Raw genomic sequence first — 115,343 nt, forward strand, 5'->3', positions numbered from 1 at the left:
GCTTACTATTCATTTTATGGGCTTTCTTAAATGAAAACGCCGCCCCCTAGGGAACGACGTTCGATTACAAGGAGCGGTCCGCTCTAGCTTCCGCCTTAGCCGCGCACCGGGCGTACTGCTCCGGATCGTTAAAGCTGAGCGCGAAATCGATGTCCAATCCGGCTGCGGCCAGCTCCTGTTCCGTCGCGAAGTCAGCCCCGATCTCATGCAGCCAGCGAATCAAGCCGGTGGAGCCCCCGCGGATTCGCGCTTCCACGGACGGCAGGCACGTTCTGCGGTACAGCCCGTGCAGCGGATGCGCCTGTTCCCCGGCGCACGGGATGACCGCCGGTGCAGTGCCCGCTTCGAGCCGCCGCAGCAGCCACGCCGCGACCCTTGACGAGACGAACGGCATGTCGCATCCGACGACCCAATGATAATCGTGCGACGAACCCGACAAAGCCGCATGCAGGCCGCTCATCGGCCCCTTATGCGGGATGATGTCGGCGATCAGCTCCGCGCCAGATCCGACCGCTGCAGCGTAAAGCTCCGGTTCGTTCGCGACGACGACGACGCTGTCGCAAACCTTATGCATCTCCGCAACCGTACGCCCGATCAGAGGCTGCCCGGCGATCGGCATCAGCCCTTTCGCCTGCCCCATACGCGTATTGAGACCGCCGGCCACGATGACGCCCTTCAACATACGGCGCTTCATCGCTTCTCCTCCTGCCCGCCCGCAATATCGAGCCCGAATTTGTCCGCAACGACGCGAAGCAGCGCCTCCGTGTCGTCGATCGCCACGATAGGCGTTCCCCCTGCATGGGGGGCGGCCTGCTCCGGAGCAAGCCATGCCGCGACGGCGATCGGATGGGATACCCGGCCGATCAACGCCAGATCCCCGGCTTCCCGGACGATCACGATTTTCGGGTAATCCTCGGACTTAAAGCCCTCCACCACCACGATATCCAGATGCGCCATCCGCTGTACCAGCTCGTTCAAGGCAAGCGGCCGCTGCTCCAGGATGAACGTCCGCCCTCCGCCGTCCGAGGTGATGGCCACGGCCTCCGCTCCCGCTTCGCGGTGCTGCCATGTATCCTTGCCCGGCAGGTCGATCTCGAAGTCGTGCGCATCGTGCTTGATCGTACCGACCGAATACCCTGCCGCGCGGAACAGGCGGATGAGACGGCACGTGAGTGTCGTTTTGCCCGTATTCTTATACCCGACGACTTGAAAAACCGCTTTCGTTGCCATCCGATTCCTCGTCCTTCCGCCTCTAGCCTAATAGCAGCACGTCGACCAAATCCCCCGGTTGAAGCCCGCTGCCTCCGGCCGGGATCACGATGAGCGCCGTCGTATCTTTAATGGAAATGAGGCTGCCCGATTGATTGTGCCGATGCGTGACCGCATATACTCGCCCTTCGGCAAAAGACAGCGTCCCCCGCACATAACGGGGATAGTTGTTCACCTTCGGAAACCCTTCGCCCAGCAGCGCACGGATGCGCTGCAGCGCCGGACCGGCCGTTCCCTGCATCGCCGCCAAGGCCGGACGCACGAACAGCTCGAACCCGACAAAACAAGCGCCCGGGTTGCCCGAAAGCGCGAAAATCAGCTTCCCGTACAACACGCCCGCACTGGTCGGACTGCCGGGGCGCATCGCCACCTTCGTAAACAGCGTCGTCCCCTCCCAGGAGACAAGCCAGTCGGCGAGCACGTCGTAATCCCCGACGGAAACGCCCCCGCTCGTAATAACGGCGTCGGCTTGCGCCAGCGCTTCAAGGATCGCGGCCCGCACATGCTCCAGCTCATCCGCGGCCGTCTCCAGCACGAGCGGGATGCCGCCCAACGCGCGCACCCGCTCGGCCAGCATCCAGGCGTTGCTGTTGCGGATTTTGCCCGGTTCCAGCGGCGCGTCCGCCGGCAGCAGCTCGGAGCCCGTGGACAGGATCGCGATCGTCGGACGGCGGTATACCGGCACTTCCGTGATGCCGAAGACGGCGAGCAGCGCAGTCTCGCCTGCGCCTATGACACGCCCTTCTTCCAGCAGCAGCTCCGCTTCGCCCACCTCCGAACCGATCCCGGACACGTTCGTGCCCGAAACAAGCGGCTTCATAACCGAGATGCAGGCCGCACCGTCCCGCTCGATCGTCTCCGTCATCTCAAACATGACGACCGTATCCGCTCCTTCGGGCAGCATGGCCCCGGTCATGATTCTCGACGTTTGGCCGCTGGCCACAGGGCGCTCCGGCACGCAGCCGCACGGGATGTGCTCGACGACCTCGAGCACGACGGGCGTGTCTCTGCTAGCCGCGGCGAGATCCGCCGCCCTTACCGCATAGCCGTCCATCCCCGACCGGCGGAAGGCCGGATACGGATGCGGTGCGGCGATCCGCGCCGCCACCCGTCGGCCGGACGCTTGCGCCAGTGGAACCGTCTCCGTCTCCAGCACGCGAACATGCGCTTGAATGCGGTTCAGCGCTTCTTCCACCTGAACGGTGTCCCGGTTGTATTTCCCGCTTAGGTTCGGCATCCTTCCGTTCCCCTCTTCGCTTTCTTCGACTTGTTAACAAAATTTTATCATTCCGCTTGGTAAAAGGACAGCGTTTATCGCACAAAATGTTGCCGGCGTATGCCGCTGCAAACATAGCGGAGCTGCGACGCTTGGTTAGCGTATCCTCCGCCCTTCGCTTTGCTTCTTTTCAACCCGGCTCGCCTTCCCTTTCTTCCCGGTCGCAGTATACATGCATCGCTTTTTGCAAGAAAGCGGCATACCCCGGCTTGTTCTTATCGAGGTTGGCGGTGAACCGACCATCGGTCTCGTACAAATCCCCGAGACCGCGGAAAATCTCCAACGTACAATCGTAAAAATGTTCGGTGATGTACTGCCTCAGCTCTCCCACGCCTTCCTGTACCTCCGGGTCGGCCGGGCCGCGCTCCATGGCGGCGATAATTTTCGCGTTGATGGCCTCGTTCCTTGCCGTTATTCGCGCCCAATCTTCCTTCGTGTACGCGTTGGTCCGTTTCTCGATCGCGTCCATCGTCGCATCGCCGTATGTTTGCCGCGCTTCCGCGGCGTACTTTTTCTTATGCTCCTCAATCGGCGTCATGTCGAAGCCCTCGAACAGTTCCTTGTCGCTCATTGCGCTCCCTCCTTCAATGGATTGGATCGTCCGGGTCACAGTGTCGATCATACCGTCAAGCCGCCGTTTCTTCTCCAGCAGCAGCTCCCGGTGCGCCTCGAGCGCGCTTTTCCGGTCAAAGCCGGGGCTATCCAGGATGGCTTTAATTTCGTTCAACGAGAACCCGATTTCACGGAAAAATAAAATTTGCTGCAGCCGTTCCATTTCCCGTTCCGTGTAGAAACGGTAGCCGGCCGAATTAACCGCCCCCGGCGTCAGCAGACCGATCTCATCGTAGTGATGCAGTGTGCGCACGCTCACCCCGGCGATCTCGGACACTTCCTTCACTTTATACGGCATCTCGTTCACCTCCCCCATTCATCGTAATCCATCACGCAACGTGAGGGTCAAGGATAAGAAAAAAGCAGAACCGTATTTCCGTATAGGAAATGCGTTCTGCTTGCTTCTTCGTCCAATCTTACTTAAACGCAGGCACAACCGCGCCATTGTATTTATCGTTAATAAACTTCTTCGTATCTTCGGAATTCAGCGCTTTCGCCAGCTTCTGGATCGCATCCGAATCCTTGTTGTCCGGACGGGAGACGAGAATGTTCACATACGGCGAATCCTGGCCTTCGATGAACAGCGCGTCCTTCGTCGGCACGAGCTTCGCTTCAAGCGCATAGTTCGTGTTGATGAGCGCCAGATCGACTTCACCGAGCACGCGCGGCAGCATAGCGGCCTCAAGCTCTTTAATGGTCAGCTTTTTCTTGTATTCGACGATATCCTTGACAGTCCCCTTGACGCCGACGCCGTCTTTCAGCTTGATCAGGTTGTTCTTCTCCAACAGCGCAAGCGCGCGGCCTCCGTTGGACGGGTCGTTCGGGATCGCGACGGTGGCGCCGTCTTTGAGCTCCTCGATTTTCTTAATCTTTTGCGAGTAAGCGCCGAACGGCTCGATGTGGACGCCGGTGACGGTGACGAGGTTCATGTTTTTATCCTTGTTGAACTGCTCCAGGTAAGGCGTATGCTGGAAGAAGTTGGCATCCAGCTGCTTTTCGAACACCTGTACGTTAGGCTGCACATAGTCGGTGAATTCTTTCACCTCGAGGTTAACGCCCTGCTCCTTCAGCTTGGCTTTGACCGAGTTCAAAATTTCAGCATGCGGCACAGCGGTTGCGCCGACCTTCAGTGTGACTTCTTTCTTCTCTCCGCCTGCGGCGCCCGCAGCGGGGGTGTTCGCGCTTGGCGCTGCTTCCTTCTGGCCGCAAGCGGCGATTGTGAAGGCGAGTACAGCGGATAATGCGGTAATCATGACTTTTTTCATTTCGAATTCCTCCCCATTTTTAACTGAACGATATCTATTTAGTAAATCCTTATTTCCGCTGGTATCTCCGCACGAGCCGGTCGCCCAGAGTTTGCAGGATTTGAACTAACGCGAGCAAAACGAGCACGGTGACGATCATCACCGTCGTTTGGAACCGCTGGTACCCGTAGCGAATCGCGAGATCGCCAAGACCGCCGCCTCCGATAACGCCCGACATCGCCGTGTAGGAGACGAGCGTCACGGCCGTGATCGTGATCGCCGCGATCAAGCCGGGACGGGCTTCAGGCAGCAGGACGCGGCTCACAATCTGTCCGTACGACGCACCCATCGCCTGCGCCGCTTCGATAACCCCGCGGTCGACTTCGCGCAGCGCCGTTTCGACGAGCCGCGCGAAGAAGGGCGCGGCTGCAATCACGAGCGGCGGGATTGAGCCGGGAACGCCGATCGAGGTGCCGACAAGCAGCTTCGTGAACGGAATCACCATGATCATCAGGATGATGAAGGGTACGGACCGCAGCACATTGACGACCAGCGAGAGCACGCCGTACACCGTCCCGTGCTGAAGCATCTGGCCGCGCGAGGTCAGAAAGAGCAGGATGCCCAGCGGCAGCCCGATCAGCACCGTGAAAACGGTAGACAGCCCGAGCATGGTCAGCGTATCGAGCGTGGCACGGCCGATCTCCGTCCAATCGAGCTCCATCAGCTTATCCATAGCGGATCACCTCCACATCGAGACCGCGGCTGCGCAGCAGGGCTACCGTCTCCTCCGCGTCCGCCCGGCCGCCTTGAATTTCGACCACCATCTGTCCGTATGGCGTGTCCTTGATCCGGGAAATCGTCCCCTGCAGAATAACGAGCGGCACGCTGGCCTCCCGCATCGTTTCATACAGAATCGGCGCATACGTCTGTTCGCCCAAATACGTGATCCGCACGATCGTCCGCTCGTGCGCCGGCGAAGAGGCGGCCTGCAGCGGCTCCGAGCTGTCCGACAGCTGCTCCACGAACTCGCGCGTCGTCGGATGCTGCGGCTTCAGGAACACATCGGTCACGGGCCCGAGCTCTACGATTTTACCGCCGTCGATCACCGCCACCCGGTCGCAGATGGAGCGGATCACGTGCATCTCGTGCGTGATGAGCACGATCGTAATATGCAGCTTGCGGTTAATATCGAGCAGCAGCGCCAGAATCGAATTCGTCGTCTGCGGGTCCAAGGCGGACGTCGCCTCATCGCACAGCAGCACCTTCGGACTCGTCGCGAGCGCACGGGCGATGCCGACCCGCTGCTTCTGCCCGCCGGACAGCTGCGCCGGGTATTTCGCGCCATGCTCTTCCAGCCCGACCAGCTGCAGCAGCTCGCGCACACGGCGCTCCACCGCGCCCGGCTGCTGCTTCGCGAGCCTTAACGGGAACGCGATGTTATCCGCAACGGTAGCGGAAGAAAGCAGATTGAAATGCTGAAAGATCATCCCGATCGAGCTGCGCTCCTGCTGCAGCCGCCGGCCGTTCAACGCCGTCATCTCTACCCCGTCGACGAATACTTGTCCGCCTGTCGGCTGCTCCAGCACGTTAATCGTGCGAATCAGCGTGCTCTTTCCGGCGCCGGAGTGCCCGATAATCCCGAAGATTTCGCCTTTATTGACCGTGAGATCGATATTCCGCAGCGCCGCAATGGAACGGTCGCCGACCTGGTAGGTTTTCGATACGTTGCTCAGTTGGATCATGTCTTGTCGCACCTCATATGTTAAAGCACTGGCGTATAATTCCTAAGGGTTTGGCTAAATGGTGCGCCGATCTCATAGAATTTATACGCGAAGGGTATCCCCCATGCCATATGGCCCTTGGGCCATTAAATCTTTGATATGATACTAGCAAATCAGCCACCTGTCAATAGCCTGGATTTTCCAACAACAGAAAAGACATTCCCGGGTACGAGAATGTCTCCGCTGTACGGATGACTTAATTCATACTAATTTAATAGGAATAGTGATATAATAGCACCGCGCATTTTCCCCTGTCAATAGACCGCTTTACCGCTGTTCCGCAGTTAACCGTTCATACAGGAAGTCCACGACGTGCTCCGCCTTCATCCGCTCCGTCATGCCTTCCAGCACGTGGCTCACATCCTTCACCCGCTCGGCAAAATCCTTCGCCGCCTCCGCATACGCCGGATCGTCGTGCAGCAAGTGCCGTACTATCCCGAGATACAGAGGCAGGGGCGTTGGAGCCCCGCCTACGGGGACCGGACGCAGCCGGGCGGGCAAACGCAGTCCGTCCACGGAAACGGCTTTTAGTAAAATGTGTAAATGATTTGTTACATAAATGAAATCTAATTTTCATCTGTCTTTAAGCTTCCCCGCCTATAATAGAACTCGACCCCCTTTTGATATATAAACTTTTAAGACCCGCAAGCCTTGCGCTCGCGGGTCTCTTTCTGTCTTGCCCACCTGCTCGTTCTCTGTGCTCTGTTGTTTTGTTGCCCTGCCCCTCTGTTTCTCTATTCCATCATTCCCCATGACGTCCTGGGCGAAGATCGCAACCCGACGATAGTCTTGATATAATGAACAGTAACTTACCACTGTGCAAAGGATGAGATAGCGGCGCATGGCATTCGGAATTAAACGAGAAGAATTGACGGCGTGGAAGGAAGCGGTGACGCGCGGGGAAATCGCTTATTTGACGCATTATTGGCTGGACCCGCGGTTTCCGGGCATTACGTCGGTGACCAAGGTAGGTAGTGCGGATCTCGAACGGCTCGAGGCATGGTGCCGCGGCAACGGCCTGAATCCCGCGTATATCCATAACCGCCCGCCCTATCCGCACTACGATCTGATCGGACCGAAACAGAAGGAAATATTGCGCCGGGAGCGGTTATGGGATCATTTGGAACGCTTTAAGCTGTTATAAACCAGACACGGGGCCGCGGCGGGGAGCAGGCGGCAAGAAAGGCAGCTCCGGCTCACTGTTCTTCGCTCGGCACAACCCTGGCCTTAATCGTGTCGAAAGGAACCGGTGTATAGTCCCAATGCTCGACGCTAACGTTGACGTACTGTGTCCCCTCGTACTTTTGCCCGTGGATGTGACCGTGAATGTTCACGTAGGGCATATGCTTGTTCATGTACATCGGCTCGTGGGACAGGAAGAAAAATCCGCCGTACACGATCGGATACTCGCTCACTTCATCGAACCCGGCGTCGAGCCACCAGCGGCGGCCGCGGCCCCGGTCGTGGTTGCCGAGAATCAGCACTTTGTACCCGTTAAGAGCGGACACGATCTGCTTCGTTTTCTCCATATTTAAGAACGAGAAATCGCCCAGATGAAACACCTGATCGTCCTTCCCCACCACAGCGTTCCACTTCTCCGTCATGACTCGCGTCATCTCTTCGCTACCGGTAAACGGCCTCGATTCGAAATCGATAATGTGCTTGTGGCCGAAGTGATGATCGGAGATCATAAATACGTTCGCCATCGTATCCCCCCTGTCGATCCTTAATACTGCCTCTAACTATCGGTTCCCTCATTCGATCCGGAATCGCATCGCAGCCCGGCACCGGTTACGCCCCTACCGGAGGCAGCTCCTCGCCCCGCTTGATTCGCTGCACGCCGTCCTCGCATACCCCGTACGGCTCCCAAGGGCAGCCGACGCAGATCCGCCCGATGTCGCCTGCCTCCATCGTCTCATCGACCGCGCCGCATACGTCGGCCCAGCTCATCTCGCGGCCGACCCGCAGCCCGAGCTTCTCCAGCACGCGCGAATCGCGATGCGCTACGCTCGTTTCTTCGCAGTGCGGGGGCTTGTCCTTCGGATATGCGGCGCAGATGTCGTCCGGCCCCTCCACCAGCACGACCCGCGTCTGCGGCTGTTCACGAAGCCGCTCATAGATCGCCGTCATGTTGGTGCAAAAGTCGGGCGAGTAGCCCATCCCCCGGTAGCCTAGCAAACATAATAAATGATGCCCTCGAAGTCGAATCATCCGGTGTCCCATCCTTCCCCTTACTTGCGGTCCGTAGTGTCATGAAACAACAGGCTGCCCCGCGGGCAGCCTGATCTTCTCTTACTTATATTGGCGCCAGTCGAGACCGCTGTTGTTCAGCAAATGATCAAAGTCGTTCTCGAGACGCTTCTCTTCGGCCTTGCGGGCTTCCGCCGCTTTTTGCTTGGCGGCTTCCTCGCGTTTAGCCGCTTCCGCTTTCATATCGTCCGCCTGCGCCTTCAGCTTGTTCACGATATCCGGATTCAGAAGATCCTTCAACGTGGCCGGTTTATCGGAAGTAGCCGGCTGAGCGGCGGATGTCGGCCGTTTTTTCTTGACCATATCCATCACCTCGGTTTCATCCACATTATAGCAGGTTTCACCGGGTCGCACTACTGCGCGGTCCCCCGGCAATGGTTCGCATTTACTTATTAAAAATACATCGCTTGCTAAAATATAGTGAATTCATTACTCTTAGATTTAGAACATGAATCGGAGGTGCGAACCATGAAACTCGGAATTTTGGATCAATGCCAAGTCGGCGAAGGACAAACCGCCGCGGATGCGTTGAAGGAAACGACGCGGCTGGCGCAAGAAGCGGACCGGCTCGGCTATGCCCGATACTGGGTATCCGAGCATCACGGCAGCAGGATGCTGGCCTTCTCCAGTCCGGAGGTGCTGATCGCTCACCTGGCCGCGGCGACCTCGCGCATCCGTGTGGGCTCGGGCGGCGTGATGCTGCCTCATTACAGCTCTTATAAAGTGGCGGAAAACTTCAAGCTGCTTGAGGCGCTTCATCCGAACCGCATCGATCTCGGACTCGGCCGCGCACCGGGAGGCATGCCGCTGGCGACGCGAGCGCTGCAGGAGCATAAATATGTAGACACGGACCGCTATCCCCAGCAAGTCGCCGATTTAACGGGGTTCTTATACGAATCGCTGCCTCCCGATCATCCGTACGCCAAATTGCAGGCGGCGCCTTCGATCGCAACCGCTCCCGACTTGTGGCTGCTCGGTTCAAGCGATGAGAGCGCCAAAATCGCGGCCCAACAGGGGACTGCCTACGGATTCGCGCAGTTCTTCGGCGCGCCCGGCGGGGAAGCGGCGATCCGGTATTACCGGGAGCACTTTCAACCGTCGGGCTTGAACGATCGTCCGCGAGCCCTTGCTGCGGTCCTGGTCGTATGCGCCGATACGGAGGACGAAGCGAACCGGTTGGCGACAAGCTCGGATCTGTTCTTCCTTCGCTTGGGCAGCGGCCTCGACCAGCATGCCTTCCCTTCCGTACAGACGGCTATGGACTATCCGTATACGGAATACGACCTGCTGCGCATTCGCGGGGCCCGTGAGCGCCGCTTCGTAGGCACGCCCGACCGCGTCAAGGCCCAACTGCTCGATTTTGCCGAGCGGTACGGCACCGATGAACTGATGATCGTCTCCCCGATTCACAACTTCGGCGCACGCGTACACTCCTACCGTCTGCTGGCCGACGCCTTCGGGCTTCCGCAGACGCCATGAACCGAACAAGCGACCGCTCCCCGATACAGACCGGGAACGGTCGCTTGCTCGATCTATCCGGTCCCGGCGACTTCCGCCCGGGATAACCGACTCTCTTTTAACCTGTGTATAACCTCGGTTGTGGATATGTTAATGAATGTACTAAAACCTATGCACAGGAAGATGAGATAGCCTGTTAGTAATGTGTATAAGCCTGTGAATAACGCAGGTCATTTCCTTGTCATGGATGCGGACGATCGTGTTGCCGCCGACCGGCAGCCGCCCCATGGACTGTTCACAGCTTCCTTACATTTCGGCTTGCTGGCCCGCATCCTGCTGCACCGCCGATTCCGGTTTGGCCTCCCGCCACGCCGGTACGCGCTTGCTGTTGTGCGCGCCGAGCATCATGCCGGTGCCGAGAGCGGTACATTCAAGCGGATGCTCGGCAATATGTACGGGAACCCCGGTCTCCTCGCGGATCCGTTCATCAATTCCTTCCAGCAGAGCGCCGCCTCCGCACAGCAGAATCCCCTGCTCCACCACATCCCCGGCAAGCTCGGGCGGGCACCGCTCCAACGTCGCGCGAATAGCTTCGACCAGCAGCTGCAGGAAATCATCCACCACCGTGTATATTTCCCGGGAGCTCAACTGGATCGAACGGGGCAATCCGTTAATCACATCCCGCCCCTTAATGCCGAGAGTACGTTCTTCGGAGGAAGCACGGGCCGTTCCGATTTGTTTCTTGATTTCTTCGGCCGTTCGTTCCCCGATCTCCAGGTTGTACTGCCGTTTCACATAATCCATAATATCTAGGTCAAGAGACATCCCCGCCCGGTTCACCGTATGGCTGGCCACAATGCCCCCGAGCGACAAGATGGCCACTTGACAGCTGCCTCCGCCAATATCGAGCACCAAATGACCGATCGGCTCGTCAATCGGAAGTCCTGCCCCGAGCGCAGCAGCCAGCGGTTCCTCGACCGCAATCGCCCGTTTGGCTCCCTTATGGACGATCGTTTCTTCAACGGCCCGCTTTTGCACATTGGTAATGCCGCAAGGCACGGAAATATATACTTGAGAGCTTCGCAGCAAAGACGAGCGGCCTTGTATTTTTTTGATAAAATGCTGAAGCATGCTGCTGGTCAGATCGAAATTGGCGATGACGCCATTCCTCAAGGGATAGGTGATGTCGACATGAGCGGGAGCTCGTCCGATCATCGCTTGCGCCTCCGCGCCTACGGCCAGCAATTCGCCGGTGCTTTGATGAAAGGCGACTACAGACGGTTCGCTCAGCACGATGCCTTTACCCTGCTCGAAGATCACCGTGTTTGACGTTCCTAAGTCAATACCGTATAACTTGTCAAATCGTTTAAACATGAAACTTCTCCTCCTTTATTGGAAACCCGATGCGCGATTTGGAGGTGGATCAGCCGGATCTTCTATAGTATTCTGCTTCACTTGCAAATTTGAGGGGGAACTAGCAAAAATCGTGAAAATCTTCAAATATTTTTGACAAAATACGACAGATCGTTTATTTTTAAATGATATAGAACTAAATACCTACGGCAAACTCGTTCGAAAGGCGGGGACGCAAAGCCACAGGTCTTCCGCAGTTTCTGCGATGATGGCTGGGTTGCAATTTAAGACACTACCTTTCGGTAGTGTTTTTTGCTTAGTGGGCGGTTTGTCATTCACAAGGTATGGATCAAAACTATCGTGGATGGGAGCAGCTATTTTGTTTACAAGAACTTCTTCACCTGTCGTTTCATTCTTTTACCTGGTCCTGTTGCTGGTCTTAGCTTGTTTGGGAAACATCATGAACCTGTCTCTATTTTATGGAGTCGACTTTATATTCGGCAGCATCTTTGTATGGCTCATCATGAAGCTCTATGGATTTAAATGGGGATTGATCGGGTCTATTCTCGCAAGCAGCGCTACCTTAATTTTATGGAATCATCCGTATGCTATGCTGGTCTTTATTGCAGAGACGATATTCGTCGGCCTCTTCTACCGGCAGAAGATCAGCAACTTCGTCTTCCTGGTCGCGTTGTTCTGGATCCTGCTGGGCATGCCGATGATCTGGTTATCCTATCATTATGGATTGCAGATGGACGCTACGGCTACGTTGACAGTTATGCTTAAGGATGCTGTCAACAGTATTTTAAATGCTTTGATTGCAAGCCTTATCCTCACTTATTTGAGGGCTCCCATGGGGACCGGTCGAACCTCCAAAAAAACGTCCCGTTCTTTGTACGATATTCTTTTTAACATTTTTGTCGCCTTAATCGTCTTTCCCCTGCTGCTTGTCATGATCATGGTGAGCCGAGAGGAGATTAAGAAAACCGATGCGGCGATTCAGGAAGCGGCGGAACGCCAATCGGAAATCATTGAGAACGATATCAGCAACTGGAGAAACGTTCATGTGTCGGCTGTCGAGCAATTTTCCAATCTCGCGGCTGAAACTGATCTGAACGATGCAGAGGCTCTGCAGAGGCTTACTGCTCATTTTAAACAAATTTTTCCTGATTTTCATAATATGTTCATCACCAATGCTGCAGGAACAACCGTAACCTTCTATCCCTTACATAATATGAACGGCCAACCTACGCTCGGTTTGAACTTCTCGGACAGGCTGTACTTTATGCAAAACAAAGAAAGCTTACAGCTTGTCATTTCCGATGTTTTCGCTGGAAGAGGCGGCGTGTCCGAACCCGTCGTAAATATCAGCGCTCCGATCATGAGCGGCCGGCAGTTCCAGGGCATTGCCGGCGGGGCCCTGGATCTCGGTTATATTAGCCAAAGAATTCAAGCACTCACAACATATACGAACATCCATGTTACCATCGTGGACCGCAACCGGCACGTGATCGCCAGCACCCGTTCCGCGAATGCCGTTATGCAGGAATATGACTGGAAAAAAGACGGCGAGATTCACGACTTGAAGGACGGCTTCTACTATTGGCTCCCCAAAAATATCAAAAATCCGATGAAACGGTGGGGAAACTCGTCATACATCAAGATCACGCCGTTATCAGGCCTTGGGGACTGGACCGTCATCGTGGAATCGTCGTTTGCGCCTTATCAGAACGGATTGTACAAGTCCTATATCAAAACACTTACGATCCTGTTGATTTGCGGACTGATCGCAATCATTACGTCCTTCTTCATCAGCCGTTCGATCGTAAGGCCGATCATTCGGTTAGCGCATACGACAACGGACTTACCCAATAAAATATTGGAGAAAAACGCCGTTCATTGGCCCAGCAGCCTATTGACCGAAATTACGATTCTCATTGCGAATTACCGGATCATGGCCGAGAGACTTCACTACATGTTTCGTGAAATTCAGCATCTTGCCTATTACGACCATTTAACAGGCCTTCCCAACCGGGTGCTGTTCAATCAGGAATTGGAAGTTTCGTTAGAGCAGAGTAAACGTAACGGGCAGACGGCAGCCATCCTTTTTATTGATTTTGATCGTTTTAAAGTGATTAACGATACCCTTGGACATCGGAACGGCGACCTTCTGCTGCAGCAAGTCGCGGAAAGGCTGAAAGGCAGCATCGAAAGCAATGATTTCCTCTCTCGTATGGGCGGAGACGAATTTACTGCGGTATTCCCGAACATGACCCGTGAACAAGCCGCCCAAGCCGCGCAAAGCATGCTTGATCTGTTTACCGCTCCTATCCTGATTAGCGGTCACGAAGTGTTCATCACCCCCAGTATCGGAATCAGCATGTATCCGGACGACGGGGAAGATCAGGAAACGCTTCTTAAGAATGCCGATCAAGCGATGTATGCCGCCAAAGACAAGGGCAAGAACATGTATCAATTTTATACGTCCGAAATGGATGAGGCTTCCTGCAATCAAATGACGCTGGAAACCATGATGCGTAAAGCGTTGGATCATGGCGAATTCGAGCTTTACTATCAGCCCAGAATGAATGTAAGGTCAGGAACGTTCAGCGGGCTGGAAGCCTTGATTCGCTGGAGACATGCGGAACGCGGCTGGATTCCTCCGACCGATTTTATTCCTCTGGCTGAAGAGACGGGGCTGATCAATCCGATCGGAGAGTGGGTTTTATATACGGCTTGCGCGCAAAATAAAGCTTGGCAGGATGCCGGATATCCGCCATTTTCCGTTTCCGTCAACCTGTCCGTCAGACAATTCCGGGAACAAAACCTTGTCGAGCTCATCCCCCGGGTACTGCGGGAATCCGGACTGAAGCCGCAATATCTGGAGCTGGAAATTACGGAGAACCTCAGTATGCATCATATGGAATATGTGCTGTCGATATTACATGAGATCAAAAGGTTGGGCGTCAAAATATCCATGGATGACTTCGGGACGGGCTATTCTTCGCTCAGCTATTTAAAAAAGTTTCCGATCGACCATCTTAAAATCGATCAATCCTTCATTCGGGATATCCAGGATCACAAGGAAGACCATTCGATTGTTAAAGCGATTATCGATATGGCGCACAGCCTTGGGATGATTGTCGTGGCGGAAGGCGTAGAAACAGAGGCTCAATCGGCCTTACTGCGCGAGATGAAGTGCGATGAGATTCAGGGCTATTTGATCAGTAAACCTAGTTCAGTAGAGGACATCGAGCACTTCCTGCAAACGGTCAAATTCTGATATCGCGACAAAATAAGAGGCAATCAACGCGTTTCCACATGATTGCCTCTTATTCATGAAGAGTTGGTTTAATCAGGCATGGCTTTTCTCTAAAGAAACATCGTCGGCAACGGTTCTTTGTTTGCTTACTTCGATACGCCGGATACGATGGCTATCCTTCTTTAAGACAACGAAGGTCAACCCGTCATAAGTCCAGGATGTGCCGACTTCGATATCCGGATTGGCCGCGAATAGCCATCCCCCGATGGTGTCAACGCCATCGTTCTCCAAATCGCTACCGAACAGGTCGTTCACTTCACTCAAAAGCACCTTGCCGTCTAAAATATATTTGTCATCCTCGATTTTTTCGATTTCCTTGGCTTCATCGGCATCGAATTCGTCACGAATTTCTCCCACAATCTCCTCAAGGATATCTTCCATGGTGATCAGTCCCGACGTACCGCCGTATTCATCCACGAGAATCGCAATGTGAACCCGTTCTTTTTGCATTTTGGCCAGCAGCGTATTGACTGGCATGTATTCGGGTACCGTAAGTACCGGATGGACCAATTTATTGAAATCGAATGAATCAGGATTGTTATCATAAAGCAGGAAAAAATGTTTGGTGTTCACTATTCCCACAATATTGTCCTTGCTGTCCTTCGCTATAGGAAACCGCGTGTATTGCTCGCGGCGAATGATTTCCAGGTTTTCCTTCAATGTATTATTCGTATACAGACAAATCATGTCCGTTCTCGGAACCATGATTTCTCTTGCCAGCATGTCATCGAAAGCGAAGATGCGGTTCACGTAACCGTACTCCGTTTTATTGATTTTCCCGCTTTGATAACTTTCCGAAACAATAATCTGAATCTCTTCTTCGGAGTGCGCTTCCTCATGTTCCTTGGCCGGCTTTAAACCGACCATACGAATGAGTGCATTGGCCGACCCGTTTAATAACCAGATGAACGGATACATGATTTTATAAAATAACATGATCGGTTTCGCGACCAGCAAACTGATTTGCTCCGCCTTCTGAATAGCTAACGTTTTCGGCGCCAGCTCGCCAAGCACGACGTGAATATAGGTCATCAGAACGAAAGCGACAAGGAAGGATATTAAGCTGCTTACTTCAGCCCCAAGACCGAACGCATCAAACAGCGGATGCAGCAATTTCTCAACGGTCGGTTCACCCAGCCATCCAAGTCCCAAAGCCGTAATCGTAATCCCCAATTGGCACGCGGAAAGATACCCGTCGAGATTACTTTGAACTTTTTGCACCGCGATCGCATTATTTCGTCCTTCCGAGACCAACTGGTCTACCCGGCTGCCCCGTAACTTAATAATGGCAAACTCCGTCGCGACGAAAAATGCGGTAAGCAAAATAAGAACGGCTACAAGAAACAAATTTAGGCCCATATCAACCTTCCTTAGTCTATAATATTAGGATCACTCACATTTGAGAGTTCTTATGAACTTATTATATATTACGTCTTATGAATAATAAAACGGTATATGGGGCTGAATTCACCCTGTTTACGTTCTTTTCGTATTAAAGTTAACCCTAACAGGCATTTTTCATTCATTATCTCCCTTTGACAAACTCATACGAAACGTTTTATGATGAGTTCAATTGAACTCATAAAGATTGAAATGATGTAGAAGGAGAAGTTTTCATGGAGACTTTCACATTAACGCGTAAAGAAATGGCGATTATCCTCCTCTCCTTGAAAGGAAGAGCTACCCGATCTCCCCTCACTGTTCTGCAGGAGGCATGGAAAAAAAACCACCAGGCGGACATGGAGCACGGCACATCCCTATCCGCTTTTCTTTCTACCCATCTTCCCCCCGTGCTTGAGAAAATGATCAAGCATAATCGGGTTGAAGGCTTTTCTTTGCAAGACATCGTCTCTCTTGGCAATCAAATCGAATATACCAATATGTCCATTACCTCGATGCAGAATTGGGTAAAACGAGATTTCAAGGATTTTTTAGGTTCTCCCAAAGTAGGCAAAAAATATTCGGTCGATCAAGCCGCCATGCTTTTTATCATAGACGATCTCAAGAACTGCCTGGATTTCGAATCCATCCGGAAGCTGTTTGAAATTATATTCCAGCAGCCTGACGACGAGACTGACGACCTGCTGGCGCCTGCTGACTTATATGCGACCTACTCCCGTCTGTTCGAAGAGCTTGATGCAAACAACGATCAGCTGCTCGACGTTCAAGGACATGACTCGGGCAAGCGCAACCATGACGCTTTAACGGAATCGACCATTCGCCAGAAGGCGAATCAATTTGCGTGCAGCATGGAACATTTGAACCCTCAGCAAAGGGAAGCCGTCCGAAACATGCTGATGATTGCCATGGTCTCTGTTCAGACCGCTTATTTCCACTCCTTGGCGAGAAGGTATTTAAACGCTACGTTATTTCTTCATAACTTGAATTAACCGAAACTTTACGCGATGACTCCGTATCTGCAAGCAGTAAGGAAAACACAAACATCCCGATCCGCTTGTTACCTGGCGGATCGGGATGTTTGTTTGGATAAGCTGTGAGCCGCTGCGGCTTGTATGCTCCGTATTAGGAACGAACCTTGTTTGTGACAACGCCCAACTGCGGACTGCGAATTTCGATCTTGTCTCCCGGCTGAATCTCAAACGGGCCTGCGGGTGTCCCCGTCAGAATAATATCCCCCTGCTCCAAGGTAATAATGGAAGAAAAATAAGCGAGGATACGGGCAAAAGAGAAGCCCATCTCGGAAGCGGACGCCGATTGCTTTAATTCTCCGTTCTGGTAACTTTCGATACGAATGGAAAGCGGATCGTCCACCTTAACGAATGTCCCGAGCGGGGTGAACGTATCATAAATTTTCCCTTCGCCCATCACCTTCGGACCGACGGCCGTTAAATCGTTGGCGATTGCGTACCCGCCAACCGCGGACAAATCGGCCATTTCCTCCTCGGTAACGTTACGCAAGGTACGGTTGACCAGCAGGGCAATTTCCACCTCTGCAATCACTTTCTCAGCCTGGCTCGGGATTTGAATCTCCTGACCGTCGCGTACAATCGTTGTCATCGGCTTCAGGAACAGATGAGGAACGTGATCCGGCGGGAAATTCTTCGCTTTCAGCAATGCCGGATAATGGGGCCCGATGCCGATTATTTTTGCCATGGTCTTGTCTCCTTTCATAAATCAGGAAAAAATCGAAATGAAAACCTCTTTAGGATACACTTATTCTTCGCCAGGCTGCAAATTTTTTTCAATATGGGCTACCGGGCCATCCCCTTCGTTGACTGATCCTTAAGCGTTGTCTACGGCAAATCGCTGAACTTCTTCCAGCGTCGGCAATGAACTTTGCGCGCCCGGGCGAGTGACCGTGATGGCCGCTACGATTTGCGCCTGCTTGACCGCCATATCGATATCCCGGTTCTTCACGTAGCTTGCCGTAAAGCCGCCGATGAAGCTATCTCCTGCAGCCGTCGTATCCTTTGCCTTCACTTGATGGGCCGGATACAGCTGGAAACGGTCTTTATCCACATAGCAGCACCCCTTGTCGCCCAGCGTGACCAGAACCGCTTTCACTCCTTTGGCCAGAAGGGACCGGGCCGCTTCCTGGAGACTACGTTCATCCGCAATCTCCATCCCGGATATTTCCGACAATTCATGTTCATTGGGGATCAGGATATCGACGTTCTTCAACATCTCTTCCTCCATGATTTTCGCTGGAGCCGGATTTAAAATGGTTGTTTTGCCGGCTTCCTTCGCCAATTGAAGGGCGCAGTTTACGGTTTCCATGGGAACTTCCAGCTGCAGCACGACCATCTCGCATTGTTCGATAACGTGTCTTTGGTTCCGGATATCGTCCGGCGTCAGGTCAAAGTTCGCCCCCGGGACGACAACGATATGGTTTTTCCCGCTTTGGTTCACCGTCACTAATGCGACTCCCGTTCTATTCGGAGAAGTTAGAATATGCCGGGCGTCTACATTACTTTCTTTCAAAGAATCGAGCAGGGCGGAAGCATAAGAATCCGCTCCGACTTTGCCGATCATACCGACCGAGGCCTGCAGCTTTCCGATCGCTACCGCTTGATTGGCGCCCTTGCCGCCGGCTATTTCCGAGAACCCTGTTCCCAGAATGGTCTGGCCTTCATGAGGCATTTCCTCGACATTGATCACAATGTCCATATTCAGACTTCCAATAACTACGATATTTGGATTCATAAGCTCGTGTCCTTTCTTGTTGAATCTCTCGGGATTAAGGTTACCTCTAATTCATGAACCTTATTTTCCACATCGACCCCATTGACTTTCTGAATAAGCAGCTTGGTTGCTAACGCGCCAAGTTCATAGATCGGCTGGGCGACGGTCGTGATTTCCGGTTCGACAGCCTCTGTCAGATGAATCCCGTCAAACCCGCAAACAGCCACTTGCTCCGGTACCTTGATCCCCATCCGAAGCAGCGTCTTTAATACGCCTACCGCCATCAGGTCATTACCTACGAAAATCCCGTCGACATCCGGGTGCCGCTGCATTAACTCTTTCGCAGCAGACATTCCGCCGTCCAGACGAAAATTCCCCGGCACCATCAAGGTCGGCGTGTACCACCCAAAATCTTTAACCGTCTCCTCGTATCCTCTAAGCCGCTCTTTGGCCGTCAAGATCTCCTGCGGACCGTAGATATGCGCAATCTTCCTGGATCCCCTATCCAGTAAATGCCGGACGGCCATCCTGGCCCCTTCCAAATTGTTCGAACGAACAACGCTGCACGCTTCTCCAACAGGAGCACGATCCAGCACCACGAATGGGATCTTGTTGCTTCTCAAGCGGACGACGTCATCCCTTTGCAGCGTATGTGAAGAGAAAATAATGCCATCGACATACCGCTGCTTCAAAACCTCGATGTACGACTTCTCCTTGTCTCCCTGATCGTCCGAATTGCCAAAAAGTACGGTATACCCATACGCACGGGCCACATCCTCGACAGCTCTCGCCAATTCGGGGAAGAACGGGTTCGTTATATTCGGGAGTATTAGGGCGATCGTTCCCGTCTTTTTACTCGCCAGCCCTCTTGCAACAGCATTGGGTTCATACTGCAATTTCTGTATGGCCTGTTTCACCTTTTGTTCGGTTTCTTGATTCACATAGCCATTCTTGTTCAATACGCGGGATACCGTTGAAGCGGACACCCCGGATAATTTCGCTACATCCCGGATCGTTGTCACTGGCAGCCCCCTTTCCCAAACGGGTGCATGATAGCCCCAATAATATGAAACCGGTACCACATGAAGTAAAAATAGACCTCGACCAATCCAATCAAGGAAGAGCCGGAACTCGATTATTCGGCTTACACGGGTCATGAAACCGGTACCATACTTTATGTTTACGAGTATACGTTGGAATCATTTTACTGTCAACACCTATCCATGAGGCTGCCCATACCGCTGGTTTCCCTTAGGGAACCGGTACCACATCAACGGCACAAGCGGAAAATGAAAAAGCCACTTTCAACAAGTGGCTTACGGAAGTATTATTCAGGACGCTCCATGGCAAACATGGAGCCTAGCTTGGCATAATAATTACCTGCCATGCGACTGACCGGATTCAGCTTGCCGGGATCGATATAACCGTTCACATAGACGTCCTCCGCCAGGTGGAAGCGGACGACGCGAACGATCAGCAAATCGCAGGCGGGTTGACTGCCGGCACCGCCAAGCGGTATCGCTTGTTCGAGCAAGCATTCCATACGGATTTTGGCTTCCTTCACCCCCGGTACGCCGATCGTTTCACTGGCAACCGGCGTGAAGCCCGCCCTTGCAACTTCGCTCTCGAACGGGGGTAAATTGGCCGCCGTTTCATTCACTTGGCCGATGATCGATTCGTCCGTAATATGAATAACCAGGGCGCCGGCCTCAATCGCGTTCCTCGCCGTATCTTTCATCGCGCCTTGGTTCCGCTGAACAGCTACTGAGAGCATAGGCGGCTGGCTCGCTACAATCGAAAAGTAACTGAAAGGAGCCGCATTCAATACCCCGTCCTTCGATAGCGTAGTCACCAACGCGATCGGCCTGGGGACGATACTCCCGATCAACAGCTTATAATTGTCCCGCTCGCTCTGAGCGGCCGGATCTATAGATATCATCGTTATCTCCCGTCGATATCGGAATATTCGGTGAAGTGCTTGCGAAACCATAACGCGGCCGCGGCCGCTTCCGTAGACGTCAATTGATGTCCGTAACGCTCCCAATGTACCGTAACGGATGCGCCCGCTCCGCCGAGAAGCTCTTGAAGCTCTTCGGTTTCCCGCGCCGGACATATCGGATCATTAGTCCCGGCGCCGATAAAGACCGGAGAACCGGACAAATCCGGAATCGGAATCCCTCTCCGCGGAACCATCGGATGGTGGAGAATGGCGCCTTTCCAGGTGTGTTCATAATGGAAGAGCAGGCTGCCTGCGATATTCGCTCCATTGGAGTACCCTACCGCCACGAGATTGCCGCGGTCGAACCCATATTGACTTGCGGCCTGATCCAGAAAATCGTGCACTTCCTTCGTACGGAAGATCAAATCCTCCTCATCGAATACGCCTTCCGCCAAGCGCCGGAAAAAACGCGGCATCCCGTTTTCCAGCACATTGCCCCTAAGGCTGAGAACGGAGGACTCTGGCGCGATATGCTTGGCTAGCGGCAGCAGATCGCGTTCCGTTCCCCCGGTGCCGTGGAAAAGAACCAAGGTCGGCGCCTCTTGGCGGGTCCCCTTGTCAAAAATATGGTTCATTTCTGCTTCTCCTCCAATACCCGTACTTCGATCGGGAGCAGGTTCGCCTCAATTTGGGAACGATGCGGCTCAAACCACTCCGGCAGCATCAGCTTCTCGCCTAACGCGTCGGCAGGCTCATCTAAAGCAAATCCCGGCGGATCCGTAGCGATCTCGAACAGTATGCCCCCGGCCTCGCGGAAATAAAGCGCATTGAAATATTGGCGGTCTACGATAGGGGTCGGGCGATAACCATACTTCTCCACCGAATTTCTCCACTCCGCATGCTGCTCGAAATCGTGGGCCCGCCAAGCGATATGATGAACGGTTCCGGCGCCGTCGCTGCCTCCGTTCATGGCCGAGAGCGGCACATCGATAACGTTGCCGATATCGCCGAACGACCGGTAACGGGCATACGCGACATCTTCGGCGACCTTGCTCAAACCAAGCAAATGTTCCAACGCGTCCATCGTTCTCTTCGGGTTGACGCTGAATAGAACGGCGCCGCCAAAACCCTTGATCGCCTTATCAGCCGGAATGCCGCCGAACGACCAGCCGCTGTTCGGTCCCTCTTCACGTTCGACGAGTTCAAGGCCTAAGCCCTCATTGTCCGTGAATTGAAGGTAGTTCTCCGAGAACCGGGTTACTTTCTTAACCGGAACGCCGAAGCCTTCCAGACGACTCTCCCAGAAGCCTAGCGAGCCTTGCGGCACGACATATGTCGTTATGCCCACTTGGCCGCCTCCGATTCGTCCCCTGCGCGCTTGCGGCCAAGGAAAGAACGTGATAATGGTTCCGGGGCTTCCTGCTTCATTGCCGAAGTACAGGTGATACACTTCCGGAGCATCGAAGTTGATCGTTCTCTTCACCAAGCGAAGTCCGAGAACACCCGCGTAGAAATCGACGTTCGCCTGCGGATTGCTTGCAAATGCGGTAATGTGATGAATGCCAGCCGTTCTTAGCGTCATGTAAAGTCCTCCCTTAATTCATTAATTTCCCCTACTTGTTCCTATCCATCCATAGGCCGTACCCATCATGCCGGTTTAGTTCAGAAGTGCATCCAAAGAATACGAGCCCGCGCCAGTCAAGGCGACTGCGATGGCGACCGCAATCAGAACGAGCGGGTATTCATAACCGTTGGTTGTCGACCAAACGCCGTTCTTGCCGTGTACTTTGACAATCGCGCCAAGCATAGTCACGGTAATGAGCGCAGCGGCCAGCGGAGTAAACAGTCCTGCAGCAAGCAGTGCGCCTCCAAGCAGCTCCATCAGCCCGGCCAACACGGCCATCGTAACTCCCGGCTTAATTCCTACCGATTCCATCCATCCGCCCGTTCCTTTCGGGCCGTAACCGCCGAACCAGCCGAACAACTTCTGGGCTCCATGCCCGATAAACAATAATCCAACGACCAGACGAACCACTAATAATCCAAGAGACAACATGACAATGACCCTCCATATATTTTAATTTCAATAATCTTTAATTTAAGATATTAGGCAAAACTATCGAGCCACGCGTCTAGCCATCCTCCGCCCCTTTTCCCAGCTTCTTGAGCAGTTCGATCGCGGCTTGCTTTTCATCGGGCGACAGAGCCTTCATGAAGGAGTCGATCACCGCGGCATGCTTGGGAAAAATACGGTCAAACCATGCATTCCCCTCCTCCGTAATTTCCGCATAAATGACCCTTCGGTCCTCCTTGCACGGTACGCGTTTCAATAGTCCCTTCTTCTCCAGCTTGTCGATATTGTAGGTTATGCTTCCGCTTGTAATTAATATTTTTTCCCCGATTTGCTGTAAAGGAACTTTCCCCTTCGTATACAACAATTCAAGAATCGTAAATTCGGAAGAGGACAACCCGTATTGCTTCATATCTTTGACAGCCCGGTCCATAACGGTCTTGTATGCTTTGGAAAGTACAACGAACAGCTTCAGGGATCTCAAACTGGAATCATCCAGATGAATCGTCATTGAAATCACCTCCCCTTAATATCTTAATTTAAATTATCTTTAATTAAAGATATATGATTATTCCAATCATGTCAATACGTTCAGCAGAAGATTTTTGGACAGCAGCAGCGGAACACCTTCACTCCTTTTAACCGTACAACTCTTTTATTATGCGAAGCGCGCCAATGGTTTGTGTATATAGGTCCTGCTGGGCATCAGCCCAATCCGAAGAATTCATTCCTACATATACTGCTTTAGCCTAATTTAGAAAAGGAGTGAAATCGAATGGCGTTTATGCCTCCGCCTGGACCACCACCTGGATCGACTGGACAACAGGGACCAGTATTCCCCCCTCCACCTTTTGAACCACCCATTTCTGCTTTTGCTGTTGACCCCAGAGCGATTTCCCGTTGCTTGCATCGAAACACTTTTGTTTGGCTTACTAATGGGAACCGCTTCTGGTTTTATCCAATTTTTGTGGGAGGTTTTTCGGTTACTGGTTATTGGTGGACCGGTAGGTTTTGGATGCCCTTGGTACTTGGCTTTAGAGAAATTAGCTCATTTTCATGCTTTTAAATTTTCCTAACTTCTGCATTCTGTCCGTTTTGATTTGTAAAAACGATAAGTAACCTCTCCAATCAAGGAGCCGCGTGGCAGTAGCTGCTCCTTTTGGCTTGCTCACAAAAACTTTTGCACTTCATATTTTTCCCCGATTTGCTGCAAAGGAACTTTCCCCGTCCTATGCCTTGTACACTTATCTGAACGAAACAAATCCTTGGCGACTAAGGCATACGCCCGTGTCCAGATTGGAAATCCACCATATATATGTATTAACCTATAGAAAGAGGTGAGACCATGTCTCAGGCTGCTATTCCTAACCACACGATGACCTTGGATCAAACGGTACCTCTCTTGCTGGCTTCCATTGCTCAGGAGGAGTTTGCGCTTGCGTATATTATGAATGCAGAGGCAGAAAGATCGCAATTCCTAGTAGGAACTTTAACAACCAAGGCGGATGGCGCTGGCGCCAGCTTCTCGCCGACCGCTGTATCTTTATCCGACCTGCTTGCATTGAATGCCAGCGTGCGCAAAACCTTGCAGGATGTCATCAACAAAGACATGCTTCTGCACTACCGATTTGAGAATGTATTAAATCTCATTCAGGCAACGCCTAAAAATCGCTAATCGGGACATAACCAGCCAACCTATCGAATAGGAGGACACCCGGACCGGTTACCCTGAATGACTACAATACGTAATCTTGAGCATCCTATCATCAGTCAACAACCGGTGCCTCTGTCCTGCTCTTCCTGTTATCGATCGGACTTCGCCAAACCTCTTCACTCTCGGTCATCCACGGACTCGCGGAAGGGGCATGACCGGGAGCGAAAGCTGTAAGCAGCTTGCGCTTCTTTTCGTAGTAGCCCATAAGCTGAGTCATGGTGTACACCAGATATTCCTGCCGGGAATTACCGGGGGCTATATGGGGGATCAGGCTGCGCACATTCCCTTGAAGCATCTTTTCTTTGTCCGCATCCCATCGCAGCCCGTCTTCGCCAAACTCCGATTGATGCCGCAACAGAACATGGAGCTTCCGGTACAGTATGCCCTGAAGATCAGTTACAACATGCAGCAAGAAGGCTGAGGTAGCCTCTAATGTATTGATGCTGCTGGATTCAGGGCTTTGGAACTTTCGCTCCCCGGACACTTTCGCCAGCAAGGCGGCGGCGCCGAGCATGTGGAATACGGCATCTTCCATGGAAAGATGCGAACGGCAGCAGCTTTTGAAGCTATTCTGTATGCTGTTCAGCAACGCACTCGTCCCCTTTACTCTTCATCCCATTCTTCCTGAACTTCAATCTGCAAGACATCCTCCAGTTTCTTAAGCAGCAGCCATTCCTTCATGACAATCGTTTCCATCATGCGGTTAACGGATTGGTTGACGGCTACTATTTCTTTGCTTGAAATAAAAGAACTATCTTTATATTGCCCGACGAACATCTGTATTTTTTCAGCCTCGGCATGAATTAAATGCGATAATGCCGTTTCTTCTAATGCAATAGATGCCAACAGATCGATTACGACTTCTTCAAGCGAGGGCCTGAACTTTTCTTCAGGAATTTGCGGCATACTCACAGCAGTCATCCTCCTTGCATCATATGATTCAGTGTATGATGAAGGTGTTGTAGGCGTCACACGATTTATAAGATTGTCTATGCCCCGGAATCGGAGCATCACTTCTTCCGGATTTCAAGGACATGGCCGTTCGTATCCTCGAACAGGATATAATCCTTGCTGTCCTTATCCGGGTGGTCCAAGTAGTTAATCCGGATGATGCTGCCGGCCTTTTTCCACTCGGTCATAGTCCAGTCAACCTCTCCGTTCTTGCCTTTGGAATCGCTGGATGCCTTCCATCCGCTGCCCGCCATTTCCAGGTCATAGTAAGCTTTGGCCGCCACCAGATCTCCGTCATTCAAGACGTACGAAGCTTTGCCCGGACTGGCTTCCATGGACGGAAACCAGGGCAGGTCGAAAGTCTTCGGTTCAGCCTGAGAGCTCGGCCCGCAGCCGGATATAACGGTAACAAATGCGGAGATGATGAGATAGAACTTTTTCATAGATGAACACAACCCTTTCCATCGTTAATAATCTGGCAAACTTGATGATTTAAGATTTCTTTCTTCTACATTTCGTCTGTCATGGCGCCTTGCACGGTGGCCCGCGCGAACGGGAGCCCCTTGAGCTGCTGCAGATCCTTGGCCGTCCCGGTGACGACAACCCCCAGAATCCGGATATCCTGGACCGTAGGTTCGGACTTGCCGGCACGCAAGTAATCATACAGCTTCTGAAATTCTTCGCGGTATTTCCTGCTTACTCTCAATCCGTTCTGTACCGCGAGGATGAAATCTTTCTCGCTGCCGTCCCCTCCTTCCAAGCCGCGGTCTTCAGCCTTAAATCCGTACACCGCCCCCGCATGTTCGGGGGACTTCCGCTCATCAACCGATTGCTCATCATAAGCATCCACCCAGTACCACTGCGCATGTACACCGTTCGGAAGCATGCCCTTGATCTGCTCTACCGTGTAAGGTTTATCGAAAGATACGGCGATCTCCGCAACCTTGTTCTCCTTTCTGTCGAGCTTATCGACGTCCTGGGCTATATAGGGATAGGGATGAGAAGGCAAGTAAAACCGCAATTCCCTTTGCGCCGTCTCTGCATTGAAGCTAATATGAGCCTCCTCCAGTCTCTGCGTGTCACGTTCGATTGGAACGGGTCTATTTAATGGATGAAAGGTGTTCCACATCGAATATTCATACAAGCGGTCCTCCCATTTAACCGGCTGTCCTTCGATCAGCTTATAGCTGCGATACTGAACGGTATTTCGGAAGAGTCCCTCACTCACCGTGGTGCTCTGCATAACCTCCACATTGGGCTGGGTAATGCGCTTCATCACGGCGATATCCCGCTCCAGTTGGCCGCGGCTTACTTCATTTAGTAAATATCCTCTGGCTCCGACATATCCGGCTAACACGATCATCACGACCAACGCGGATATCCCGGCTTGTCTCCCTATGCTCTTTCTCTTCGCTTTCTTCAGCAGCCCGTCCATCCGATCGCTTCCCAGCTCAAATTGATCATCCGTGCTCATGTTGAACCCTCCTATATAGTTGCTGAAATTGCTGCCGCGCCCGATATAAAGACATTTTCACTACCTCTTCCGTGGTGCTGAACACTTCGGCCATTTCCTTATAACTAAAATCGCATTCGTATTTCAAAATCAGCATGTGCTTATACTTCGGGTTCATTTGCTCCATCGTGGCCTGAATGTCTTCTTTGCACTCGTGGTTCAACACCTCATCCTCCAAGGAACGCTTGCTTATGAACTCCAGCGTTTCTATAGGAATTTCCGCTCTTCTTTTTCTCTTCCGGACCAGATCGATGTACTGATTGTAAGCTACCCGAAACATCCATGGACCGAGACGGTCGCGATCCAGCTCATGAAGCAGGAGGATGACCTTACAGAGCGTATCTTGAACCACATCCTGAGCATCTTCATGGGATACGCCCATCTTCCTCAGATAGCGAAAGATGCTTGTTGCTTTTTCCTTCAATACATCATCTAATGAATCCACCTCATACCGTTCCTCCTTTCTGAGTAGAACACGAATGAAGCCCGTTTATGTTAACACCTTTTTGCAAAAAAAAGGAACCTGTTCGCCAGGATCACACTTAAGCGCAGGTAACGTCCAGCACAATAAGCCCGCTGATCGTTTCTCAGCAGGCCCCGCGAGTTCGCTTTATCCAGTTTTCCCCACTCATCGTATCTTTCGCATAAGCCTACAGCCGCGACTTTCGGATCACGTGGTGCATCACCTCCGAAAAAACCAGACCCATGGCGATCGCCCCCGACAACATGAAGGCTTTGGCTGCCAGCTGCACGGCTAAATCATACTGGTTCTCGACCACGTTCCGCATCGTATCATAAGCCAATCCGCCGGGAACTAACGGGATGATACCCGCCACGCTGAATACAGTGATGGGGGTTTTATACATCTTGGCAAAAAATTGGCTCGTCACCGCAACAAAAAAAGAGGCAATCATCGTGGCCAAGATCGGATCGGCGGGAACCTTCAGCAAGGAAATATATAACAGCCAGCCGAACATCCCGACAAAGCCGCACTGTACCAGCGTCCCCTTAGGAACATTGAAGAGGATTGCAAAGGCCGCCGAAGCAATGAAGCTCATCAAGAGCTGTTCGCCGATCATCCGATCCCCTCCCCGCTGTAAAAAGAAAGAACAAAGGCGATGCCGGCTCCAATCGCAAATGCGGTTAAGAACGCTTCCGCCCCTTTCGAAACCCCGGAAACAAAATGCCCGGCCATTAAATCCCGGACGGCATTGGTAATCAGAAGTCCCGGTACCAGCGGCATGACGGAGCCGATGATCATGTTATCCAAATCATGACCGAAACCTGTTCTCAAGAACAAATAGGCCGTCGAACCAATGATTAAAGACGCCAGAAACTCGGCGAAAAACTTAATCGGCACCCATCGGTGAAAATAGACCAGGAAGGAAAAGCCCGCTCCTCCGCATAGAAAAGTAGGGATAAAATCACCCCATGCCCCGCCAAACATGATTAAAAAGCAGGCGCTTGCCACGGCTGCCGCTGCGATTTTGAACCAAAGCGGATCCCCGGGGTTCGCCCCATCGATTTCTTCCAATAACCGATAGGCCTCCGTCACCGATAATTCCCCCTGGCTAATTTTTCGGGAAATGGCGTTCACGACCGTAACTTTACGCAAATCCGTTGAACGTTCGGATATTCGGATTAATCGGGTTGTCTGTTCCGGTCCGTCTATCGAAAATATAATCCCCGTCGGGGTTACAAAGCTGTGAGCATGCCGTACACCGAATGCATCTGCAACGCGTGTCATCGTATCTTCCACCCGGTACGTTTCCCCGCCGTTCTCCAGCATGATCTTGCCGGCCAATAAACAGACTTGCGCGATCTCATAGGTTGAATTGGATAGTTGATTCATTCGCCAGCTCTCCTGGACTACAGATACTTTCACGACTGAAGGGAAACCTGACCACGAACGTTGTTCCTTCCCTGCCTGATTGTTTGACTTCTAACCTGGCCCTGTGCCGTTCCGCAATGGAGCGGGACACGGCAAGCCCGAGGCCGGTCCCCGTTTCCTTCGTCGTGAAGAAAGGATTGAATATTTCTCTACGGACTTCAGGCGGGATTCCCTCACCTTCATCCGATATTTCTAAAATAATTTCTTCGGCCTCCGTATAAGTTTTGAAGGTTAAATGCCCGCCATGATTCATGGCTTCTATCGCATTCCGACTCAGGTTAAGCATCAATTGCCGAATCTCTTGTTCATCCAACATCAAATCGGGGATCGTCCCTAATGCGGCGATAATACATACATCCCCCTTACTAGCATCGGATTCGATTAAAGGCAGCATGTATTCAATGATGCTGTTTAGATTATGTTGTCGTTTCTCGATAAATTTATTATTCGCCAATGAAAGATATTGTGAAATGATGGCATTCGCCCGGTCCAGTTCACTAACCATTAAGAGGAACGTATCTTTATACGAACCCCAATCTTCTTTCTCCATCAGTAACTGCAGATATCCCTTCACCGTAGTCATCGGATTTCTTACTTCATGAGCAATACTTGCCGACATCGAACTAAGCAAATGATATGTATCGATATGAATTCCCGTTATATCCCGGCCGATCGCATAGATAAGCTGCGCTTCCCGATTGACTGAGCACGTCCATTGAATCCACTTGTAGGTTTGTTCCACATTCCGATAGCGGTTTAAGAAGGACACCGTCGCTTGTCCCCGGATGAGCTTCTGCACTTCCAACGTAGAATTATCCACATCGTCAGGATGAAGGCAAGCGAACACTTGTTCCAGTGAGGTCCATGATTCATTTTCCCCCAAAATTCTTGAAAACGAATGATTGACTTCGACAAGATTACCGTTGAAATCAATGATCATCATGATATCTAAAGATAAATCAAAGAAATCCCGAAAATGATCCACAAGATCCCCTCCGTTACCGAATTACAACTTCTGCAATTTTCCGCCGACACTATATATACCTAAAGAAAATACGATAAGGAATATGTTGATTTTCCCTTCGCTTTCATCATTCAATTATCAACCTTAATGATACTTGTTAACCGCATAAATGGTTTATGATCTATATGGTAAACGCCTATAATATATAAGCTCTATAAGGCGACCGGATACCGTTCCCGTAATGAAAGAGCCGAGGAAAACAGGGGGCAACCCCCGATTCCCGCTCGGCGCGTGAATAAGTTATGTAAGCTTGGGACAAAACGGTAATTTGCTGAGGTTATTTCGGATAACGACGGGGAAGGCTTCAAGCCTCCGCTACGGAATCCGTAACAAACCGGTTCACGATGGTTTGCAGGCGATGAGAGAGCTTCGCCAACTCCTCAACGGAGCTGTTAACCTTATCCATCATGAGTGCCTGTTGACCGGACTTCTCCGAATATTCCCGGGTCACTTCATTCACACCGGCCGAATAGTCCTCGATTCGTTTCATGGAAATGTCCATCTGCTCGCTGCCTGCAGCCATTTCCTCTATGCCTGCCGAGATGTCCTGGATCATGCCGTTGATTCTTTCGATCCAACCGTTCATTTGCCGGAACGCCTCTGAGACTTCGCCCACCTTCTGCTGCCCCTCATTCATTTCGAGGATCCAGGCCTGGCTGGATTGAAGAAGGCTTCCTGTATCCTCCTGGATGTAGGTAACAACGCTTCGCACGTGGTCTGCGGCACTTCGGCTATGCTCGGCCAGCTTACGCACCTCATGAGCAACTACAGCAAAGCCGCTGCCCGCTTCCCCGGCCCGTGCTGCTTCGATCGAAGCATTGAGCGCCAGCAGGTTCGTTTCTTCCGCTATATTTTTGATTGTGGCGATAACGGTGTCAATTTCTTTGGAGCGGTCGGCCAATTGCTCGATCTTGCTTTCGGTTTCCCGTGATTTTTGCTCGATGAGCTGCATTTTCTCCAAGGTACCCTTAACGGAGGTTTGTCCTTGATTGGACAGCATCTCCATATCCGAGGACAGGTTGCTGACTTCATCGATGCTCGCAGCCATCTGCTTCAACCCGGCGGACATTTCTTTAATCACAACGACATCCTCATGAACCTTCTCTTTTTGCTCCCTGGAGTGATCAGCCGCCCGTTCCAGGCCTCCGTAAATCTCCTGGGAAGATTGGGCTGTCGTCAATGCGTACTCCCGGATGCCATCGGATACATGAGAGAGCGTGCCGACCGTTTGCTTCGTTTGGGACACAATAGAGGCGACGCTTTCCCTCATAATCTCAAACCCGTTAGCCAGCAATCCAAGTTCATCCCTACGCTGGATCTCGACAGGTTGGGATAGATCCCCTTCCTCCACACGCTTAAATGCCTTCAAAAGCTGGCGGATAGGCTGGACGATCGAATACGTCAACACAAGTCCCATCACACTGAAAATAATAAGCGATACGACCATCAAAATGAGGGTGCTCCGCTTCACTTCCTGATGTTTATCAATCGAAGATAGATATTTGGACTCCGCTTGCTGTTGATTCGTCTTGAGCAGCTCCTGGAAGATTTCTTCAATCCCTTCTTCCTTGGCCAAGAGCTGCTTATCAAACATCGATTTGGCCTGCTCCATCTGATTTTGGTTCACGAGTTGAAACACATTGTTAACGGTCGGCTGGAACGATTCCCACAATGAGCTTAACAGCTGCAGCTCGTCCTTCTCACCCTGCGTTAAAGATCCGTTATCCAAAGCGCCCAGTTTTTCAGTCACACTTTTCGTTTCCAAATCGACTTTCTCCAATTGCTTCTTTCTTGAATCCGCATCCGTCACCAGCAAATAACTGCCTACGGCGGTGTTGATCCGATGAATCGAGCCGGAGAGCTCATTCAGCTGCTCAACCATGCTCAAATTATTTTCATAAATATCAACCAAATTGCTGTGAATCGTCTGTGTATTTCTCAAGGAACCGATATTAGCCACTATGAGAATGATTAAAAAAGCAATAAAACAAACAACAAATTTCACAGGAATTTTAAGATTATGAAACCATTTCATTTGAAGTTTGCCTCCTATATAGAAAACTGATAAAAGTTGAAACACTCATAGGCGGGCTCCCGAATGGGAAACCCGCCTGGAATCTACTACCCGCCGAACAAGTGAGGCAGGAACAAGGATACCTGAGGGAAGTACGTTATGATGATAAGCACAACAAGTAAAACTAAAAATTGCGGCAACAAAGGTCGAACCATTTGCGCCAAATTGACTTTCGCAATCGAAGAAGTCACGAATAAGCAAACGCCAAGCGGCGGTGTAATCATGCCGATCGTCAGGTTAACCACGATGATGACGCCCAAGTGAATCGGGTCAATGCCGGCTGCCAGAGCGATAGGCAGGAACAGCGGAGTAAAGATGGTCAACGCCGAGATCGTATCGATGAACGTTCCCGCAATCAGAAGTACAATGTTGATCAAAAGCAGGATTACCCACTGCTGATCCGAGATGCTGCTTACCAGCGCTCCGAGTTGATCCGGAATGTCGTGGAATGTAAGCAACCAAGTGAACAGCGTCGCATTGGCGATGACGAACAAGATCGTTGCCGAGCTGAGCGCGGAATCAAGCAGTACCTTCCGCAGCTTTTTGAAGTTCAGCTCCTTATAAACAAAGGACCCGATAATCAGCGCATAGATGACGGCGATGACACCGGACTCCGTCGCGGTAAACATCCCGGAACGGAAGCCGCCTATTATAATAACCGGGAGTAGCAGCGCCAGGAACGCATCCTTGAAGCCGGCAACAATCTCCTTGCGGGAAGCCATCTTATCCCGTCCGCGAATGTTGTTTTTCTTACCGTAATAGTACACATAGATCATGAGTACGGCAGCCATCAGAATCCCCGGTGCGACACCTGCCAGGAACAAATCGCCGATCGATACGCTGGCCATAACGCCGAACAAAATGAACGGGATCGACGGAGGAATAACGGGACCGATGGTGGAGGCCGAAGCGACGAGAGTCGCCGAGAATCGGCGGTCATACCCCTGCGATACCATGGCCGGAATCAAAATACCCCCGATGGCAGCTGCATCCGCTATCGCCGAACCGGAAATGGCGGAGAAGAACGTACAAGCCAGTACGGCGACCATGGCCAGACCCGCCGGCCAATGGCCGACAAGCAGCGACGCAAAATCGATGAGGCGCTTGGAGATGCCCCCCACCGTCATAATTTCACCCGCCAAAACAAACAAGGGAATAGCGACCAGCGTGAAAGAATCGATGCCGGAGAACGTTTTTTGGGCAATAATAACCAAATCCGTATCGGTCAGCCATAACCCGACCAGAGAGGTAATACCAAGTGCGAACGCAATGGGCACCCGAAGGAAAAAAAGTACGAACAATAAGCCTAGAAGCCAAATCATGCTACTTCGCCCCCTTGCCGTTTCCCGCGAACTTCTTGGGCAAACGCCTTAACCAAGTAATACAGCATCAGCACGCCGGAGATTGGCATGATGATATACATGTACATCAACGACACTTGAAGCGTCGGTGTCGTTTGCAATTTGGAGTTCATCGTGTGAACCCAGCCGTAATAGGTGAAGAACGCGACGAAAGCAATCGTAACCACATATCCGACAGCGGTCACCGCAGTGCGGATTTTCGGCGGAAGCTGATTAATTACGTCAACATTCAAATGACTGTGATATTTCGTGCCGAGCACGGCGCCGATAAAGGCCATATAAGCAAACGCAAAGCGTGTGACTTCCTCTGTCCAAGGCGTTGGAATTTTGAGTACAAACCGGAACAGCACTTGCAGAAAGGTAACAACGACAACAACGGCCAGACAGCTGCCGGCGATGATCTCGAGCCAATGACGAAGCCATTTCATAACGGGATGTCCCCCTCTCTTCTTAAAAAGAAGGATACCAAAGTATCCTTCTTTTTCTTTTTTTAACAAACGTTATCAGATTCGCTTACTTCGCAGCAGCTTTAATTTTTTCGATCAAATCTTGCGGTACTTTGTCAGCTACAGCCTTGGATACATCCTTCGTTACAGCTGTAAACGCTTCGGCATCCGGCTTCGTAATGTTGACGCCTTTCGTTTTCAGCTCTTCCAGAGATTTGGTTTCAGCATCGGCAAGCGTTTTACGTGCAGAGGCAGTCGCTGCTTGTACCGCTTCCTGGACCCATTGTTTCTGTTCGTCGTTCAAGGAATTCATAAACTTTTTGCTCGCAATAACAGCTGCCGGAGTATAGGTATGGTTCGTCAGCGCCAATTGCTTTTGAACCTCGTAGAACTTCATGGACATAATCGTGGCGATCGGATTCTCTTGGCCGTCGACAACCCCTTGCTCAAGCGCACTGTACAGCTCGTTAAAGTTAACAGGCGTCGGGTTAGCCTCTAAAGACTTCATAAACTCGTTCCATACCGGAGCCGGCTGAACGCGAATTTTCAAGCCTTTCATATCCTCCGGCTTCACAACCGCTTTATTTTTAGTTGTCACATTACGGAAACCGACTTCCCAGTATCCGAGGCCGACCATACCTTTTTCATCGACCTTCTTCAGTAAGGATTTCCCGATTTCACCATCCAGCACGCCGTACACATGCTCTTTGCCCTTGAAGAGGAACGGGATCCCGAAAACGTTCATTTCCGGCACGACATTGGCCAGGGAGCTGTCAGCAGCTAACGTCGTCATATCGATCGTGCCGTTCTGCACGCCTTCAACGGCGTCCTTTTCGGAGCCAAGCTTAGCGTTAGAGTAGATTTTAACCTCCATGGCGCCCTTGCTCTTTTCTTCCAGCGACTTTTTAAACGCTTCAGCCGCAATATTGTACTGGTGCGTGTCCGAGCCGGTATGAGCGAGCTTAAATGTCACTTTAGGCGAATTCGCCGTTTGATTCCCCGCTGCCGCATCCTTATTATCGGTGCTCGAACCAGAATTGGAGCCGCAGCCCGCCAGCAAACCAGCCATCAATGTAGCGCTCAGAACTATCAAACCTGCTTGTTTTTTCATTTTTCTCATCCTCCTGATTGGCATGTTTTTTTATGATTAATAAAGATCAAATCTCTGATCATCGAAAACAGGAATTCGTTTGCGGATTTCATCCACTTTGGCCAGATCGATGTCAATCACATAGACCTGCTCCGTGCCGTCGCCTTCGAGCAAAACCTCGCCCCACGGATCGATAACAAGAGAATTCCCCGGGAATGCAGTCTCACGGCTTGTCCCGCAGCGGTTAACGGCAATCATGTAAGATTGGTTCTCGATCGCCCTGGAAATGACGAGCGTTCTCCAATGGTCTACCCGTGCTGTCGGCCATTGGGCCGTATTGATGATCACTTTGGCACCTAAGGAAACCAGCTTGCGGAACAAGAGAGGAAACCGCAGATCGTAGCAAATCATCGTCCCGATACCCGTACCCTCATAATCAAACAGCCCGAAGCTATTGCCGGCCTTCAGATATTGATCCTCGTCCATCAGACGGAACAAGTGCACCTTGTCATACCGCAATACTTCATCGCCGTTCCGGTCGAAAACAAGCATCGTATTGGTGATGTCCCCGCTGCCTGAATCTTTATAAAGAACGCTTCCGCCCACAATCATGACGTTATGAGCTTTAGCGTAGGAGGAGAAGAGGGCTCTTGTCCTTTGACCGTCGGCATCCGCAAGGGCGTCGCCTTGTTCCAACGCATAGCCTGTGTTCCACATTTCCGGAAAAATAATGACATCCGGCGATTGAGCCATCGCTTCATCCAGGAAGCGCTCGACTTTCCGGTAATTCACTTCCGGCTCCCCGATTTGTACGTCCATCTGAACCAATGCGACCTTCATCGTTTAACCTCCTGTAATAACCGAATATTCGCCCCTCAAGCTCCGGCCCAGCACGGGATCGGATATTTCATATTCAAATTTGCTTCCGTATACGAACCCTTCCAAGGTCGGTACCGTTCCGGAGAAAAAGACGGTATGGGAAATGTCCGTATACCCGAACTCCTCTAATTTCTCTAACAATTTCGAGAATGGAAGCAGTGCAGTAAGGTCGTGCTCCTGATACAGCCGTCTTCCCCCTTCATCCGTGATCCAGGAACGAAGCACCAGTTGATCCCAATGATCCTCCACATCTTTAATTCTCCAGAATGTGGTGATGAAAGGCTTAGGACAGGCCGCTTTAGATTTAGCGATATCTTCTTTCTCGAGAAGACGATCCGTATGATCGCTGCCGATGGTCAGCAGCCAGTCGTCGCCGTCATGGTAAACCACATATTCCACTTCGCCGGATGTTTCCTTGCCGGGAACGGTAATCGTCTGCTCGTTTGTCAGTACGCTGATGTCTTGCGGATATAAAGCTGGAATGGTCGGTGGCGGAGCCACTCCGATCTCGGCAAGCTCATGAATATGCTCGTGCACCTTCTCGATATCTCTGCCCATGTAGCCCATAACAAGCACTTTTTGAACCACAGTCTCTTTCTTCGTCATGCTTCCGTCTTTTTCTTGAATGGTAATTGGATAAGTGCGCATTAATCTGTCTCCTTTTTGGACTTTAGGGAAGCTAGAACAGCCGTCCGTGTGTGTATGATATGTTCATGCATGGCTTGCTTAGCGAGCTCCACATCGCGCTTCTTCAATTGTTCGATAATCGCCCGATGCTCCTTCAAGGTTCTTTCCACCCGGTCTGTCGTATCCAACGCCACGATACCAAACCATCGCATTTGATCGCTTAATGTGTGCATAAGCTGGATTAATCGATCATTGCCCGTTAATTCAGCCATATGCATATGAAAATCTTTGTCCATCAAAATAAAGGATTGGTTATTCCCTGTGTGTCTTTCCTGCTGCACAAATATTTCTTCCAGCCGCTCGATGTGAGCGTCCGTGATCTTGGGGATCAGCAGCTCTACAACAAGGGCTTCATTGGCCCCCCGAAGCTGCAGCACTTCTTCGACGTCCTTCTCCACAATATGGCTGACGAAAACTCCCTTTCGCGGAACAGACTTCAACCACCCTTCCATCTCCAGCAGCTGGAGAGCCGCCCGAAGAGGGGTACGGCTAATCCCCAATTTCTCGGAGAGGTCCCGTTCGTAAAGGACATCCCCTTGAGCAATCACATGATTGATAATTGCATTCTTGATTTCATCATAAGCATGATCCCTAAAGGATTGGGGTTGTTGAATTTTCGTAAATTCCAAGGTTATGATCCCACCTTCAGATTGCAACTTGTAAGTATTTGAAATGCCACATCTGGTATGTGGTATACCAACCGGACCGAAAATAAGAACCGTATTACGCTGTGGCATCTTTCATTCGTTCGAATGAATAATGCTCTGCTTCGTTCCGAGTTGGATTGATACAAATATAACGGATGGCACATTTCGTGTCAATATAGTTATCATTTATTTTAGAAAAATACTACAGGAATCGTTTTCATTCCGTTATGACCATATAAATCAGAGTTTTTATGTTATATTACTTCACAAAAAAATAATTATGAATCTGCATTTCGAACTCATTTCGCGTAATAACGTACTTCAAACAGTTTACAACCGTTCGGAGTTATCCATGGACCGTGCTTCATTCCCGGCGGGCGGCAGGCCACCATGCCTTGCGTAAATTCCTGATTGAGCGTCAAATCAATCATGGATCCTTCGATGATGTAAATCTCCTCCCAATAATCATGAGCCTGCACACCGTTCGGAGACGTATCCGTTCCCGGAACATAGCTAAGAATTCGTGTAACCATTCCGTTATCCGGATCTCTAGCGATGATTCTTTCCGTTATTCCTTCGATTCCGCCGACTGGAAGTTCTTCGAATTCATGATAGTCGATAAATTCCCGTTCTGGTTTGGCCATCGTCTGGTTATCCTCCCGCCGCTGATCATGATGCTGGTATGTGGTATACCAGTTCGGAAATAACTAAACATTCAAAATTTCCAGAATCCTCTAATAGTAAATGCTGAAATCAGTATATCTTCCATTTTTAGTCATGTCAATACTTTTTATAACCGCTTACAAGGAGCGATTGGATACCTGTTTCCACCATGCCAGGCAGCCATGTTATCATTGTTTAAATGACCGTCCCTTTACCGGTAGACTGCTATCCATAGGCGATCGGCCGCCCCTTTGACTAGAAAGAGCGGCCGAAATGCCTGATATCCCCTGCGCGGTAACTTATGGCATCAGGTGGATACTTATTTCATCAATACGTAAACATCTTCATCATCCGCTTCGACGGGAAACCCTCTCAGCTTGACCGACGCATCCACCAGGTGATGGCCTGTTTTGAGATCGAATTCCCAGCCGTGCCAAGGACATCGCAAAATCTCTTGATCACGGCCGTGCTCGTATTCATATACCATCGAAGGCAGACGCGTCCCGGATACCCGGCCGACACAAATAGGTGCTGCCGCATGCGGGCAAACGTTGCGCCACGCATAATACTGGCCATCCACCAGGAAAATCCCCAGCTCCATCCCTTTAACCTCTACGATCAGTCTCCCTTTTTCACGGAGCTCTGCGACTTTGGCTACTGCGAATTTATTCATCCCGCTTCTCCCTCCGTGCCGGCTGCATCGACTGTTTGATCCAAACCGTACAGCTGAATGGCATTTTTGGCACCAATTTTTTCTCTTAGCTCGCGCGGAAACAAGGAGAGCACCATTTTCGGGTTATCGTAGTCCCAGTGCGGATAGTCGGAAGAATACATGATCATATCCTCGGCGCCGCTCATTTTAATAATTTGAACAAGGTGTTCGGGATCGGCAGGCTCCTCAATCGGCTGTGTCGTAAGTACTACATGCTTGCGGATGTATTCGGACGGCAGCTCCTTCAACCAGGGCACCGTATCCCGCAGCGCCTTGTAATTTTTATCCATACGCCACATCAAATGGGGAAGCCAGGAGATTCCCCCCTCGATGGCGACAAATTTCAACTTGGGGAACTTCTCGAAGACGCCTTCGCATACCAAGCTGTTCACTTGCGACATATAGTTAATTGGAATAATATTCTGCCATTCCATATAGCGGGTCGGGTATCCGGATGGCGTCGGAGGATACGAAGGACCGATTCCTTCGTTGCCCGGATGAATGGCTACCGGCAATCCGTGCCGTTCAGCCGCTTCGTAAATCGGATGGAAGAACCGCTGTCCGAGCAGTGTTCGCGACACGCTGCACATCATCACTTGAACGATATCGGGATGGCCGGCCAGCCGCTCGATTTCTTTGACTGCTGCGGCCGGGTCGGTATGGCTAACCAGAATCGAGCCTTTATAACGAGGGTCGGCTTTCAGCCAAACTTCATTCTGCCAATCGTTGTGAGCCGACGCTACGGCATTGGCGTAATCAGGATCGTAGTTTAAAGAAATGCCGATCATGGAAGCGTTCCCTGTCAAAATCGCATAATCGATTCCATACTTATCCATGTGGTGTTTCAATGCGAATACGGGGTCGCTGCCGGGTTTGCTGCCTATATCAGAGATGGCGTCCTTCCGGATATACCCGACGGAGCTCCATGGTTTTCCGCCAACGCCGATCCCGCTCTCTAACCATTGTTGATGAAATGCTTTTGGTAAAAAGGGAAGGAGATCTTGGGGACTGGAAAGATCATTGTGAAAGTCTGTATCAATCAATCGAGGGGCTACACCCATTTGTTTCACTGCTCCTTCTTCGTTATTGTTCATACGCTGGCGGCTTCACTGCGTTGTTCGGCCGCTCCAAGCCGCGAGTCCGTTGTGGTTTCGTCCCGTTGGATGTCCTTTTTTTTAGTGATTTCGACGATGCCGTTATCGGCGTCCACCTTGACCCAATCCCCCGTTTCAATCATATCCAGCGGGTCCTGATCCAGATCGGTCACTGTAGGCGCATGTGAAACTACGGTACCTAAGGCCGCCTTCGTCGTCATGATATTAAAAATCATGGCTTTAGGGGCCGCACCCACCATTCGCGCCATGTGAAAATAGGCGGACCAGCCGGAGGATCCCTTGGCCCCGGGGAATACAAGAACTTTATCCTTAAAGCTCTGGCCTTGCAGCTCATGCTGCAATTCAATAATCGTACCGGTCATCGGGTTGATGCCGCCCCAGCCTGAAATCGTATCCCGGGTCACCAGAGCCTCGCCTTCCGCGCAGCCGCCAACTACTTTTCTTCCATGCAATACGATCTTTGTCATCTCAGCCCTCCACTCCACTTGCCGGTTACAGCCGCATCTATGCAATCCTTCAGTGATCCAAACCAGCATTGTATCCCCATGATCGCCGGCAGGTAGTGGGCTTGCTTCGCCGAATCGGTTGCCACCACTTTCGTTCCGGGCGGTAACACTTGCCCAAGTGCAGGGCATGTATCGCTCATCAAGAAACCTCCGGCTTCGGTAATGATTTGGGTATAACCGTTCCGGTCCGCCAATTCCCGGATAGCCCTCGGCGTAAAAATCCACAGCTGCGTACCGCTGTTTACGCGTTTGCCTTTCAGCAGCTTGCAGATTTCCCAAATCTGCTCGATAGACGCGTGCGGGCAACCGAGCATAATAAAGTCTACATTCGTGTCTTTGGCCGAAACGTTCAAGCGATCATACGCCCTTTGCCGCTCCGCCTTTCCAAATTTGAAGGTGTACTGCGGCTTTCTCTTTCCTAAAGCATCTTCGATGGATTGCGCCTCAGCCGTTATTTTAGGGATATGATACATTTCAACTCCGCCCGATGACGCTGCAGAGGCTCCGAAATGCTTGATGCGATATGAATTTGGAACATGTCGGACGCCGCTAAGGACCGGTACCCGATCGCCCACGACCTCTCCGACATAGTACCCGAGCAGTCCCCAATCGGTCATGCTCTCGACTTCCCATTCGACTTCGACCAAGTCTGTAGCTAAACGATTCTCGTCGATATGGTATCCCCAGTATGGAATCCGGCCGGTCAGCATGGCAGCGCCCGTGCTTTCCCTTCCTTCACAATTCGTGCGGGCCCCGAGCACCGAGTTGATATAGATCACGGCGGAAGATTCCATCCACGCGCAGTGCTCTCCTTTCACCGGTATGTTCCCGACCTGATAAGGAGCGCAGGTGCTCATGAGCTGAATGCCGATCCCCGCGTTATATGCCTCGTGCTCCTTGATGGATTGTACTCTTTCAGGCGTACCCCCGAGCTGCTCCCAGTGGGCGGCATCAAAGCCGGTAATCAGCTGACAGGAGTGGGTTTTCACCATGGGAATTTCGACAGCCTCCTGACTGTCCAGATTGAATTCGGAGAATAAGGCGTCGAATCCATATTTAGCTGCATACTCCCGCATTAAGCCGCTCGAGGCGACTACCGTCGTGCTTACATTGCTGGTTTCCACCAGTTTTTCCGCTCCTAATGCCTCACCGTAACGTACAAGTAAATCCATTGCCTTTTGTACGGCACGACCATCCCGGCCATCGAGCATATATTTCTCTTCATCGCTCAATTTCATGGTGAACCTCCATTATTTCCTACAGTTTGAGCATGCCTAAATCCATGTACGCCGCTTCTTCCTTATGGAACAAGTGACTCGGTTGAACTGCGTTTATCGTTGCGCTCCAGGTTATCCCTCACTCGCTCATGCAGCGCATTGATGTCGATTTCATGCACGCTTCCCTCACCTGCAAGATCCAGCGCGTGAGCTGCGGCCGCTCCCATTGCAATGCACGGCCCCATTACGCGTACGCTTGAAAGGGCGGCTGTATCTGCGTCAATACAGCGTCCGGCAGCAACCAGGTTATCGACATCGGGGGGCGTCATGCTCCTGAGAGGCACATAATGAACATGGTCTTCGTCGAAAGTTTCCCATACATAACCCTCTAAATGGCTATGAAGCTCAATCGGCCAAGAGGTGCGCGCTACGGCATCGGGAAAGCGCGTACCCGCTCGCACCTCGTCAACTGTCAGCTGCTTGCTGCCGACAATCCAACGCGTTTGACGGATACCCGGCAGGCCGTAACCGCGGACGCGTGCCTGGCCGAACGCCAGAGGGAATTCCGTTTTCAAGAAATGAATGTACTTATCAGCCTGGGCCTTGCCCTGCAGTGCGCTGGCCGAGGCCGCCACCGGTTCAAGAGGTGTTTCCGTATGCGTCATGTTGACAAGGGCTGTACCACGTCCCGGGAAGGAGAATGCAAAGCCGTCTTTACGTCCAAGCCCGTACAACTCGCCCTTTTCTTTTTGATGTGCATACACTTCTTCTCTGGTTGGGTAATGGCTCTCATCCACACCTTCAAGCACGACCATCTGGGTACCGTACACCGAAACCTCGGCCGGTTCTTGGCAAGGCAGCCCTGCTTGCCAGGTTAGCGCTGCGTCACCCGTCGCATCGACAAAGCCGGTTGCAGTGAGATGGATGTCGCCGTAACGCGTGGAAAGATCAATCGAAGTAATGCGCCGTTCTTCACGTGTAACCTCCCTCAGAACAGCACCGAGAATGACCGTGATGCCGGCCGCTCGCACGGCCTCTTCAATCCACCTTGACAAAGCGATTTCGTCATACATGACGGAGTTCCATTCTCCCCAGCGATAATGCAATTTTCCGGCGGCGCCAAGATCCCGGATGATTTCGTCGGCAATCCCGTGCGTGAGCTGGTATCCGTTTTTTCCATTGGAGAACAGTCCGCAGAATATGCCGATGATCGAATTGACGGCCTGACCGCCCAGGGCTGGAAGCCCGTCGACCAAAACAACCTTGCGCCCAAGGCGCGCTGCCTCCAGCGCGGCCGAAATACCGGAGATTCCTGCGCCGACGACACAGATGTCCGCTGCTATTTCTTGTACAGGATTCGCATTGTTTTTCCGGACCACGCGTGTAGCTGTGCTTGCTTTTGCTCCTTCAATCATGTAAACACTCCTCCTGATTAGTTGTTAGGGTTAACTTCATGCCAACATTTTTGTAAACGCATACAACTTTGATATACACAAAAATTAACAAAAAATATTCGGTAATACAATTTGTTTTGCGTATACAATGTATTGTAAAAAACGATAGCTTCAGCAAACGCCTTAATTTCTCCGGCTGCCCATAACGAAAATAGTATTGGTACCGCATTTTAGATATTGTATACTTGTAGTAAATAGCCTCTAGCGTCTCCTGTACATCCGTAACAAGTCACAAATAATCATACGTAACGATTCACAATTCTAACGCTGCTTACGAGGGAGATACAATGGAAATTCATCAGTTGGAATACTTTCTGGCCGTGGAGAAATACAAAAACTTTTCTGCCGCCTCATTGGAAATCTCGATATCGCAGTCCACCTTGTCACAGCAGATCAAGAAACTGGAAGAGGAATTGGGCGTGAAATTGTTCGTGCGCCATCCGCGTTCAGTTCGTCTGACTCCCGCTGGAGAAGAGTTTCTCGTTCATGCACGAACCATCGTTGCGGAGATTAAACAATCCCTTGAAACGGTGCAGAAGTATACGAATTTTGATAAGGGGAATTTCAAAATCGGGGCATTTCCCCATGCTGAATATTTGGGGCTGAGCAAGATCATTATCGACTTCATCCGATGCTATCCAGGTATTCATGTAGAGGTTCACTCTGCCAGTACGGATGATTTGCTGAAGGAATTGCGTGAGAAAAAAATTCAGGCTGCGTTCATCAATTCACCCTTTACGGGCGATTATGACATTGATTTCAAGCCCTTGATGAGCGATCGGGTCGTCATGGTCGTATCGGCTTCCCATCCATTGGCCAAAGAAGAAAGCGTCGACCTTCGCGATCTGTCTCAAGAAAATTTCTTAATGGTGAAAACCAGTCCTTGGCTTCGCAATGCTTTGCTGCATGTGTGCAGCGAAGCCGGGTTTCAACCCAAAATCATTTTGGATTGCAGCCATGTGGAAACCATGCGGGGTTTTCTGGAGGAAGGCCTTGGTGTAACCTTACTGGGGAGCCGGGTTGCCCAGCGCTTCGTCAACTCCAAAACTTCGATTGTGCCCATTAAGCAAGTGCTTGAACGGCATAGCGGTCTCGCTATTCCGAAATACCCTTTCTCCAAGCCGCCGCTTGCTACGAATCTTTTCCGGAAATTCACCCTTGATGCGCTCTCTAAAGCCCCGAAATAGATGAACAGCCGGCGGATTCATAGCCGTCAAATCAAATGCACCCCTTAGAATATGGATTGGATTACCTTCGGATTTTTCCAATCTCTATTCTAAGGGGTGCGCCTGCATGGACCTATTTCCACGGCAGCAGCTTACGCTCCGCCCAGCCCAGTGTACGGTTAAACAAAAGTCCCCACACGGAAAGAATGACGATGCCGACCATCAAGTGTGTAGTCATCATCATATTGCCGTAATGCAGAATCATCGCACCGACACCCTTGTCGGCGGCAATCATCTCCGCTGAAATAAGCAGCAGCATGGTATAGCCTGCCGACAATTTTAACCCGGCAAAAATCATCGGCAGGGAAGCCGGCAGGATCACCTTACGAATCACATTAAGAGGCTTCGACCCGAAGGTCACCGCCGCTTTGATTAAAATCGGATCGACGTTTCTTACTCCGGAGTAGGTGTTGATGACGACAGGGAAAAATACGCCAACGGCAATGATTGTAATTTTCGGCGTTTCGCCGATGCCGAGCCATAGAATAAACAGCGGCAACAACGCGATCTTCGGGATGGGATAAAGCGAATAAATGATCGGTGTCAATATGGCGTCTATCCACCGGAAGAATCCGAGAAGAAGTCCTACGACAATGCCGATGCATACGCCTATAGCATAGCCTGAAGCTATCCGGTACAAGCTTGCCAGCACATTCTGGTGAATTTCCCCCGAAAGCAGCATGCCCCAGCCAGCTGTAACAATAGATATCGGCCCCGGTAAATACGACGATGACACGACCCCCAGACGGCTGAGCACTTCCCATACAACAAGAATTCCAAGTATCCCCAGCACCGAAACATATCCCGGTGTCTTTTTCTCCATAAAGGCTACGCGGTTACGGATAGCTTGCTTCGTAGACGGCGGAACGACTGGTCTGGAAACCGCTTGCTCCATCACTCGGCCTCCTTCAAGGCTTCTTGAGCGTCATGCCGAATAAGCTGCCAAATCTGATCCGCATAACGGTCAAATTCGACACGGTATTTTTCTTCATTACGCCCGGTTTTCGGCAGATCGATCGGAATAATACTCTTAATCTCTCCCGGCCGCCGTGACATCACAATAACCCGGTCAGCCAAATATACCGCTTCCTGGATGTTGTGTGTAACATAAAGCGTACTCAGCTTGGTACGGTTCCAAATCGACAGCAGCTCTTCCTGCATAATGGTACGTGTCTGTGCATCAAGCGCCGAGAACGGCTCATCCATCAGCAGCAGATCCGGTTCGACGGCCAGTGCCCTTGCGATCCCGGCCCGCTGCCTCATCCCGCCCGACAGCTGCTTCGGATACGCGGATTCGAACCCGCTCAGCCCGACCATCTCGATATACCGGCGTCCCTTTTCCCGCTGCTCCTCTTTGCTGGCCCCCCGCTCCTCCAGCCCGAACACTACGTTTTCGTAGACGGTTCGCCAAGGGAACAGCGCAATTTCCTGGAATACGATGGACAGGAGGGGCTCCTTGTTCCCCTTTACGCCCCCAAAATAAACTTCGCCCGAGCTCGGGCTCATCAGCCCACCGACAATATTTAGTAAGGTTGATTTGCCGCAGCCGCTTGGCCCGACCAATACGACAAATTCCTGCTCTGCTATCGTAAAATTGATGTTTTTCAGGGCCGTCACTTCTTGCTTGCGCGAGTCGATGAAGCGCTTTTCTACGTTTTCAACGATGATCTTCATGATTACTCCACCACCCTTTCAAGCTTATAGCTCCACATAATTAGATAGTTCGATTAGATTGTTGTCCGGATCGCGGAGATACACCGATTCCATGAGTCCCATTGCTCCCGGACGGGATATTGGGCCCAGCTCGATCGGAACGCCGCAGCTTTCCAAATGCTTGATCACTTCAGGCAGAGGCGTTTCCGCAATAAAGCACAGATCTCCGGCACCTGGTACCGTCACAGCCGCTTTGGGCTCAACTTCACTGCCTTGCTCGAATAAATTGATGCGATTTTTGCCGCATTGCAGATATTTCCTCGTTCCTCCCGCAAATATTCCCACTTCCATGCCTAATACGTGCTGATAAAATTCACAAGTGGCGGTTACGTCACGCACCGTCAATACAATATGATCCATACGATCAATTTTCACAGGACGTCCCTCCAATCTATGATGCCGGAATTACTTCCACGGCAGCAGCTTACGCTCCAGCCACTCGAGCAACCGGTTAAACGACAGTCCCAGTACGGACAAAAGCATGACGCCAACCATCAAATTCATGGTCATCATGAGGTTGCCGTAGCGCAGAATCATAGAGCCGACCCCGCTATTGGCGGCGATCATTTCCGAGGTAACCAGCAGCAGCAGTGAAATGGATGCGGACATTTTCAAACCGGCGAAAATCATGGGCAGCGAAGCCGGCAGGATCACCTTGCGAATCACATTGAAGGGCTTGGCGCCAAAGGTGACTGCGGCTTTTATCAGAATCGGATCGACGTTTTTCACGCCGGCATACGTATTGATTACGGCCGGAAAAAATACACCGATCGCAATAAGCGTTACTTTCGGCGTTTCGCCAATGCCGAGCCACATAATAAACAACGGCAGCAGCGCAATCTTCGGAATCGGGAAGATCGAGAATACGACCGGTGTCAGAACGGCATCCAGCCATCGGAAGAAGCCGAGAAGGAGTCCGATGATAATGCCGACGGACGCGCCGATTGCATAACCTGCGCCGATCCGGTACAAGCTCGCCAACAAATTTTGATGGATTTCCCCTGTCGTTAACATGCCCCAGCCCATTGCAACAATAGCGGTTGGCGCCGGCAGGTATAAGGCCGGTACCAATTCCATACGGCTTATGAGCTCCCAGACGATCAATATGCCAAGTATCCCCAGTACGGAAGCATATACCGGTGTTTTTTTGTCCAGAAAGGCTACCCGATTACGGATGGTTTGACGTGGCGCTGAAGCTGCTTGTTTCGATACTTGTTCCATCCTATTCAGCCTCCTTTAGCGCCGCTGACCGTCATCCGGTCAGCGGCCGGATCTTAATTGTTTCGTTTATCGCAGGCTTATTTCTCCAGTGTCTTTAACGCTGCATTGTACAATTCGGTATCCACGATTTCCTTGCTGTCCAGCGGCTTGGTAATCAATTTTTCTTTCAGATACCAGTCGATTTGCGTCTTGATGTCGTCCGCCGTCAGCTTGGCATCCCGATCCATATAAGGGAAAGATTCCCTTATAATTTCCTCCGGCTGCTCCGTATATTTGGCTACGATTTTTACGACTTCGTCATAGTTTTGGCCTTTGACCAATTGACCGTCCTTTTTAGTCAGTACGGCGTCATGATAATAGCGTGTCCCTTTGATGTAGGCCCTCATAAACCGTTCGGCTACATCCTTGTCGGCTGTAAATTTCGGCGAGGTCAGAATCGCCGTCGATTGGTAGCTCATCTCGTCCGCCACGTTAGCCAGAACTTTGCCGTACCCTTCCTTCAAGGTAATCGCAATGTTCGATGACAGAAGCATAACCGCGTCCACATTTTTACCCTTCAATGACTCCATTTGAGCTCTGGTCGAGTTCATCGAGATCAGTTCAATGTCCTTTAACGACATCCCGTGCTTCTCCAGAATATTTCCGATCATATAATGGCCTGCCGAACCTATCGAAGTAACGCCTACCTTTTTACCCTTTAAATCCTCAATTTTCGTAATGGGAGAGTCCTTGTGTATGACTACGGCCGATAGCTGATAGCCTTTCTCCTCTTTCCCCTTGTCGGCCACGATGGACATCTTTTGGCCTGCCGCTACCATGTTGTACAAGTCTGCGGTCAACCCGTTTGCAGCTACGTCGATGCTGTTCGATGCTAAAGCTACGTTAACAGCATTGGACGAATCGAACCATTTGTGCTGGACATCAAGATTTTCTTCCTTAAAAAAACCTTTCTCCATAGCGATATACAACGGGGCCCCGCCGGTCAGCTTCAGCAAGCCCAATAAAACGGTAGCCTGTTTCTTTTCAGCCGGTGAATTGGAAGCGGGCGAAGCGTTACCCTGATCCGCTTCCTTCTTCCCACAGCCAAAGAGCGCCGTGGCGAGGAACAAGAGTACAGCTAGTGCGAATATCGATTTTTTCTGCATGCGTGTCGGCCTCCAAATCATGTTGTTTGTAACCGTTATCATCTTAAAGCTACCAAAACTATGAGGTTATTGCAATTTGTTTAAGATACACGCTCCATGATTAAAGCGATAACGTTAGTTTTTTAACGTTTTCAATGCTTCATCCAGCAGTTCAGTATTCACGATATCCTTGACCTGCAGCGGCTTGGGCATCAATTTTTCCTTCGTATACCAGTCGATCTGTGTTTGGATATCGTCAACCATAAGCTTGCCGTCCCGATCCATATAAGGGAAAGACTCTCTAATAATATCTTCCGGCTGCTCCGTATATTTGGCCACGATCTTTACGACCTCGTCATAATTTTGTCCCTTTACCAATTGGCCGTCCTTTCTCATCAGAACTGCGTCGTGATAATACCGCATTCCTTTCACATATGCCCGTAAAAAGCGTACTGCCGCATCCTTATTTTCCGCGAACTTCGGTGAAATGAACGTCCCCGTCGATTGGTAGGTCATTTCATCCGCCACATTGGCCAGCACTCTGGCATACCCTTCTTTCAGCGCAACCGTAATGTTGGATGTATTCAGAATAATCGCATCCACATTTTTTCCTTTAAGGGCCTCCATCTGGCCTCGGGTCGTATTCATCGGAACCAGTTCAGCATCCTTCACGGTCATGCCGTGCTTCTCTAAAATACGAACCGACATATAATGGTTGGACGAACCGATCGTCGTTAACCCGATTTTTTTACCCTTTAAATCCTCGATCGTCTTGATTGGAGAATCTTTATGCACGAGTAAGGCTGACAGTTGATAACCCTTTTCTTCTTTACCTTTATCGGCCACGATCGATACCTTTTGACCGGCCGCTACCATATTATACAAGTCTGCGGTAAAACCGGCCGCTCCTACATCCACATTGTTGGACGCGACGGCCACGTTGACCGCATTGGATGAATCGAACCATTTGTAGTCAACGGTAATGCCTTCTTCTTTAAAAAAACCTTTTTCCGAAGCAAGGTATAAGGGCACACCGCCGGCCAGCTTCAGCAAACCTACAGATAATGTAATCGGTTTCACTTCAGCCGGTGGATTAGACGTTCCCGCCGCCTGTCCCTTGGTATCTGCTTGTACGGGCTCATTTTTACTACAGGCAACGAGTGCAGTACTGAGAAATAATATAAAGAGCATCGCTGATAGTGCATGTTTTTTCATTGTTTATTAACCCCTTCCGCGCTTTAAAGTAATATTTTTTCCTGTTCCTAGGCAAACCATGAACAAATGCGCGTCCTGCATCTCAATGATCTATAGTTATTCGGTGATACCCCCCCTTGAATGGTAACGGTTTCAATACGTTGCGAAGTTAGCAAACCGTTTATCTGAAAAGTAACAAATATAGGGAGGCATTACAATTTGTTTTGAATATACAAGGTATCGTAAATAGCGATAGCTTAAAGGAGAAATGGCACCATCCACACTTTTGTAACAGCCTGTCCATGTTCTTGCCAACCCGAATTTCCGGCAAAAGAAATGTCAGGTTGTATGGGAATCCCTACACCTTCAACAAGAAGGAACGGGACATCTCATACCGGTTTCCATATCCGTCAAGAGCTATCGTTGACAGCGTATTTTTACCCGGCTTTAACTCTTCCATCCCCAGGTGCCGCCGGAGCGTCAGACCAGATGGCAGGCCTGAGGCGTCGAATGTCCGGTTTTCCTCGAAGAAGAAAGTGGCCATAGGCAGCACCTTATCGTTCAAGTAAACGGCAAGGAGGGCCGGCCATCCATCGGAGTTTGGAACAAGACCCGGATAATGGAGCACAGCTTCCAGTACCCGATGTGAACCACCGTTACGGACCAGATGGAAGAAAATCAAGGGGGCGTTAGATCCGGGCACCGCCGGGTACAGCTGCCTCGGGTTCATCCTGAATTGATCGGTTAAGGCGTTCATTTCGCTCTTGAGACTATCGATTTCTTTTTCCTTGTTGAAGACAGGCACCACATAACGGACGAGAACCTCGAACAGTTGCCCAAAGTTAAACTGGTTCTCGAATGCCCGCATCACCTCATCAACAATTTTGGCGGAGGGGGGTCCGATACGTCCAAGCCGGACATTCTCCTTGAGCTTAAACGGCGGGAGTCCGGGAATGGGACTGGGAATTTCTATCGATACGGGGACTGTCAGGTCAAAACCAAGATTCGCCGATTGAATCTGCCGTGTCACATGTTCGCGAAGCTGGCTCGTAATCGTGCGCTTAAAAGCATCAAAATCCCCGTTGTTTCGAAACGCATCCAAGATCGGGCCCGGGTCAAAATCAATCGTCCGCAATGGACCCAGAACGGCCGGCAAAATCACTCGTTCGACGCCCGCTTTGACTGCATTCGTTAGTTCACGTTCGACGGCATCCCGAATCTGCGGCACCAAGGACAGGAAACCTAAAGCTCTTCTGGCCTCCACAAGGAACAGATTGGTTAATTGATCCAGAACGATGGTTCGAATGGGATTTTCCAGATATTCGCCAATTTTGTTAATCGCCTTCTGGAATTCCTTAATGAGGGCTTCCAGCTCTGCAAGGACTTTGTCAAGAACAACCTTAAAGATCATTTGCAGCAAATCCATCGAAATTTTGTTCATCCTCCCGAACAGCAGTGCCGCCAGTTCCTGCCCTATTTGTTCAAGTGCGTCCTGCTGCGGAACCCATTCAGGCCGCCGCAATTCATTCATAAAGGAGAGCGGCTGATAGCCTTCGAGAGGCGTTACAACTCTTTTTAGCAGCCCGAATATGCGGGCTTGGGAATCCTGTGGGAAAGGGCCGAGGTTGGCCCCGACGATCTTCAAGCTTTCTTCCAGCAGCGTATCCAACAGCTCGACCTCGGGGCCTCCGCCCATGCCTTTCAAAACATCCATGATGTCCGAGATTTGACCCGCTGCACGATTGAGGAGACTTGCCACATTTTGCTGTACCGCGGTAAGAACGGTTTCGATCAAGATCACCATATTCCGGCCGATCATGGTCAATAGAATCGAGGATAGGGCTTCCTGCACTTCCTGCTTGCCGGTTCCGCCTTGGAACCCCCGCAGCACCTCGGGGAGCACCGCTTCATTCATCAATTGCAGGGCGGGGAGCAGTGCATGGTCTAATAGAGCGGCAATCTCCGGATTTCCTCCCAGAGCCCGCCTCACTGCAGGAACGAGCTGCCCGGATAGCAAATTCCCGGCGAATGACTGGAACTCGGGAAGTATCGCTTGCAGTAGTTCCTGCGCCGACACGGGGGTGCTTCCCTGGAAAGAAAATAGAGAGGCGGCAATGGTTTGCGGCGTACCGGTGAAGGCAGCGCCGAACACGCGAAGAAACGCCGTCGTTTCTCCGGACTCCTGCAGCAGTAAAGCAAGCGGATTGCCCATAAGAAACGTGATCAAGTCTTCTTTCCGCAAGGCCTGTTCCGAACCTTGGTTCAGTTGGAGATTGATCCAGCTTCTGACGGATGCCGGAGGCTGTGCGGCGAGATTTCCTGTAAACGTGTACAGCGCAGTATCTGCGGAAATGTGCGCAGCTGCATCATGATTCAAGGTGACTGCGGACCATGCCATAGACAAGGTTTGCAGCCATTGCTGCCTCTTGTCTCCTTCCGGAAAGGAAGAAATCAGGTTTTCGCTTGCTTGTAATATTTCATCCCAATCCTCTTGCGCGAGCACGGGTTCAGCAGCCTTCCCGCTCAGAAGGTTAAGGAATTGGCGGCTTTGCTCCGTCTGGATATTAGCTTCCTGAAGCAGGACCCGGAATCGCTCTACCGCAAAAGAACTGACTTGCGACAGAATCCATCTTTGCGCCTCCTGGACCATCACTTGAACAGAGCGCTGCCTCCATTCATCTGCAGTCACCGTATTGGCGTCGGACAAAGCTTTACCGATTTCATAGGCAAGGCGAACGGCGATTTTTAACACCGCTTCTAGCGAAGCAAGATCGCGGATTGCCCCTGCCGATTGCTCCGCCGAGCGAACCAGTCCGGAAACGAGGACGTCCGATATCCGGGCCACCAGACGACGGGCTTCTGTCATCTTCAAATCGAGGACCACCCGATATCCTCCGCCGGCTTTGAAACCCATCCCCATTTCGAAAACCATCTGAAACCCGGGTTCTTTTACCTCGTCACTGCGAAACAAGGATCCGGTTACAACCAGATTGGCATACGCCATGACAGCTATCGCCGCCTGGGCGTACAAGGCTCCTTCGAGGGAAACTTCCTCCAGAAAAATATCCAGCAAGTTTCCGAAGAGCCCCTGCACTTCCGGACGCTGCTTCAGTAGCTTCAGCAGGTCTCCAACGGTCATATCCAGGCTGAGCCCGACACCGGCAGCCAGCCGCGCTATCGCTTGAAGCCGGATCGCGAGTCCCGCCTCCCTGAACATATTCAGGGGAGTCTGCGCTTGAGCTTGCACCGTCGCTTCCGCGCTTATATGGGACAAAAAGCGCACGCTTCCCCATTTTTTCATCAGGCTGAAATACGCAAAAGCGTTCGCATTTAAATCGAAGCCTCTCCTTGTGTTCAATGCCGAAGAAACAGCTTGATGCCCCTGTATATCACCCCAAGGCCGGGCTCCACTGAATGCTTTCCGAAAGATTTGTTTGTCCAGATCGATGGAGGGCAATACAATCAGCTCCTTGAAGGGTCAAATATTTTGTAAATAGTATGGAGGGGCCATGCTAAATATGCGTTATGATTGGCGGGGGATGATTCATCCGATGGGAGATGGGAGATGCGAGATGTGAGATGTCAGGTGAACCAAATAGCCCACCCGGGCATACTTTATGGGGATTATCCCTATGGAAGGACGTTGAAAATATGTACAATAACCCTTGGTATCCCGTCTTCTACGGAAACCCTTATTATGCGAACAGGTCGTTCATGCCCGTCTATCCCCAACCGGATGGATCTGCTCCTTATGGAGCCGGACTCTGGAATAGCCAGATTCCTATTTCGCGGCGGGAAGTCATTATTGAACATAACCGGGTCACGATTACGGGTCCTGCCGGGCAGCAGATCGCGGAGAGAATCAGGAACGCGAGCCCCCGCTGCGCCTTGGCCTTCTTGTTCAGATGTCCCAGTGACGGAGTAGGACCCGCTCAGCCCGGACAAATGCAGACGGACGGACCCCCTACGCCCGTCACCCCTGGACCGGAAACGATGCCGGTGATCCCGATGCCGTATCCGCCCTACCGTTATTAAATGACATAAGAAAACGGGCACCCTAAAGTGCCCGTTAGCCACCCATGCCCCTCTCGGGGCACCACAGAATAATGAAAATTGAGCTCATCCATTTTATACTATTCTTACTTTCCATCATGACGATCGCTTACCATTTGCTGACCCGGCAGGAAGACTACAAAGACTTAGGGGCGGATTACTTCGAGAAGCGACACCAAGACGCCATCGTCAGACAGACCGTTCGAAAGCTCGAGAACCTTGGCTTTACCGTAACATTGGCCACACCCGAAGCATTCTAATCCATCCCCACTCAGACTAAGAAAGAAGACGCAGCTTTTTTAAAAACCGTTTAAGCTGCGCCTAGTTTCGTGTTGTCTTGTTTGAACTTACGCTATAAGTTATTTTCAAGATAGTTGTAAGGTCATGCCCTAAGCCCTGCTATGGGAGCGCGGCTTAAGCGCGTGCTTCGTAAACTTCCTTCAAGCGGCTCCAGCTGAGCTGCCCGGTGGAGGCGACCACCGTATCCGCAATGGCCAGCGTCTCCGGATGGCCGACGCCGACGGATACCATATTCGCCGCATTCACAGCTTCAAGACCCGAGAAGGCGTCCTCGATGCCGATGCAGTTCTTCGGCCGTACGCCGAGCGCTTCGGCGGCTTTCAGAAATACTTCGGGATCAGGCTTGCCCCGTTCCAAAGCCCCGGCATCGACAATGTGGTCGAAATAATCCGTGATCGCCAAAGCTTGCAGGATGGCCTGCGCGTTCCGGCTGGCCGAGGCGACCGCCATCTTGATCCCGTTGCTCTTCAATTCCTCAAGCAGCTCGGGGATGCCCGGGAGCAGATGCTCGGGCCGGATCGTGCGAATGAGCTCCTGGTACCGGCTGTTCTTGCGGGCCATGAACTGTTCCTTCTCCGTCTCGGAGTAGGTACGGCTCGCTTGCTGCAGGATCAGCTCGAGCGACACTCTCCGGTCGACGCCCTTCAGATTCTCGTTATACGCCCGGTCGAACGGAATCCCGAGCTCGTCGGCGAGCTCTTTCCAGGCTTGGTAGTGGAACTCCGCCGTATCGGTCAGAACGCCGTCCAGATCGAAGATCACGGCTTCCAGCTGCCGGTTCGGCAAGCTGACCTTCCGATCGACACGCACCGCTTTCCCCACGTGGTGGATCGTCACAGGGATGCCCTCGACCAGCTCGTAGGTCGTTTGGTCTTTCCGGACGCTAACGGCCAGCACGCTTCCGCGGTACACCATACGGAACGTGTAGCTTGGCCAATTCGCAGGAATGACGGGTTCAAAATACAGCTCTCCGTCGTACTGTCTCATGCCGGCAAAACCGTTGACGATCATTAACCAGCCTCCGGCCATCGAAGCGGTATGAATGCCGTCCTTCACGTTCAAGTGGTAATCGTCCAGATCGACCCGCACCGTCTGCATGAAGTAATCGTACGCTTCATCCACATACCCGAGCTCGGCTCCTACAATCCCGTGAATGCACGCGGACAACGACGAATCGTGCGTGGTTAACGGCTCGTAGTACTTGTAATTCCGCTGCTTCTCCCAAGTCGTGAACCGGTTTCCCTGCAGGAACAAGGCCATGACCAAGTCGGCCTGCTTCAGCACCTGGTGCCGGTTGATGACGAGCGCATGATAATGCAGCATTAACGGATAGTTTTCTTTCGGCGTGCCTGCAAAATCCCACTTCGCCTTGGTCAGGAAGGTGTCGTCCTGGCCGATCAGCCCCTTCTCCCGGTGCACGTACATATGCTCGGCGGCCTTGGCCCAGCCTTCCACTTCTTCTTCCGTGAGACCCATCGCCTGCTGAAGCTGGGCCCAGCGCTCCGGCTGCTGCGCACGCAGTTCTGCCGCTACCTTCACGGCGTATTCCAGTTGGTCCTTCACCATCACATTGGTGTACGTGTTATTGTCAATGACGGTCGTGTATTCATCCGGGCCGGTTACACCATTGATGCAGAAGCCCCGTCCTTCGATCCAATCGCCCGCATCCGCAAAGAAGCGCGACGTTTCGAACAGCATTTCGGCCCCTTCCTGATATAGAAACGCTTGATCGCCGGTCGCTTCCACATACTTCTTGAGCGCATAGGCGATGTCCGCATTAATATGATACTGGGCGGTGCTGGCCGCATAGTAGGCCGACGTCTCCTCGCCGTCGATGGTACGCCAAGCGTAAAGCGCTCCGGCCTGGGACATCTCCGCGGCGCGATCTTTGGCCTTCGGCAAAATATGATGACGGTAGCGCAGCAGCTGCTTGGCGATATCCGGCTTCGTGTATAGGAAGAACGGCAGCATATACGTCTCGGTATCCCAGAAATAATGGCCGTCATAGCCTTCGCCGGTGATCCCTTTCGCGCCGATATTCGTCCTGCCGTCACGGCCTACCGACTGCAGCAAGTGGAAAGCGTTGAAGCGCAGCGCCTGCTGAAGCGCCTCGTCGCCTTCTACGAGGATATCGGCCGTTTGCCAGAATCCGTCCAGAACCTCGCGGTGCGCTTTAGCGATAGCGTCGAATTTGGCCTTCTTGGCATCCTCCAGCTCCCGGGTCGCCTTCTCCAGCAGCTCGGCTTCCGGGTAATCCTTGGAGGAATAGTACGTGATGTACTTCTCCAGCACGACCGTCCCGTTCGCCTCCGCCATTACGTGGAACCGCTTCTCCAGCCGCTGCCCTTCCAGCCGGGTGTCCAACCGGTACGGATGGCTCAATTGATGCTCCATGCCGCAAACGAGCGAGAACTTCGTCATCTGCGTCTGTTGAAGCAGAGCGCCGAACGTATGGTTCTCATACGATTCCTTCGTCTGCAGCACTTGTCCGCCGAAGGCCGAGCCGGCACGCGGATCCCCGGAGGCGATCTGGTTCGTCACCTCTCCGTTGATCGCCGAAACGAGCTGAAGCTCCCCGGAAAAATTAAGCGGAGTCACTTCGTAGCGGATCACCGCGAGATGCTTATTCGTGAAGGAAGCGAACCGTTCCGTCCGAATCCGGACGCGCTTACCGGTTGCGGTCTCCCATACGACCGTACGGGTCATCGTGCCTTTGCGCATATCCAGCCTGCGTTCATACTGCTCATGCTTGCCCGTAAACAGGCTGAATTTTTGTCCGTCCACATAAAGCTCGATGATTTTGCCGTCCGTCACGTTCAGCATGGTCTGATGGTATTTCGCAAAGCCGTATTGACGCCCCTTGCTGTAAGCGATCGGGGAGGAATCATAAAATCCGTTCAAGTAGGTACCGTGAAGCGAGGTCCCCTTCGGACCGTCATAGCCCTCCTCGAAGTTGCCTCTCATGCCGATGTATCCGTTGCCGACGGCAAACACCGTCTCGTCTCGTTGATTCGTCTCTGTATCGAAGGAGCTTTCCGTGATCGTCCACGGCTCGTAAGGATAGATGATATGACCTGTTCGCATCGGTTTCTCGCTGTCTCCTCTATGTTCTTCTTTAGTCTAACAGGACGCCGTCCTGACGAAGCTGCTGCTGCAGATCTTTCACATTCAATTCATGCGGGCTGACGCCCTGCTTCACCGCCATACCGGCTGCGGTTCCGGCCGCCTGCCCCGTCGCCATGCAGCTTGGGGAAAGACGCGTCGTCGCCAGCGCTTCGTGCGAAGTGGAGATGCAGCGGCCTCCCGCAAGCAAATTCGAAACCCCTTTGGCCAGCAGGCTGCGGTAAGGAATATCATAGGCGCCGTCGCCGGCGATCCAGGCCGCGGTGACGCCTTTGTTCTTCGGATCGTGGATATCGATCGGGTAGCCGCTGCGGGCAATGCAGTCCTCGAATCGGCGGCCTTCCGTCACATCCGAGATTTGCAGGCTGTACACGCCGTCCAGACGCCGCGTCTCGCGAATCCCGATCTGCGCGCCGACCTGCGAGATCGATGCTTTCTCAAACCCCGGGAGATGCTTGACCATAAAATCGGCGACCATCAGCACTTGCTTGCGGCCGAGCTCTTCCGCTTCCGTTAAATCCTCCACGCGGGTTCCGTCCAGCCCCTGCACACGCGTCGTATTGACCAGCACCTCGTCTTCGCCCGGACCGGTAAAGAAGAGCACCTGATCCCGGTTGATCGGCAGCGCCGCTTCCTTCCAGTGCTTGTAGAAGCCTTGAACCGCCGTCAGCGGCAATTGATCCAGCTCATCGATCGGCGTTTTCTTGTAAAACTCCTCCGGATGCTCGATCATGTACTGCTTGACCCGGGCCAGATCGACGCCGCGCATGCGAAACTTCATCGTCATCGGCTGGGTGAGCTGATCCTCATCCCGGCCTTTCAGAATCGGCGCACCGGCCAGGTAAGCGACATCCGCGTCGCCGCTCGTGTCGATGAACATCTTCGCTTTCACGTCGATCTTGCCGGATTTCGAGGTGAGCCGAACCGATTCGATCCGTTCGTCCTTCACCGTCACGTCGTCCACAAAGCTATGCAGCAGCAGCTTCACGCCGGCCTCGCGAAGCATATCCAGCACAAGCACCTTATAAATTTCCGGATCATACGGCGTGATCGTGCTGACGAACCCGCAAGTATCCCGAACGTGTCCCGGAGAGGCGTTCAGCGCCATCAGGCGGTCGATGATTTCTTGGGCGATCCCGGCGATCACCTGTTTCCCGTCCATCGTATGATAGGTCATCCAGGGATACACGAGCGCGATCGTCGACATCCCTCCCAAAAATCCGTATCTCTCGATGAGCAGCGTCCGCGCACCGCTTCGTCCGGCTGCAATGGCCGCGTTGATTCCTGCCGGCCCTCCGCCGACGACAACAATATCCGTTTCGATAGTTTGCATGTAGAAGCAGCTCCTTTTCGTATGCCTTATCCCTTAATTCCCGAGCTGGCGATCCCTTCGATAAACCATTTCTGGAATATCGACACAATGGCGATCAGCGGCAGCAGCGCGGAAACGGAAGCGGCCATAATTAACGTATAGTTCGTACTGTTCTCGTCCACGTAGTTCGTGAGCGCGAGCGGGATCGTATACAGTTTGTTGTCTCTAAGAAAAATAAGCGGATTCTCGTACTCGTTCCAGTGCCAGGTGAACGTAAGGATCAGCAGCGTCACTAGAGCGGGCTTGGTCAGCGGCAGCGAAATTTGCCAGAACATCCGCCAGTAGCCGGCGCCGTCCACCTTCGCAGCCTCCAGCAATTCATTCGGCAGCGTGCTGAAAAACTGACGCATGATGAACGTGCCAAGCACCGTGAACATGCCCGGCAGAATCAGCGACAAGTGCGTATTGAGCATGCCCAGCTTATCGAACAGGATAAACCGCGGCACCAGCAAAATCTGGCCGGGAATAATCATCGTGGCCAGGTAAAGGACGAATAAGAAATCACGTCCCTTGAATTTCAGCTTGGCGAAGGCAAACCCGGCGAGCGCGCTTGTAATGAGACATCCGCCTACCGTGATCGCGGTAATTTTGACGGAGTTCCAATAGTAGAGCAGGAACGGGTACTTGCCGAACCAAACCTCTTTGTAATTGTCGAGCACGAATCGCTCCGGAATCCAATCGATCGGGTATTTAAAAATATCAGCTGGCAGCTTGAAAGAAGATGAGATCATCCACAGGAAGGGCGTGACCATGACCACGGCCAACGCCGTGAAGATCACCGTCATGACCAGCTTCAGGCCGACCTCTCTCATTTTTAATGTCGTATTCATGGGATGTGCGCTCCTTTACCGGTTACTCGGAAGTTGTTAGAACTGATCTTGCCATTTTTTCTGTTCCCGCCACTGCAGCATGGTGATCACGAAGATAATCAGGAACAAGACCCAGGACATGGCGGCGGCGTAGCCCATTTCGTAATATTGGAACGCCTGAACGTAAATGTGATAGGCGAGCACCATCGTCGAGTTCAGCGGCCCCCCCTTGGTCATAACGGCCACGGCCGCGAATACCTGGAAGGTCGAGATGATCAGCGTCACGGCGATCAGGAAGCTCGTAGGCTTCAACATCGGAATCGTGATTTTGAAGAAGCTTTTCACGCCTGTAGCTCCGTCGATCGAAGCCGCTTCGTACAAATCCTTGGGCACCCCTTGAAGGCCGGCCATGTAGAGCACCATCGTATAGCCCGTATACGTCCATACGACCATGATGATGATCGCTGTCAGCGACCAATCGGGACTGGCGAGCCAGCCGGGCAAGTTCTCGACGCCTAACGAACGAAGCGCTCCGTTAATCGGTCCGTTCGCCGGGTTGTACATAACGCTCCACACGATCGAGATCGCTACGATACTGCTTACATAGGGCAGGAAGAACAACACGCGGAGGAAATTTTTCAAATAGACGAACTTGTTCAGAATGACCGCAATGACAAGACCGATAGCCATCGCCGCGGGCACCGTCACCGCCGTAAAGATGAAATTGTTTTTCAGGGACTGCAGGAAATACTCGTCGGTCATCAGCTTTTTGAAGTGCGCCAAGCCGACCCACTCGATGCCCGAGAAGCCCATCATGTAATCCCAGTCAATAAAGACCATGACCAGACTGAATAAAAGCGGAAACACGACAAATAAAAAGACCCCGAGAAAGTTAGGCAGGATAAACAGATAGCCCGCCAGATTCTCCTTGAAGTTTTGTTGGTTAAATCTACTTTTCACGTAAAGTCACCCTCTTTTCTTGATGCTCTCATTGTAAGAGACCCGGCCCCCGGACAGAATGGCGAAAGCTTTGCACTTTAAGGGTGATTCTTGGTTCGGGTCATGAGAAAAACGCCCCCATCCTAAGATAGGGGCGTTCGTCGGCACGCTTATGGGCGCAGCCTTATTTCTTCTCCGATTGAATAGCCTTGTCGGCGCGGGACTTCAAGGCTTCCATCGTTTTGTCGATGTCCTGCACGTTCATGAAGAACTTCTCGGATTCTTCCCGGAGAATCGTGTTCAGCTGCGGGAATGCGACCGAGTTGAACCGCGTTGCAAAGGTCAGGTTGCCCTTGATCAGCGCCGTCAACGATTCTTTATCAATGATCTTCTCATCTTGTCCGATGATCAGCTCTGTAATTTTGTTAAAGTCTGCTTTCTTGTTCGTCGGGATGCGTCCGCCGGCAACCATATCCATGTTGCCTTCCTGCAGGTACCAAGCCATGAACTTGAACGCCGCTTCCTTGTTGGCGCTGTTCTTGTTAATGGACATGAAGTCGTTCACACCGCCGTTGTTGACGTTCGTCCCCTTCGCAAACTGCGGAGTAGGAGCGAAAGCTACCGCGAAGTCGCGCGGATATTTGGCCGTGTCCTTGATCGTGCGGAGCATGTACGTGCCGCCGTAAACCATCGCGGCTTTGCCCGTCAGAAGCTCGTTCGCCGGATCCAGCTTGTTGGCTACGCCTTCCGCCCAAGGCACCATGGAGCCCTGGTCATACAACGCTTTTTGCAGCTCCAAGCCTTTTTTCACAGCAGGGTGGTTGAAGTTGGACAGCCCGTCCGCCGTATAGAAAGCATCCTTCGGCTGTACGGTCGCCAGCGCGAATTTGCTGATAAACAAGTCGGAGCCCGGCGTAATGAAGCTGCCCTTCCGTCCGTCCTTCGTCAGCTTTTGAGCCAGCGCTACATACTCGTCCCACGTCCACTCGGCAGGCACCTTGACACCGGCTTCATCAAGAGCTTTCTTGTTGATGACGATCATGTCGATAATCTTGTTCGCCGGCAAATAGTGGATTTGATCCTTGAATTTCTGGATGTTCTCCATGCCGATGATCTCTTCGACATTGAAATTTTCTTTCTTGATCAGCTCGTCAAGCGGAGCTGTCATGCTCGCATTCAGGCGGCGGTTCAGGTTGGCCTCCCCGTAGCTGACGAAAATATCCGGAGCGTCGGACTGCGTCATCAATGCCGTATCCAGCTTCGTATTGCCTGAATCGTCGTTGACGTAGCGAACATATTCCATTTGAATATCCGGATGGCTTTGGTTCCACTTGTCAATCACGGCTTTCGGCCCGTTCTCTTCCGGAACGGCGCCCCACATGCGCAGTTTCACCGCTTTCTTCTCGCCGTTTGCGCCGCTGTTCGCTTGCGTATCGGTATTGCTTCCGCAACCGCTAACAATTAAGGACGCGGACATGACAACGGCAGCCGTACCCATAACCCATTTTTTCATAGCTTGAACCCCTCCATGGTGTATGCTTTAGCTTTCGAACCTCAGCTTAACAAAGATGGACCTGCGGCAGAAGGGGTGATTCCTGCTAAAAACCGTCTCATTCTTGGTTGCTGCTTATTTACGGCCCAGCACCGTTTTGCGGTATTCCAGCGGATGAATGCCCTCCACTTTTTTAAATAGCTTGCTGAAATAGTTCGTATCGGTATACCCGACCTTCTCCGCAATCTCGTACACTTTGTAGTGCTGGTCCTTCAGCAGCTCCCTCGCTTTATCCATCCGGATCCGGGTTATGAAGTCCATGATGGTTTCCCCGGTTTCCCGTTTAAACAGCACGCTCAAATAGTTCTCCGTAAACCCGATTTCCTTAGCCAGCTCCGATACTTTCAGCGGTTCGTCGTAATGCTCGCGAATTCGCTGTACGACCGCTGCAATCTCCGGTCTCCACTGCTGCGTAGCCAGCGTCTTGTAATATTGAAAATATCCGCCTATCCATCCGCAAAACCACGCGTAAAGCTCCTCCAGCGTTTCGATCTGGCGAACGGCGTGCAGCGGATACCGGTTCCGGTGCGGAGGCACGGCGTATAAATCGCCTTTCAACGGGCGCAATCCGTGACCGAAAATGTGGACGAGCTCTACCCATTCCTCGCGCAGCATATCCGGGCTCCGGAAAGGCCCTTCGCGCAGGCTGTCCGTCCACCGGTCCAACAGCGCGAGCACCGCGGCTTCATCCTGCTTCTCAATCAGCTGTATCCATTGCTCTTGCGTCCATGGAACGTGTGTCTCCTGGGGACTCGCATATTGCAGCGAATCGAAAGCGATGATACCGCCCATTCCCCGGTAAAACCGGTGCTCCAGCGCTGTCTTGGCTTGGAGGTAACCGGTGTACAGCTCATCGGTCGACAGCAGCGAATCGGAGTAACCCACACTCACGGAAAGCTTCAGGAACGTGCGGACCGCCTCCTGCATTTCAAGCAGCATGTCCGCTTCCATATAATCGGTGATGACCGCAAACCGGCCGCCCTCGATTTCCACCAGCTCGCCGTCGTCGTATTTGCGCAGTATTTCGGTCAGAATGTTGGCCACGGTATAAGTCAGCAGCTTCTCGGACTGGAAATTATTTTCCTCCAGCACCTCCTCATAAGCGTCCAGCTGGAGGTTCACAATACGGTAAGGAGGGGTGAGCGCCGGTATGTGAAATTCCGCGAAGGTGGCCCGGATCTCCCCCGGCGTGCACTGCTTGGTCAGCAGATCCCTCATCCGTTTCTCTTTCACTTCCTTGCCGTACAAGTGTGCCTGCATCTCCAGCCGCGTCGCTGCCGTTGCGGTCAGCCGCTGCGCCTCAATCTCTTCCTTCAGCCGGACCAGCTTGGCCAAGAGCTCCTCAGGCTCCATGGTCAGCTTCAGGATATAATCGACAGCGCCCAGCCGCAGCGCCTTCTGGACGTATTCAAAATCGTTATGGCTGGAAAGAATCAGGCACTTGGCCGCTGGAAACTTTTCCTTGATGCGTTCGATCAGCTGCAACCCGTCACAACCGGGCATCCGAATGTCCGTCAGCACGATATCGCAAGGGGTCCGCTCCATGATCGCCAGAGCCTCATTCCCGTCCGAGGCTTCCCCGACGAGTCGAAACCCGTTATCCTCCCATGGAATGATTGTTTTCAATCCGATCCGGACCAAAATTTCGTCGTCCGCAATCAACACGTTAATCATGCTGCGCCGCCTCCTTTGCAAGCGGAAGAGTGACCGTCACGGTCGTCCCTTCACCGGGTACACTACTTAGGTGGAGCCCATGTCCGGGTCCGAAATGCATCGCGATCCGCTCGTGCACATTCCGGATGCCGATGCCGGTCGATTTGGCATGGGACGGCGCTCCGTCCGTGAACAGGCGTTCGAGCTGGTCAGGCTCCATCCCTTGTCCGTTATCGGAAATCGACAGCACCAGCTTGTCCCCTTCCTCATGGGCGGTGATGGAAACCTTCAGCGGGGTACGATTCCCGTGAATGATACTGTTCTCCACAATCGGCTGCAGCGTAAATTGAAGAATTCCGCAAGACATGAGCCGCTCCGGCACGTCGACGTGAACGTGAATGTTATCGTGAAAGCGCAGCTTTTGCAAATCCATATACATCTCCAGATGACTCAGCTCTTCACGCAGCGTCGTCCGCTCCCGATCCGCTCTCATCGAGATTTCAAGCAGCTTGCCAAGCTTTGTAATCATCTGGCTGACGTGCTGCGCCCCGGAAAGCATCGCTGACCACTTGATGGAATTCAGCGTATTGAACAGGAAATGGGGATTGATCTGCGCCTGGAGCGCTTGAAACCTCGCTTCCTCCTTGCGCCGCTGCTCCTCGGACAGCCTCAGGATCAGATCGTCGAGTCTTCCGACCATCTCATTGAAGCGCAAGCCAAGCTGAGACACCTCATCCGACCCGCGAACGGAAACCCGGGAGGAGAAGTCCCCTTGTCCAACCCGGTCCATCGAATGCAGCAGCCGCCCGATCCGTTTGGCAAACTGCAGCATCACAAGCGCAAACGCACACGTGAAAATCAAGAACCAAACAAGCAGCCAAAGCAGCGATTGATTTTTGATCTGTCCCAGACGCGATTGCAGCTCCTCTTCGGGGGCCAATTGCACCGCGGTCCACCCCAGATGCGGCATGAACGCCTCATTCAACGCAAAGCGCTGTCCTTCGGCTTGAATGCTTCGGTATTCCTCTTGGCGGGAAAGCGTGTCCGCCCGAAGGGCCAGACTCACGACCTCCTGCGGCAGATCAGGCCCCCGCTGGTCGAGCAGCTGCCCGTCCTTCTTGATCAGCAGCGTCGCCTGGTCTGTCCCCGGGGCATTCCCAGGGAGGATGCCCGTCCCCATCGGGGACGGCAGCCCAATCAACAAAAGCCCTGCCGCTTTGCCGTCCGAGCTGTCTTTAATCAGCCGGGACATCAGGAACAGCGAGCTCTCTTCCGCAGCCTGCGACGGAGGAAGGAGCGTTCCCTGATACGCGAGCTGCCAGTAGGGCCAGCCTTCTAATCGAAGAGTCTCCTGGACCCAGGCTTCCTTCTGGAGCTGCTCGTACAGCCCCGACTCCTCGGAACCGGGCGCTGTGGACAAGACATGTCCGCCAAAGTCCAGCAAAGCGACCACCGCATTGCTGTCGAGCAGAATGTCGCGAATATTCATCAGCTTCTTTTGAACCGACGTAAATCGCTGGAACGACGGATAATCGGTCATCCAGCCCTGCCGGTCTTTCATCTGCAAATAAGCAGCCACTTCGGTATCGTTGACGATCAAATGAGAGGCGTTGAGCATCCGCTCAGCCGTCCCGTCGATGCTGCTTGCCGTATGGCGAACCGCTTCCTGACGGCTCTGATTCACTTCGCGGCGCACGACCTCCTGGCTGGATACATATACGTTATAGATGATAATGGTGATAGGAATAAAGATGAGCAGGATAAAGGAAAGTATGATTTTTCCCCGAATTGAAGATAGCGGCGATTTTATCCACCGGAGCATGCAGGGTATCCTCCTCTCCGCGATTCACGTTAACGTGGTACGGGATCAACTTTGTAATATAGCATATCCTTCATTCGATGAAAATGAACATATCTTGGCGCTTTGAGGAAAATTCTTGCTAACCGTACCATAAACCGCAGCCCGTGCGGCCCATGTACCTTCTGAAACGCAAAGAAGTCCCGACGCATACATCGGGACATGCCGGCTGCCATTCGATTCATTAAAAATCGAAGTACGCGCTTCTCTTATGTTGGATAAGAACAAGATCTTCCGAATAGGTAGCGCCTTCCGATCTCGTACCGTCCACAAACTCGCCCTTAAAGGAGAGGAAGTTAAAGCTGCCATCCACGAAATACCGATTGTCGCAGATGAGCAATTTCTGGTGGGTCTGGCCGTACTTCATTTTGAATAAATCGCCGTACCTGCTAAACTTCTTGACCAAACTGGCGGCCAAGGGGACGGTTTCGTCCGGTTTTCCATATTGGCGGGAGGAGGGGTCGCTAATTCCGTACAAAATCTTAATGCGAACTCCCCGCTTCAGGGCTTCTTCCAGCATGCGAATAAAATCGGCGTCGACGACTTTTTTGGTAATCCAAGGGCTGATGATGTTGATTTCTTCCTTCGCCTCCTTCAAGGCAGCAAGGAAGATCTCGCGGATCTCGTGATTTTTAAGCGAACGCTGCTTGGGCAGCGCCCGTTCCTCTTTAATGGTGGCGATCACTTCTTTCTTAAGCGCAGCTACGATTTCTTTCATGTCCACTTCAGGCTTTGGACCGGGGGTCGCTTTCCTCTGCCTTTTTACCGGCTCAGGCTTCGGTCTTTCTGCCGGAGCCTTGCGCGTGATGCTGGCGGCGCGGGCAATCTTCGGCTTATGATCGCTTGCCAAATCGGCGAGCGCCTCTTCCAGCAACGCGATGCCGCTAACCTGCTGTAAACGCTGGACATGAACAGGCTCCAGGTTCAATCCTTGAATAAAGGTCCCGTCCAAATCAAAAAATTGAATCGATTCGTCCTGCTGCAGCTCCTCTAAGCCCACTTCCGATTCGATAAACTGCCTCGCCTGCAAGGCGTAATGCGCGTTGATCTCGAAGAAGGCCGGGAGCTCGATAAAGGGCTTGATCGCCTGCATATACATGCTTCGTCTCTCCGCCGCTTCCTTCGCAGAGGGCTTGCCGTACGTATCTAAGACGAAATAGATCGGTTTATTACCGTTCGTTTTACCGAATCCCTTCGCCTTCAGCTTCTCGATATAGTCGGTCAACATGTCCGTAGAACGGAAATATCCCCAGCTCATGTTTAGAATAATTAGCACCATGTCCGCGCCTGTAAGGTCCGGCAAACGGTAAAAGTCGACCTCTTCGTCTGAATCGGGATATGTAATTTGAGCCTCTTTATGTGTTGTCCATAAGTTAATGTTACCCATCAAGGCAAATTCAATCCCGTTTACTAAAGAAGCACGGGTCCACTGGATGCCTATCTCCTCGTAGCTATACGAAAGGGTTATATCCCCTATGGTCAATCCCTTTGCGCCAAGCTTCTCATGCAGCAAGTCCCGCAGATCGTTCGGATGCATCCGCCTGCCTTTCGGCGGATAGGTTTCTACGGGCAGCCCCTGATACTGGTGATGCGTGATCTGTAAGGCCGGCCGCTGCGAATGTTGGATAAGAATCCCATTGCCATGTATATTTTTATCCGGCAGCAGCCTATAGCCTAGCAGCGCATTCATGACTCTTGCCGTAGTTTCCTCTTCAACCCCCAGAACGGCGACTCTATAATTCGCTCCCGCTTCCATATATGCATATCCCCTCCGTGTGATTAGTACTGCAACCCCGTAATTTTGACAGCAGGGAAGGTCATGTCATCATCGAGAGCGGCTTGCTCCCGGAAGCCCCGGACATCCTCCACAATGGCGGCAGCCAAAAAAGCGAGGAAGCGACAACACCCATCCTTGAATGCCCGTCATAAATAACACTATAGGCCACAGTTTTACCAATCTTTTCACCCGCCACGAATAGTCGTCTGACCATGAGCTTTACTTCTACTATAGCAGATTTGCATAGTTCTGTGGGCGTAGTTCTTGAGACTAATAACGTGTGCATGAAAAAGCCGAGCGGAATCAGGATACAAGGTCTGAAACCAGCTCGGCTCTTGGCCATACTAAGCAAGCAAATCCGGAAATTAGAGGAAAAAAGCCCCTGATCGGAGCCCTCAAGTGCCTTACATGACAAAGATATAGAACACCGCCGCAAGCACGAAGCGATACAGCGCGAACCACTCCAATTTAAGCCGTTTGATCAGATTCAGGAACGTGACCACCGCGATCATCGCCACGATAAAGGCAGCAATGAAACCGATCAGGAACAGAATTAATGCATCTGCGGTTAACAACTCCCGGCTGTCGTACATGTCCAGCACCGTTGCGCCGAGCATGACCGGGACGGAGATGATGAACGTAAAGTCCGCGGCCGCTTTCTGGCTGGTGCCGAGCAGCAGCCCGCCCGATATCGTCGATCCCGATCTCGAGAACCCGGGCCAGAGCGCGAAGCATTGGAATAATCCGATGCCGAGCGCTTGCTTGTAGGTAATGTCGTCGGTATTCTCGGCGGTTACCTTTCGTCCGAGCCGTGCGGCTGCGATCATCAGGATGCCGCCGGCGACTAAACCGATCAGGACAGGAGCGGGTCCGAACAAATAGCGTTTGATGTAGTCTTTAAAGATCAGATAAACGATTAAAGCGGGAATCATGGCAATCATCATGTGAATCGCATTCAATTTGTTTTTGGCCGAGAAATTGAAGGTCAGAAGATCCTTTGCAATATCCATATACCTTGTCCAATACAGCACAAGGACGGCCATCACCGCTCCCAGCTGAATCACGATCTTGAACGTGGTCGCGGCACCTCCTTCAAAGCCCAGGAGAGCACCGGCCAAAATTAAGTGACCCGTAGACGAGACCGGGAGAAATTCCGTTAATCCTTCCACAATTCCTAATATAATGGCGCTAATCATTTCTGGCATTAATGAATGTCCGCCTTTCTGAAGTAGGTAAGGGTGGCAACGAATCCGATGATCGAGATAGCCCCAATGACCATATAAGAATATGCCGGCGGGTAAGCCTGCAGAAGCGTACCGTGCGCGATATCGAATGCGGCTGTCCAGGGGATCAATCCTTTATATTCCGAATTCGAGCCCATCACATTGATCAACGTGATGACGATGGTCGCGATAATCGTGGGCACATAGTTTTTCAGTACGATGGCGATCAGGATCAGGGGGGTCGACAGCATCGAGAGAAATGCGCCGGTAATCATAAATTTCCGCAAAGACTCCACGAGTAACGAGGCGCTTAACCCTTCGAACTGCCCGACTACGCCCAGCAGCAGCGTCAGCCCCCATGCAAGCAAACTCAGCAGCATGATCCACATGAACAAGAGGAGCATCTTGCTCAACATGAGGCTGGTCCTTGAGACGGGGATCGTTAACAGATTTTTCAGGGTATCCTCCATATATTCACGGTTAAAGAGATACGCGGTGACGACCCCATACAGGGGAACTCCTATTAATAACACCGTATACAAATGGGAATTGAACAACAGCTCCTGGAAAGGAATAACCCGCGTCGGTTCTTTCGTCTTGATATGGATATACGTGGAAACGACGACCATAAACGGCGCCACCGCAGCGCCGATCACGCTTAACAGAAACATCCTGGAGCGCTTCAGCTTCAAGAGCTCCGTATATAACAGATCAACCAATGACGCCGCCTCCCACCAACTTCGCAAAATAATCTTCCAGCCTGTCTTCGCTGAGCACGATCCTCGATACTTCAATATCGTGCTGCACCAACACTCGATTGATCTGCCCCTGCTGCCCCAGATGAGAATAGACGCGGATACGGCCTTCATCATGCACTTCATAGTCATGGATATGGAAGTGATTTTCCAGCAGCATGGCCGCTCTATTGTCGTTGGATACCTGGAACTCCACATATTTGCGATTGATTTGCCGGAGCTGATCCATCGCCATCTCCTCGAGAAGCTTCCCTTGATGAATAATGCCCATACGATCCGCCAGCTGTTCAATCTCCGATAAAATATGGCTGGAAATCAAGATCGTAATCTTTCTTTCTGCGGCCAGCGATTTAATGATCCTTCGCATCTCCTTGATGCCGATCGGGTCCAGTCCGTTCGTAGGCTCATCGAGGATCAGCAGCTCCGGATAATGGAGAAGCGCTCTCGCTATACCCAGCCGCTGCTTCATCCCCAGGGAATAGTTCCCCACCAGCTTCCTGGTTTCGTCCTGCAGTCCTACAACCTCCAGCGTTTCGTCAATCGCATGTTTCTTGTGGACACCCATAATTTTGGCATTAATCAGCAGGTTTTCCCTGGCCGTAAGGTTCCCATAAAACCCGGGCACTTCAACGATGGACCCGATTCTGCGTAAAATCTCCTTGTGCTTCGCGAACAGATTTTCCCCGAAAATTTCGATTTGACCGCTGGTCGGCTTGATCAAGCCGACCAGCATGCGGATCGTAGTCGTCTTGCCCGCACCGTTACGGCCGAGAAAGCCGTAGATTTCGCCTTGCCTCACCGTCATATTCACATGATCGACCGATTTCTGATTGCCGTAAATTTTAGTCAGATCGGTAGTTCGGATAACGACGCTTATGATATGAAACCTCCTTCTATTAGCTAATGGTTCCATTATAAGAGGAAGAGTTTAACTGCTTCTTATTTAATTTTTAACTGTTTCTTAAATGCAATGCCGAACGTCGTCTTGTCCCACGGTGTACTTTCCACCCCTATCCTGCCGCCATTCTTCTCTACCAGAGCTCTGGCAATGGCAAGCCCCAGTCCGCTGCCTCCGCCCGCCGGGTTCCTGGATGGATCGCTTCGGTACATTCTTTCGAACACATTCGCAAGATCGGCCTGGGGAATACCGGGGCCCCGATCCCAAACTAGCAGTTGGTATTCATGGGCGGTTTCTGCAAGCTCGATCCCCAATACGTTCCCGTCCTTTCCATAGCAGATGGCATTCTTGACGATATTGCCGATGATTCGCATCACGCTTAGACGATCTGCGAGGATAGGGCAATGCTCGTCCGGAATACGGACATGCAGCTCCATTCCCATTTTTTTCAGCTCCGGCAAAAATGCGATTAGCGATTCCCTGATGATTTCCGCAAAATCAAGAGCTTCCTCCAGTTGGGGCATTTCATCCGCATCCAGCTTCGCCATCGTAAATATTTCATCGATTAGTTCCTTCAAGCCGTTAGATTTCCTGGACAGGATAGCAAGGTATTCCTGTTTCTCTTGTTCGGAAATCGCGATCTCATCCTGCAAGGCATCTACATAGCCTATAATCGATGTAAGCGGAGTCCGGATATCATGCGAAATACTGGACAGCAGGCGTCTTCTTGCCGTCTGGGATTGGACCGCCGCGATTTGAACGTTCTCCAGCTGCTCGATTAATGCATTGACCGAAAAAATCACTTCATTCCATACCCGGTCGTCCTTGGCCAATAATCTTGTCTTCACATTCCCGGTCACAGCCCGCCTTAGCTCCGCAGTCATATGCTTGAGTCCGGTGCGGGAACGGAGCCTGATGAAGATAAGAAATCCCGTTGTCACGCCAAGCGCGGCAACTAACCCCCCGCTGAGCATCCCGGACGTAACGTCATGGAATTGCAGGATCGCCAGCCCGGCGATGACGATCAATTGAACGATAAGCAGCGAGATCTGCTCACGATGATACATCTGGATCACCTGTAAATTTGTATCCAATTCCCCAAACCGTTTGAATCCATTGCGGATTGGAGGGATCGGCTTCGATTTTCTTCCGGAGCTTTCGGATGTGCACCATCACCGTATTATCGTCTTCGATGTAATGGCTGTCCCACACATGGCGAAAGAGCTGTGTCTTGGTAAATACTTGTTCGGGGTGGGAAACGAAGAACTTCAGCAGTTCAAACTCTTTGGCCGTTAGCGCAATCTCTTCTCCGCCGACATGGACGGCGTATTTCTTAAGATCGACCGAGATGCCCTTGTACCTGATCATGGTTTTCTCTTGCGCGATCCCCTCGCTGCCCAGAATCAAAAATCTCCTCAGCAGCGCTTTCACTCTGGCGACCACTTCCCCTATGCTGAAAGGCTTGGTGATGTAATCATCCGCGCCTATGCCCAGGCCCAAAATTTTCTCGCTCTCCTGGTCCTTGGCGGTAAGCATCAGAATGGGAACGTTGGTTTGGTTTCGAAGTCTTCTGCACACCTCGATCCCGTCTATCTTGGGCATCATGAGATCCAATATGACAAGGTTATAGCTGTTGTTATCGAACAGACGAAGGGCTTCTTCTCCATTTACCGCAACATCTGCCCTGTATAACTCCCGCTCCAAATATTTCTTCAATAAATCGCTAATTCCCCGGTCATCCTCGGCTATGAGCACGCGAATGTCTTCCATACTTCACCTTCCTCTTTAACATTTCAATTCGCCCTACTCGCCCAATGATAGATTCATCGGATAGATCTCTTTGATTATAAACGCAAAAAAACAAAGATGGACACTTTTTTGAAAGTCGCCCACCCTTGTTCCTGTTTCAAAATGAAAGTCAATTAAACTGTAGATCGCTCGATAAGTCGAAAATCAAATTCCCGATATTCCGGTTCGGTTTTTTTCTTCGCGATTTGGTCGTGGACAATCCGAAACGCACAGCTTCCCATTTCCATAAGCTGATTATCTATTGTAGTCAGATCGAAAACTTCTGCGATGGGTTGATTATCAAACCCGATAATGGCAAGATCATTAGGCACTTCGATCCCGTTTTTCCTTGCTTCCATAATGATTCCTGCAGCAACCTGATCGCTGGTCACCAGGAGGGCGGTAGGCCTTTGTTCCATTGTTCTCAGTTTGTTTAACACCTCTACCCCATCTTCAATTCTATAGCTTTGATAAAACATCCATTCTTCCCGGAAAGGCTGATTTATGGAATGAAGCGCATCCTTGTACGCTTTCAAACGTGATTGACTGTTAGCGCCGCTATTTCTGCCTAAGCAAAGACCAATATATTGATGTCCCTTTTCAATTAAATAGTTGATACCGTATTTAAAACTGGTGTAGTGGTCGAGGTAGACCGAAGAAACGGGCGATTGATTGACATCCTCACATGCTACAATAGGTCCGTATCGGGTATAGGGTTCAATTTGCTCCAAGGGCATGCTTTTTGAACAAATAATGATGCCGTCAATTTGCTTCATTTTCAACATTTCCAAAACGGCTGTTTCATTGCATAACTCATAATTGGTCTGACATAATATTAATTGGTAATTCTCCTTGAAAGCTTCAGCTGAAATCCCTTCCATTAATCTGGAGAAATAGGCATGGTTAATAAACGGCATCATGACCCCGACCAGATTGGTCTTTCCCTTAATTAAATGAATAGCATTCATATTTCTGGTATATTCCAATTGCTCGATGGCATCGAATATAGCTTTCTTTTTATCTTCACTTACGTACGGCTGATTGTTTAATACACGTGAAACCGTAGAAATTGAAACATTAGCCAACTTGGCAATATGTTTAATATTGGCCATCTGACCTCCTCCTTGCTGTATGCTTCCACTAACGATTGCAGCTCTACTTAACCTTATTAAGTTTAAGCAGAGCTGCTCGGCTCCATTATTTGGGAATCACCATTTCTTCAATCCTAGCAGCTTCTCGCCTAACTCCGTAAGAACAGCCCGCTCGTATTTTTCCCGTTCCCAATTTCGGGGGTCTCCCGGAAACGCGAGTCCCTCCGGAGTCAATCTCTGATCCCAGGAAGCTATTCTCGAATGCAGTAACTCTTCATCATGCTCTTGTGCAGGGAACATGGAAATATATTGAGAAAGGCAGGGTTTGCTAGAAATGTTTTGACGAATGCCATGAGCCAATTTACTGTTAAATATAAGCAGATCGCCAGCTTTCATAACCAATTTCGTCGGAGTAAATCCGGTTGTATCCGGTTTATACGGATTCCTGTCTTTAGGCTGCGTTTTCACCCATTCGTCGAAATTTCGGTATAGCTCAGGAACGACTTGTAATCCTCCCATTTCTTCGTCCGTATCCACTAAGAAGAGAATACCCTGAACATTGACAGGAATAGGGTCCAACGCAGTGTTTACATCCCAATGGATAAACCCGTTCCACTCAAATCCCGGCTTAACAGGAAAATTGATGTTGCATCGATCAATGGTTACCCATAATTTTTCATCTCCCCATATATCCACGAATGACTCATACACCTTTTGCGACGTACGATTGTCCCATAGATACTGATGATGATACAACTCAACCATACCCGTGCCCTGCAGTTCTTTCATTTGAATTTCGCGCCGAGGCGGCGTATACCAAGTGGAAGGATCGCTCGGATTTTTTTCTTCAAATTCCCACATGAGGTCTACCATGCGATCGATTTGATTCTTTGGAATGACATCTTGAATAATGACATATCCGTTTTCATTCCAGAACTGCCAATCCTCTTCGCTAAGGACCTTCAGTGGTTCATTGTTTAAACGCTGATTGAATGGGGTGGTGATTTCAACCATGTTATTGACTTTATTATAAGGTTTCATTCGATAACCCTCCAAGTAATAAGAAGTTTTTTTCAATATTAGAAAGGACTCTTTTTTTGACAATTTACTGTACATTCAGGGTTGGTATTGGAGCGCTTGCAAGCTAGCTTACACTTATGTGCAAATTCGCACGAGGCTTGTAACTTGATCTCCGGATTCATCACATGCAGCAGCTCCTTATTTGGTTGTGCATGTTTATCGCAGGATCGGTTATGATCCATCCTGACTTACCTCCTAGTGTGACAAAGTAAGATACTGTCTGGCTGCTCCAACCGGCCGGTTATAGGTTTCGAGCTGCTGTATTTGTATCTTATTTTGTGAAAAGCATACCATGTCAAGAGCCTTTTATTGCTTTTTATCAAGCATCCAATGGCTTCCCTTCCCCTATAAAAATAGGGGTGCAAAGCGTTCCTTTGCTCCCCCTACGGTTATCTCTATTTTACGGCTCCCATACTTAAGCCCTTCACCATAAACCGCTGAAAAATAAAAGCGACCATGATAACCGGAATAATCCCCACCGTAACCGCTGAAGAAATTTCGCCCCATAAAATGGCATGCCCCGTCATAAATCTTTGCCCCGCCACGGTAAATGTTGTCGCATGCAAATCCGAGAATACAAGGGAGAAAAAGTATTCGTTCCAGCAAGCGGCGAACGTTAATACCGCTACCGCAATGATACCTGGAGCCGTCATTGGAAAAATGACGCTCGTCATGATCTTAAAAGTAGAGGCACCATCAAGCCCGGCAGCCTCATCAATTTCGTTCGGAAGTTCCCGTACGAATCCGCGAATAATCCAAATGGCGAGCGGCAGATTAAAACTTAAATAGATCAAAATGAGACCAAGCGGGGAGTCGACTAAACCGATAACACTAAACAACACATACGTAGGGATAATGAATACCGCCCCGGGCAGCATGCGTGTTGATAATAGCCAGAGCTCATACTTCTCGCCTCCGGTATTATGCCTAGCCATCGTGTAGGCCGCAGGAAATGCAATCATGATCGTAAGGATCGTACCAAAAACAGAAGTCAATATACTATTCTTCAAATAAAACCATACCGGGAAATTTGCATCCTGAAAAATTCGTTCATAATGCTCGATGATGGGTGCAAAGATCCACACGGGCGGTTGAGTGATGATTTGCTGGTTCGTCTTTAAAGAATTTAATAGTGTAAGTAGAATCGGGACATTGAAAACAAGGATAAAACCAGCTATGAGAACATATGCCCATCCATTCTTTCGTATCTCGTTCATGTTGTCTCCTTCTTGGCGGAAAGTGTGCGGCCCATCAATATTCGGAACATGATACGAACGGCCCACGATAGAAGCAGGAACAGAATAAAGGTGACGGCGCTCGCCTTGCCAAAATCTCCGCCTTGAAAAGCCGTTTGGTAAATATAAATGGATAAGGTCCCGAAGCCATCGGCTCCGCCTTTAATAATATAGAGATGGTCAAACGTTCTTATTAAATCCAGGGTACGAAAAATCATCGCTACGGCAAGTGCGGGACGTACCAATGGGAACGTAATCTTCCCAAACATTTGCCATGCGTTCGCTCCGTCGATCGTTGCCGCTTCATATACATCAGAGGGAACCGCTTGAAGGGCCGCGTAGACTAACAAAAAAATAAACGGCGTCCATTGCCACGTATCGATCAGAATAAGAACGATTTGTCCTAACACCCCTGTAAGGAGCGGATCTGAAATACCCAGCAGCGTTTGAATATAATAAGCTAAATTTCCCGTCAACGAATCAAAATGACCAAGATACATAATCCCCACCATCGCCGGAGCAATCATCATAGGGGTCAGGAGAAACGGGAACCAGAATTTCTTCCCGGCCGTACAACGATTAACAAGCAAAGCCAAGGCAAAGCCGAATACGGTTTCCAGCAATAAACAGCCTGCCAAATAAACGGCGCTGAAATTCAAGGTGCTCCAAAAATTCACATCCAGGAATAACCGGCTATAATTGTTCAGCCCGTTAAAGCGGGGTTCGTTAAAGTTATGAATGTTTACGTCCATAAGGCTAAAAAACAAATTAAAAACAAAAGGGTAGAACGTGACACCAAAAAGAATAACGGAAGCAGGTGCCAGCATGCTAATCCTTGCCAGTTTACTCATTTCATTTCACCCTGTTTCGTTTTCTCTAATTGAGTTTTCATATCTTTTTCCGCGCTGCTCAATGCTTCATCCACGGTTATGGCACCGCTCCAAGCAGCGTTTAACGCTTTATTCATGATGTTCGAGCTGATATAGGTCATTGGAAGGATGGGGGGTTCCGATTTTCCGTGCTTGTCTACCTCGTTTGCCAGGAAAGAATAGTAATCGCCATACACTTCTTTCACTTTATCGCTTTTAAATATAGATTGACGTGGAGTTGATCCCCCTCTTAGCGTGTATTCCAGCCCCCCCTCTTTTCCAGAGAGGTAAGCGATAACTTGAAAAGCTTCACTTTTCTTCTTAGAGCTGGCATTGATGGCCAGTGTGATCGAATGAACATGGTAACTTCTCTTAATCGATCCGTCTTGTTGCTTGACGCCCGGAATTGGAGCATAACCGACTTTATCCGCTACCAACGGAGATTTATTTTTATTGGATAAATCAGCCCATGCCGCATTCCACTGCTGAATAAAGGCTACCTTCCCCGCTTGAAAAGCACCCAAAGTTTGCGGATACTCGTAGTTGGTATAGTCTGCCGGCACCCATTTATTTTTGACCAATTCGACGCCATACTGCGTCGCTTTCTGTCCAGCTTCATTGTTTATGCTTGGAGCGCCTTCTTTATCAAACAGCTCTCCACCGTATGCCCAGAATAGCTCTTCCCACATATGCATCGGTTCCGCAAATCCTGCCGCAGCGTATAACGTTGTACCGAATTGTGTCGGTGAATCCGAATTCGTGCTCTTGGAAAATTTTCTGGCCGCTTCCAACGCCTCGTCCCATGTTTGCGGAGGGACCGGAAGTAAATCTTTACGATAAAAGAGGACCGGTTCTGACATATCGACGGGAATGCCATATTGCTTCCCTTTATATTTCCCGGTATCCAGACCGGCTGTAATAAAGTCTTGGATGGCGAAATTCGAATCTTCAGCGATATAGCTATCTAAAGGTTCCAAGAAGCCCCCTTGTGCGTATTGGGGTACAAACCAGCTCATGGGATATACAATGTCGATAGTATCGTTTTTGGATAACAATTGACTTGTCAATTTGTCCGCGTACCCGTTCCTTCCGAGCAGTGAAAGATTAATCTTAATCCCCGTTTCTTTCGTCTTCGTTTTATTCCAGGCATCAACAACGGGTCGCATAGCTTCACCTTCAGGACCTTCCCACATCTGAAGATTAACAACCGTTTCCTTTGCGGAATTATGTCCAGAAGATGCCGGTTCAGGCTGGGGGCTGCACCCCGTCAAACCTAAACTAACGAATAAAGCCGAAATCAATAGTTTTTTTGCTTTCAATTCAAATTCCCCCTGTAATGAGTTGGTTTCAAATCATTTCTTCCTTTATTTTTGTAAGCGATTTCATTTTTGTTAGATCGATACGCGGCTGCCCGAATTTAGCTACCGGTGTTCCCACGGTATTAAATTCGCAGCAGCAGCGATGATCCCTATCCTAAGAAAAGACTATACGTTACCATGACTTCGAGCCCAGCAATTTTTCGCCTAATTCGGAAAGTACAGCCCGTTCGTATTTTACTTGTTCCCAGTTACGGGGATCTCCCGGAAACGCCATGCCGCTAGGCGGGATTCTGTCGCTCCAAGACAAGATTCTGGATTTTCTTAATGCTTCATTTTGCTCCTGTGCCGGGAACATCGATACGTACTGGGCGATACGCGGCTTCGTAGAATGATTCGGACGAATGCCATGTGCCAGCATGCTGTTGAAAATAAGCAGGTCCCCGGCCTTCGCCGTTATTTTCGTTGGGGTAAAGCCGGTTATGTCAGGTTTATGCGGGTCTCTGTCCGCAGGTTGAGTCTTCACCCACTCATGAAAATCCCGATACAGCTCGGGAATACATTGGAACCCTCCCATTTCGGCATCCGTATCCACCAGTGACAATACACCTTGAACATTGACTGGAATCGGATTCAAGGAAGTATTAACATCCCAGTGTATGAAACCTTTATATTCATGACCGGGTTTTAACGGGAGGTTGAGATTACATCTGTCGATGCTGGCCCACAGGTGTTCGGTTCCCCAAATATCAACGAAAGCGTTATATACCCGTTCATACGAACGGTTATCCCACAAATACTGATGGTTATACAGCTCAACCATGCCCGTATTGGCCAGCTCCTTCATCTGAATTTCGCGGCGTGGAGCCGTATACCAGGTTTCCGGATCGTTTGGATTTTTTTCTTCGAATTCCCAAATCAGGTTAACCAGCCGGTCGATATTTTCTTGTGGAACGGCATTAGGAATAATAACGTAACCATTGTCTTTCCAGAATTTCCAATCGTCTTCGCTCAGCACTCGCAAAGGTTCATTATTCGGACGTTGATTCAATTTAAAATCAGTTTCAAGAATATTATTCACTACATTTTCCTTTTTCATTTTACTGTCCTCCTAAGAGAAATTAAGATCGCCGTGCCTTACAAAATGAAGCGTAATTGATGAAAACGTTCTCAGGTCAAGAAGTTTTTTTCGTTTATTTAATCGCATTAACAGTCAAGCAGGCTTAATTGTTTTGTTTGTCAGGTTGTTCAAATAGAGCATTTATTTGTGAAATGTGTTCCGTATGCAGCGAGAAATTCAAGTCAGCGCAGCTTTCAGAAATTTGCTCCGGTCTCCTCGCGCCGATGATGACGGACGGAACCATATCCCAACGCAAAGCCCAGGCAATGACAAGCTGGCTTATGGAACAGCCATAGCTTTCGGCGATGGGACGGAGCTGTTCAACGGCTGCGAGACTTTTAGCTAATTGTTCCTGCTTAAAAATCTCTTCTTCGCTTCTCCAGTCTCCCTTCTCAAAATGCGCTACCCCTTTAAATTTCCCTGTCAGGATTCCTCTGCCTAGTATTTTATAGGGCAGAATCGAGATCTGACCCTTAGAAGCGTATGGAATCACTTCATTCTCGGGCGACCTCTCCAACAGACTGTATTCAATTTGATTCGAAACAAGGGGCAAATACTTGCCCGCTTCTTTCATCTCTTCCACAGAAAAATTGGATACACCCACGTAGCGAACTTTACCTTGATCTACTAATCTGCTTAATGCTTCCATCGTTTCTTCAAGCGGCGTCTCAGGATCCGGCCAGTGAAGCTGGTACAGGTCAATTCTATCTGTTTGCAGCCTTTTTAAACTGTCCTCACAAGCTTGCCTAATATAATCCGCTCGCAGGTTTTTTCGAAGATTCCCCTGATTGTCCCACTGCATGCCTACTTTGGTGGCTATAATCACATCGTCTTTATGGTGTTTAAAAACTTTCCCCAATAAGGTTTCTGCATACCCGAACCCATACATATCAGCGGTGTCAAAAAAATTAACGCCCCTATCCCGAGCATGAAAGAGGGTATGCAGAGATTGTTGTTCATCTGCCGAACCCATACCATGCCCGGAGATCGGCCACGTTCCAAAGCCTATTTCAGAAACCTTTAGTTCGGTTTTGTTGATATAATTGTAGTTCATTTCCCCTAGACCCCTTTCAATATCGTTTTTTTCCATAAAATAACGTAAGGTATGAAATGCTTTTCAGGTCAAGTTTCTTTTAAAACAAAGAACAGCAGTCCAGAACAATAAAAATCAGTTCCAGACTGCCGCTTGCTTTATTTTATTGAACGATTACCGTACAGCACATAATCGTTACAGCCTTTTTCCTATGCGCTAGGCATGCCTTACAGCTCCGCTTCGTACTTCTGTTCGCCTAAAGCCGGACATCGATGGGGAAGACAAAACTCCAACAGCGTTTTGCCCGTTATACAATTCTTTGTAATAACCGTTCAGCTCCATCAAATGCTTGTGATTGCCGCTTTCGACAATGCTCCCGTTTTTAACAACAAAAATCGTATCGGCTTCAAGCACCGTTGAGAGCCTGTGTGCGATCATAATGATCGTTTTTTCACGACCTATTTGATAAATCGATTTCTGGACGAGCTTTTCACTTTCATTATCGAGTGCGCTGGTTGCTTCGTCTAATAGAATCAGGGCCGGATCCTTTAAAAAGACGCGAGCGAGTGCAAGCCGCTGCTTCTGACCACCGGAAAGCTTAATGCCTCTTTCGCCGATTTCGGTATCATACCCGTTGGGTAAGGCACAAATAAAATCGTGAGCGAAGGCTTTCTTCGCTGCGGCAATCACCTCTTCATCCGCAGCGTCGAGCCTCGCCATTCGAATATTGTCTTTCACCGAAGAGCTGTATAAAAAGTTATCCTGTGTAACGATCCCCATCTGATTCCTTAGACTGGAAATCGAATAGTCCTTGATGTTAACGCCGTCGATAAGAATTTCTCCGCCGTCTGCATCATACATCCGGGTCAAAAGCTGTAAAATCGTACTTTTGCCGCCTCCGCTCTCGCCGACAAATGCGTAGGTCTTCCCTTTTTGAAGCGTGAAAGACAAGTCCTTGATCACCTTATCCTCATTATTGTAGGAGAAAGAAACCTGATGGAATGTAATGGAGTCCGTAAACTCTTTTAATTCATAAGGACGATCTTTTTCTTTGATGGTGACGGGAGTGTGTAAAAATTCGAACATCCTTTGCAGAGCAACGCTTCCTTCCGTGATCGCAGGAAAAGCTTGAACCAAGGCCGTGACGGGGCTTCTCATTCGATCTACATAGGCAAAGAAGGCAATTAAAGTTCCAAGGGTCAAACCGCCGTCTATGACGTATAAGCTGCCGACCAGCACAACAATAAACGGCGTCACATCGCTTAGAACGTTAACCGAAGCTAAGGATATCGCATTCATTCTGGCTTGATGATCCGTAAGACGTTCATAATGAATCAAGTGTTGATCGAGTTCTTCTTTATCCTTTCTTTCGGCTGAGAACAGTTTGGACCAAAAGGCTCCCTGGATTTTTTCAAATATAAATCCACTGAGAATTGAGCGATAGCTCATCATCTGGCGCGTAGTGGTTTTTAACCGCCTGGAAAGGAGGTGAGCGAGCGCAAATTGAATCCCGACCAGCAGAACGGCAAGCAAGGTTAACTTCATGTTCAAGGTAAGCATCACGCTGACGACGAAACCCAGCACAACCGTTTCGATCCAGATGTTGGAGAAGACAGCGGTCATGAACCCTCTTATTTTTTCGATATCGTCGAAGAGACGCGACCCGACTTCCCCGCTTTTATTCTCAGTAAAATACTTCGTATCCAGGGAATGAATTTTATGAAAAGCATCGGTACGCAGCGCCTTGATGATATTGTTATTGGCTTTATGCATGAAAAACTGCCTGACGTATTCCATCGGCCCGCGAATTAGGAAGAATACAACAAGCATAATAGCGGCAATGAGAAGTAATTGTTGTATCTTTGCTGCATAGGACAACGCTTCGTTCTGAAGTAATTCATCAAATAAATATTTAATAACCAAAGGTACGCAGAGCGGGATCAGAAACCGGAATAAACTGCCGACAAATCCTAATATATAAAGCTTCTTTTGTTTGCTGACATAGGGTAAAAAGTGGTTGAAGCTGCTCAAATGAATAACCCCCTCTACGGAATAAATTTATTCCCGACTCTTCGGTTCCTATAAATCTCCAACAGGTAAACAGCGAAGGTGAATACCAGCATCGTCAGGAAAACGGCTGTGGATATACCCACTATGCGCTTAAGTTCTTCGTTTCCTGTAAGCTCCAGGCAAACGGCCGCACAAAAACATAAGAGTAACCCGATCTGGCTGACAATCCCCATCCAATCCAATATTTGATCTCGCTTCATGGTCCCGCTCCTTATTCAAGTAGTTCTGTTGCGTATTTTTTCGTTAACACGATGCTGTTCCTATAAACATCTTATCGTGAAAGGAGACCGTGCAACGCGCAAACAATGACCAAGGCAGCGCAAAAGATTGCGGTCTGCACGCAAATGTTGAGGAACCGGCTCTGCAAAAAAATCCCCTCCGGCAGCAGCTTTGGAAAGCCGTGTGCCCGGAGGGGAAAACAGATACCTATCAAGTCCGTCGCCTAAGGCTCGCTTGCAGCGATTCAGCCATGCGGCATGGAGACTTTTTAACTTAGCGTCTTGCTGCGATGAGCACAGCACGGTAGCTTTCGCTTCAGAATGAATCGTCTGTCCATATAAACCGCGGCCAGAACAGCTACGGCTAAGGTTAGAAGCAGCGCTCCATAAGTTTCAATAGGGAACGGGTTGCCTTCAAGACGGAAATCGTCAGCCCGAAACTCAAGTCGTTTCACCGCATGTTTAGCGGTTAGAAGGTCCTCTTGCTTCGCTAAATCTTCAAGCTGAACCTCGAACAAAAATCGATTCGGGGAATCGGCATGAACGAACCGGAGTTCCATGGCATTGCCCCTCTCGTTCCAGCTTTTGATTTCCTCCGTTGCCCGTAATTTTGCCTCGGTGCCCGGAACGATCATTTTATCCAATTTCGGGAGATTGGACATCGTATGTCTGGCGATCACGTTCAAACCGTGTTTCGTCACAAGCGGCTGATCCGTTCTTGACACGGACAGAACTCTAGTCGTTCCGGAGTCGGAATAAATATCAAATACGGAAGCCACCGCCATTTCCCCCACACCGTCATACAGCAGCACGCCTGCCTTTGTCTTGTTCCACTGGAAAGCATTATTCAATACATAGGTTGCATAGCGGTAATCGAGATAAAATGGCTCTATTTTCGGGTTTTGAAGGAAGTGGTAAGAAGGATAATTCATTTCCTTCGCTACTTTTGCCGCCATCGGTTCGCCCAGCTTTTGTGAAATGACATAGAGAACGGCATCGATCCCTGACGATATGCCTGCCGAGGATATCATCTTATCGCCATTCGTCACATAACGCTGATCCCATTGCCAGTTTACTTCAGGATATTTCTTGGTAAGGATCCACTTCGTTTGCCAATGCGATGCTGCAATCTTCCCATTCAATAATCCGGTAGCGGCCAGATTGTCCGATCCGGCGCATATGCTTAACAGCGTAGTTTCCTTGTGCTTTAGTATCCATTCACGGACAGGTTCATATTTCTTCGGGTCCCCCATCGTCATGAAAGGGATCGCGATAATGTCGGCGCTTCTTCCCAGCAGTTCATCCAGCTCTTGAAAAGAGTAGTGCGGCACCACATCCAATCCGCCTGTCAGTGTCTTCACCTGATTGTCCGCAGCAACGGCATACACATTGTATGCGCCGGTCATCGAGAACATTTGGTACGGAATCGTGAAATCCAAGCCCTCCGTATTTTCATTCCCCAGCAAAACGGCAACCGTAGGTTTATTGGGATCATGTTCGGGTTTCTGCATTCCTTGCAGAGAAGGAACGGGTTCCTTGCGAACCGAGCCCCAGAACGCTTTCTGAGAACCCAAATATCCGAACGCGGCGACCCCGCCCACAAACACAGCGATCATACTTAGATAAACTCCGACTCGTAATAAAAACTTCAACATCCGGACCATCTCCTTCATGTTCCTTTTAAAATTCAAGATTTCATCGCAAATGATATCCCTTTCAATCATTCCCTAAATGCCGCGGACCTGCCCCTCGATCCGGTTCAATCGGGAGACGAGCGTCTTTGACGTTTCGTCCATTCATTCCACCCTGACGACAAAAGGTACTGTAATCAATTGGCCGTTCCGCTGGAATTGGGCCCATATTTTATAAATCCCGGCACCTGGGAAGCTGGTGACAAACCGCGCCTCCGGACCCTTCGCTTTCTCATCGACCGGGTGAACGTGCAGGTATTGCTCCGTGTCCTCGCTCAGTATGACCACATGGCCGACAGCGCCCAAATAGGGTTCCAAATCAGTTATAGGCTCCTGTGTATTCGCATCGGCAAGCTTGAAAGCCAATTCAACCTCCCCGCCGGTTTGCGGGTGATCGTTCTCAAGCGTTACCTGCACACCATCCTCAACCTTCGAATGCTCGCGATCGGGCTTAAGCGGTACGTTATTGGCGGAAGCCCCCTCTACCTTGATCCATTCCGTTCGGGTCGTCTTCCCCCCGCCGGCGGGAACATAGTCGGCTATAAGCTTGTAATCGCCGCCGGCAGGGAAAGTGGTCGCGATCTCGAACTCGCCGCTGCCCTTATACTCGGGATGAATATGATCGAAGTATGACAAATCTTTGCTGACGACGATCAAATGCAGCAGCTTCTCATGGTTGATCTCAAAATTTTGAACCGGTTCCTTCTTTTCGTCCTGTATGTGAATCCGCACCGTTGTTCTTTCCCCGGCCCGGGCATTCTCAGTAGACCACACCGCATCTGTTGCCATTGAAGCCTTACCGTCCTTATCGTTACCATGGCCATGCGAATCCTGCTTCTTTTCCTCCGTTGCCGCTTGATCGGCCTTCGGAGCGTTCTCTTGCTTCCCGAATCCATAACCTGCAAAGAACGACATGCCGACAAGCAAGATAACCAATACGAATTGCATCCTACCGTTCATACCTCTGTCTCCGTCCTTCACCGTTTTTTCCGCATCCTGCAATCGAAGGGCATTCAGTACGACGGACACCGAACTCAGCGCCATAGCCGTTCCGGCCAGCCATGGTTCGAGATAACCAAATGCCGCAATCGGTATGCCGATCACATTGTACGCAAGCGCCCAGAATAAATTTTGCCTAATATTGACCATCGTGTTCCTGCTCATGGAGATCGCGTCCGGAATGCTGTTCAGATCTCCGCGCATCAACGTCACGTCTGCCGACTCCATCGCTACGTCCGTTCCCGTTCCGATGGCCATACCGATATCCGCCGTCGCCAGCGCGGGAGCATCGTTGATCCCGTCTCCGACCATGGCTACTTTCTTGCCGGCCGCTTGCAGCTTCTTCACTTCGCTGGCTTTGCCTTCCGGAAGCACTCCAGCCAGAACTTGATCGATTCCGACCTGGCTTGCAATCGCCTTGGCCGTACGTTCATTATCACCGGTGATCATCACGACTTCGAGGCCAAGCTGCTTCATGCGAGCCACTGCTGATCTGGAGGTTTCCTTGACCGTATCCGCTACGGCCACGAGTCCGGCATATTTTCCGTCAACGGCAATAAGCATGGCGGTTTTTCCTTCGGATTCCAATCCGTTCATTTCCTCATAGGCATGCTCTACATTCACGCCGTGCTGCTCCATCAACTTCCGGGTCCCGATCAGCATTCCCTTACCCTCGACGATCGCCTTGATCCCGTAGCCCGGGATCGCCTGGAACGATTCGGCCCGCGGGATGGAAATGCCTTTCTTACGAATGCCTGCTACGATGGCCTCCGCAAGAGGGTGTTCAGAATTTTTTTCGGCTGCGCCAACCCAAGAGAGCAGCTGCGTTTCATGGAAGGCCCCCTCCACCCGAATATCCGTCAGTTCCGGTTTTCCTTTGGTTACCGTCCCGGTTTTGTCTAATACAATAGTCGAGACCGAGTAGGTATTCTCCAGGTGCTCCCCGCCTTTAAACAATATGCCGAGCTCGGCTGCACGCCCGGAGCCTGCCATAATCGATGTCGGTGTCGCAAGCCCTAATGCGCAAGGGCATGCAATGACGAGAACGGCGATCGCATTCTCCAGCGCTCCGGCGATATCCCCAGGCTCCAGGAAATACCATGCGAGGAAGGTTACCGCGGCGATACAAACGACGATCGGTACAAAGATCCCTGAAATCACATCCGCAACTCGCTGAATCGGCGCCTTGGAGCCTTGCGCTTCTTCCACGACTTTAATGATTTGGGCAAGCGCCGTCTCTTTCCCGACTTTGGTGGCCCGCACCCTTAGTACGCCGTCCTTGTTCAGTGTCGCCCCGAACACAGGGTCGCCGGTTCGCTTGCCGACCGGCAAACTTTCACCGGTCAGCATGGATTCGTCGACGGCGGCTTCCCCTTCTACGACGATGCCGTCCACCGGCACTTTCTCGCCGGGTTTTACGAGGAACATATCCCCTACGACTACGTTCTCTACCGGCATGCGAATTTCTTCGCCGCCGCGAATGACGAGGGCCGTCTTCGCTTGCAGCCCCATCAATGATTGTATGGCTTCCGATGAACGGCCTTTGGCCAGATGCTCAAACAGCTTGCCGAGCAGGATCAACGTAATCAGTACGGCGCTCGTTTCGTAGTATAGCTCTGACGGTTTGTCGCCGATTGTGACGTACAAGCTGTAAAAATACGCCGTCGATGTTCCTAACGCCACGAGCACATCCATGTTAGCGCCGCCGTTACGCAGCGCCTTGAATGCCCCGATATAGAACCTTCCTCCAATTAAGAACTGAATCGGGGTAGCCAGAGCGAATTGAAACCATGGATCCATGAAACGATCCGGAACCCAAATCCAGGACGTGAAAGAGAAATGCCCCACCATCGCCCACAATAAGGGAAGAGTCAACAGTACAGAAAAAAGGAGTATCCATTGTTGACGTCGAATTTCTTGCCGCCGGCGATCCTTGTCGCTCTTCAATTCGGATCGGAGCTCCGCCCGGTACCCCAATTGTTCAATTTTCTTGATGATCTCGGCGGCAGTAACCGTCGACGGAGCGTATTCTACATGCGCCGTTTCCATGGCAAGATTGACTGTCGCTTTGACGCCTTGCATTTTATTAAGCCCTTTCTCTATGCGGGCAGCACACGCGGCGCATGTCATTCCTGATATCGCAAGCGTTCGGCTCTCACTCATATTTCATCCTCCGCTCTTTACGATGTAACGGCAGTCCGAACGATGCTCTCGCGGCTGCCGGACAGCGGCCTCTTACGGCACTTTCACGACAAAGGATACCGTAAACACTTGATTGTCCCTTTGAAATTGCCCCCATACCTTATAGACCCCGCTCCGCGGAAACGTCGTCTCGAAGTAAGCATCCGGTCCCGTTGCCTGCCCTTCATCGGCATGGACATGTACATACCGCTCGCCGTCCTCCGACAAGATCACGACATGCCCGATCGCCCCTAAATAGGGCTCAAGGTCGGTAATCGGCTGATTCGTTTGTTCATCCGCGAGAGTAAAGGTAAGCTTCGACTCTTTTTTAGGTTCCAGTTGGTCAATGGATAAGGTTACCCGTTTCCCGTCGACGATTTTCTCCAAACTCGCATCCGGCACGACCGGTACCGGTTCGGCACGCTTCCCTTCGATCCGAACCCATTCCATTTTCGTCATCGAATCGCCGCCGGCAGGCTTGAAATCGGCAATCAGACGATATTCCCCGCCCGCGGGGAAGCCATTCTCGATCTCGAATACCCCGTCGCCTTTGTACTCGGGATGAATGTGATTGAAATAAGCTAAATCTTTGCCGATCACGATCAGATGCAGCAGCTTCTCGTGATTGAGCTCGAATTTGTCGATCCGCTCGCCGTCGTCCTTCTTGATTTCGATCCGAATCAGCGTCCCTTTCCCGGCCTCGGAAGCTTTCCCGTCGTCAAGGGTCCATACCGCTTTGACGTTGTCTGCCATTATTCGATTGCTTGCAACGGACACGTTCTCGTTCTCCCATGACGGTTCCGGCCCGCAAGCCGTAAGCAGTACAGACATTAATAATAGGAGCAGGATGCGTTTACTCATATCGTAGCGCCTCGCTTAAGCTGGTTTTTGCGGCTCTGGATGCCGGTGTGAAACTGGATACCAAACTAATGAAGATCCCGAACAAGCCGATGATGAGCAGGATGGTCCCGGAAACTCCGAATTGATAGGTTAATGAATGGATTTCCAGGAACGTTGAAGTGATGAATATCAGCAGAATTCCAAATGCGCAGCCGATCACCGTAGCGGCCAGCCCGATGCCGAAACCCTCCAATAAAACCATGCGGATCAATTGGCCGCGCATTACCCCAACCGCGCGCATCATGGCCAGTTCCCGAACACGCTCCATAATGTTCATCATCAGCGTATTCGTGATGCCGATTCCCGAGATCAAGATCGACAGAATCACAAGGAAGTTGATGACGCTGAATGAACCGGTATAGGTTGCGCCAATTACCGACACCCAGTCTTCCGGTCCGAACATTTCCTCGATCCTTACCCCGAATTGGTTGAAAATATTTTCCCTTAATTGCAGCGGCGTGATGTTCTCGTCCTTAAGAACAAGGGCATTTCTTTCATATTTGAGCCCGAAGCGGTCCCGGAAGCGGTCTTCGCTCACAAACGCTCCATAACCGCTATTCTTCATCGTCTCGACAACCGCAACCACTTTGAAGGATACCGGGCCTTGAAGCGTCTCCAGCGAGATGCTCTCTCCGATTTGGCCGCCCCATATCCCGTAAGAAATCTTATCCATAATGATCTCATCTTTATCCAGATCGTTGATGAGCCCGCTGTGCGATGTCCCCGAAACCGCGAACAGCGGGAAACGATCGATCCACTCCGCCCCGACGCCGTAAACAGGGAGTTTGCGTTTTTGGCCCTGCAGATTCCAGATAACGGATTGCAAAGGGTAGGTTACCGCATCAGCCACGCCTTCGGTCTTCTTTAACGACTCCAAATCCGTCTGTTCGATGTGATGAAACATAATATCCAGATTTCCGCCGTAGGAAGAATAAATGACTCTTTCGTAAGTCTGGATGAGGGCGGAGTTCAATGAGCTCATCAAGAGAATCATCGCGATCCCCAAACAAAGGATCACCGAGGTCATCGACGTACGACCCGGATTCCGGGTAAGATTGCGCGTCGCCACTTCACCGCTAAACCCGAACAGGAGACGATAGACCGGCCTTAACAAGACAACGAACATTCGGAACAGGTAGGGGAAGACTAGCGCAACACCGATCAACAATGGCAGGATCAGAAGCAAATGCTTGATAAAAAAGCTCGACAGAATCAGAAGCACGCCGATGATGCCTTGCCATTTATTGAGGGAAGCCTTCTCCGACCGATTTTCCTTTAACACCGCGATGACGCTCACTCGACCGGCTTGGCGGACCGGGTACAGGGAGGCGGCAATTGGCACCAACACGCCCGCAATGATGGATATAACAACCCCCTTTGAGAGCTCCATGCTTCCTTCGTCATGGACATTGAACAACATAAAGATGATGGTCTTTAAAAGATATGCGAGTCCATACCCGATGAACAAACCTGCCGCTGTTCCAATCAAGGAAAGCAGGAGCACCTCGAACAGAACAAAAGCTCGCAGCTGCTCGGGCGTATATCCAATCGTCTTCAGCGCGGCAAACTCTTTCTTTCGCTCATTAATGCTCACGTACAGGGAATTGAATATGACAAAGGCGCTTAATGCAATTCCAAGGCATCCGGCGATATATAACGCGAGAAAGAACGTATCCGCATCTTTGAATTGGGAATTGAAATCGATGACGACAGGCTGCATATAGATATTCTCGTAACGCTTTGCCAGTTCATCGATCTTCTGCTGCACAGCTATAACATCGGGTCCGGGAAGGGACTTAATTTGTACGCTCTCGATCTTTCCGGACAATCCGAACCAATCCTGCAGGACGGGGAGCGGGACGGCTACCGACCATGGATGATACTTGGCCATCGTCCAACTGGATGGTCCCATCAATTCAGCCGTATACTTGACGATGGCGGATATTTGAATCTTCCTGATTCCCTTGTCTGTTTCCAGAGAAATCGTATCGCCCACATCGGCTTTCCACACCTTCGCCGTTCGATCCGTGATGATGGCGCCGCCTGTAACCAAGCTTCCCTTGATCGTTTTAAAATTCGTAAGCGGTGTGTCCAAATGGCTGTATCCGCTCAGATCGACTCTTTTTTGAATAGCGGTTATTCCCTCTTCTTCTAAATACAGCTTTGTATTTTGTTTGAGTACGGCGACCGAAGCCGTGTCCCCAAGTTTCTGAACTTCTCTAAACACTTCTTCCGAGAAATAAGCTTCGGTCCCGAAAATCGAATAGTCCGCTTTGCCGAAGGCCGCTTTCAGGTAGAGGGGAAACGCCTGCTTCGCGGAATCGACGGAGGCGATGACCCCGAACGTAGAAGCGACCCCGATGACAATCGACATGACCGTCAACAGCGTTCGAAGCTTTCGGCGCATTAAATTACGCCATGCAATTTGCCAGAGATTCAATGAAATTCCGCCCCTTCCCATTCGCCTTGGACCACTTCTCCGTCCCGGAGCATGATGACCCGGTCCGCCGTTTTCGCTGCATGCCGGTCGTGTGTGACCATGACAACGGTAATCCGCTCTTCTTTACTCAATCGGGACAGCAGCTGCAGCACATCCTGACCGTTTTTCCGATCTAAATTCCCCGTAGGTTCGTCCGCCAGGATCAGGCCCGGCTTCATCGCAAGCGCTCTTGCGATCGCCACGCGCTGCTGCTGTCCGCCGCTCAGCTGTGATGGAAAGTTCGATGCTTTCCCTTCTAAATTGACCTCGCGGATCAATCGGTTGACGATCGAATCGATTTCCGCTTTCGGCGTTTTATTCGCCGCTAGAGAGAGCGCGATATTCTCCGCGACAGTCATCATGGGAAGCAGCTGGTAGTTTTGAAATACGAAGCCCACTTTCGTCCGGCGAAACAAGGTTCTATCTTTCTCGTTCAACTGATCCAGCCTGACCCCATCGACAGTGATGGTGCCGGAGGTCGGAAGGTCCAGGCCTCCGATCAATTGCAGCAGTGTACTCTTACCCGAGCCGCTGGGACCCATGATGGCAATGAATTCCCCTTTCTTAATGTGAATATCATTCTGCTTTAAAGCTGTGAAGCTGCCCGATTCCAAAGTAAACACTTTGGACACTTTCTCTAGTTTGATCATCGTTTGTCGTCCTCCTAATGGTCTGAGAATGAGTACCCTTGCTTGGTATGAGACCATCATAATACAGGTAATGAATGGCCAACGCGCAAACGATGCAAGCATCCCCGCAAAATTTTGCGGATTCCGCGCAAAACATGAGCCCTCTTTTCCACAAAACAAAAGACCGGTCTTTGACCGGCCTTCAATCATCGTTCGTATAAAATTAGTATAAATCTTCTGTTGGAAGAATCCCCAAACTTTTTGCCTTCTTAATGACCTCCACGCGCGAGCTGGCATGCAGCTTTTGGAAAAGCTCCGTCAAACTATATTCCAATGAGCGCTGGCTGATCATCAACGTTTTGGATATCTCTTTGTTGCTCTTGCCTTTAGCCAATTCCCGAAGCAGCTTATCTTCTTCTTGGGTGATCGTGGTTTCATCATGACCCATCTCCCCTTGCACAATAATCTCCTGACGCCTCAGCTGCTTAAGCAGCTGCATAGGGACAATGGCCTCTTTCCTTGCCGCGCAGCGAATGGCTTGGATGAGCTGTTCCCGGGTGGATGTTTTGGCAATGAAACCGGAAACGCCTGATTCCATGAGCAAATTGAAGTGCGGCGCGATTTCAAAGCCTGAATAAATGAGGATGACGGCATCAGGTACATACTCCAGAACTTTACGCGTCAAATCGGCGCCGTTCATATTCGGCATGTATAAATCGAACAGCATCACATCAAATTTTTTGAGACGAACCAAGTCAGGCACGCCATACACATCGGTTTCAATCGTGACATTCATGTTCGGCTCGGACTCGATCAGCATTTTCGTTCCCTCAACAACCGAACGATGATCGTCAACCAATAAGATCTCCATATCGTTCACCTTTAAGCTAAATTTTTGGAAAATGAATCGTTACGTGAAAACCTTGCTGTGGGGCTGACTGAAATTCCACTTTCCCTTCCAAGCTAAGCACCCTTTTTTCTATCCCGGCAATCCCCATATGCTGAAATGAGCCCTCGAAAGCGGATAAATCCATCCCGACCCCATCATCGGAATAAGAAAAATGAACATGATCTGCACGGCTGATCAGCGACATCGTTATCTTATTGGCCTTAGAGTGTTTGGAAGCATTGTTCAGTAATTCCTGAACGATTCGGTACATTCCGAGAATTTGCTCCTCGTTCAGTGAAACATTCAACGGATCAGCCGTGAATTCAATCTCATAATTGGAGAACATCCTCGTATACTCAAAGAGACTTTTTAACGATTCGACCAGTCCCATCTTTAGCAGGAACGGCGGCCGCAGCTCGTTGCAAGTAATTCGGATCTGATGAATGGCATCTAATAGACCCTCTTCAATCTGCATCAACTCACGATGTGCTTCCTTCTCGAAGGCTCCGGTAGAACGTAACGATTCCAGCCTGCGATACCAAATAATTAAATCCTGAAGCACCGAATCGTGCAAGTCGCTGGATAGCGAGGATCGTTCTTTTTCCGATAGTTTAAATAACAGTCTAAGCATCCATTTAGGCGTTTCGTTGGTCGTTACCAAGTCCTCAAGCCGCTTCATGAGGTCTTCAATCAAGTGAAGGTTATCGTAAAGGATGGTGACATAGTGAACAGCCGTCTCAAGCCATTCTTCCTCAATCCTAAGCAAGGGATGCTCCATTGCGATTCGTAAATAGACCGGCTGTTGCTTCTCGCCGATTTTAATCCAGGTATCATGCGGACTCATGATAGCAGCTTCCTGCCCCCTCGGCACTTCCTCGATGGAAACAGCAGTGACTTGCAGCACTGTCCTTACCTCATCGATGAGCCGATTCTCTAGCTCGGATACTTTCATGACGTTGGCCAGATCATTCGAGAGCCCATTTAAGCTTTGCTGGAGGAATTTATATCTTTCCTCCCTTTTGATTAACTCCCTCTCCTCTGTTTTTCGCTTCGTAATATCCTTTACAATACCATGAATACCATTTAAGTTCCCCGAAAGGAAGATAGGCACGAACGTGATACTTACAATTTTCTCACCTTGCTTCGCGTTATGGAGGCGGCATTCAATATCCCTTGGCATCCCCTGCTGCATCACCTCGAGAAGCGTTTCGTATACCAGCGGATGGTCTTCATCAAAAATCATTCCCATAAAGCAACGATCTGTCAGCTGGGATAACTCCATGCCGGTAATCAGTTCGAAAGCACGGTTGGCATTGACAAAATAAAATCGGTTCAGCTCAATAGAAAAGACCCCGTCCAAATTGTTTTCGAATAAAGACTTATACCTTTGTTCGCTCTCTTCCAATGCCAGCTCCGAACGCATTTTTTCAGTAATATCCAGAATGATACCGTCCAACCGTTCTACTGCTCCCGTATGGTCCAGCCAAGGATGGATGATCAGTCTTCCCCACCTCGTTTCTCCCTCCACATGGATGAATCGAAACGCTTGGCGAACCGGCAACCCCATATCCAGCTTCCTTTTCACTTCTCCCATTAGAACAGCATTATCCGCGGGGTGAATATGATCATGTAAACGAATCGGATTATCGATGAATTCACTCCTCGGTATTCCGGAAATCTTCTCCATACTTTCGGAACAGAACGTATAGCGGGTAAAATCTTTATCGGTTGACCAAACCGCAGCGTTTACATTATCCAGTATGTTCTCCAGCAGCTGCTCCGTCTTTTTACGCTCCGAGACATCCCTTGCAACAGCGACAACATACTTGACATCACCTTTGCCGTCCAACACGGGCTTTACCCGGGCTTCTATGTGTATCGTATGGCCCTCCGCATGTATGACCCGGTACTCCAAATTCACCGGCTGCTTCGATTGTAGAACATTCCAATAGTTGAATCGCACACGGTCGCGGTCTTCCGGATGAATAATATCGAACGCATCCATCCCTTCATATTCATCATTGTTGTAACCGGATAACGAGGTCATGGATGGGGACACGTAACGAACAATGGCTTGATTGTCAACCAGAACAATCGTATCCGATGTATTCTCCGCAATAATCCGGTATCTTTCTTCCCGTTCCTCCGCCTCGAACTCCACCCACTCTCCTCTCCTTGCCTCTTTTAATAAGACCGTGTAGGCAATCGGGAGATTGTCATCATTCAAAATAGGTGTCACAATGACATTCGGGTTTATTCCAGTCCCATCAGGGTGGATGGTGTTGTTATGGTACATTGGCGCATCGGAAAAGCCAAACCTGTTCTCAAAAACCTGATTGACCCAAAGGACACGATCTTCAAGATCAATAATATAGATGGGATCCGGCAAGTTCAGCAACAATTGCTGAGCCCCCCTGATTACGTCCTGATATTTTCCCATGGTTACTTTCTCCTTATTAACCGCTGTCATAAGTATCCTTCACATTTCACCTAAGCTCATTATAAATGATTTCTCCACCGTTTACCGCGCAAAAAAATAGGGAATGCCCGCAAATTATGCGGCTAGATAAAGAATATCTTCTAAAGCGTGGATAAACTTTTTAATTCCTTGGCTATCCGAGTTAAACTTCATTGTCTTGCTGCGCTTCCATTCCTTATCACTGCGGAACTTTTCAAATGGAATGCAAGCAGCGACATGAAAATCAAGAACCAATATCTATTCCAACATAGAAGGGGTAAAAGACAAGGGCCTCTGTTAAGTTCTTTAGACGGATGGAGAAAAATCCCCCGTTCTTCTGTTAAGTTCTTTGTTTCTACGGTAGGGTAAGACGGGGAATTACTTCCCCGGACTCCCCGTCAAACCGTGCATGCGGATTTCCCGCACACGGCTTTCCTTCGTCAGTTCCCCATCTTCAGGAGCGAGTCGTCTTCACCCGTCACCGGGCTGCATATTTCACACCTGAATTAGAAACGTGTGGTGAGTAGGTTTGTTAGAAATACCATGCCAGCTTCTTCCAACGCTTTGTTCGGGATAAGCCTGTTTGAAACCGTAGACTTCTTTTTCCGCATGAAAGCTCGTACTCTCATGCGTGACCATTCGTCTAGCCGCTGAAACTTGCTCTTTACGTTCCCAATCCCAAAGTAATTTCCAAATCCTCGCGACACTTCATTCAGCTTCTTGATCATTTCCTCAAGGTTGTTCCCTTGCTGCCTACGGGTGATCTTGCGGACTTTATCTTTGTACTTCTTTACTTTGGCGTCCGGCAAGATGAGATAATTCTTCCAGAAGTCGAACCCCAAGAAGCGGAACCCTTCGTCGAAATGCACCACTTTCGTTTTCTCCGGATGCATCCGCAGCCGCAGTTCTTCTTCCAGTATCGTCCTCGCCGCTCTATAGGCTTCTTCTGCCTGTTCCATTGTCTTGCAAAGAATGACGGCATCATCCGCATATCTGACCACGGCAAAGCCTCTCTCCTTCATTCCCCAGTCGAAATGATTCAAGTACAAATTCGCAAGCAGCGGACTGATGACACCACCTTGCGGGGACCCGACTTCCGTTTCATGGAACTGGCCATCTTCCATGACTCCCGCGGTAAGCCATCCGCGAATGAGCGTCAGCACTTTCCCGTCAGTTATTCGTTCACGTACCTTTTCCACCAGCATGTCATGCGGTATTTCATCGAAAAAGGACATGATGTCGAGGTCTACCACATAGTCGTATCCGCCGCGTTTTGCTCGCCGAATCGTATGAATCGCTTGGTGCGCGGAATATCCAGGTCTAAAGCCAAAGCTGTAGTAGTAGAAGTCCTGCTCGAAGATCGGCTCTATGATTTGGCGTACCGCCTGTTGGCATACGCGATCTCGAATGGTGGGAATACCGAGCGGTCTTTGCTTCCCGTTGTCCTTCTCAATGTAATGTCGCAGAACAGGGTCGGGCTCATAACGCCCTTGTTGTAGCAACCTTTGGAGCTCCCGTAGGTTCATACCCACATTCTTCTCGAACATTTCGATGCTTACTCCATCGATTCCGCCGCTTCCTTGGTTCTTCTTGACCGATAGCCACGCTTCGTACAGATTGTCCATTTGGTATACTTTGTCGATCAAGGAGTAGTATCTTCGTTTCGGTTTCATTGGTGTTTCACCACCTTTACCGCTACTCACCAAGCTGATCTTGTCCTTGCTACAAAGATCGATTCCTTGCTTGTTCAGCCCTTCGCGGCTGCGTATTAGGCTTTCGCCAATCGCTTCAACCTCGCAGTGCGTACTCAGGTCGCCAGCAGTCCTATGTCCTTTGACGTTCTTTCGCCATCGGCGGGACGCACCCTCTTGGCACTGCCCTTCTGTTTAAGGCGCTTACGATCTCCATTCACTCGAACTCACAGACTTTGACGAAGCACGTTCCCTTTGCCTCTGTCTTCCCTCTTTTGAAGTGGAAGCAGGTTATGCGACTCGCAGTTTTCAAAGCTTACAACCGCTTCAAAAAAAAATCCGCGCATACTCATCCGAGTTTTCCCCTCCAGTCTGTTACCAGCTTTCATCGGCTCGGACTTACTCGCTACTATGGAACGATCCGCCATCTCGCAGCCCGTCGGCTTGGCTTTCCCCTTTGGGTTATACCTCCCCTACCTTGCCCGCGTTTGCGTCAAGGAGACTACGAGACTTCCCTCGGTCATCTGCACATTCTGTTCCATCCATCCTGACCCTAATCACGTCGATGAGCCTTGCAGGTCATATCCCTTTCGTGCTTTCCTGCAAGATATGCGCATTCGCACAGGTTTCCCCGTTTTCTGGGCGGGTCACCCAACATCGCCGCCACCTCTGGTTCACCGCATTCCGGGCTGGACTTTGCCTGTAGGCCCTTCAGATTCTCCCTCGCGAGAGACACCCTGCCAGTCCTTCTCCTTCCGGAGGTAGGACCTCTGCTTCGGCTACGGCACTTTAAAGGGTAAAGTTACCGAGTGGATTTGAACCACCTAGATTGTGCGACTGTGAGGCGCACCAAAAAAAACCTGTCTTTTCGACAGGTTAAATAATCATCAAGCGTGCAGTGCCAAGAACATGGAGCGCCTCATTTCTGTTAAAGAGTCCAGGAGGGAATACCTGCTGGCTCTAAACTTATTCCGGGCGGTTGTTCCCTGAGAGGTCACTGCACAAAATATATATACGACTATGTGAGTTCAATTACTAACAGTACCTTATTATCTTTACGGAGAATGCCTGCAAGTATATGGTTTTACTCAGCAGCCATTGCGTCTGCTTTCGTTTTATGAACCGTACCAAATGGATGCTGAGGCGGGGCATAAATAGAATAAAGTTTAAGTGGTTTATTGCCCGTATTTATTAAATTGTGCCATTTACCAGCAGGTACCATGATTGCAAAATCATCATAAACTCTTTTTTCAAAATTTAAATTATCTTTAGTATCACCCATGCGAACTATACCTTGCCCCTCTTCAATACGCAAGAATTGGTCAACTGTGGGGTGAACTTCTAAACCGATGTCTTCTCCAACTTGGATACTCATCACAGTAACTTGTAAGTTATTTCCTGTCCATATGGCAGTGCGAAATGTACTGTTTTGCTTTGTAGCCTCGTTAATATTCACAACAAATGGTGCTCTTCCAAAATCTTTTAACTCAATTCTACTTTCCATATCTGATGACTGCCGATGACCAAATAGGTTTGTATGCTCTATTTCTTGTGGAATCGCCCAGTACACAGGCTGTCTTACATAGCTATACATTGGTACGTTAACGTAGTATGGATATGGATACATATACCCAGCGTAGTACATTTTGTTTGCTCATTCCCTTCACAGAAATATAAAATATGCTATTCACTATGGCTTGGGAATGTGCTTTTATTTCGCAATCAACGCGAATTGAGAGAACTGGTCCGTTACCGTCGAAGTCTGATTCAAGAACGATCTCGCGAACATAACCGCGTTCAAAAAGTTCTCGAAGGCGCCAACATCAAGCTGGCTTCCGTCGTCTCGGACATTATGGGCTCTCCAGTAGGGACATGCTTGAGGCCATGGTCGACGGCGAGACTGATCCGGAGAAACTTGCCGGCTTCGCACGCCGAACAATGAAGAAAAAGAAAGAAGAACTCGAGCTTGCGCTCCGGGGTAACATGAGCTCGCATCAACTTTCTTCATATTTTCAACGGGACTATACTTTTGATGATGCTCCATGAGGTCTGTCCCAAATAATTCTACACAGTGACGAACCATATCAAGCGCTGAGTGTCCTAATATTTGTTATACGTGAAAAATATCCCGTCCGTTTAAAATATAGAACTTAGTACTTTTCGATTCCTCACTTTTCGGCATAACTCAGGGAACTACAGCCGGTTGTTCTTCTTTAGACGCTTTTTGACTCGTCTTAAAGTCGATCGGCGCAATGCCTTCCGCGTGCCACACCGTGCCTCTTCGCTCGTACTCGAATAATCTTTCTACGGCATTAGCAATTTGGGGCCCTAACTCACGCTCAACCAAGTACAAGGCCACGTCAAGTCCCGAAGTCACGCCTCCCCCGCTCACGAAGCGAGGACCATCTTCAACGACTCTTGCATTCACCGGAATTGCACCGAGAGCTCCTAACGCAGCCATGCCTATTTGATTGGTAACTGCATGTCTATCTTTCAACAAACCATCCATAGCAAGCAGCAATGAACCTCCACATACTGTAGCCACAGTGATATTCTTATTTTCGAAAGCTCGTTTCATCATATCCGGCAAGCCTGTCTCGTTGGCCTGCCTTAATATATTCGCAATGGCATCTTCCGAATTTCCCGCCGGTTTACCCGAAGCTCCAGGCACCAAAATAATTCCCGAACGATTTGGGTCTAATGCGGCTTGCGCTTCGAGGGCGGGCCCATTCATACCGCTCGGAACTGAACGCTTACCCTCTGCGGATACCAATTCCACAGTAACTGCTCCTCCTGAGTACATTCCCGCGGCAGCGAATACTTCATATGGCGCTAATGCGTCCAGTAGATCGAAACCATCGAATAATACGATTTGAACATGCATACTTTTGTCCTCGAATATATCATTTTTCTCTTTTGGTTTCGCACTTACGGCAGAGGAAACTAGACTTAGAACTAGAACAAACGACATGAGTAATCCGAAAATTTTTTTCATCCTTATACCATTCCTTTCGCATAAGCGATATTTTTTATTCTTAATATGCAGGGATACCAGTACACTACAAATAGCGCGGAGGTTAGTGAGCCGCCTCACTTATGGGGAACAACAACCTATCTGGATTGACCGGTAGTTCTGATGATCACCTCAGGAATAACGAGCAGCAGCACAATGGAGCCGTAAACGCCAATTGTATAGCTGGTAGCGTAAACCAGACCGAATCCCTGATGAAAAAGGGAGGTGATGAGATGAATCAACATGTTCGTAAAACAAAAGGCGTAACTTCGGATCATCCAGTTCCGGTGCCGGATGATCCGTTTCTTTTTGATTTGAACGAACGCCACAATGGTTATAACCGGCCATATAATATTTAGCGCATTGAACCCCATACTGCTTATTTTTCCTCCGGTTGCGTAAGGAGCCATGTATCCGGAAGTCAGCACGACAAGAAGTACGGACACTAAATAAACATAGCCGTTAATGCGATGGAACTTGCGGCTTTTTTCAAAGATACGATTATAAAAGTTGAGTAGCCCGGACGCCATGGCGATGCAGGCAAATGCAACATGAACGTACATAACGTTTAACCAGACCGGGAGATTAAGCTCACGCTTAAGTCCGGTTTTCTCGCTCAAAAATCCCTCGGCCCCGGGGTCGATAATATAATTGTCCACCAAGGCAGAAAGGATAAATAGAATAGTGACACAGGCCAAAAGTCCGTATAATGTTTTCCCTTTCTTCATGAGATCCAACCCCCCCCCCGCGGCGCCTTATTTATTAACAATAGACAATTCTTGGTTAGGAAGCCCGTTTGCCAGTTAATTTGGATGCCGGCAGCACGCCGGCCTTGGCGATTCCAGTCATGTGATCCCCGTCGGCGGCAACTTCGAATTTCAGATTTAAGCGCATTGGTTTCGTAATTCGCAGCGACCAGGTAAGCTTGTTGTCCTGAAGTACGGAGTTCAAAAACTCGACCGTCTCATCCCCTTGTGTCGCCTTGCCTTGGATCGTCCCATTACTTGTTGATATTGAGAGCTTGACTTGCAATTTCCCAACCGGCGTAGCGATTGTCGTATCCCAATCCCCGTCGAAGACAGATGCCTGTGTGATTTCATGCAGGGTGCCGTAAGTCATCGCCGCTTTGTTCGCCGCGATGTTCAGTTCGGCACCCGTCAAGGACTTATAAGTGCTAGGCGCAATTCCTGTTTCTCGCCAAACCGTTCCCCTCCGTTCAAATTCGAACAACCGTTCTACCACGTGTGCGACACGTGGTCCAAGTTCACGTTCCAGCAGATACAGAGCTACATCGAGTCCCGAAGTTACGCCGCCGCCGGTAACCAAGTTGCCGTCGTCCACTACGCGTGCTGAGACGGGAATGGCCCCGGTTGCTCCAAGTAAATCCATGCCTAGATGATTCGTTACCGCCGGTCTGCCTTCTAGCAACCCTCCCATGGCCAGCAACAGTGAGCCGCCGCATACCGTGGCGACTACGTTGTCTTTTTGCCCAAGTGCCTGCCCAATCATACCGGTCAATTCTGTATTCATTGCCCGAGCTAGAATAGCCGGGATCGAATCCGGGCCATCTCCTTCGACGTCACCCGATGCGCCAGGCACGAGAATGATGTCCGCACGTTCCGGGTTCAGTCTGCCGCTCGCTTCAATTTTTAATCCGTTGATGCCGCTAGTCACGGATCTTTGCCCTTCCGCGGTGACGAATTCTACGCTTAATGCGTTTTCTGCATTCATTGCAGCGGCGCAAAAAACCTCGTAGGGTGCAATGGCATCCAAAAGGTCGAAGCCATCAAAAAGCACGATTTGAACCGTCAACATAAATAAATCCCCCTCCAAAGTCATTACGTCAGTTTAACTTGTGTCGGTCGTATCATGATGTCCATGAAATGATCCTTGAACCTACGAGTCGTTAAGGGAGCTTTATTTTGTCAGAAGATCTTTCAGCCTGTGATATTCCTTCTCGTTAAGTTCACCCTTAGCCATCCGGCTTTTTAGAATCAAAGCGATATCACAGTCCTTTTGATTAAAATCTCTGTAACGATTACGAATGGCATATATTCGCACCGCCACAAAACAAAAAAGTGTGAGACAAAATATAGCCCCGAATGGAAAAAAAGAGAAGCTGTCGTTTTCCAAGCCCATTTGAAAACCTCCTTCACATATAGAAGCATAACAAATGAATATCTCAAACCAAGTTGTAAAAAGGTCACAAAACAATAAACAATTCATCACAAAACATATGGTTTCGAGTGCTCTTGCAGAAAAAGTGATAAAATAGGGTGCAAAGGTGGGATATACATGAGTGTAATAAATACGATACTAGTTGTAGACGATGACCAAAGTATCGTTGAACTTTTGAGGGACTTTTTGGAGAACGAAAATTTTCATGTTATAACCGCTTGTGACACCGCACAAGCATGGGCCGTGTTCCAACAGAGTTCAATTCATTGTATTGTCCTTGACATCATGATGCCGGGACAAAATGGATTTGAGTTATGTCGCCGGATTCGGGCGGAGAGCAACGTTCCTATCCTTTTCTTGAGCGCTCGCAGCGATGATGTGGACAAGATTCGAGGGCTGACTCTCGGCGGCGATGATTATATCGTCAAAACCGCTTCACCCGGCGAGATCGTTGCCCGCGTAAAGGCTGTTCTACGACGCATCGGCACGCAGCAAACAAGCACGGTCAAGGTATTGGACTATGGCCGCCTCAAGCTCGATTTGTCCACAAGAGATGTGTTCGTAGACGGAAGGAGCGTCTCTCTCACGCCGAAGGAATATGAGTTGCTGCGATTGTTTGCGGAGCACCCGAGACAAGTATTTACCTATGACCAATTGCTCACGAAGTTCTGGGATGGTGTCGGCGATAAGCATACGATTCGCGTCCATCTGAGCCGTCTCCGCGAGAAGATCGAGCACGATCCGGATCAGCCACAATATTTGACCAACGTATGGGGCGTTGGTTATCGCTTCGAGGGCGTGTAACATGAGGAAGCTTCGTATTCGTACCTATGCCTTGCTCAGCTTGGTGCTCCTTCTGCTGCTGCCATGGGTTTTCTTTGTGGCGGCACACTTCATCACGACCCAATCGTTGCATATTGGAGAGGACCAGCCGAATTCGTACACGGTTCCCATGGTTGCTGCGTTCGCAGGACTGCTGCTCGCTTTCGTTATTGTAGGCGTTCGCATGCGAAGACTCCTTCTCATGCCCCTTGAGAGAATGAGCCAGGCAGCTCGGCAAATCGCTGCAGGCGATTGGGACGTTCAGCTGCCCCCGTCGACCATCAGAGAGATCGCCGAGGTTCGGGATGGATTTGAAGTCATGGTGAATGGACTGGAAAACTCGCACCGGAAGCAAGCGGAGCTTGAGGAGGAACGACGATTCGTTATCGCTGCCGTCGCGCATGACTTGCGGACACCTTTATTTGCCTTGCGCGGTTATTTGGACGGGCTCGAGCAAGGCATTGCACGAACGCCGGATCAAATCGCAAAGTATGTGGCTGTTTGCAAGGAGAAATCGTCTCAATTGGACCGGTTGGTTGAGGATCTCTTCACCTTTACGAAGATGGAGTATTTGGAAACAGAGCTAAGCGAGGACACCGCTGACTTTAACGATATTGTTCAGAAATCGATCGACAGCCTGGAGCCGAAAGCGCAGCAGAAGCACATCTCAATCGTCGCCCTTTACGTGCCGGATGGTTGTTTGATTAGAGCGGATTTGCACTTATTAGAGCGCGCGTTGAGCAATTTGTTGGATAATGCTGTAAGGTACACACCTGCTCATGGACGAATTCTCGTTCAATGCCGCCGGGAAGGAGATCGAGCATCGTTCACGATCCAAGATTCAGGGCCGGGCTTTGTGCCGGAGGAGCTCAAACGTATCTTTGAACCTCTCTATCGGGGAGAGCAGTCGAGAAATCGTGCGACGGGAGGAGCCGGATTAGGGCTAACCATATCACAGCGAATCATCCGCCAGCATGGAGGCGAGCTTGCTGGAGGTAACCACCCGAGTGGAGGCGCAATCCTCTCAGGCTGGATTCCTGCCGCTAACCGATAAGAAGACTGGAACCCAAAAATAACCGAAAGATGCAAAGGAAGGCTGCCGACATTGGGCAGCCTTCGCTGTTTAGGGTACATAACGGTGATAATAACCGCTGTTGAATCAAACTGCCCGTTCGTATTATGAGGTCAGCCAGTTTTGATATGCTCCCCTTTAGGTAGACAGGTGAAATAATAAAACCTATTTACCAAGGGGGGGGGTTTTTCATGTCCAAAATTAACGAGTACTGCGGGAAAGAGAAATTGGCTATATTGAAGGAACTTGAAGCGGGGCAAGGGTCACTAAGCGGGATAGCCTACAAATATAGTATTAACGTGAGTACTTTGAAAGACTGGCGACGTCGTTATGAACTGTACGGAGCTGAAGGGTTGGAATTTCGTTCAAAGAATACGAGCTATTCGGTCGAACTTAAACTACAAGCGGTTCAAGATTATCTTTCCGGGAAGTACTCACAACACGAAATCATAAGAAAATATAGCATTGCAAGCCGTACACAACTCAGGAACTGGATTAAAAAGTATAATAGTCATAGCGGTCTAAGATCGTATAAGAATGGAGGCATAGCCGCTATGACAAAGGGACGGACAACAACCTGGGAAGAACGGATCGACATCGTATTGTACTGCCTTTCTCAAAATCGCGATTATCATAAAGCAGCCGAAAAGTATCAGGTTTCTTATCAGCAAGTTTATCAATGGGTTAAGAAATATGATGCTGGGGCAGAAGATGCTCTCCAGGACCGACGTGGCAAAATAAACCAACAGAAGAATTAAGTGAAGCGGAACGGCAAAAGCTGGCCATGAAGAAGTTAGAAGCCGAGAACGAACGGCTGCGAGCGGAGAATGCCCTGTTAAAAAAGTTAGAGGAGTTCGAAAGGAGGCGTTTTTAAGTCGGGTACGTCAGGAGAACATCTACCTGTCCATTCAAGCCGTGCAGCAAAATACGGGTTTTAGTACTCAACTGCTGTGCAAAGTGGCAGGTATTCCCCGCTCAAGCTATTATAAGTGGTTAAATCGGGAACCCAGCTTCCAAGAGCAAGAAAATGAAAAACTGACGGATGCCATGATCTTGCTTTATGAGAAGGTGGACGGCATCTTTGGCTACCGCCAGTTAACCCTTCATTTAAGAAAACAGCTGGATCGTGCGATTAACCACAAGCGGATCTATCGCCTGATGAAACTGGCAGGCATCCAATCGGTCATTCGCAGGAAGAAAAAGAAATACGTTAAATCCACGCCTGAACAGATAGCGGAGAATCTGTTGAACCGAGAATTTACTGCCGAGAACTCGAATGAGAAATGGGTGACCGACGTAACCGAAATGAAGTACGGTAAGGGGCAGAAAGCTTACCTCAGCGCCATCTTAGATCTTCACGATAAGTCCATTGTGGCCTACGTACTTGGCCACTCCAACAACAATAACCTTGTTTTCACAACGGTGGATAGGGCATTGAAAGCCGCACCAGGAACATCGCCAATGTTGCATAGTGATCGAGGTTTTCAATATACGTCATGGGGCTTTAAAAGGCGCTTAGAAGCACACGAGATAACACAGAGTATGTCGAGGGTAGGCAAGTGCATTGATAATGGCCCCATGGAATCATTTTGGGGGACGCTCAAAAGCGAGAAATACTACCTCCACAAATACCAAACATTTGATGCATTAAAGAAAGATATCGATGATTACATTCATTTTTACAACTACGAGCGGTTGCAGAAGAAATTAAACAGCCTCAGCCCGATGGAAGCTCGAGCTAAGGCAGCTTAATCATTTTATTTTATTCCACTGTCTACTTGACGGGGGGCACTTCATTTTTACTGGTTGACCTCTTTTATCTTTAAAGGGTTTAGTACGGGTAGCCGGGGTAGAACGTAACTGCCCGTGGGGCTTTGACCCCGAGCTCTAAACTGTTCACCCCCTACTTGTAGAAACATGTTTGAGGCTGGTTGAGACACTGATCTCGAATAACAAGCGAAGCTATGTGTGTAATCAATTTTTACGCAAACTAAAAGGGAGCGCCGAATTTTCCCCTCGGGCTCCCTTCTAGATGTTCAATCATTTTGCTTATCGGTTCCACACATCTTTTAATGGTTCCATAGATCTTTATCACCGGACAAGGTGTTCAAAGAAAATAAAGTATTAGGCTGTCGCTGTTTTTTACACCAATTTACTGTATAGACCCTTTTTAATACTGATACTCAATATAACAGCAGATGCAGCCAGTAACCAATTATGACTCCAAATTGAATATACGCCGGAAGGCAGCAATAAACATTAAACCTAAAAAAATAATAGCTGGTTTAGCACCAAATTTTTTTCGAATAATACTTAAAACTACAATAAATAAAATAGCATGAAAAATTAACATTCCAACAAGACCTAGATATGCAACAATCATGTACACACCACCTAATTATGAAGGTTGATTATATTATAGCATTAACCTTTGATGGGACTTTATTTTCCCGCGAGTTTTTTAACAATATTTTCATAGTTGCTAACTTATATTTCAAATTACTGATTCCTACACATGATATTATTAAAGACGTATTTTGATGATTTGAGAAATCATTCAGATACTATACATAATTACAATCTAGAGCTTTATGATTGTGCAATTCAAGATGAAGCAATTAGAAATCATTTGTTGTCAAGGAATATTGAATTTGAAGACATTCAATCTTAACAGCTCATTTCTAGGAACGGTATCTTTAGTGTAGTGTTTATATATTGATACAATTTTTTTGCTCTAACTGTACTTTGTGTTTAGATACATCGCGGGGAACCGTATATATTGAAATCTCATAGCTTACGCTATCCTGCCCGTTAGCGCAACAAAGCTGCCGGTCATACACGCGGCAGCTGTCGGGCGGTAAATAACTTGGAAACCGATTTTGTTGATTTTATTGAATTTAATCTGAGGTGTTAAAAATTCCAAAAAACTGTAAAGTTGGATACCACTAATTATATCCCTTTCAACAAGGTTGGAAACTCCATTGTTGGTATCATAAGTCTTATTACATCCCGCTTCCAAGGCTTCTTACATGATTTGAGTAAAATGACCTCGGTGCCACACGCCTTAATTCGTTAACCTTATCGTTAAACCGACAACTTCCTAGCCTTTTACCACAACCGCAAGGACAGGGCCGTTTATTTGCAATATTCTTCTTCATCCCTAAGAGAGTCAGAGTTTCCACCACTTGCTTAGGATGTGTCAGACCTAATAAATCTAAATAATCATTTAATACGCCTTCTTCTCCATGTTTAAGCTCGCCAAAGATAAACTCCCCACCATACTGCAACTTGTGCGATACTGCATATAAATATGGTACCAAGCATTCCTCTGCATACGTATTTATTGTTGGGGATTTGTAGAGTTTCAATACGACTCTTAAAGGAGCTCCGAAACACAAAGTACCATCCCAGTTAACATGGTGCATGGAATCCCTTGGGATTTTCATCCCTAGTTCTTTAACTTTAGGTAACTCATATGGAAACTTTTCTGGTATATGTATCTCCAACTCATAACTGTCTTTAATACTTGGACCATCCTTATAACTTGCTTTAAATCTAAATGTCCCTCTGAGGGAAAGTAATGAACCCTTCATTGGGGCGAATGACATACCTGGGTAATCTCGTAAAAAGTCCTCTGCTCCATGCAAGATCATATTTGACACCTAAAATGAATGTTTCCATGGTTTAATTGGTTCCTGAATGTTATGCTCCTTGGTGGTTGGGGAGGTTATACCATCCAATCTAATTGTTCCTAATTTTTTTTCGAGTTCATCATTGTTCACTTTTACAGAGAACTTCTTATTGAAACTTTCACTTATAAACTTTGCATCATTTGAAGACGTGATGTTATGAAAATCTATTTGTGCTTGTCTCAACCACAGAAAGAAGTTCTGCTCAAGCTTCAAATATTCATACTCAGGCATTGCCCATCTATCTGCGAAGTCTTCCTCCGGATTAACTGGATTCGGCACTCGCGGGAATGTTGGATTCAACATCTTAGGCATTTTTTCTAGGATATTATTCAAAGCAGTAAAGATATCTGTCTCTCCATTATAGGCTCGAGCTGCCAATGTTGTGATAATTATTGAAATGGGTTTCGATTCATCATCACCGAACATAATATCCCTGTGCCTTTTTAGCATTTGAACACATCTTTGCAGAGGTGTTTTGTTTTTAGGCTCTTCGCCACTAGCGATGCTACCAGCCAAAATTAGCTCTACGAATTTCCAGAAAACCTTTGAAAATCGGACAAGGGAATTGGTATAGATGCTTCGCTCCACGTCCACCATCTGTTGCAGCATAAACAAGACTACAAATGGGCATACTGGTGCTGGACAAGGGAATTGGTTCAGGTGCGAGCGATGCGTGGCTCCATGCTGTTGCCAATTCTTTTCTTATTTCAAGGCGAAGTTCAGCTTTCCTGCCAATACGTAGACCATAGCGATGATGTTCTTTTCGGAGCGGTAGCCTCGGGCCTTCCGTTTGGCCGCTTGAAATAAGCTATTTACGCCTTCGAGCAGACCGTTTGTCAGTTTGGATGAAAACCATCGGACGACGCCATCGTAGTGGTTTTGCAGCATTTTGGCGACTTCGACCATTGGAGCCAGTCGACAACGCAGTCCCCACTGAATCCAGTCTTGCAGCACCATAGGTGCGATTGCAGCCGGATAGCGATAGATCTCCTGGAGGATCAGCCGCATCCGGTAGGCTTTGGCGGTATCCAGATCGCAGTCCTTCAGTTTCGCCATCGTTTCTTGTTGCGCAGCAGTCAGATTTTCCGGGTTTTTCAACCACATATATCGCGTGTCTTTTAGTTCTGCGCAGCTCTTCCGTTCGGTACGGCGCACTTCATCAACGGCTTCGTTTGCGGCCTGTATCACATGGAATTTGTCGAAGGTGATCGAGGCTTTTGGAAAGTTCTCCTCTGCACCTTTGATGAAGGCTGGCGACATATCCATGCAAACCTCGGTAATGTTTTCGGCTTTGCCGCCATGAGATTCCAGTTGCTTCTTACACTCGCTCCATGTGCTGGAATCTTTGCCCTTGGTCACGCAGATGACATTTTTCTGCTCCGGGTCCATGAATATGGTGATGTAGTTGTGACCACGTTTGGCCGATGTTTCGTCGGTATTGATCTTCGTCACATACGAGAGATCCTGTGCTGCGATGGCATTATCGACATAGTGATGGAGAATCCGCCACAAGCGTGTATCGTGCTCGCCTACAAATCGGCTGATGGCGTTCATCGGCATATCTTTAGCCAGTGCTATGATAAGCGCATCGAAGTGCAGGGTGAAATAGTGTTTCGGTTTGTCTAACGCCCAAGGCACGTTGACCCCAGTGATGGAATTACATTGGTCGCACTTGGTTCGGGGAAGCTCTGCATGAATATAGCAGGGATATTCGAAGAAATTCAGATGCCGCCATGTGCGGTCATGATTGGCAATATCTCGAACAGGTTGATTAGGGGCTCCGCACTTGGCACAAGGAAATAGCGCCCGCTGACGAAACTTCACATACACGTCCAACTGCTTGGCTTCCAGGCTGAAATCAACCCGATCGATATACCACGGCTCGGGAATATGAAGCAGTTCTTCCAACTGACCTTCCTTAAGATTTGCTACAAACATTTGAAAACACCTCATCCTCTACTGGTCTCTTAATTTCCAGTATTGACAGGTGTTCGCACTTTAAACAGCGAAGAAGCTGTTTTTATAAACTCTGTTATTATGCAGTTGACTTTTCCGCAATGCCATCAGATTCTGAATACTCTGGAAGTATTGCTGAAGTTTGACGTCTGAATAAACGTTAATAGTATCGATTTGGCGGCACTCCTCTAGTCCACCTGAATCGTCTGCTATGTAAATAATTGCATCAGACTCATACGTAAAGTAAACTACAATCCTCCATGCTCTATTAAACGCGGCCTGTTCAAACCATTGTTCACGAATTCCTTTAGAACAAGTAAATCGGTTTCCCTTAAAGGTAATACCTCGAGCTGTTACTTTTCCATAGGCTTTGCTCAATAAATTAATATTCATATCTAAACCTCCTTGAAAAGTTCGATTTATTAGAATTATATCCGTATTTGAATTTTATAATCATTTATCCGTCTTTGGATATTTAAAAATATAATAGTCCTTTCCCAATCTTCTCAGACCCGGGACCCGGATGCAGTGTTTTAGATGTAAACCATACTTCTAACTGTGGACCACGTCAGTTTTTTTTTATTATAAGAACGACTCGCAATCTGCCATCAATAATGTGCGCCTTCCGGCAACATTATCCACGTCTGCTCACCTCCGTGCCATCAAAATATCATTGTATTATTATATACGGAACATATGTTCGTTTTGAAAATGATAATTCATAACTACATAAATTGGGGCAGAACGGTGTTAAATAATATAGTTGTAATATTTTTCTAACGCTCGTATGATTAGCCTGTATGGAGGTGGATAGGGGTATTTAGTAGTGCATCGACAGGACTTTATGATCAAAAATCGGGAGGGATGTCAATAGCTTCACTATGCTTTTCAGCGATCCAATCGAACCAGGAGCCTCCCGATCGTCCTCCACTTTAACTTTGTCATCTTTTTCTTCTTGCTTTTCTTTACGCTCGATTGGCTCTTTTGCTACGTAGTCCGGATCCAGTCTTTTGAGATTCAGATTAATAATTTGCTTCGGAACACCTTCTGATTCCAAAATTTTCTTCTGATAGAGTGCAGTCTTTTGGATCGCTTCAACTACGTCAAGAGGTTCAAAAAAACCGCACCCCTCCTTATGCTTACTATCTATATCCTTGCCCACCGTTTTGAAGTATGCGGATCTCTTTGTTCCGGATGAAGAAGAAGCACCGACAAAAATGACCGGTGCCTTGCATTGAGGATCGATACAAAATCCTAATTAGCCCTGCTACAATTATTGGAAGCAAGATAACGAAAGCAAATCCGCCTAACAAAATATAAGCGGTTGGAATTTCAATATGTAACATACTTATACCCCTCTTTTGCGACTATGCGTCATATTTAATCAAACAACTGACCTTGAAATTGCCCATGATAATTGCTCTCCAGCCCCACTACAAAATCTAGGCTTTCGTGTATAGCGCGAGTCGGATCCCATTTCGGTTCCTTCGGAACCTGCCCCCGGTAGTTTCCAAACCTCCGCGGAGCGACAATGGCCGCCGTCAGGTCTACGCTATGCCAAGGAAACCTTAGCAAGTTTTGATCGCAAACGCCAAATCCATGGAAGTTTATACCTTCATATCGAGTGAAGACTTCGGACAGCAGCTCGTACCTTTTTTTCCACGAACCAATGGTTAGGATGCCACCTATACCAACGCACGGTGGATCGACCTTGGTAAGGATTTCGTCCAGAAAGGAAAACGGCGATGAGTCAATGTGCCAGATAGGCATCGGGCATACGCCTTCATCACAAAGAAATTTGAAATGCGCTGCAGATAACGCATCATTTCCACGGACATCCAGATTCGACCATGTAAAGAATTCTTTGCGATAACGTCTTAAGAAGCTAGAATACTCCTCGATGTCGATTGGGCAGTCATGCAGCTCCCAAGCCTTTACCTTCCCAAAACTAAATCCGTTCATCAATTGAAAGCCCCCGCTGTCGATAAAGAGCTTTTCAATTCCGTTCTCCGACCTATACCTTCGCCAATTATCGGTCCCCTGTTTTCGAAGGTACAAATAATTAAACATAGCCCACCTCGCTCCGCGTGAAGCAGCTAATGCGAGATCCCTTGGATGTGATTCGGTTCCGGAGAGCCAGACGCGTATGCCTAAAATCGTCAGACGATGCAGGCCCGTCCTGGTTACTATGACCCGTGAAATGTCGGCAAACATCTCGACAAGGCAACCAAAGAGTGCGAAGCTCATTCTGCAGAATCGTTCCACGTCTTTAATTATGCAAGTTCGCGTATAGTAGATATACGTTGCTGCCTTCACCAACCGCTTTCGCGAAATTTGGTTCGGCGAACTTGCCCTTTTCGGATTAAGCCACAAGTCTTCGTCATGCACCCGGATTACTTGGCTCCTTGATCCAGTTACCGATTGAATATACTGCCGGCGCCGCGCTTTCTTCAAAAAACTACGGACCCTCCGACTCGCCTCTGCTTGGTAGTCGAGCAAATGAACCATCCTTCCCTTTTTAGCATAAAAGGCCATGACGACAATCGCCACGGCCCCTAAAACCCTCATGCAGTAACTTCTAAATCCTCATCGACGATGATTAACCTACTGTGACGATAATTTATAATTTCTGCATCTTCGTCCTCCAGTTCAATAAACAGAAGCCGAAATAATTGGGTTATCTTTTTCGACATATACAACATCCTCCTTGCCCCCTCCTCCATAGGTGGGGGACTTAAAATACTCCCACCTTGGAGTTAAAGCAAAGATTCGTTTATAAACCGATGACAAGCCCTGGTGCGAGAAGTTCGCCAATCGTTTCCTCAAAGGAATTTGCTGCTTCAATCCGTCTGCGTAACTAGATAAAAACTGACATACACCTTTTGGATTCAAAAAATGAAAAGTGCTTTTTCCAATCGTGATTCTAAACCTACTTACGATCAGATTGACAGTTTTTTTCTCATCAGGGGGCATTTCTCGCATGTATTCTTTATCAAACGTTTTGCCATCTGGCATTCCTCCTAGACATAAAAAAATAGAACCGGCAATCAAGACCCGCTCCTTGTTCATTCAATATGGGATTACATTTGCTGCAGCATAGATAACCGTTCGATTACCTACTTGCGCGCTGAGTACCCTTTTGATCCAATAGAATCTCCTCCCTCGCATATGATTTCCTACGCAAAAAAAACTACGAATGACCAATCAACTAACAGGGATTTCCAATACCTTCGTCGAAGTATTATCTAGAGACTTTGATGGAGGTTTTTTCTAATGCCACTACCTAAAAATCGAATTATTCCCGAGAGAAAAATATATTATCGACCTGAGTTCGAATGCTGTTTACACTGTGGAACGAAATTGAAGAGAAGTCACACAGCCTGGAAGAAGAACATCTCCACATTAAACGGCGTTATTCAAGCTTGGAGTATGGCATACGCATGTCCAAATCCAAGTTGTGCATACCCCAAAACATACTATAAATCAGCAGAAGCAGACTCCTTGTGTATGAAACATACATCCTATGGTTTCGACGTATTGGCCCTTGTTGGACAACTACGCTTTAAGCATCACATGACGATCGGTGAAATTACTCAAGAACTGAATGAACGCGGCATATCTACTTCCGAACGCAACTCTCAAAGATTGTACGAGAGATACGTCACTTTATTACGCTCTAGTGTTACGGATCATGTGAAATCTGCTCTAATGCCAGTTGCTGAAGAACATGGTGGAATCATGATTTCCATGGACGGTGTTCAACCCGAGAAAGGCAATGAGACGCTTTACGTTGTTCGTGAAGTATTTAGTGGAACCATCCTCGTCGCAAAAAGCGTGAAGAGTAGCTCGTCAGAGGAACTGAAAGAGCTTATTCGGCCGGTCATCGATCTTGGCTTTCGCATCATCGGTATTGTCACAGATGGGCAGCAATCGATACGCCTTGCCATGGAGTCGCTCCTTCCGGAGGTACCCTACCAATACTGTCAATACCATTACTTAAAGGATATAGCGAAACCTGTCGTGGATCTCGATCGAAAGTTAAAAACAGGAATTAAGAAAAGTCTCCGCGGGATCCGTGAAATCGAAAGAAAATTAGATAAAGACGATTCACCAGAATCCGAGGTAGCTAAAGATTATTTAGCCGCGGTTCGTTCCGTGCTCCTAGAGGATGGAAATCCGCCGTTAGATTTACCTGGAGTTCGAATTTACGAAACCGCACAGACCATTCAGACATCGCTTCAAAACTGTCTGGATAAAAAAGGGGCCCTCCCTGCTTCAAGATGTTTTCAGAATATTCAACAAACTTAATGAGTTTAGCGAGCTATACAAAGAAGTTAAGCGCTGGGCGCAGCCGCTGCATCATGCAGCTAATATCTTGAATCCAGACGATGATCAAACAAGTGAATCTGTACGATTCCATTTTCAATGCCTGATGCAATGGTTAGAGCTAACATTTACAGAAGAAGCCGACCAACCGATGGTTTCTAATTTTAAGAGTTACACCAACGGATTCTGGAAAGGGCTTTTTACTTGTTATGACCACCCTCATGTTCCTCGAACCAACAATGACCACGAACGATTCTTTCGTCAAACCAAGACACGCCATCGACGTATGACGGGACTACGCAGCTGGAACGAATACATCGTTCGATCTGGAGAGTTTGTTGTATTCGTCGATGACGCACTCCGGCAACCTGATGTATTAAGCAGACTCCAAGGTGTTACCTATGAGGTTTTTCACGCTGAACGTAATCGTTGGTCAAAACGACTGGAAGAAGCCACGAAACGTCGTCGGTTTAGAAGCAACCCTGCAAAGTACCTTGAAAAAATAGAAAACAAGTATTGTGCGTTAATTGGTCTGTCGTAGAAAAAAAGCCCCAGCAGAGGGAATCCTTGGAAACAAGCAGACTACACCTGTTCTCATAAATTCCGCCACTAGGGCATTTGACTTCACGTAAGGTTAAAACAAGATTCTTAGTTAAATATACCACAACCCCCTCTCATATGGAATAGAATACCACGCATTTTTTCATTTATGCGTCTTATAACCTTTTACATTGAAGAAATCCTACCTGCTGCCTCTTCTGCTAGAAGTCTCTCAATGATCATCATATCTTCGTTTGTGCAGCGGTAGCCTTACCTTGTTACTTAATAAATTACAAGAACATCCTTTTGTAGTGATTTGCCATGTCTATGACCTTATCAAATTCAGCCTTAGCTTGTTCGAACGTACCGTCGACGAAGGCAATCGTCGGAATATATTCTTCCTTAAGCTGCCTCGGCTCGTACTGGCAGTATCCCAGTTCATGCACCCCAGTGCTGCCCCGGCTTGGTTCGGCTTCGAGCAGATGGGCGACCATTCTCGCGTATCGCCCTACCCAGCTAGGGTTTTTCAGAAATGGTCGACTTTGGAACGTGGGGAATATTGTAAGCAAGCCGTCGTACCAATTCTCGGCGGTGACCAAGACATCCGGTCTATCCTTCACAATTGCATTTTTCAAGCCCTTGAGTCCCTGACATACATCGAAATCCGGATCGTTCACCCAGTGATGGGCGGTATCCAGGAAGACGGAATCGAAGCCATATCGATCCATCAGACGAGTGACCTGCCGAGTCAACTCTGTTTGCCAGGAGGGAGCTCCCGGATTGAGCCAAGCCTGCCATCCGGTATCGTGAGATCGGCTCAAATCCCAATCCGGTACGTTGCCATGATATTGGTTTCGCGAAGCCGTTTTCATATTGGCATCTGTCCCGTACTGCGGGAAATTAGAGAACCAAGCATTCACGCAGTTGGCCCCGAACATCGGCATGATATGGACCCCCAGCTTTCGTGATTCCTCGCATAAACGCTGGAATCCTTCCTCCCCACCAAGGAGCGGATCCGGACGATAATCCCCGTATTGCCAGTAATACCGACCTTCCCAACCTGGTAAATAGGCCAAAATATTTTTGCCATCTGTACGCTCTGCGGCATAGCGGATAATCTCCAGCATTTGATCGTATGTGTTGAATATGTAACCGGACCAATGCATTCCATGCAGCGTGAGACAAAGCGAGATTTGCTTCGCCCAGGACGGCATATCGGTTCTGTCCTTCCAAGGTATTAAGCCGATACCGTTTGGAGACTCGGCAAACTCAAGATATTGGTTGAGGAATGCTGTTGGCTCTACATTGCGGCCAAGCACCCAGGCTGGAACGTCGATTTTATCGTCAAATTTGCTTGCGGACTCTTCGTGAATCAATTCGACCGTATAGGTACCTGTGTTTGCACCCATTTTTTCTGGATAAACCGCAAACCGCTTGTCCCTCACTTTATGATCTTGGCATTGAAACGCCAAGCAGCCATCCTTATCGATCTCACGCACAAAAAATGCAGGAATCTTCAAGTTATTCTCACGATGAATCCAATTATACGGGTAATGATAAATATCCCCAGCAGCACCCACGACATCTTCTTTTTCGGTGCTTGCATTGTACACCGCTATGGCATCCAATTCACGCACAAGCACCTTCACACAACGGATTTTATGAGAGGCCTCTGCCGATATTTTTAACACCAACTGCCCTTGATCATTAGTAACCGCTTGGAGTGTGAAGCGGCCTGGTTTCTGCTGCTGCTGACCGGCGAAGCTTAGCTCCTCACAAACCAGCTTCCAAGAGCCGTCCTCTTGCGTAAACTGTGTTTTTTCTGGATTTAAGCCATAAGTGTTTTCGAGTGTAATAATTTGAAAACTAAGTTTCCATCCGTCGAAATTGTAAATCGGATCTCTGAAATCAAAACTAAAAAATTGCAATTATTGTCATCCCCTCAATATTAAATGGCAGCTTTTTACTTGACAGCACCGTTCGTTAGGCCGCTGATGAAAAACCGCTGGAGAAACACAAACAAAATGATCATTGGCAAAAAGTTGATGATGGAACCTGAAGTTAGCAGTCCCCAATCGTTGCCGTACTGGCCAATAGCCATATTCGTCAACCCTATGTTCAGGGTTCGCATATCATCCGTTGTCGTGAATACCAGCGCGACAATATAATCGTTCCATGTTGTGTAGGCAGAATGTATCGCTACCGTTGCAAGCCCCGGCCAAGCGAGTGGAATCATCAGCTTAAAAAAGATTTGGAATTCCCCTGCCCCGTCGATCAATGCGGATTCACGTATGGCGTCCGGCACAGCGTCGAACGAATTAAGCATCATAAATACCGCCACCGGAAGATGGAAGGTGACATAAATGATAATGAGAGCAAGATAGGTATTTAGCAGATTGAGGCTCTTCATTATGGAAAACAGCGGAATTAACAGCGTCTGAAACGGAATCATGAGCGCTATTAGAATCAACAAAAGAAATATTTTGCTGAAAGGGATCTCAAGCTTGGAAAACCCATACCCTGCGAGCCCACCAACCAAAACGATGAGCAACACT

Annotated in this window: 104 protein-coding genes, 6 pseudogenes and 1 riboswitch (1 of these 111 cut by a window edge); of the genes and pseudogenes, 14 read left to right on the plus strand and 96 right to left on the minus strand. The window is 49.7% G+C overall.

Annotation, left to right across the window (positions count from 1 at the left end):
- Nucleotides 1–64: 64 nt before the first annotated feature.
- The 8 genes from mobA to ACZ439_RS10705 all read right to left on the minus strand — a co-directional run bounded on the left by mobA (nt 65) and on the right by ACZ439_RS10705 (nt 6,698).
- The gene (gene mobA / locus ACZ439_RS10670; RefSeq protein WP_372813777.1) at nt 65–694 is read right to left on the minus strand and encodes a molybdenum cofactor guanylyltransferase; all 630 of its coding nucleotides are present in this window, start codon (nt 692–694) and stop codon (nt 65–67) included.
- A complete protein-coding gene (gene mobB, locus ACZ439_RS10675; RefSeq protein ID WP_054795771.1) occupies nt 691–1,230 on the minus strand; it encodes a molybdopterin-guanine dinucleotide biosynthesis protein B in 540 nt (179 codons plus the stop codon). Before mobB ends, mobA begins: the two co-directional genes overlap by 4 nt.
- A 22-nt stretch (nt 1,231–1,252) precedes the next feature.
- Nucleotides 1,253–2,506, minus strand: coding sequence for a molybdopterin molybdotransferase MoeA (locus ACZ439_RS10680; RefSeq protein ID WP_054795770.1), 1,254 nt, complete (start codon nt 2,504–2,506; stop codon nt 1,253–1,255).
- A 169-nt stretch (nt 2,507–2,675) separates the two neighbouring features.
- Nucleotides 2,676–3,455, minus strand: coding sequence for a MerR family transcriptional regulator (locus tag ACZ439_RS10685; protein WP_054795789.1), 780 nt, complete (start codon nt 3,453–3,455; stop codon nt 2,676–2,678).
- A 118-nt stretch (nt 3,456–3,573) separates the two neighbouring features.
- A complete protein-coding gene (locus tag ACZ439_RS10690; RefSeq protein ID WP_155615010.1) occupies nt 3,574–4,422 on the minus strand; it encodes a MetQ/NlpA family ABC transporter substrate-binding protein in 849 nt (282 codons plus the stop codon).
- A 49-nt stretch (nt 4,423–4,471) separates the two neighbouring features.
- Complete coding sequence (locus ACZ439_RS10695; protein ID WP_054795768.1) at nt 4,472–5,134, minus strand: methionine ABC transporter permease; 663 nt, start codon at nt 5,132–5,134, stop codon at nt 4,472–4,474.
- Nucleotides 5,127–6,143 (minus strand): methionine ABC transporter ATP-binding protein, encoded by a 1,017-nt coding sequence (locus ACZ439_RS10700; RefSeq protein WP_054795767.1) that lies wholly within the window; start codon nt 6,141–6,143, stop codon nt 5,127–5,129. Before ACZ439_RS10700 ends, ACZ439_RS10695 begins: the two co-directional genes overlap by 8 nt.
- 306 nt (nt 6,144–6,449) lie before the next feature.
- Nucleotides 6,450–6,698, minus strand: a complete 249-nt coding sequence (locus tag ACZ439_RS10705) for a hypothetical protein (protein WP_464621001.1) — start codon at nt 6,696–6,698, stop codon at nt 6,450–6,452.
- 325 nt (nt 6,699–7,023) lie between these two features.
- On the opposite strand from ACZ439_RS10705, the gene ACZ439_RS10710 reads away from it, so the two are divergent.
- A complete protein-coding gene (locus tag ACZ439_RS10710; RefSeq protein WP_054799127.1) occupies nt 7,024–7,326 on the plus strand; it encodes a hypothetical protein in 303 nt (100 codons plus the stop codon).
- Between the two features lie 52 nt (nt 7,327–7,378).
- Here the strand turns inward: ACZ439_RS10710 and ACZ439_RS10715 are convergent, their stop codons facing one another.
- The 3 genes from ACZ439_RS10715 to ACZ439_RS10725 all read right to left on the minus strand — a co-directional run bounded on the left by ACZ439_RS10715 (nt 7,379) and on the right by ACZ439_RS10725 (nt 8,735).
- Nucleotides 7,379–7,888 carry a metallophosphoesterase gene (locus ACZ439_RS10715; protein ID WP_127606754.1) on the minus strand — a complete coding sequence of 170 codons (510 nt, stop codon included), beginning with the start codon at nt 7,886–7,888 and terminating at the stop codon, nt 7,379–7,381.
- Between the two features lie 85 nt (nt 7,889–7,973).
- A complete protein-coding gene (locus tag ACZ439_RS10720) occupies nt 7,974–8,393 on the minus strand; it encodes a DUF1284 domain-containing protein (RefSeq protein ID WP_054795766.1) in 420 nt (139 codons plus the stop codon).
- An 81-nt stretch (nt 8,394–8,474) separates the two neighbouring features.
- On the minus strand, nt 8,475–8,735 hold the full coding sequence (locus ACZ439_RS10725) for a YqkE family protein (RefSeq protein WP_127606852.1): 261 nt from the start codon (nt 8,733–8,735) through the stop codon (nt 8,475–8,477).
- 165 nt (nt 8,736–8,900) lie between these two features.
- On the opposite strand from ACZ439_RS10725, the gene ACZ439_RS10730 reads away from it, so the two are divergent.
- Nucleotides 8,901–9,911: an LLM class flavin-dependent oxidoreductase gene (locus ACZ439_RS10730; RefSeq protein WP_054795765.1), complete on the plus strand. Its 1,011-nt coding sequence runs from the start codon at nt 8,901–8,903 to the stop codon at nt 9,909–9,911.
- A gap of 285 nt (nt 9,912–10,196) precedes the next feature.
- Here ACZ439_RS10730 and mreB read toward each other — a convergent pair whose 3' ends face one another.
- Nucleotides 10,197–11,264: a rod shape-determining protein gene (gene mreB / locus ACZ439_RS10735; protein ID WP_127606748.1), complete on the minus strand. Its 1,068-nt coding sequence runs from the start codon at nt 11,262–11,264 to the stop codon at nt 10,197–10,199.
- A gap of 177 nt (nt 11,265–11,441) precedes the next feature.
- Nucleotides 11,442–11,528, plus strand: a riboswitch (cyclic di-GMP riboswitch).
- A gap of 94 nt (nt 11,529–11,622) precedes the next feature.
- Between mreB and ACZ439_RS10740 the strand changes: the two genes are divergently transcribed.
- The gene (locus ACZ439_RS10740) at nt 11,623–14,526 is read left to right on the plus strand and encodes an EAL domain-containing protein (RefSeq protein WP_464621002.1); all 2,904 of its coding nucleotides are present in this window, start codon (nt 11,623–11,625) and stop codon (nt 14,524–14,526) included.
- A 72-nt stretch (nt 14,527–14,598) separates the two neighbouring features.
- Here the strand turns inward: ACZ439_RS10740 and ACZ439_RS10745 are convergent, their stop codons facing one another.
- Complete coding sequence (locus ACZ439_RS10745; protein ID WP_464621003.1) at nt 14,599–15,924, minus strand: hemolysin family protein; 1,326 nt, start codon at nt 15,922–15,924, stop codon at nt 14,599–14,601.
- 257 nt (nt 15,925–16,181) lie between these two features.
- Between ACZ439_RS10745 and ACZ439_RS10750 the strand changes: the two genes are divergently transcribed.
- Nucleotides 16,182–16,955 carry a DUF1836 domain-containing protein gene (locus tag ACZ439_RS10750; protein ID WP_127606742.1) on the plus strand — a complete coding sequence of 258 codons (774 nt, stop codon included), beginning with the start codon at nt 16,182–16,184 and terminating at the stop codon, nt 16,953–16,955.
- Nucleotides 16,956–17,088: 133 nt separating this feature from the next.
- On the opposite strand, the gene ACZ439_RS10755 is transcribed toward ACZ439_RS10750, so the two are convergent.
- From ACZ439_RS10755 to ACZ439_RS10790, 8 genes are all read right to left on the minus strand, one after another.
- Entirely contained in the window at nt 17,089–17,679 is a 591-nt protein-coding gene (locus ACZ439_RS10755; RefSeq protein ID WP_054799122.1) for a fumarylacetoacetate hydrolase family protein, read from the minus strand.
- Nucleotides 17,680–17,808: 129 nt separating this feature from the next.
- Nucleotides 17,809–18,693, minus strand: a complete 885-nt coding sequence (gene rbsK, locus ACZ439_RS10760) for a ribokinase (protein ID WP_196426933.1) — start codon at nt 18,691–18,693, stop codon at nt 17,809–17,811.
- A 32-nt stretch (nt 18,694–18,725) separates the two neighbouring features.
- A complete protein-coding gene (locus ACZ439_RS10765; protein ID WP_054799121.1) occupies nt 18,726–19,730 on the minus strand; it encodes a LacI family DNA-binding transcriptional regulator in 1,005 nt (334 codons plus the stop codon).
- 305 nt (nt 19,731–20,035) lie between these two features.
- Entirely contained in the window at nt 20,036–20,647 is a 612-nt protein-coding gene (locus tag ACZ439_RS10770) for a flavin reductase family protein (RefSeq protein ID WP_155615005.1), read from the minus strand.
- A 2-nt stretch (nt 20,648–20,649) separates the two neighbouring features.
- Nucleotides 20,650–21,282, minus strand: a complete 633-nt coding sequence (locus ACZ439_RS10775; RefSeq protein ID WP_464621004.1) for an alpha/beta hydrolase — start codon at nt 21,280–21,282, stop codon at nt 20,650–20,652.
- Entirely contained in the window at nt 21,279–22,229 is a 951-nt protein-coding gene (locus tag ACZ439_RS10780) for a ring-cleaving dioxygenase (protein WP_054799120.1), read from the minus strand. The genes ACZ439_RS10775 and ACZ439_RS10780 overlap by 4 nt, the downstream gene beginning before the upstream one ends.
- A 75-nt stretch (nt 22,230–22,304) precedes the next feature.
- Nucleotides 22,305–22,703, minus strand: coding sequence for a DoxX family protein (locus tag ACZ439_RS10785; RefSeq protein WP_054799119.1), 399 nt, complete (start codon nt 22,701–22,703; stop codon nt 22,305–22,307).
- A 76-nt stretch (nt 22,704–22,779) separates the two neighbouring features.
- Nucleotides 22,780–23,229, minus strand: coding sequence for a MarR family winged helix-turn-helix transcriptional regulator (locus ACZ439_RS10790; RefSeq protein ID WP_127606730.1), 450 nt, complete (start codon nt 23,227–23,229; stop codon nt 22,780–22,782).
- 834 nt (nt 23,230–24,063) lie between these two features.
- On the opposite strand from ACZ439_RS10790, the gene ACZ439_RS10795 reads away from it, so the two are divergent.
- Complete coding sequence (locus ACZ439_RS10795) at nt 24,064–24,393, plus strand: alpha-helical endospore appendage domain-containing protein (protein ID WP_054795758.1); 330 nt, start codon at nt 24,064–24,066, stop codon at nt 24,391–24,393.
- A 91-nt stretch (nt 24,394–24,484) separates the two neighbouring features.
- Here the strand turns inward: ACZ439_RS10795 and ACZ439_RS10800 are convergent, their stop codons facing one another.
- From ACZ439_RS10800 to ACZ439_RS10900, 21 genes are all read right to left on the minus strand, one after another.
- Nucleotides 24,485–25,021: a hypothetical protein gene (locus tag ACZ439_RS10800; protein ID WP_054795757.1), complete on the minus strand. Its 537-nt coding sequence runs from the start codon at nt 25,019–25,021 to the stop codon at nt 24,485–24,487.
- 14 nt (nt 25,022–25,035) lie between these two features.
- Nucleotides 25,036–25,338, minus strand: coding sequence for an alpha-helical endospore appendage domain-containing protein (locus ACZ439_RS10805; RefSeq protein WP_230876189.1), 303 nt, complete (start codon nt 25,336–25,338; stop codon nt 25,036–25,038).
- 104 nt (nt 25,339–25,442) lie between these two features.
- Complete coding sequence (locus tag ACZ439_RS10810; protein ID WP_127606722.1) at nt 25,443–25,826, minus strand: hypothetical protein; 384 nt, start codon at nt 25,824–25,826, stop codon at nt 25,443–25,445.
- A 65-nt stretch (nt 25,827–25,891) separates the two neighbouring features.
- The gene (locus ACZ439_RS10815) at nt 25,892–26,857 is read right to left on the minus strand and encodes an anti sigma factor C-terminal domain-containing protein (protein WP_054795755.1); all 966 of its coding nucleotides are present in this window, start codon (nt 26,855–26,857) and stop codon (nt 25,892–25,894) included.
- Nucleotides 26,844–27,341 (minus strand): RNA polymerase sigma factor, encoded by a 498-nt coding sequence (locus tag ACZ439_RS10820; RefSeq protein WP_054795754.1) that lies wholly within the window; start codon nt 27,339–27,341, stop codon nt 26,844–26,846. Before ACZ439_RS10820 ends, ACZ439_RS10815 begins: the two co-directional genes overlap by 14 nt.
- A gap of 205 nt (nt 27,342–27,546) precedes the next feature.
- On the minus strand, nt 27,547–27,975 hold the full coding sequence (locus ACZ439_RS10825) for a threonine/serine exporter family protein (RefSeq protein WP_141334112.1): 429 nt from the start codon (nt 27,973–27,975) through the stop codon (nt 27,547–27,549).
- Nucleotides 27,972–28,748: a threonine/serine exporter family protein gene (locus tag ACZ439_RS10830; RefSeq protein ID WP_464621005.1), complete on the minus strand. Its 777-nt coding sequence runs from the start codon at nt 28,746–28,748 to the stop codon at nt 27,972–27,974. Before ACZ439_RS10830 ends, ACZ439_RS10825 begins: the two co-directional genes overlap by 4 nt.
- A complete protein-coding gene (locus ACZ439_RS10835; protein ID WP_054795753.1) occupies nt 28,720–29,772 on the minus strand; it encodes an ATP-binding protein in 1,053 nt (350 codons plus the stop codon). The genes ACZ439_RS10830 and ACZ439_RS10835 overlap by 29 nt, the downstream gene beginning before the upstream one ends.
- A gap of 343 nt (nt 29,773–30,115) precedes the next feature.
- Entirely contained in the window at nt 30,116–31,846 is a 1,731-nt protein-coding gene (locus ACZ439_RS10840) for a methyl-accepting chemotaxis protein (RefSeq protein WP_201317633.1), read from the minus strand.
- An 86-nt stretch (nt 31,847–31,932) separates the two neighbouring features.
- Nucleotides 31,933–33,207, minus strand: a complete 1,275-nt coding sequence (locus tag ACZ439_RS10845) for a TRAP transporter large permease (protein ID WP_155614998.1) — start codon at nt 33,205–33,207, stop codon at nt 31,933–31,935.
- The gene (locus tag ACZ439_RS10850) at nt 33,204–33,674 is read right to left on the minus strand and encodes a TRAP transporter small permease (protein ID WP_141334108.1); all 471 of its coding nucleotides are present in this window, start codon (nt 33,672–33,674) and stop codon (nt 33,204–33,206) included. Before ACZ439_RS10850 ends, ACZ439_RS10845 begins: the two co-directional genes overlap by 4 nt.
- Nucleotides 33,675–33,759: 85 nt before the next feature.
- A complete protein-coding gene (locus tag ACZ439_RS10855) occupies nt 33,760–34,803 on the minus strand; it encodes a TRAP transporter substrate-binding protein (RefSeq protein WP_127606706.1) in 1,044 nt (347 codons plus the stop codon).
- A 36-nt stretch (nt 34,804–34,839) separates the two neighbouring features.
- Nucleotides 34,840–35,622 (minus strand): carbon-nitrogen family hydrolase, encoded by a 783-nt coding sequence (locus ACZ439_RS10860; RefSeq protein WP_127606704.1) that lies wholly within the window; start codon nt 35,620–35,622, stop codon nt 34,840–34,842.
- 3 nt (nt 35,623–35,625) lie between these two features.
- Complete coding sequence (locus ACZ439_RS10865) at nt 35,626–36,309, minus strand: DUF2848 family protein (protein ID WP_054799116.1); 684 nt, start codon at nt 36,307–36,309, stop codon at nt 35,626–35,628.
- On the minus strand, nt 36,309–36,977 hold the full coding sequence (locus tag ACZ439_RS10870) for a GntR family transcriptional regulator (protein WP_054795748.1): 669 nt from the start codon (nt 36,975–36,977) through the stop codon (nt 36,309–36,311). The genes ACZ439_RS10865 and ACZ439_RS10870 overlap by 1 nt, the downstream gene beginning before the upstream one ends.
- Nucleotides 36,978–37,294: 317 nt before the next feature.
- On the minus strand, nt 37,295–37,639 hold the full coding sequence (locus ACZ439_RS10875) for a cupin domain-containing protein (protein ID WP_054795747.1): 345 nt from the start codon (nt 37,637–37,639) through the stop codon (nt 37,295–37,297).
- Between the two features lie 338 nt (nt 37,640–37,977).
- Nucleotides 37,978–38,331 (minus strand): Rieske (2Fe-2S) protein, encoded by a 354-nt coding sequence (locus tag ACZ439_RS10880; RefSeq protein ID WP_054795746.1) that lies wholly within the window; start codon nt 38,329–38,331, stop codon nt 37,978–37,980.
- Nucleotides 38,328–39,431, minus strand: a complete 1,104-nt coding sequence (locus ACZ439_RS10885) for an amidohydrolase family protein (RefSeq protein WP_127606700.1) — start codon at nt 39,429–39,431, stop codon at nt 38,328–38,330. The genes ACZ439_RS10880 and ACZ439_RS10885 overlap by 4 nt, the downstream gene beginning before the upstream one ends.
- 29 nt (nt 39,432–39,460) lie before the next feature.
- Complete coding sequence (locus ACZ439_RS10890; protein ID WP_155614995.1) at nt 39,461–39,952, minus strand: aconitase X swivel domain-containing protein; 492 nt, start codon at nt 39,950–39,952, stop codon at nt 39,461–39,463.
- A complete protein-coding gene (locus ACZ439_RS10895) occupies nt 39,949–41,229 on the minus strand; it encodes an aconitase X (protein WP_054795745.1) in 1,281 nt (426 codons plus the stop codon). Before ACZ439_RS10895 ends, ACZ439_RS10890 begins: the two co-directional genes overlap by 4 nt.
- A 62-nt stretch (nt 41,230–41,291) precedes the next feature.
- The gene (locus ACZ439_RS10900) at nt 41,292–42,623 is read right to left on the minus strand and encodes an FAD-dependent oxidoreductase (protein WP_127606694.1); all 1,332 of its coding nucleotides are present in this window, start codon (nt 42,621–42,623) and stop codon (nt 41,292–41,294) included.
- Nucleotides 42,624–42,949: 326 nt separating this feature from the next.
- Here ACZ439_RS10900 and ACZ439_RS10905 point away from each other — a divergent pair, with 326 nt between their 5' ends.
- On the plus strand, nt 42,950–43,849 hold the full coding sequence (locus ACZ439_RS10905) for a LysR family transcriptional regulator (protein ID WP_141334105.1): 900 nt from the start codon (nt 42,950–42,952) through the stop codon (nt 43,847–43,849).
- Between the two features lie 112 nt (nt 43,850–43,961).
- Here ACZ439_RS10905 and ACZ439_RS10910 read toward each other — a convergent pair whose 3' ends face one another.
- The 7 genes from ACZ439_RS10910 to ACZ439_RS10940 all read right to left on the minus strand — a co-directional run bounded on the left by ACZ439_RS10910 (nt 43,962) and on the right by ACZ439_RS10940 (nt 52,597).
- The gene (locus ACZ439_RS10910) at nt 43,962–44,783 is read right to left on the minus strand and encodes an ABC transporter permease (RefSeq protein ID WP_054795742.1); all 822 of its coding nucleotides are present in this window, start codon (nt 44,781–44,783) and stop codon (nt 43,962–43,964) included.
- Nucleotides 44,783–45,562 carry an ABC transporter ATP-binding protein gene (locus ACZ439_RS10915; protein WP_127606688.1) on the minus strand — a complete coding sequence of 260 codons (780 nt, stop codon included), beginning with the start codon at nt 45,560–45,562 and terminating at the stop codon, nt 44,783–44,785. The genes ACZ439_RS10910 and ACZ439_RS10915 overlap by 1 nt, the downstream gene beginning before the upstream one ends.
- Nucleotides 45,563–45,586: 24 nt before the next feature.
- Nucleotides 45,587–45,976: a VOC family protein gene (locus tag ACZ439_RS10920; protein ID WP_054795741.1), complete on the minus strand. Its 390-nt coding sequence runs from the start codon at nt 45,974–45,976 to the stop codon at nt 45,587–45,589.
- A gap of 30 nt (nt 45,977–46,006) precedes the next feature.
- Complete coding sequence (locus tag ACZ439_RS10925) at nt 46,007–46,822, minus strand: ABC transporter permease (protein WP_141334104.1); 816 nt, start codon at nt 46,820–46,822, stop codon at nt 46,007–46,009.
- Between the two features lie 77 nt (nt 46,823–46,899).
- On the minus strand, nt 46,900–47,967 hold the full coding sequence (locus ACZ439_RS10930; protein WP_155614993.1) for an ABC transporter substrate-binding protein: 1,068 nt from the start codon (nt 47,965–47,967) through the stop codon (nt 46,900–46,902).
- 114 nt (nt 47,968–48,081) lie between these two features.
- Nucleotides 48,082–49,161 (minus strand): ABC transporter substrate-binding protein, encoded by a 1,080-nt coding sequence (locus tag ACZ439_RS10935; protein ID WP_127606682.1) that lies wholly within the window; start codon nt 49,159–49,161, stop codon nt 48,082–48,084.
- 337 nt (nt 49,162–49,498) lie between these two features.
- The gene (locus tag ACZ439_RS10940) at nt 49,499–52,597 is read right to left on the minus strand and encodes a hypothetical protein (protein ID WP_464621006.1); all 3,099 of its coding nucleotides are present in this window, start codon (nt 52,595–52,597) and stop codon (nt 49,499–49,501) included.
- A gap of 194 nt (nt 52,598–52,791) precedes the next feature.
- Between ACZ439_RS10940 and ACZ439_RS10945 the strand changes: the two genes are divergently transcribed.
- Nucleotides 52,792–53,175: a hypothetical protein gene (locus tag ACZ439_RS10945; protein ID WP_054795735.1), complete on the plus strand. Its 384-nt coding sequence runs from the start codon at nt 52,792–52,794 to the stop codon at nt 53,173–53,175.
- 71 nt (nt 53,176–53,246) lie between these two features.
- The gene (locus ACZ439_RS10950; RefSeq protein ID WP_054795734.1) at nt 53,247–53,453 is read left to right on the plus strand and encodes a hypothetical protein; all 207 of its coding nucleotides are present in this window, start codon (nt 53,247–53,249) and stop codon (nt 53,451–53,453) included.
- Nucleotides 53,454–53,607: 154 nt separating this feature from the next.
- Here ACZ439_RS10950 and pgmB read toward each other — a convergent pair whose 3' ends face one another.
- The 33 genes and pseudogenes from pgmB to ACZ439_RS11115 all read right to left on the minus strand — a co-directional run bounded on the left by pgmB (nt 53,608) and on the right by ACZ439_RS11115 (nt 96,834).
- Nucleotides 53,608–56,577, minus strand: coding sequence for a beta-phosphoglucomutase (pgmB, locus tag ACZ439_RS10955; protein ID WP_430103112.1), 2,970 nt, complete (start codon nt 56,575–56,577; stop codon nt 53,608–53,610).
- Between the two features lie 31 nt (nt 56,578–56,608).
- The gene (locus ACZ439_RS10960; RefSeq protein ID WP_127606676.1) at nt 56,609–57,949 is read right to left on the minus strand and encodes an FAD-dependent oxidoreductase; all 1,341 of its coding nucleotides are present in this window, start codon (nt 57,947–57,949) and stop codon (nt 56,609–56,611) included.
- A 26-nt stretch (nt 57,950–57,975) separates the two neighbouring features.
- Nucleotides 57,976–58,818 (minus strand): carbohydrate ABC transporter permease, encoded by an 843-nt coding sequence (locus ACZ439_RS10965; protein WP_127606674.1) that lies wholly within the window; start codon nt 58,816–58,818, stop codon nt 57,976–57,978.
- A gap of 36 nt (nt 58,819–58,854) precedes the next feature.
- The gene (locus ACZ439_RS10970; RefSeq protein WP_127606672.1) at nt 58,855–59,757 is read right to left on the minus strand and encodes a carbohydrate ABC transporter permease; all 903 of its coding nucleotides are present in this window, start codon (nt 59,755–59,757) and stop codon (nt 58,855–58,857) included.
- A gap of 163 nt (nt 59,758–59,920) precedes the next feature.
- Nucleotides 59,921–61,249: an ABC transporter substrate-binding protein gene (locus ACZ439_RS10975; RefSeq protein WP_127606670.1), complete on the minus strand. Its 1,329-nt coding sequence runs from the start codon at nt 61,247–61,249 to the stop codon at nt 59,921–59,923.
- 114 nt (nt 61,250–61,363) lie between these two features.
- Nucleotides 61,364–62,962: a response regulator gene (locus ACZ439_RS10980; RefSeq protein WP_464621007.1), complete on the minus strand. Its 1,599-nt coding sequence runs from the start codon at nt 62,960–62,962 to the stop codon at nt 61,364–61,366.
- Nucleotides 62,955–64,763 (minus strand): sensor histidine kinase, encoded by a 1,809-nt coding sequence (locus ACZ439_RS10985; RefSeq protein ID WP_054799106.1) that lies wholly within the window; start codon nt 64,761–64,763, stop codon nt 62,955–62,957. The genes ACZ439_RS10980 and ACZ439_RS10985 overlap by 8 nt, the downstream gene beginning before the upstream one ends.
- A gap of 220 nt (nt 64,764–64,983) precedes the next feature.
- On the minus strand, nt 64,984–66,555 hold the full coding sequence (locus ACZ439_RS10990; protein ID WP_464621008.1) for a phospholipase D-like domain-containing protein: 1,572 nt from the start codon (nt 66,553–66,555) through the stop codon (nt 64,984–64,986).
- Nucleotides 66,556–66,980: 425 nt separating this feature from the next.
- Nucleotides 66,981–67,781 carry an undecaprenyl-diphosphate phosphatase gene (locus tag ACZ439_RS10995; protein ID WP_054799101.1) on the minus strand — a complete coding sequence of 267 codons (801 nt, stop codon included), beginning with the start codon at nt 67,779–67,781 and terminating at the stop codon, nt 66,981–66,983.
- On the minus strand, nt 67,781–68,518 hold the full coding sequence (locus ACZ439_RS11000; protein ID WP_054799100.1) for an ABC transporter permease: 738 nt from the start codon (nt 68,516–68,518) through the stop codon (nt 67,781–67,783). Before ACZ439_RS11000 ends, ACZ439_RS10995 begins: the two co-directional genes overlap by 1 nt.
- Nucleotides 68,511–69,467, minus strand: coding sequence for an ABC transporter ATP-binding protein (locus tag ACZ439_RS11005; protein ID WP_054799099.1), 957 nt, complete (start codon nt 69,465–69,467; stop codon nt 68,511–68,513). Before ACZ439_RS11005 ends, ACZ439_RS11000 begins: the two co-directional genes overlap by 8 nt.
- 26 nt (nt 69,468–69,493) lie before the next feature.
- Nucleotides 69,494–70,519: a sensor histidine kinase gene (locus ACZ439_RS11010; protein WP_127606656.1), complete on the minus strand. Its 1,026-nt coding sequence runs from the start codon at nt 70,517–70,519 to the stop codon at nt 69,494–69,496.
- Nucleotides 70,506–71,222 (minus strand): response regulator transcription factor, encoded by a 717-nt coding sequence (locus tag ACZ439_RS11015; protein ID WP_054795723.1) that lies wholly within the window; start codon nt 71,220–71,222, stop codon nt 70,506–70,508. Before ACZ439_RS11015 ends, ACZ439_RS11010 begins: the two co-directional genes overlap by 14 nt.
- A gap of 152 nt (nt 71,223–71,374) precedes the next feature.
- Nucleotides 71,375–72,352, minus strand: a complete 978-nt coding sequence (locus tag ACZ439_RS11020) for a LacI family DNA-binding transcriptional regulator (RefSeq protein ID WP_141334092.1) — start codon at nt 72,350–72,352, stop codon at nt 71,375–71,377.
- A gap of 96 nt (nt 72,353–72,448) precedes the next feature.
- The gene (locus ACZ439_RS11025; RefSeq protein WP_127606650.1) at nt 72,449–73,372 is read right to left on the minus strand and encodes a phytanoyl-CoA dioxygenase family protein; all 924 of its coding nucleotides are present in this window, start codon (nt 73,370–73,372) and stop codon (nt 72,449–72,451) included.
- 434 nt (nt 73,373–73,806) lie between these two features.
- Entirely contained in the window at nt 73,807–74,628 is an 822-nt protein-coding gene (locus ACZ439_RS11030) for a carbohydrate ABC transporter permease (RefSeq protein ID WP_054799098.1), read from the minus strand.
- On the minus strand, nt 74,625–75,497 hold the full coding sequence (locus ACZ439_RS11035; RefSeq protein WP_127606648.1) for a carbohydrate ABC transporter permease: 873 nt from the start codon (nt 75,495–75,497) through the stop codon (nt 74,625–74,627). The genes ACZ439_RS11030 and ACZ439_RS11035 overlap by 4 nt, the downstream gene beginning before the upstream one ends.
- On the minus strand, nt 75,494–76,834 hold the full coding sequence (locus ACZ439_RS11040) for an ABC transporter substrate-binding protein (protein WP_464621009.1): 1,341 nt from the start codon (nt 76,832–76,834) through the stop codon (nt 75,494–75,496). Before ACZ439_RS11040 ends, ACZ439_RS11035 begins: the two co-directional genes overlap by 4 nt.
- Nucleotides 76,835–77,006: 172 nt before the next feature.
- Nucleotides 77,007–77,930, minus strand: a complete 924-nt coding sequence (locus ACZ439_RS11045; RefSeq protein WP_127606644.1) for a phytanoyl-CoA dioxygenase family protein — start codon at nt 77,928–77,930, stop codon at nt 77,007–77,009.
- A gap of 124 nt (nt 77,931–78,054) precedes the next feature.
- Nucleotides 78,055–79,005, minus strand: a complete 951-nt coding sequence (locus tag ACZ439_RS11050; RefSeq protein ID WP_164751772.1) for an aldo/keto reductase — start codon at nt 79,003–79,005, stop codon at nt 78,055–78,057.
- Between the two features lie 195 nt (nt 79,006–79,200).
- A complete protein-coding gene (locus ACZ439_RS11055) occupies nt 79,201–81,015 on the minus strand; it encodes an ABC transporter ATP-binding protein (RefSeq protein ID WP_464621010.1) in 1,815 nt (604 codons plus the stop codon).
- Nucleotides 81,016–81,541: 526 nt separating this feature from the next.
- Complete coding sequence (locus tag ACZ439_RS11060; protein WP_054799135.1) at nt 81,542–82,927, minus strand: DJ-1/PfpI family protein; 1,386 nt, start codon at nt 82,925–82,927, stop codon at nt 81,542–81,544.
- 75 nt (nt 82,928–83,002) lie between these two features.
- Nucleotides 83,003–83,065, minus strand: a pseudogene (locus tag ACZ439_RS11065) (metal-sensing transcriptional repressor); the annotation flags it as partial.
- Nucleotides 83,066–83,959: 894 nt separating this feature from the next.
- A pseudogene (locus tag ACZ439_RS11070) lies at nt 83,960–86,125 on the minus strand (heavy metal translocating P-type ATPase); the annotation flags it as partial.
- A 72-nt stretch (nt 86,126–86,197) separates the two neighbouring features.
- Entirely contained in the window at nt 86,198–87,004 is an 807-nt protein-coding gene (locus ACZ439_RS11075; RefSeq protein ID WP_464621011.1) for a hypothetical protein, read from the minus strand.
- Complete coding sequence (locus tag ACZ439_RS11080; protein ID WP_464621012.1) at nt 86,997–89,483, minus strand: FtsX-like permease family protein; 2,487 nt, start codon at nt 89,481–89,483, stop codon at nt 86,997–86,999. The genes ACZ439_RS11075 and ACZ439_RS11080 overlap by 8 nt, the downstream gene beginning before the upstream one ends.
- Complete coding sequence (locus tag ACZ439_RS11085) at nt 89,480–90,172, minus strand: ABC transporter ATP-binding protein (RefSeq protein WP_054795715.1); 693 nt, start codon at nt 90,170–90,172, stop codon at nt 89,480–89,482. Before ACZ439_RS11085 ends, ACZ439_RS11080 begins: the two co-directional genes overlap by 4 nt.
- 202 nt (nt 90,173–90,374) lie before the next feature.
- Nucleotides 90,375–91,022 carry a response regulator transcription factor gene (locus ACZ439_RS11090; protein WP_464621013.1) on the minus strand — a complete coding sequence of 216 codons (648 nt, stop codon included), beginning with the start codon at nt 91,020–91,022 and terminating at the stop codon, nt 90,375–90,377.
- A gap of 16 nt (nt 91,023–91,038) precedes the next feature.
- Nucleotides 91,039–93,201, minus strand: coding sequence for a sensor histidine kinase (locus ACZ439_RS11095; protein WP_464621126.1), 2,163 nt, complete (start codon nt 93,199–93,201; stop codon nt 91,039–91,041).
- Between the two features lie 171 nt (nt 93,202–93,372).
- Nucleotides 93,373–93,510 (minus strand): annotated as a pseudogene (locus tag ACZ439_RS11100) (PAS domain-containing protein); the annotation flags it as partial.
- A gap of 102 nt (nt 93,511–93,612) precedes the next feature.
- Nucleotides 93,613–93,781 (minus strand): annotated as a pseudogene (locus ACZ439_RS11105) (IS110 family transposase); the annotation flags it as partial.
- A gap of 223 nt (nt 93,782–94,004) precedes the next feature.
- Nucleotides 94,005–95,171 (minus strand): group II intron reverse transcriptase/maturase, encoded by a 1,167-nt coding sequence (gene ltrA, locus ACZ439_RS11110; RefSeq protein ID WP_464620539.1) that lies wholly within the window; start codon nt 95,169–95,171, stop codon nt 94,005–94,007.
- Between the two features lie 1,102 nt (nt 95,172–96,273).
- Complete coding sequence (locus tag ACZ439_RS11115) at nt 96,274–96,834, minus strand: cupin domain-containing protein (protein WP_127606624.1); 561 nt, start codon at nt 96,832–96,834, stop codon at nt 96,274–96,276.
- 72 nt (nt 96,835–96,906) lie between these two features.
- Between ACZ439_RS11115 and ACZ439_RS11120 the strand changes: the two are divergent.
- Nucleotides 96,907–97,187: pseudogene (locus ACZ439_RS11120) on the plus strand (IS110 family RNA-guided transposase); the annotation flags it as partial.
- Between the two features lie 187 nt (nt 97,188–97,374).
- On the opposite strand, the gene ACZ439_RS11125 reads toward ACZ439_RS11120, so the two are convergent.
- The 4 genes from ACZ439_RS11125 to ACZ439_RS11140 all read right to left on the minus strand — a co-directional run bounded on the left by ACZ439_RS11125 (nt 97,375) and on the right by ACZ439_RS11140 (nt 100,341).
- Nucleotides 97,375–98,184 (minus strand): DJ-1/PfpI family protein, encoded by an 810-nt coding sequence (locus tag ACZ439_RS11125; protein ID WP_464621014.1) that lies wholly within the window; start codon nt 98,182–98,184, stop codon nt 97,375–97,377.
- A gap of 116 nt (nt 98,185–98,300) precedes the next feature.
- The gene (locus ACZ439_RS11130; protein ID WP_464621015.1) at nt 98,301–98,930 is read right to left on the minus strand and encodes a DUF2306 domain-containing protein; all 630 of its coding nucleotides are present in this window, start codon (nt 98,928–98,930) and stop codon (nt 98,301–98,303) included.
- A 55-nt stretch (nt 98,931–98,985) separates the two neighbouring features.
- On the minus strand, nt 98,986–100,017 hold the full coding sequence (locus ACZ439_RS11135; protein WP_464621016.1) for a DJ-1/PfpI family protein: 1,032 nt from the start codon (nt 100,015–100,017) through the stop codon (nt 98,986–98,988).
- Between the two features lie 102 nt (nt 100,018–100,119).
- Nucleotides 100,120–100,341, minus strand: a complete 222-nt coding sequence (locus ACZ439_RS11140; protein ID WP_155614976.1) for an SHOCT domain-containing protein — start codon at nt 100,339–100,341, stop codon at nt 100,120–100,122.
- A 156-nt stretch (nt 100,342–100,497) separates the two neighbouring features.
- On the opposite strand from ACZ439_RS11140, the gene ACZ439_RS11145 reads away from it, so the two are divergent.
- The 3 genes and pseudogenes from ACZ439_RS11145 (at nt 100,498) to ACZ439_RS11155 (ending at nt 104,026) form a co-directional block, all read left to right on the plus strand.
- Nucleotides 100,498–101,184, plus strand: coding sequence for a response regulator transcription factor (locus ACZ439_RS11145; protein ID WP_201317655.1), 687 nt, complete (start codon nt 100,498–100,500; stop codon nt 101,182–101,184).
- Nucleotide 101,185: 1 nt separating this feature from the next.
- Nucleotides 101,186–102,256, plus strand: coding sequence for a sensor histidine kinase (locus tag ACZ439_RS11150; protein WP_054798530.1), 1,071 nt, complete (start codon nt 101,186–101,188; stop codon nt 102,254–102,256).
- A gap of 209 nt (nt 102,257–102,465) precedes the next feature.
- Nucleotides 102,466–104,026, plus strand: a pseudogene (locus ACZ439_RS11155) (IS3 family transposase).
- Between the two features lie 463 nt (nt 104,027–104,489).
- On the opposite strand, the gene ACZ439_RS11160 reads toward ACZ439_RS11155, so the two are convergent.
- From ACZ439_RS11160 to ACZ439_RS11195, 8 genes are all read right to left on the minus strand, one after another.
- Entirely contained in the window at nt 104,490–104,657 is a 168-nt protein-coding gene (locus tag ACZ439_RS11160) for a hypothetical protein (RefSeq protein WP_464621017.1), read from the minus strand.
- 619 nt (nt 104,658–105,276) lie between these two features.
- On the minus strand, nt 105,277–105,927 hold the full coding sequence (locus tag ACZ439_RS11165) for a ubiquitin-conjugating enzyme family protein (protein ID WP_464621018.1): 651 nt from the start codon (nt 105,925–105,927) through the stop codon (nt 105,277–105,279).
- A gap of 9 nt (nt 105,928–105,936) precedes the next feature.
- Entirely contained in the window at nt 105,937–106,554 is a 618-nt protein-coding gene (locus ACZ439_RS11170) for a hypothetical protein (protein ID WP_464621019.1), read from the minus strand.
- A 114-nt stretch (nt 106,555–106,668) separates the two neighbouring features.
- Nucleotides 106,669–107,904 carry an ISL3 family transposase gene (locus ACZ439_RS11175; protein WP_464621020.1) on the minus strand — a complete coding sequence of 412 codons (1,236 nt, stop codon included), beginning with the start codon at nt 107,902–107,904 and terminating at the stop codon, nt 106,669–106,671.
- 60 nt (nt 107,905–107,964) lie between these two features.
- Nucleotides 107,965–108,315, minus strand: a complete 351-nt coding sequence (locus ACZ439_RS11180) for a hypothetical protein (RefSeq protein ID WP_054800309.1) — start codon at nt 108,313–108,315, stop codon at nt 107,965–107,967.
- A 427-nt stretch (nt 108,316–108,742) separates the two neighbouring features.
- Nucleotides 108,743–109,084: a hypothetical protein gene (locus ACZ439_RS11185; RefSeq protein ID WP_464621021.1), complete on the minus strand. Its 342-nt coding sequence runs from the start codon at nt 109,082–109,084 to the stop codon at nt 108,743–108,745.
- A gap of 218 nt (nt 109,085–109,302) precedes the next feature.
- Entirely contained in the window at nt 109,303–109,884 is a 582-nt protein-coding gene (locus ACZ439_RS11190; RefSeq protein ID WP_464621022.1) for a hypothetical protein, read from the minus strand.
- A gap of 687 nt (nt 109,885–110,571) precedes the next feature.
- Entirely contained in the window at nt 110,572–110,973 is a 402-nt protein-coding gene (locus ACZ439_RS11195; RefSeq protein ID WP_464621023.1) for a hypothetical protein, read from the minus strand.
- Between the two features lie 222 nt (nt 110,974–111,195).
- Here ACZ439_RS11195 and ACZ439_RS11200 point away from each other — a divergent pair, with 222 nt between their 5' ends.
- Nucleotides 111,196–112,230 carry a transposase gene (locus ACZ439_RS11200; protein ID WP_127608846.1) on the plus strand — a complete coding sequence of 345 codons (1,035 nt, stop codon included), beginning with the start codon at nt 111,196–111,198 and terminating at the stop codon, nt 112,228–112,230.
- Nucleotides 112,231–112,297: 67 nt separating this feature from the next.
- Nucleotides 112,298–112,789 (plus strand): hypothetical protein, encoded by a 492-nt coding sequence (locus ACZ439_RS11205; RefSeq protein ID WP_164751891.1) that lies wholly within the window; start codon nt 112,298–112,300, stop codon nt 112,787–112,789.
- Between the two features lie 289 nt (nt 112,790–113,078).
- Here the strand turns inward: ACZ439_RS11205 and ACZ439_RS11210 are convergent, their stop codons facing one another.
- A complete protein-coding gene (locus ACZ439_RS11210) occupies nt 113,079–114,716 on the minus strand; it encodes an alpha-amylase family protein (RefSeq protein ID WP_127607705.1) in 1,638 nt (545 codons plus the stop codon).
- Between the two features lie 35 nt (nt 114,717–114,751).
- Nucleotides 114,752–115,343 carry the 3' portion of a carbohydrate ABC transporter permease gene (locus ACZ439_RS11215; protein ID WP_236595706.1) on the minus strand. It continues 59 nt past the right edge of the window, so only the last 592 of its 651 coding nucleotides appear in the window; the start codon falls outside the window, past its right edge; it ends in the stop codon at nt 114,752–114,754.

The sequence above is a fragment of the Paenibacillus sp. JCM 9796 genome, assembly GCF_055379675.1.

What these genes read in the sequence shown, in the direction of transcription:
- mobA (WP_372813777.1), bottom strand. Translation starts at nt 694, where the DNA reads ATGAAGCGCCGTATGTTGAAGGGCGTCATCGTGGCCGGCGGTCTCAAT.
- mobB (WP_054795771.1), bottom strand. Translation starts at nt 1,230, where the DNA reads ATGGCAACGAAAGCGGTTTTTCAAGTCGTCGGGTATAAGAATACGGGC.
- ACZ439_RS10680 (WP_054795770.1), bottom strand. Translation starts at nt 2,506, where the DNA reads ATGCCGAACCTAAGCGGGAAATACAACCGGGACACCGTTCAGGTGGAA.
- ACZ439_RS10685 (WP_054795789.1), bottom strand. Translation starts at nt 3,455, where the DNA reads ATGCCGTATAAAGTGAAGGAAGTGTCCGAGATCGCCGGGGTGAGCGTG.
- ACZ439_RS10690 (WP_155615010.1), bottom strand. Translation starts at nt 4,422, where the DNA reads ATGAAAAAAGTCATGATTACCGCATTATCCGCTGTACTCGCCTTCACA.
- ACZ439_RS10695 (WP_054795768.1), bottom strand. Translation starts at nt 5,134, where the DNA reads ATGGATAAGCTGATGGAGCTCGATTGGACGGAGATCGGCCGTGCCACG.
- ACZ439_RS10700 (WP_054795767.1), bottom strand. Translation starts at nt 6,143, where the DNA reads ATGATCCAACTGAGCAACGTATCGAAAACCTACCAGGTCGGCGACCGT.
- ACZ439_RS10710 (WP_054799127.1), top strand. Translation starts at nt 7,024, where the DNA reads ATGGCATTCGGAATTAAACGAGAAGAATTGACGGCGTGGAAGGAAGCG.
- ACZ439_RS10715 (WP_127606754.1), bottom strand. Translation starts at nt 7,888, where the DNA reads ATGGCGAACGTATTTATGATCTCCGATCATCACTTCGGCCACAAGCAC.
- ACZ439_RS10720 (WP_054795766.1), bottom strand. Translation starts at nt 8,393, where the DNA reads ATGATTCGACTTCGAGGGCATCATTTATTATGTTTGCTAGGCTACCGG.
- ACZ439_RS10725 (WP_127606852.1), bottom strand. Translation starts at nt 8,735, where the DNA reads ATGGTCAAGAAAAAACGGCCGACATCCGCCGCTCAGCCGGCTACTTCC.
- ACZ439_RS10730 (WP_054795765.1), top strand. Translation starts at nt 8,901, where the DNA reads ATGAAACTCGGAATTTTGGATCAATGCCAAGTCGGCGAAGGACAAACC.
- mreB (WP_127606748.1), bottom strand. Translation starts at nt 11,264, where the DNA reads ATGTTTAAACGATTTGACAAGTTATACGGTATTGACTTAGGAACGTCA.
- ACZ439_RS10745 (WP_464621003.1), bottom strand. Translation starts at nt 15,924, where the DNA reads ATGGGCCTAAATTTGTTTCTTGTAGCCGTTCTTATTTTGCTTACCGCA.
- ACZ439_RS10750 (WP_127606742.1), top strand. Translation starts at nt 16,182, where the DNA reads ATGGAGACTTTCACATTAACGCGTAAAGAAATGGCGATTATCCTCCTC.
- ACZ439_RS10755 (WP_054799122.1), bottom strand. Translation starts at nt 17,679, where the DNA reads ATGGCAAAAATAATCGGCATCGGGCCCCATTATCCGGCATTGCTGAAA.
- rbsK (WP_196426933.1), bottom strand. Translation starts at nt 18,693, where the DNA reads ATGGACATTGTGATCAATGTCGAGGAAATGCCTCATGAAGGCCAGACC.
- ACZ439_RS10770 (WP_155615005.1), bottom strand. Translation starts at nt 20,647, where the DNA reads ATGATATCTATAGATCCGGCCGCTCAGAGCGAGCGGGACAATTATAAG.
- ACZ439_RS10775 (WP_464621004.1), bottom strand. Translation starts at nt 21,282, where the DNA reads ATGAACCATATTTTTGACAAGGGGACCCGCCAAGAGGCGCCGACCTTG.
- ACZ439_RS10780 (WP_054799120.1), bottom strand. Translation starts at nt 22,229, where the DNA reads ATGACGCTAAGAACGGCTGGCATTCATCACATTACCGCATTTGCAAGC.
- ACZ439_RS10785 (WP_054799119.1), bottom strand. Translation starts at nt 22,703, where the DNA reads ATGTTGTCTCTTGGATTATTAGTGGTTCGTCTGGTCGTTGGATTATTG.
- ACZ439_RS10790 (WP_127606730.1), bottom strand. Translation starts at nt 23,229, where the DNA reads ATGACGATTCATCTGGATGATTCCAGTTTGAGATCCCTGAAGCTGTTC.
- ACZ439_RS10795 (WP_054795758.1), top strand. Translation starts at nt 24,064, where the DNA reads ATGTCTCAGGCTGCTATTCCTAACCACACGATGACCTTGGATCAAACG.
- ACZ439_RS10805 (WP_230876189.1), bottom strand. Translation starts at nt 25,338, where the DNA reads ATGCCGCAAATTCCTGAAGAAAAGTTCAGGCCCTCGCTTGAAGAAGTC.
- ACZ439_RS10810 (WP_127606722.1), bottom strand. Translation starts at nt 25,826, where the DNA reads ATGAAAAAGTTCTATCTCATCATCTCCGCATTTGTTACCGTTATATCC.
- ACZ439_RS10815 (WP_054795755.1), bottom strand. Translation starts at nt 26,857, where the DNA reads ATGAGCACGGATGATCAATTTGAGCTGGGAAGCGATCGGATGGACGGG.
- ACZ439_RS10825 (WP_141334112.1), bottom strand. Translation starts at nt 27,975, where the DNA reads ATGATCGGCGAACAGCTCTTGATGAGCTTCATTGCTTCGGCGGCCTTT.
- ACZ439_RS10830 (WP_464621005.1), bottom strand. Translation starts at nt 28,748, where the DNA reads ATGAATCAACTATCCAATTCAACCTATGAGATCGCGCAAGTCTGTTTA.
- ACZ439_RS10840 (WP_201317633.1), bottom strand. Translation starts at nt 31,846, where the DNA reads ATGAAATGGTTTCATAATCTTAAAATTCCTGTGAAATTTGTTGTTTGT.
- ACZ439_RS10845 (WP_155614998.1), bottom strand. Translation starts at nt 33,207, where the DNA reads ATGATTTGGCTTCTAGGCTTATTGTTCGTACTTTTTTTCCTTCGGGTG.
- ACZ439_RS10850 (WP_141334108.1), bottom strand. Translation starts at nt 33,674, where the DNA reads ATGAAATGGCTTCGTCATTGGCTCGAGATCATCGCCGGCAGCTGTCTG.
- ACZ439_RS10855 (WP_127606706.1), bottom strand. Translation starts at nt 34,803, where the DNA reads ATGAAAAAACAAGCAGGTTTGATAGTTCTGAGCGCTACATTGATGGCT.
- ACZ439_RS10860 (WP_127606704.1), bottom strand. Translation starts at nt 35,622, where the DNA reads ATGAAGGTCGCATTGGTTCAGATGGACGTACAAATCGGGGAGCCGGAA.
- ACZ439_RS10865 (WP_054799116.1), bottom strand. Translation starts at nt 36,309, where the DNA reads ATGCGCACTTATCCAATTACCATTCAAGAAAAAGACGGAAGCATGACG.
- ACZ439_RS10875 (WP_054795747.1), bottom strand. Translation starts at nt 37,639, where the DNA reads ATGGCCAAACCAGAACGGGAATTTATCGACTATCATGAATTCGAAGAA.
- ACZ439_RS10880 (WP_054795746.1), bottom strand. Translation starts at nt 38,331, where the DNA reads ATGAATAAATTCGCAGTAGCCAAAGTCGCAGAGCTCCGTGAAAAAGGG.
- ACZ439_RS10885 (WP_127606700.1), bottom strand. Translation starts at nt 39,431, where the DNA reads ATGGGTGTAGCCCCTCGATTGATTGATACAGACTTTCACAATGATCTT.
- ACZ439_RS10890 (WP_155614995.1), bottom strand. Translation starts at nt 39,952, where the DNA reads ATGACAAAGATCGTATTGCATGGAAGAAAAGTAGTTGGCGGCTGCGCG.
- ACZ439_RS10895 (WP_054795745.1), bottom strand. Translation starts at nt 41,229, where the DNA reads ATGAAATTGAGCGATGAAGAGAAATATATGCTCGATGGCCGGGATGGT.
- ACZ439_RS10900 (WP_127606694.1), bottom strand. Translation starts at nt 42,623, where the DNA reads ATGATTGAAGGAGCAAAAGCAAGCACAGCTACACGCGTGGTCCGGAAA.
- ACZ439_RS10905 (WP_141334105.1), top strand. Translation starts at nt 42,950, where the DNA reads ATGGAAATTCATCAGTTGGAATACTTTCTGGCCGTGGAGAAATACAAA.
- ACZ439_RS10910 (WP_054795742.1), bottom strand. Translation starts at nt 44,783, where the DNA reads ATGGAGCAAGCGGTTTCCAGACCAGTCGTTCCGCCGTCTACGAAGCAA.
- ACZ439_RS10915 (WP_127606688.1), bottom strand. Translation starts at nt 45,562, where the DNA reads ATGAAGATCATCGTTGAAAACGTAGAAAAGCGCTTCATCGACTCGCGC.
- ACZ439_RS10925 (WP_141334104.1), bottom strand. Translation starts at nt 46,822, where the DNA reads ATGGAACAAGTATCGAAACAAGCAGCTTCAGCGCCACGTCAAACCATC.
- ACZ439_RS10930 (WP_155614993.1), bottom strand. Translation starts at nt 47,967, where the DNA reads ATGCAGAAAAAATCGATATTCGCACTAGCTGTACTCTTGTTCCTCGCC.
- ACZ439_RS10935 (WP_127606682.1), bottom strand. Translation starts at nt 49,161, where the DNA reads ATGAAAAAACATGCACTATCAGCGATGCTCTTTATATTATTTCTCAGT.
- ACZ439_RS10945 (WP_054795735.1), top strand. Translation starts at nt 52,792, where the DNA reads ATGTACAATAACCCTTGGTATCCCGTCTTCTACGGAAACCCTTATTAT.
- ACZ439_RS10950 (WP_054795734.1), top strand. Translation starts at nt 53,247, where the DNA reads ATGAAAATTGAGCTCATCCATTTTATACTATTCTTACTTTCCATCATG.
- pgmB (WP_430103112.1), bottom strand. Translation starts at nt 56,577, where the DNA reads ATGCGAACAGGTCATATCATCTATCCTTACGAGCCGTGGACGATCACG.
- ACZ439_RS10960 (WP_127606676.1), bottom strand. Translation starts at nt 57,949, where the DNA reads ATGCAAACTATCGAAACGGATATTGTTGTCGTCGGCGGAGGGCCGGCA.
- ACZ439_RS10965 (WP_127606674.1), bottom strand. Translation starts at nt 58,818, where the DNA reads ATGAATACGACATTAAAAATGAGAGAGGTCGGCCTGAAGCTGGTCATG.
- ACZ439_RS10975 (WP_127606670.1), bottom strand. Translation starts at nt 61,249, where the DNA reads ATGAAAAAATGGGTTATGGGTACGGCTGCCGTTGTCATGTCCGCGTCC.
- ACZ439_RS10980 (WP_464621007.1), bottom strand. Translation starts at nt 62,962, where the DNA reads ATGATTAACGTGTTGATTGCGGACGACGAAATTTTGGTCCGGATCGGA.
- ACZ439_RS10985 (WP_054799106.1), bottom strand. Translation starts at nt 64,763, where the DNA reads ATGCTCCGGTGGATAAAATCGCCGCTATCTTCAATTCGGGGAAAAATC.
- ACZ439_RS10990 (WP_464621008.1), bottom strand. Translation starts at nt 66,555, where the DNA reads ATGGAAGCGGGAGCGAATTATAGAGTCGCCGTTCTGGGGGTTGAAGAG.
- ACZ439_RS10995 (WP_054799101.1), bottom strand. Translation starts at nt 67,781, where the DNA reads ATGCCAGAAATGATTAGCGCCATTATATTAGGAATTGTGGAAGGATTA.
- ACZ439_RS11005 (WP_054799099.1), bottom strand. Translation starts at nt 69,467, where the DNA reads ATGGAACCATTAGCTAATAGAAGGAGGTTTCATATCATAAGCGTCGTT.
- ACZ439_RS11010 (WP_127606656.1), bottom strand. Translation starts at nt 70,519, where the DNA reads ATGTATCATCGTGAGCAGATCTCGCTGCTTATCGTTCAATTGATCGTC.
- ACZ439_RS11015 (WP_054795723.1), bottom strand. Translation starts at nt 71,222, where the DNA reads ATGGAAGACATTCGCGTGCTCATAGCCGAGGATGACCGGGGAATTAGC.
- ACZ439_RS11020 (WP_141334092.1), bottom strand. Translation starts at nt 72,352, where the DNA reads ATGGCCAATATTAAACATATTGCCAAGTTGGCTAATGTTTCAATTTCT.
- ACZ439_RS11025 (WP_127606650.1), bottom strand. Translation starts at nt 73,372, where the DNA reads ATGAAACCTTATAATAAAGTCAATAACATGGTTGAAATCACCACCCCA.
- ACZ439_RS11030 (WP_054799098.1), bottom strand. Translation starts at nt 74,628, where the DNA reads ATGAACGAGATACGAAAGAATGGATGGGCATATGTTCTCATAGCTGGT.
- ACZ439_RS11035 (WP_127606648.1), bottom strand. Translation starts at nt 75,497, where the DNA reads ATGAGTAAACTGGCAAGGATTAGCATGCTGGCACCTGCTTCCGTTATT.
- ACZ439_RS11045 (WP_127606644.1), bottom strand. Translation starts at nt 77,930, where the DNA reads ATGAAAAAGGAAAATGTAGTGAATAATATTCTTGAAACTGATTTTAAA.
- ACZ439_RS11050 (WP_164751772.1), bottom strand. Translation starts at nt 79,005, where the DNA reads ATGAACTACAATTATATCAACAAAACCGAACTAAAGGTTTCTGAAATA.
- ACZ439_RS11060 (WP_054799135.1), bottom strand. Translation starts at nt 82,927, where the DNA reads ATGTTGAAGTTTTTATTACGAGTCGGAGTTTATCTAAGTATGATCGCT.
- ACZ439_RS11075 (WP_464621011.1), bottom strand. Translation starts at nt 87,004, where the DNA reads ATGAGTAAACGCATCCTGCTCCTATTATTAATGTCTGTACTGCTTACG.
- ACZ439_RS11085 (WP_054795715.1), bottom strand. Translation starts at nt 90,172, where the DNA reads ATGATCAAACTAGAGAAAGTGTCCAAAGTGTTTACTTTGGAATCGGGC.
- ACZ439_RS11090 (WP_464621013.1), bottom strand. Translation starts at nt 91,022, where the DNA reads ATGGAGATCTTATTGGTTGACGATCATCGTTCGGTTGTTGAGGGAACG.
- ltrA (WP_464620539.1), bottom strand. Translation starts at nt 95,171, where the DNA reads ATGAAACCGAAACGAAGATACTACTCCTTGATCGACAAAGTATACCAA.
- ACZ439_RS11115 (WP_127606624.1), bottom strand. Translation starts at nt 96,834, where the DNA reads ATGTACTACGCTGGGTATATGTATCCATATCCATACTACGTTAACGTA.
- ACZ439_RS11125 (WP_464621014.1), bottom strand. Translation starts at nt 98,184, where the DNA reads ATGAAAAAAATTTTCGGATTACTCATGTCGTTTGTTCTAGTTCTAAGT.
- ACZ439_RS11130 (WP_464621015.1), bottom strand. Translation starts at nt 98,930, where the DNA reads ATGAAGAAAGGGAAAACATTATACGGACTTTTGGCCTGTGTCACTATT.
- ACZ439_RS11135 (WP_464621016.1), bottom strand. Translation starts at nt 100,017, where the DNA reads ATGTTGACGGTTCAAATCGTGCTTTTTGATGGCTTCGACCTTTTGGAT.
- ACZ439_RS11140 (WP_155614976.1), bottom strand. Translation starts at nt 100,341, where the DNA reads ATGGGCTTGGAAAACGACAGCTTCTCTTTTTTTCCATTCGGGGCTATA.
- ACZ439_RS11145 (WP_201317655.1), top strand. Translation starts at nt 100,498, where the DNA reads ATGAGTGTAATAAATACGATACTAGTTGTAGACGATGACCAAAGTATC.
- ACZ439_RS11150 (WP_054798530.1), top strand. Translation starts at nt 101,186, where the DNA reads ATGAGGAAGCTTCGTATTCGTACCTATGCCTTGCTCAGCTTGGTGCTC.
- ACZ439_RS11160 (WP_464621017.1), bottom strand. Translation starts at nt 104,657, where the DNA reads ATGATTGTTGCATATCTAGGTCTTGTTGGAATGTTAATTTTTCATGCT.
- ACZ439_RS11165 (WP_464621018.1), bottom strand. Translation starts at nt 105,927, where the DNA reads ATGATCTTGCATGGAGCAGAGGACTTTTTACGAGATTACCCAGGTATG.
- ACZ439_RS11175 (WP_464621020.1), bottom strand. Translation starts at nt 107,904, where the DNA reads ATGTTTGTAGCAAATCTTAAGGAAGGTCAGTTGGAAGAACTGCTTCAT.
- ACZ439_RS11180 (WP_054800309.1), bottom strand. Translation starts at nt 108,315, where the DNA reads ATGAATATTAATTTATTGAGCAAAGCCTATGGAAAAGTAACAGCTCGA.
- ACZ439_RS11190 (WP_464621022.1), bottom strand. Translation starts at nt 109,884, where the DNA reads ATGAACGGATTTAGTTTTGGGAAGGTAAAGGCTTGGGAGCTGCATGAC.
- ACZ439_RS11200 (WP_127608846.1), top strand. Translation starts at nt 111,196, where the DNA reads ATGCCACTACCTAAAAATCGAATTATTCCCGAGAGAAAAATATATTAT.